The sequence below is a fragment of the Commensalibacter intestini A911 genome (genome assembly GCF_000231445.1).
GTDB classification, from domain to species: domain Bacteria; phylum Pseudomonadota; class Alphaproteobacteria; order Acetobacterales; family Acetobacteraceae; genus Commensalibacter; species Commensalibacter intestini.
Window position 1 is genome coordinate 865072 of record NZ_AGFR01000003.1, and the last position, 106304, is coordinate 971375.

The window sequence follows — 106304 nt, forward strand, 5'->3', positions numbered from 1 at the left end:
CACGAGCATTGATTTTGTCATCAACATCTGTGATATTACGGACATATGTGACTTTGGGATATAATGTTCTTAATAGCCGAACTAAAATATCGGCCGTAAGCATTGCTCGTAAATTCCCAATATGCAAAAAATCATATACCGTAGGCCCGCAAAAATAGAGACGTACATGTAAAGGATCTAATGCAACAAAAGGAATAACCTTATGTTGGCGACTGTCATATAATGATAAGTTTAATTTACTCATTTTCTTTTCTTTACTGTCTATATTTTGAAGTGCCTAGAATGTCTTTTATTTTCTTAACTAAAAATTACAAGTCTTTTTTCTTTATATTGTAGAACATTACATGCAAATCACTAAACAAAATTTCTTTAAAAACGAATTGATGGCAATTGCCTATATTGCTATTCCAATTGCTTTTTCTCAATTATGCCAGATGGCTATGGGGGTCACAGATACTATTTTATTGGGACATGTGAACAAAGAAACCTTAGCAGTTGGTGGATTAACCACCAATATATTCTTTTCAATTTGTATTATTTTTCAATCCGCACTGAGCGCTGCTGCAATTCTGATTGCTCAAAATATGGGTGCTAAGAAAATTAAAGAGATTTCCAAAGTCTATTGGACTACCTATGTTTTTGGATTACTCTTGTGTATTCCTTGTTTCTTTATTTTGTATCATTCGAGTACAATCTTGCAGTGGAATGGCGAGCATGATCAAGAAATTTTAACACAATCTAGACATTTTATGGTGATCCTTTTGTGGGGAATGCCCCCTGTTATTGCAGGAACTGGGTTAATTAGAGTGATCTTACCTGCATTAAATGCATCAAAAATCTTATTACAAATCACGCCTATTACTGCCATTATTAACGGTTTGTTAAATGCGGCCTTTATTTATGGCTTATGGGGTGCACCTAAAATGGGACTATATGGTTCTGCTTTGGGAACGACGATTGCTTTGTGGTTATCAACCTTTATCTTGATTGGGGTTGCTCATTGTAAAAAAGATCTCAAACAATATTTGTATCCTTTTGCAATTGATTTCTCTTTACTAAAACCGCTAGCAAAACTTGGATTGCCAATCTGTGTTGGCGCTGCTGCTGAAATATTACTTTTCTTATTTGCAAATTTTAATGCAACGAAGCTTGGAACAGATGCGCTTGCTGCACATCAAATCGCGATTAGCTTCGCAACCCTTGTATTTATGATTCCGCTTGCCATTTCACAGGCTGCTAATGTGCGAGTAAGTTATTGGGTTGGTGCTCAAAAACCTTATAGAGCCAAAAAAAAGTGGTTTCCTTACTGTCGGCTTAAGTGCATTGATTATGACATTTATTTGCTCTATTGTTGTTATATTCCCTTATTTTGTTGTGCGTTTATCACTTGATACGACCTCTCCTGATAATGCCAATACAGTGATTATTGCAGCGGCTATTATTCAAATTGTTGGTTTATTTCAAATTGTTGATGGCATACAAACCGTTGCGATGGGGGCTTTGCGTGGCTTAAAAGATACCACTATTCCAATGATTCTTGCTTTGATTAGTTTTTGGGGTGTTGGATATACGTTAAGTGTCTGGTTTGCCTTTAATAAACATTGGGGAGCCCCAGGGCTTTGGGCTGGAATGGGTATAGGACTTGGTGTGATTGCATTTCTTTCTACAACCCGCTTTTATTTCTTAACTAAAAAACCCAAAAAAATGCTGCAACGTGCTTTGAAATAAATCTCTGCACAATCATACAATACAGATAAAGTATAATCTTTCATAATGATCCTAATAGGATGCGCCATTATGGCGCTATTTATCGTCTTAGGATATATTGGCAAAGCAATTATCCCTCACCGTTATTTACCTTATATTTCTTTGGTTGGAGCGGTTTATACTTACTATGTAGCGTATCAAAAGGTTTTCCCTACCATCACGATGGAGGAAGAAGATGCAACGGTTTCTACTCAAAAGCGTTTGACATTTTGGAACGGTTTTTTAATACAATTTTTAAATCCTAAAGGGATATTATTAGCCTTTCCAATCGTTGCAATTATGTATCCTTCTGCACATATTACAGGCATAAATATCGCTTTGATTTCCTGTGCTATTTCTATAGGTGGAGGGTTGGCCCCAGGCTTATATGCATTGGCTGGCGATATTATTGGTAAGAAAATTAAAAATAAAACTTGGATACAGCGATTTACTCAACTGATGGGCGCAATGTTAATTATTGTCGGATCAATGATGTTATATGATTTCATAATTGATAGTCATTTATTCCAATAAAAATTACAATCGATTAACAATAGACCGCCAATGTAAAGGGGTTATTCCAAACGCCTTTTTAAAATGTTTTGTCATATGGCTTTGATCAAAAAATCCAGCCATGATAGCAGCTTCAGCTGGTGGTTTTTTTAACAGTAAAAATGACTTTACCTGATCCAGTCTACGCATAATGATATAACGATGTGGGCTGGTTCCAAATATCCCTTTGAAATGACGAGAAACACTCCATCGATCACATCCGATATTTTGCTCGATATCAGCAAGACTAATAGTTTCTTGTAAAGAACAGTGGATATATTCTCTGGCACGTTCGGCCATACTGTAATCAAGAGGTTGTTTTCCTTTTTGTAATCCTCCAGATATATCACGCAATACCATAACAAATTCATAAAAAGCATCTTCTTCTTCGAGCTCATTACGATAGTTGGGTGATAAACAAGACAGTAAATTTTTTACTTTTTGAAATAAAATTGGATGCTGACTTATGCCATTTTTAATAAAATGCAAAGAAGACCCACGCAAAATTTGTTGGATAAGTTCTGGCTTTATATAAACCATTTTATAATGGAAACCTGCGTGTGTCCCTGCCATTCCATCATGCTTTTCATCAGGATATAACACCATAGTGCTACCTGGAATATTATGTTGGACACAACCACCATAATGAAAAGATTGAATACCTGATAACGTCAATCCTACCGCAAAAGTATCATGACGGTGTGAATTATATGCGTGACCAGAAAAAAAGGCCTCGAACGCTTCTAATGTATTTGTATGATATTGATTATATATTTTGTCATCTTTAGACAAGATGATCGATCCTTAATAGGATGATATTTGATTGGATATTAACGTAAGTCTAGCAACGCTAATATCCAATAAATAGATATTCTTAGAATTTAAAGGATACAGAAACAGATCCGTAGTTAAATAAGCCACCTTTTTGACCGTTAAATTCTTGAGTTTGCCATGTTTGGGTATAAGCAATCTTATACCCTTTAACAATCACAGCTGCACCAGCAAGAATTTCACCTACATCCCATTTTTTAGATACATGTTGTTGATGTGAATGAGTTGGATCACCTTGTAAAGTAGCGTTATAAGCCACAGCTTGGCCATCAACGCCACCAAAGACATACCAGTTTACAAAACGGGTGCCAACATAAGCATCAGTACCATCATCACCAGAACCAATACGAGAAGGTCCGAAATCACTATCTAATCCTTGTCCAAAACGAACAAGACCACCAAGTTGCGCATAGGTTTTATAGTTACCAGCTGCACCGTTTGCAGAAGGAAGCGCATCAAAATCAACACCGCCTAAATGTGCAAATTTATAACGCCATGTACGCCCCATTTGAACTTGGAATACAGGCATATTTTTTAATTGGTTATGCCAACCTTCATTTTTATGATCACCAATAATACTATGGAAACCATTTTGCACTTGACGCCCTAAAGCACCAGGCCCCATTAAACCTGCTTGAATACCAAAAACGCTACGTGTGTTATCTGTATCACTAATAAGGTTCACTGTGGTTAATAGAACACCTGCATACGGACGATCATGAGGTAAGACCGCACGAGATCTAGTATCACGTGGGGTGAACATCATTTGTTGCAAACCCCAATGAATACGTTGCATCCCATCGCCTAATAAGAAGGTATTTACATCAGCAATTGGCTTTGGAAGCTTATCTGTTGGAGAAGTCCAACCAATTCTTAATCCATTGGTATAATATTGGTCGGAAGTACCATTTAACGTTGATGCAGCATCATTTTCCCATTGAAAGGTTAATGTATCATATGGATCCTGCTTAGGTGTAGCATGTGCTGTAGAAGAAATAACAGCTGTTGAAATCATAGCTGTTGTCAATAAAAAGCTAGAAACAGATAAGCGTTTTTTAATGCCCATAATATGCCCTTATAACCTTGCAATAAGAAAATGTGGAGAATGTTATTTCTTATCTACGTCTTTTATTTTTTAAAGAAAAGATGTTTGTGGGGCTATTGAATTGGATTAAATCATTTAATCTGTGATTGGAACATATTTGCAACGCTGTGCTGTCTGCGCATATAACCTAAAATGACCTTGGAACGCTTGAATAGATTAGCTTTCTTGGTGCCATAAAGCATTAGGAACCTTTTTTTGTAAAAACTTTTCATGCTCTTCCAACTCTTGTTGGGTTGGCTTAACAAATATTGGTGTATGCTCTTGTAAGTTTTGGTAAACTTTTCCTATCTTTTCAGAGTCTTGCCTCGCAAATCCCAACCCTCTTTGCCTACCACCTGTCAGCTGAATATACACTTCAGAAAGAAGTTTACAGTCTAATAATGCGTTATGGGTTGTTCTGGCAGATAGATCGATAGAAAAACGTCGACATAATGCATCCAAACTGTTCGGTGATAAAGGATATTTAGCTCTGGCAAGTTTTAACGTATCAATCATACGATCTAAAGAAACGGCTGGTCGTTTGATACGGCTGAGCTCTGCATTAATAAATTTAAAATCAAACGGTGCATTATGAGCCACCAAAGGATCATCTTGGATAAATTCTAAGAAATCATCAGCAATGTCTTTGAATTTGGGCTTTCCTCTCAAGTCCTCGATCGTCATTCCATGAACACGTGTTGCTTCAATAGGAATATCACGTTCAGGATCGACTAAAACGTGATAAAAATTATCTGTTGGCAAATCATTAATGAGCTCAATCGCAGCAATTTCAATAATACGATCCCCTTTATCGGGATCAACACCTGTGGTTTCTGTATCAAATAAAACAGAGCGCTGATTCATAATTGTCCTGCCTGCATTAATCGGATAATTTTCTTAATTTGAACAAATGTATACGCTTTGGACAATCCTGTTTGGATAACAATATCTGCCATTTTACATTTTGTTTTACTAGGAAGTTGAGCATCAATAAACGCTCGTGCCTGTTCCCATGTAATCGTATTGCGCTTTAATATTCGCACTCTTTGTATATTAACAGGTGCCGTAACGACTAATGTTTTTGTGCAAAGTAAGTTGATCTTTTTTTCAAAAAGCAACGGAACATCTAAAATACACCATTTTAACCCCCTAGCTTGTGCCAAGCGAATAAATTTATCTCTTTCTTGGGCCACTAATGGCAGAATAATTTGCTCTATTTTCTTTAAGTTATGACGATCTTCAACAATTAAACGACGCAAATAGTTCCTATCCAGTGCGTTATTTTTAACAGCACCAGGAAAGACCTGCTCTATACGTTTTAACCCTTTACCATGAGGCCCTTGTAATTGATGAACAACACGATCCGCATCAAAAACAGGGAAACCATATTGTTGGAATAAAGCACATACCGTGCTTTTCCCCATTCCTATACTACCTGTAACCCCTAAGATTTTCATAAGCGGACTATTTCTTTAAACTATTTGCAACAAATTCAGTTAATTCATGATCGACGACAGGATCCACACCAAACCATTTAGAAAATCCTAAACGAGCTTGATGCAATAACATTCCAAGACCTTCAACAGTTTTTAAGCCTTTAAGTTCTGCGGCCTCTAATAAAGGTGTTATTCTTGGCACATAAACAATATCTGTGACGACGAGATCTTTGGATGCATGTTGTAGGTCAAATAGATAATCATCCTTTCCTTCCATGCCTAAAGACGTTGTATTCACAAGAACATCAAATTGTCCAAGTTCTTTTATCCACGACTGCCATTCAATAATTTGCCCAGCGCCTAAATCTCGCACCAGCTGTTCTGCACGTTGTAACGTCCGATTGGTAATCGTGATTTGAGCACCATCTTGAATTAAAGAGTAAGCCACAGAGCGAGCGGCCCCACCTGCCCCTAAAATCAAGACTTTTTTGTCCGTCAAGGTTACATCTGCATCTTTTAGATTGGCAACAAAACCATCCCCATCGGTTGAAGTTCCATGAATCTTACCATCTTCTGTAAACCATAATGTGTTCACAGATCCCATTTTTTTTGCAGTTTCATCAACGATATCACAACATTGATAAGCAGCTTCTTTATGAGGGATAGTAACATTACAACCTTTAAATCCAGCGGCCTTCATTCCTTGAATAACATTTTTAAAGTCCTCAGCCTTAACCGCCAAAGGAATATATGCGCCATCAATTTGATGACGTTGTAACCAAAAATTATGTAATAAAGGAGAGCGTGAATGTTCAATAGGCCATCCTAATACAGCAGCAATTTTTGCTTTTCCTGTAATTAACTGCATACTGTTTCATACTCCTTTAACGCCATAGGTAATAAAAGTGACAATCGTTCAGCCCATTCTTGTTGTTGATCTTCCGTTGTAATTAAATCTTGCCGAATTTCCAACTCTAAATAAGGTAGTCCTTTTTTATAAGCATGTGTTGGGACTGTATAGTCATTCTTTTCAGTCAACGCATAAGGTTGGTTATCACCAATTGGAAAAGAATAATTCTCTTCTAATATTTTCTTGAAAATCATAGAAAATTGATCATTTTGACTATGTAAAATACCAGCATGCCAAGGTCTTTGAAATCCGTCATGCATCACAGGGGTAAAACTATGTAAAGAAACAAAAATCGTTTCCATATTGATTTTTATACGCTCACCAACAATCTTTTCAATAATTTGATGATACGGCTCATAAATTTCTTTAATTCTTGCTTGTTTCTCTTCTGTGGTCAGGCTTTGATTTCCAGGAATAAGGATATCATCACTATTCTCAGCAATCAAAGTTGGGTTATTGATCCCTCTATTACAATCAATGACTAATCGAGAGTAAGTTTGTGCAATAAAAGTTGCATCTAATAACGTAGCGATTTCTGTTCCTACTTTTTTAATCCCAATATCCCAAGCAATATGACGATACCGATCTTTTTCTTGTAGTCCAAGGTTGTTAAGTTCTGAAGGGATAACATATCCAGCATGATCGCAAACCATCAAAAAAGGAGAAAAAGATTCCTCATTTATAATAGAAAAAGGTGCTTGATCATCTTTGCTTAATAACATTTAATTTTCCTTCTCAAAACTTAATTTTTTATTTTTAAAGAGACTAAAATATTGTGAATCTAAGTAAATAATATGGTCTCCCACATTTAAATCAAAATGCCTTGTAGAACTTTGTAGAGTTAATGCGAATTTTGCTTCATTTTTACGCATTTCTGCTGAAAATTCATTGCCTGACACATAATGAATAGTGATTAAATTCATTGCGTAAAGTTTTAATGCTTTTTGAATAATTAGAGAAATAGAGTTAACACCATGATGGACAATATATTCATCACATATAAGTCTTTGTTGATTGTTTAAAAATAATAATCTTAAAATTTTTTTATTATTTATTTCACATTTTAATGGATATTCATTTAAATAAACAATAACATCTTTCCAATGTTTCATATACGGGCGATTATAAGAGTCAGGCGCCACTAACCTTTCTGTTGTCTGTTTTAATAAATGAATAAGTTCAATAAACTCTTGTGATATATTTGCCTTTGTTAAGATTTTATCCTCTGCACTGAGTAATCCATCCAAAGAGCCAAAACTATTTATTAAATGCTTTGCGAGTGGTTTGGTATCTTTTCTTGGGATCGTAAGATAAAGAAGCATTTCAAGAAGTTCATATTCTTGAAGGGACTCTCCGCCTTTTTGTAATAAACGAGCACGCATGCGTCCTCGATGTCCAGCACCATTTAACGTGGTAAATTGTTTGCTTCTTTTTGAAACTGACGGTAAAAAAGAATTACTCACCTTATATATTCCTGACCTCTCATTTACAGTCACCTATCAAAGCTATAAAAAATATGACCGAGTATCTAAACCAATTAAACGCAGCACAACGTGAAGCCGTAGAAACTACAGAAGGTCCTGTATTGGTCCTAGCAGGTGCAGGCACAGGAAAAACCAGAGTATTAACCACACGTTTTGCTCATATTTTATTAAGTGGCAGAGCCTATCCTAATCAAATATTAGCTGTTACTTTTACCAACAAAGCATCAAAAGAAATGAGTGAGCGTATTGCCAGTCTCATTCAACAACCTGTTGAAGGGCTATGGTTGGGAAGCTTTCATAAAATATGTGCAAAGATGTTAAGAATAAACGCACATTTGGTTGGCCTGACTTCAAATTTTACAATTTTAGATACAGATGATCAATTGCGCCTCTTAAAACAAATTATCCCTGCTTATCCTATTGATACGAAAACCACTCCTCCACAGCTTATCCTTGGGATTATCCAATCATGGAAAGACAAAGGATATTCTTTTGGTAACTTATCAGCTTCTGAAAAAGCTAACCCAGAAAAAGCAATTATTCAAGAAATTTACCGTGCGTATCAAACTAGATTACAGCAGTTAAATGCTTGCGACTTTGGGGATTTAATGTTGCATGTTTTTAATATATTTAATCAATATCCAGACGTGCTTCAAAAATATCAACGGTATTTCAAATACATATTGGTAGATGAGTATCAAGATACAAATATCATCCAGTATTTATGGTTACGAATGTTGGCTCAAAGATCGGGCGAAACATCAAACATTTGTTGCGTTGGTGATGATGATCAATCGATATATTCTTGGCGTGGTGCAGAGATTGAAAATATTTTACGATTCGAAAAAGACTTCCCAGAAGCCAAAGTAATCCGCCTAGAAGAAAACTATCGCTCGACTCAGAATATTTTAGGGGCAGCTTCAGAATTAATCGATAATAACTCTCAACGTTTAGGTAAAACGCTACAAGCTGCGAATAAAAACCTTCAAAATGACAAAGTGCAAGTATCCTCTCTTTGGGATTCTGATGAAGAATCTCGTTTAATTTGCGATCAAATCATAGGCCTTCAAAAAGAAGGACATCATTTTGGAGATATGGCGATTTTAATGAGAACGGGCTCCCAAACCCGTCCTTTTGAAGAGCGAATGATTACATTGGGGTTGTCTTATAAGATTATTGGTGGCTTGCGCTTTTATGAACGTGCAGAAATTAGAGATGCGATTGCGTATATGCGCATTGTTGCTCAGCCTAATGATAATTTAGCGCTTGAAAGAATTATCAATGTCCCTCGAAGAGGTGTCGGTAAAGTTGCTTTACAAAAGATCCATGAAACGTCAAGAGAATTAGATGTTCCATTATTACAAGCCATTGATTATTTACTGATTAATAATCTTTTAAAAGGTAAGATTTATACTGAACTAACACAGCTTATGAACTTATTGGATCAGACCCGTAAAAAGGTTGAGGCAGAAGGTCATATCAGCGCGATTGATTATCTACTTAATGCATGTGGCTATATTGATATGTGGAAACAAGATAAATCTCCAGAAGCTACAGGACGCTTGGAGAATATCAAAGAGCTCTTTCAAGCTACGGCTGAGTTTCCAACATTAGTTGAGTTCTTAGAACATATTTCACTCATTATGGATAATGATGATTTATCGGGTGATGATAAGATTAATCTAATGACTTTGCATGCAGCCAAAGGTCTAGAATTCAACATCGTTTTCCTACCTGGGTGGGAGGAAGGATTATTTCCTTCTCAACGCACCATGGATGAGAGTGGTAATAATGGACTTGAGGAAGAGCGAAGACTGGCTTATGTTGGAATTACCAGAGCCAAACAACGTTTGTTTATTTCTCATGCAGCTAATCGACAAATTTATGGGCAATGGCAATCTTCTGTTCCTAGTCGTTTTATTGAAGAGCTTTCTGATACCTATACCAAGAAAATCTCTCATATAAAACAAAGTCAAAATCGCTCACCAAGAAAGAATGATTTCTTTGATAGTTATTCTTCTCCTAAATTTTCTAAACAACCCGTGCAAGGAGCTTCATTCTCGCAACCACAACGCACTTATACGCCTTCTAAAAGCAAGAATATTCCCGTTGGCAGCCGCGTCTTTCATCAGAAATTCGGACATGGGACTGTTCTGAGCACTGAAAATAATAAACTTGAAGTTGATTTTGATAAATCAGATATTAAACACGTAATTGACAGCTTTGTAACGTTAGAATCATGACATTAAAAACAAAAAGACACGCCACTGCCCTAGAAACCATTTCTGTTGTTGTTCCAGAGGAACATGTAGAAATCTTTGAAAATGCATTAGGAATTATTTGTCCTACCGTTGGTATTTTCGAAGAAGATTCCGATAACAATATTTGGCGCTTGGAAGGCATCAAAGATGTTGGTTATGGCGAAGAAGAGTTGGCTAATGCATTAACTTTGGCCAATAGTATTTCTGGCATTTCACCAGAATTACAAAGAAAAACAACTGAAACAGATGGTTGGTTGGCCAGAACTTATGAGGCTTTTCCAGAACAAGCTATTGGGAAAAGATTTGTCATTCGTGGAACTCATCTAGATGATACTCCTTCTCCTTCTCATCTTGTGTTGACATTAGATGCTGGAGTTGCTTTTGGTTCAGGCGAACATGGTTCAACCCGAGGATGTTTGATTGCACTTGAAAAAATTGCGCATACAAAGCCTAAACGTATTTTAGATCTTGGCTGTGGTTCTGGGATTTTGGCAATGGGTGCAGCTGCTTTATTGAATAAAAAAGTATTGGCTGTTGATATTGAACCTTGGTCTGTTCGTGCTGCTAAACAAAATGTTATTCGTAATGGATTAAGAAACTTAATTGTTTGCGAACATGGAAATGGTTGGTTGTCCCCATCCATTCGCAAAAAAGCACCTTTTGATCTTGTTTTTGCAAATATTCTTGCTCGTCCTTTGTGTAAAATGGCCAAAGATCTTGCAAAGAACCTTGCTCCAGGTGGTAAAGTGATTTTATCTGGATTATTAGCGACACAAATCCCAATGGTTTTAGTGGCGCATCAACGTCAAGGATTAAAGCTCCAAGAAAAAATTATTCAAGGCAGCTGGGCTGCGTTAATTTTGTATAAGCCGATCAAAAAATGACAAATATTAGACATGCAATTCCCTCTGACCTTAGAGGCATTCTTGAAATTACCAACCATGAGATTGTGAATGGAACGGCTTTTTGGATGACCATTCCTAGAACTTATCAAGAACAAGTTCAATGGTTTGAGGCCAGAGAGAAAGCTGGCTATCCTGTTTTTGTAGCTGTTGATGAGGCTCAGAAAGTTTTAGGTTTTGCTTCTTATGGTTCTTTCAGAGCATATGATGGATATAAATATACCGTTGAGCATTCTGTATATGTATCCCCACATGCTCAGGGAAAAGGACTAGGAAAAGCATTATTAAAAGATCTAATTTCTTATGCTCAAAATCATAAAGTTCATGCAATGATTGCAGCAATTACCGATGGAAATACCGCTTCTATCCGTTTGCACGAATGGTTTGGATTTAAACATAGTGGTGTATTGCCTCAAACAGGAATTAAATTCGATAAATGGCTAGACCTTCTTTTTATGTATAAAATTTTAACCGCTGATGATTAAATAGAATTGAAAAGACCATTAATATGACCTCTGCACAGAAAATTACTCTCATACGTTCCCTCTTAGCACAACAAAATATAGACGGGTTTATTATTCAACGAGGCGATGAATTCTTAAATGAATATGTTGCCCCTTATGCAGAGCGTCTGGCTTGGTTAACGGGCTTTACGGGCAGTGCTGGGATGGCAGTTATATTACAGGAAAATGCTGCTGTTTTTTCTGATGGTCGTTATATTTTACAAATGCAGCAAGAGCTTGATCAAAAATATTGGAAGAGCTTTCATATTTCTAAACATTCTCCTGTTCAATGGATTTTAGAACAAAAAAAAGAAACTATTCGTTTAGGATATGATCCAAAATTAATGAGTGAACGGGATTTAAAAGCATTTCAAGTCCCTACCATTACGTTAGTTCCTATGATTAAAAACCCTATTGATGCAATATGGAATAATCAACCAACACCACCTCATCATCCAATTGTTCCGCATGAAATTCAATTTTCTGGTCAAGATCATCAAGAAAAACTGCAACAGTTACAACAAGAACTTATCTCAAAGCAAGAAGATGCTTATATTTTATGTGATCCAGCGTCTATTTGTTGGTTATTAAATATCAGAGGATCAGACGTTCCTTATACGCCAATTCCTTTAATATTTGCAATTGTTCAGCAAGATAGTGTTGCTTTATATGCAGGTGAAACACAGTATACAAAAGAGCTATCCAATTTTCTGGGAAGTAATATCTACTTAAAGTCTCATCATGATTTAGAAGCTGATCTTCTGACCTTAAACAATAAGAATATTGCTTTTGATCCTGTTCAAACACCAATTTGGTTTATTCAAACTTTAGAAAAGCAAGCTGTTACTTTTTGTAAAAGAAATAACCCTTGTATTGCATTGAAAGCTTGTAAAAATCCAGTTGAGCAAGAAGGTTCTCGTCAAGCACATTTACGAGATGCGGTGGCGATGTGTCGTTTTTTATACTGGTTAGAACATCACGGTATTGGTTTAAGCGAAGTTGAAGTCGCGCATCAGTTAAATTGTTTTCGACAAGAAGCTGGTGGTGAGTTTTATAGAGAAGAAAGTTTCCCTGCTATTTCAGGTGTTGGCGAAAATGGTGCTGTTATTCATTATCACGCAACGCCAGAACATTGTTCTATTTTAACAGAAAATAAAGCATATCTGATTGATAGTGGTGGGCAATATTTAGATGGTACAACAGATATTACTCGCACGATTTGGCTTGGGGAAAATCAAGCACCCAAAGCATTAAAAGAAGCTGCGACTTGTGTTTTACAAGGACATATTGCACTTTCATCAGCTATTTTTCCAAAAGGAACAACAGGAAGCAGGCTGGATGTATTGGCAAGATATGCTTTGTGGCAAAGAGGGTTAGATTACGATCATGGCACAGGTCATGGGGTTGGCAGTTACCTTTCTGTTCACGAAGGGCCATGTCGAATTTCCTCTATTCCCTTCCCTGTTCCTTTACAAGAAGGTATGATTTTATCAAATGAGCCAGGATATTATCTTTCTGGTCAATATGGTATTCGTTTAGAAAATTTATTACTGGTAATGACAGCTCATTTTGAGAATTTCTTACAATTTGAACCGTTAACTTTAGTTCCTTTTGATTTAAATATTATTGTAATTGAAAATCTCTCCGATAAAGAGAAAAAATGGTTGAATAATTATCATCAACATGTGCTTGAGAAAATATCTCCTCACCTAAATTCTCAAGAACAGCAATGGTTACAATCTGTTTGTGCGCCTGTAACATAGATGTTCCTTTCGTATTTGATAAAAGTCCTTATACTATCTAACAAAGGTCGATCTTTTTTAAACTTTAATTTAAAGGAAAATTTTAAATGTCTGATTCTAATCTAATCCCAGTCACTTTAATCCCAGGTGATGGTATTGGTCCTGAAATTGTTGGCTCTACACTAGAAATTTTAGAAACAATTAAAGCCCCATTTAAATGGGACAAGCAACTTGCTGGTATGGCTGCTGTTGATGTATCTGGTGATCCTTTGCCACAACAAACGATTGATAGCATTCATAAAACAGGCTTAGCATTAAAAGGCCCTTTAACAACACCAGTAGGAAAAGGGTTCCGTTCTATTAATGTAACGCTTCGTAAAGAATTCGGTCTTTATGCGAATGTTCGTCCAACTCGTACCCTTATTCCTGGTGGACGTTTTGAAAATATTGATATTGTTCTCGTTCGTGAAAATCTAGAAGGCTTTTATGCAGCAATGGAACATTATATCCCTGTTGATGATGATCCAAAAGCCATTGCGACTTGCACAGGATATACTTCCAGAAAAGAATGCCGTCGCATTGTAAAATATGCTTTTGATTATGCGGTGCAACATAATCGTAAAAAAGTAACTTTGGTTCATAAAGCAAATATTTTAAAAGAACTTTGTGGTTTATTCTTGGAAGAAGGCCGTAAAGTTGCCAAAGAATATGAAGGTAAAATTGCTTGTGAAGAACGTATTGTTGATGCATGTGCAATGGAATTAGTCTTAAAACCAGAAACTTATGATGTGATTGTAACAACCAATTTATTTGGTGATATTTTATCAGATTTAACTTCTGGTCTAATTGGTGGCTTAGGAATGGCTCCTGGTGCGAATATTGGTGAAAAAGCAGCAATGTTCGAAGCTGTTCACGGATCTGCTCCTGATATTGCAGGAAAAAATATTGCTAATCCATTGGCTGTATTACATGCTGCGGCCTCTATGTTAGAATATGTCGATCGTACAGACCTATCAAAACGTATTGAAGCAGCAATTAAAAAAGTTGTAGTTCATGACAATATTCGTACAAAAGATCTTGGTGGTAATGCATCAACCAGTGATTTTACCGCTGCATTAAAACAAGCAATTGCTTAACTAAAACCAAGTATGTTCTTTATAAATATGCCTTATAAAGAACATTTTTATTATTCAATTTTATTTAACTATAAAATTTTATAGTTAACTTTTTTGATAAAAATTACTATAATTAGGTCATCGTAGTTAAAGGAGCTTAAAATGGCAAAGCATTGTAAAAAAATTTGGCGTACTCTTGTTGGTCTTGGATTTGCAGCATGTGGTATCAGCAAAGTTTTAGGAGTAGAAATCCAAGAAAAAAGATTTTCAGAGTTAGATTGGACACAATCTAATATGAAAACACTTGGCAGTGCACAAATTGCAGGTGCTGTATTATTAAGCTGTAAAAAAACTTCTAAATTAGGTGCTTTATTGTTAGCAGCATCCGCTTTATGTTTATTGGTAACAGGTTTTAAACATAATAGAAAAGAAGAATTAGCGATTGATGGTTTTGGCGTTTTAGCTGCACTTTCTATTATTTTCTGTAAAAAATGTAAAAAATAGTTTTTACTTAATTGTAATGTAAAAAATAGCTCTTTTATATTTTATAAAAGAGCTATTTTTATATCTACATTTTTCCTAAGATACTGGATAATGCGTTAATATCTTGCTGTGAAGGATCCGTGGATACTTTTGCACGAGCAGCATTATAAGTAGCAAGTTGTTTTTCTTTTTGCTTTAACTCCTGTGATGTCAGAGAGTGATTAGCTTTTGCTTTTTGCAATTTTTGACGAACAGTCCAAGCTTGATTATCAATTTTACTCAACTCATTTCTACGTTCTGCGATGCTACTTTGTAGTTGATTGGCTTGTTGATAAGATTGTTTTGCTTGCTGTTGTTGTTGAGCAGCATTTTGCTGTTCAGACCCTAGCTGATTTTGTAAATTTTGCGTTCTATTTTGATAGCCACTTCCAACAGAGCATCCTATACCAGAGAAAAAACCAGTTTGATCAGGATTACAGCTTTGTGTGGATGAACAGCCTGTTAACAAACATAAACCTGTTAATGGCAAAAAGTAACGTAATTTAATAATCATTTTATCCTCTTGTTGGAGTATAGCTGGAAGGTTGTGCCCCCATTCCTGTCGCCAATACACTTTCTGCATATTTTAAACGATTAACAGCTTCATCAGTTTGTTGTGCCTCTTGGGAAAAGCGAGGATCTTGTGATATTGTTGCGTATTGTTGCATTTGTTTACTTTGTGCAGAATAATAATTAATTTTATTATTTAAATTTGCAGACGTTTTTTGAATATTAGCCAGTTGTCGTTTATATTGAGCCGTTGTAATTTTTTTAGAGGCAATTTGTTGATTTAATGTTGCTAATTGTTTTTGTGCTGCATCGACTTGTTGAGCTGCTTGTTGTGCATCTGCTTGTGCAGTCATCGCAATTTGATGAGCTGCTGCAATTTGTTGATTGAGCTGATCTTCAGTTCTCTGCTGATTTTGAGTACGATCAGCGACCATATAACCAGTCCCTGCTCCCAAAGCAGCGCCACTTAGAGAACCAATTAATAATCCTTTTTTACCACCAGCAAGACCACCTACGAGAGCTCCTAAAGCTGTACCTGCTAGAGCACCTGTCCCCAATGTGTTATTATATTGAGCATCGCGTTGATTTTGTCTATTTTGTTCTGGCGTTAGATTAGGATTATAAGTGGCTGTACAGGCAGATAACATAATACAAGCTGTGCTAATTGTCATAATCTTACAAAAATTGAATCTAAACATATATTACCTAACCCTTAAAATTTTTGTTACATTCTATATTTTTGACAGTAAAAATAAAGCTAATCTATGACAAAATACTTCCTTTAATTATATATGATTTTCCAGTTGTATTTTTATCACTTTTATTAAAAACACTTTATTTTTATAATGCTTGTCTATAAGGGTTAAAACAACTTTCTTACACACTAAATTATCAAAGACTCATGGCATGCATTTTTCTCCCTTGCTAAGATCTATACTATTTACAGGAATTTTCTATACAACAATGTCTGTATCTTTTGCTAATACTGATGTCGCACAACCTTCTGACGCACCAACGGTTTTGCTTCAAAATCAAGGTTATGCTCAAGGATTTTTCGAAGATAATTTAGCTGTTTTCAAGGGGATTCCTTACGCAACCCCTCCTATTAATTCTTATCGTTGGTTACCACCTCAACCTGTTCAAGAATGGAAAGGGATTAGAAAAACTACGCAATTTTCTGCAATATGTAGCCAAAAAGCAAATATTTGGGATACAGACCCTACTTTTAAAAATACCAGTGAAGATTGTTTATATTTAAATATTTGGGCACCAAAAGGATATTTTAATCATCCTGAAGATCAAAAACTTTACCCAGTTATGGTTTGGATACATGGTGGCGCATTTATTTCTGGTGGAGCATCACTGAATACTTATAATCCGTCAGCAATAGCACAACAAGGTGTCGTTGTTGTCAGTTTTAATTATCGCCTTGGACGCTTTGGATTTTTTGCACATCCAGCACTTGATAAAGAAAGTGAAGAAGATCAATCTGATAATTATGGCTTAATGGATCAAATAGCTGCATTAAAATGGGTGCAAAGTAATATTGCATCTTTTGGTGGGGACGCCAATAATGTAACTATTTTTGGAGAATCAGCTGGTGGTGCTTCAATTATTTCATTAATGACGATTGGAGAGGCAAAAGGATTATTTGATAAAGCAATTATTCAATCAGGAACAGGACACTCTAAATCTTTTCCACCAACACCTAAAGATCAAGCTGAACGAATTGGCAGTAATTTTGCTAAAAAATATGAGATTACAAGCAATCGTTATGATGCTCTAAAACAGCTGAGAGCTCTATCAGCCGATGAAGTCATTGATGATTTAAATATTCAAAATTTACAACCTGATTTATTTGCTGGTTTAATTATTGATCAAACTTTATTAACTCACTCTTTAGAGGAATCTTTTGCCAAAGGGAGTTTTTATCCTGTTCCCTTATTAATTGGCGATACTGATGGCGATGGGTTATTACTGTCCAAAACAACCTTATCTGATCTAGCTAAAGATTTAGGAACGGATGTAACTGCGATTAATCACGTTTACAATCCAGATGGTAAAAAGTCAGAAAATAGTGTTATTCATCAGGTCATTGCCGATACTCAGATTTTACAACCGACACGTTTGCTTGCTCATCAAGTCGCACAAAAAAATACCCCTGTTTATCGATATCGTTTTTCATATATTGCAGATACGGCACGTCCTTACAGCTCTTTTGGAGCTATACATGCTTCAGAAATTCCTTACGTGTTTGATACATTACATACAGTCTACAGCTCTGTCAGTAATCAAGATGAAGCAATGGCTAAAGCAATGATGATGTCTTGGGTTAATTTTGCCAAAAATGGTAATCCATCCGTCGACGGTTTCCCTCAATTTTTACCAATCAATCAAAATCCTCAACAATTGCTTCATTTTGCAATGGATGGCATTCGATTTGAAAATGATCCTTTTGAGAAAAGACTTAACTTTATATCATCTCTTTTCTCAAAAAACCATCAAACACCAAAGCAAGATACTTTGATAAAAAAAGACTTACCAAAATATCCTACACGATAGTATTAAAATATTAAGGGAACAAACCTCTGGCTTGTTTTGCAAGATGTACACGGCGTAATCCTGCACAAGTTGCAGCCATACGGTTTGTTGTTTTTAGTTGTTTGGCACTTGATATCGTTTCATAAAACCCTTTATCCATAATTTTTTTCATACGATTAATTACTTCTTCTTCTTCTTCCCAGAAGAATTGTTGCAAATCTTGAACCCACTCAAAGTAACTAACGGTTACGCCACCAGAGTTACAGAGAATATCAGGAATAATAAAGATATCAGGACGTTTAGCAAAAACAGCATCTGCCTCTACTGTTGTTGGGCCATTTGCTGCTTCGGCCAAGATTTTACATTCAATTTTATTAGCAATTTCTTCTGTGATGACACGCTCAACAGCAGCAGGAACCAAGATATCACATTTAATGGTTAAAATAGTCGCTGGATCAATTAAAGCTTCAGTTGAATATCCTTTTAATACACCATGAGTAGCAATATATTTTAAGATCTCTGGAATATTTAAACCTTTAGGATCATGATACGCTGCAGTGTGATCGCTAATCGCTAGAATTTTCACACCTAAATCATATAGTTCACTAGCAACAACAGAACCAACATTTCCAAAACCTTGGATCACAGCACTTGATTGTGATAAATTTAGTTTAATTTCTTCGGATGCGCGGAAAATTAAATGAGTAACTCCACGACCAGTCGCTTCTCTACGTCCTGCAGTTCCACCACAACTGACTGGTTTTCCTGTAACAATTTCGGTAACCGTGCGACCTGCATCATTGGAGTAAGTATCCATAAACCAAGCCATAACTTGTTCATTTGTCCCAATATCAGGTGCCATTACATCAACATGAGGGCCAACAAATGGGATTAATTCTTGCATAAAGCGTCGTGATAATGCCTCTAGCTCTTTGTGTGAAAGAGAATAAGGATCAACGCGAACACCTCCCTTTGCTCCTCCATAAGGTAAATTCATTAAGGCACATTTCCAGCTCATCCACAAAGAAAGTGCAGCGACTTCACCCAAATCAACATGAGGAGAAAAACGCACCCCTCCTTTACTAGGGCCAAGACTTAAATGATGCTGAACGCGATATCCTTCATAAACAACTGTTGATCCATCATCTCTATGAATAGGACATGTTACTGCAATTGCTCTTTTAGGATATAATAAACGATCTCGTTGATCATTAGGGATTTCTAAAATATCTGCTGCTTGCAAGAATTGTTGACGAGCCATATTAAAAACAGGGCCACCATAAATATCGAACATAGTATATCCTTAATAACTTACCTCACTATGCGCGATCTTATTCTTAATTCTCATGAACGATAAATAAACTTAAAGTATAAAACAAAGCTATTGAAAAATTGTAAAGACTACCATTAAACTGGCTAGACATTTTATGAAATACACAACATAATTTAAATTTATTACCCAAACAATGTAGCCTGAGGTTCATATGCCTATTTTTTCTCGTTTTGACGATATTTTACAAACACAAACCACCTTAAGAGATAAAATTACTGAGGCCACAAGACGCTCTGAAAAAGAATGCGTTCAAACACTTATTCAACAAGCTAAAGTCTCTGATGCTATGAATAAGCAAATTACAGATCATGCAAAAGCGTTAACAAAATATTTAAGAAACCATCGTAATTTAAAAGGCGTTGAAACACTCGTTCAAGAATTCTCTTTGTCTTCATCCGAAGGTGTTGCATTGATGTGTTTAGCAGAAGCATTACTACGTATCCCTGATATGGAAACACGAGACGCTTTGATTAGAGATAAAATCAGTACAGGAGATTGGACATCCCATGCTGGATTTAAGAAACCAATTTTTACCAATGCTGCGGCTTGGGGACTAGCTATAACAGGGAAATTGGTTACACCCGTCAAAGAAAGTAATCTTGCTGCTGCTTTAACAAAATTAGCACAACGTCGCGGTGAAGGTGTTATCCGTCTTAGCCTGGATAAAGCAATGCGTATGATGGGAGAACAATTTGTTCTTGGGCAAACCATTGATGAAGCATTAAGCAATAGTAAAAAATTAGAAAAAATTGGCTTTAGATATTCTTATGATATGCTTGGGGAAGCAGCGATTACTCAAGAAGATGCAGAACGTTATCGGATTGATTACGAAAATGCACTTCATGCCATTGGCCGTTCTGCACAAGGGAATAATGTGTATGAACGTGCTGGCCTATCCATAAAATTATCTGCATTACATCCAAGATATTCTCGTGCTCAACATGACAGGGTTATGGCAGAGTTGCTCCCTACTCTAACCAATCTCGTTTTGTTAGCACGCCAATATAATATTGGAATTAATATTGATGCCGAAGAAAGCGAACGTCTTGAAATCTCTTTAGATTTAATGGAAGCATTATGCCATCATCCAGAATTACAAGACTGGAATGGTATTGGATTTGTTGTACAAGCTTATGGTCGTAGAGCCCCCTATGTTCTTGATTATTTAATTGACCTAGCTCATCGTACCAACCGTCGTTTAATGATCCGTTTGGTTAAAGGTGCTTATTGGGATAGTGAGATTAAAAAGGCTCAAGTTGAATGCCAATCTGATTTTCCTGTTTATACCAGGAAAATTTATACAGATATTAGCTATATTGCTTGTGCTCGCAAATTATTGGCACATCGCAAAGAAGTATTCCCACAATTTGCAACCCATAATGTCAGAACCTTGACAACAATTTACGCGATTGCTGGCAAAAATTATGATCCAGAACAATATGAATTCCAATGTTTGCATGGTATGGGTGAGCAATTATACAGTAAAGTTGTACAAGCTGAGCATTTATCCAGACCTTGTCGAATTTATGCACCTGTAGGAACACATGAAACATTATTAGCTTATCTGGTTCGCCGTTTGTTAGAAAATGGTGCAAACTCTTCCTTTGTAAATCAAATTGGCAATAATTCGATCTCTATTGATCAACTAATTGCCGATCCTGTCGCAGAAGCTGAAGAAATTAATCCTGTTGGTAGTCCACACTCTGCAATCAAAGCGCCTCTATCAATTTACGGTAAAAGTAGAATTAATTCTAAAGGAATTGATTTTAATAATGAATTTACCTTAGATGCTTTATCAAAAGCTTTGAAAAACTCGCCTGAACATTGGGAATCTTTTCCAATTATTGCAGGTAAGAAAATAAAAAATAAAAATAAACCTCTAGATGTTCTGAATCCAGCCAATCATCAAGATAAAGTCGGTACAGTTATCGAAGCTTCTGAAGGCGAAATTAATCAGGCTTTTGAAGCTGCGGTTAAAGCAACTAAAGATTGGTCATCAACTTCTCCTGAAGACCGAGCAGCAGCTTTATTAAAAGCAGCTGATCTTTTAGAAGAACAAATGTATCCTTTATTAGGATTAATTGTAAGAGAAGCAGGAAAATCTTTCTTGAACGCCTTAGCTGAGGTCAGAGAGGCTGTTGATTTCTTACGATATTATGGGGAAACGATTAAAAAAGGATATGATAACAAAACACATGTCGCCTTAGGAGGCCCAGTTGTTTGTATTAGTCCTTGGAATTTTCCGCTAGCGATCTTTATTGGGCAAGTTTCTGCTGCTTTGGCTGCGGGTAATCCTGTGCTTGCCAAACCTGCCGAGGAAACTCCTTTAATTGCAGCGAAAGCAGTACAGATCCTTCATGAAGCAGGTGTCCCAGAGGCTGTGTTACAATTATTACCTGGTAAAGGCGATGTTGGGGCTGCTTTAGTCGCTCATAAAGAAGTGCATGGCGTGATGTTTACTGGCTCTACTGCGGTAGCACGTAGCATTTCGAAAGGTCTTGCAAATAAAAGATCTTCTGCTGGGAATATTATTCCATTTGTTGCTGAAACTGGGGGGCAAAACTCACTTGTTGTTGACTCCTCAGCATTGGCAGAGCAAGTCGTCGTTGATATTATTGCTTCTGCATTTGACAGTGCAGGTCAACGTTGTTCCGCACTACGCGTATTATGCGTTCAAGAAGATTGTGCAGACCGAATTGTGACAATGTTACGCGGTGCAACACACGAGTTAATCGTAGGGAACCCAATCTCTTTAAAAACAGATATTGGCCCTGTGATTAGTCAAGAAGCATTAGATCGCTTAAATAAACATGTTGATTATATGAAAGGAAAAGGATTTAAAGTTTGGTCTCTACCTTTACCTGAACAAACCAAAAACGGCACATTTATGATGCCAACCATTATTGAAATCAATCAAATTTCTGATATTCCTGATGAAGTTTTTGGCCCTGTTTTGCATGTTATTCGTTATAAACGTGCTCAACTCAACCATTTAATTGAAACCATTAATCACACTGGATACGGCCTCACTTTTGGTGTGCATTCCCGTATTGGTGAAATGATTGAAAATGTAACCAGCAAAGTGCATGCCGGAAATATTTACATTAACCGTAATATTATCGGTGCAATTGTTGGCGTTCAACCTTTTGGTGGCAGAGGCCTTTCTGGAACGGGTCCTAAAGCTGGAGCTCCTTTTATTATCAGACGATTATTAAAAGAATGTCCTGTTTATAAAGACTTACCTAAACAAACACCACCAACCGTTGCTCAACAGTGGTTAAGATGGCTAGAACAATATCAACCTGATTTTGCACAAACTGCCACTGAGCTATTATCTTATTGCATTGTTGGTACACATGTTGAATTAAAAGGACCAGTGGGAGAGGAAAATACTTATAAACTTTCTCCTCGTGGAGCAATATTATGTGTCGCAAAAACACAAGATATTTTATTCTATCAAATCACCCTTGCCCTTGGATGTGGAAATCCTGTTTTACTTCTTGCTTCTGATGACATTACACAATGGTATGCAAAACTACCTAACCAACTAGCAATACAGATTACTAAAGTTAACTCTGCAGCCGAAAAATCTTGTGTTGTTATTTTGGGTGAAAAAGACTTCTCTGTGTTTGAAGAAGCTCGTCAAACATTGGCATTTACGGATCATGGCATTGTACAATCATTTGATGTCGATGAAACGCTAAACCCAAGCGATTTCCTGATGGAAGAACAATCCATCAGTCTCAATACCACTGCCGCAGGTGGAAATGCATCATTGATGACCATTGAATAAGAACTATTAAAAAAGGAGGGATTTACCCTCCTTTTTATTTATAACTCACTTATTAAAGACATAGCATAGCTTTGTAATTCGTCATGATGAAGTAAAGATGTTTTTGTAGAAGATGCTATTTGACGTGCCCCAATTGTAAAATCAGCATTGGATACAACTGCCGCATAATGAGCATGATAAAATATTTTTGCTGTATTAATTTCTTGAATAGCTGTATTACCCACTGGTTTTGAATATAATTTACATTGTAAAACTAACTTAATACCATTTTTAGTCGCTACAACATCAGCTCCTTGATCTCCGCTGCGTTGTGTTGCTGTTGCTTCCCATCCTATTTCGCGCAACTGTTTCGCACAAAAAATTTCATAATCAAATGGATCCATATTAGGATGATATACATCTGTTTCTTGAGCTAATTGTCTTTTGATTTCTGGTGATATTGTCTGTTTAGTTGTGGCAGCGATATTAATTAGATTAATAATGTCATCTTTTAAATTTGAATAATACATATTAAGATTGTTGTTTAGTAGAATAGGCATAATTCTACTATTTATAAAATTAAAGATTTCTTTAATCCATTTTTCATTTTTTATCGTTCCATAATCATCATAGTAAATGAGTTGCTCCCTCTTTATATAAAGTTTTTGAGATTGTTCTGCTATTTCATTTTTACATAAAGTTAAAGCTAAGTGCATTTGATTAGAATGATATTCAATGTTTTTTCTTTTTGTTCTATAAGCAATAATTGGTTTGATAATAATTTTATAAATAACGAAAAAAGCAACCGCATAACCAATCATATAAAATATTTGACTATCACTTTTACCATTAGTCTTTTGATCGTTTTGAATAGTATTTTGTATTTGTGGAACAGTATCATTTGATACAGGTGTTGTTGCTACTGATATATCATTAGTATGAAAAGGATCTGGTATGGAAGATATATGATTATCTTCTATATATTTCAAAACTGCGGAAATAGATCGGGACGTTCCATTTAAAGAAATAGACGTCATTCTATCATTTAACTCTATATCTGCTTCTTTTTTAGAAGTTAATTCATGTATAAATTTTGTAAGTTCATTTCCTTTAAAAACATATTCAAAAATACAAATTTGAGAATTTGTATTTGATAAATTTTTGGTTAATTTAATATTATATTTACTAACTGCAAAGGTAACAATCGTATTATCATCAAAATTGTAACCTGCTTGAGGGAAAATAATTTGTAAATAAGCAGGTTGATTAGGTGTTAAGATTAAAGAAACCTTGGCATTATTTTCACTGCCAGTAATAACAAACTGATTATTTTGATTATTAACCGAACTGCTCCATATTTCAGATTGGTTTAATGTTTTTATTTCAGCCAAGCATATAGGGCTGAATATTAAAGAGCATAAAAAAAGAAAGCTAATAATTTTCTCATCATTATAAACCAACCTATCTGAATATAATCGACAACTTTATTCTTTATCCCTAGCTTGAGCTGCTGGAATAGCACTAATTTGTTTTGTTATATATTGAACTGTCCATTCTTTTTTCGGAATGGATAGTAAATTTTGTGCTTGATCGGCGAAAAAAGCTAAATTATCCAATTTTCTAGTTTTATAGGCCGTAATGACCATAGAAAATTGTTTTGACTTATTAACAGAAGAAGCATCTGAGATTTGTCGAATAAGATCCAAATAGCCTTCAATAGAGCTTTGTAAAATCTTTTTATGATTATCAACATTGGCTCGAATATCAGCTTTTTGTTTATCATTTAACATTTTTAGAATAGATAATTCTTTTTCTAATAGGTTAATTGTATGTTGATGTTCCCATATATTCATTCCAAGTGCAGACGCTGCCTCTATTTGCGCACGCATTGTTGCTGCTTGAGCATCAATTCTAACTCTGGCGTCTGAATCAAGTTGAGCAGAAATACGGTCTAAACCCGCTTTGGTTGATGCTTCTGTGGTTTGGTTCTTTAGATTGTTAATAAGCTGATGCGTATCAGAAGAAACATTTTCAGCCTTCTGTAATAAATCTGTAAACTGCGTTTCTGCTTGGGTTGTTTCTTGTAAACTTCCCAACGTTGGTGCAGCAATAACAACTCTGAATCCCATTGTTGCTAATGTTGTGGGTTTATTACTATTGGAATCATATAAAGGAATTTCTTCGCGTAAGGCTGTATTTAAATCAGAAGGATTAAATGTATAATTCCCTCCCTTAACAATGATACCACCTGCTTGTCCATGTAAGCGCCCTACTCGGTTTAAATGATAATAATCTTGCATCATTTGTCCGACTTCACCCAACATATCATATAATCCCAAAGGATTGGGCTTCATAGCTCCAACCGCTTGAACCTGACCATTGGCGAGCTCTGAACCTGCCATGACGTATTGCTCTATCCCTTCGGGCATTGGCCATGTGGGCTCTAAGAATTCTGTATTACTAACTTTATTCCCACCTTGAGCTGCATAATACCATTCGGCCTCTGTTGGTAAACGAACAAACCCATAACTACTATCTCTTTTGGGCAAAGAATTTTTAGCGTTTTGTAATAACCATACTGACCATTTCTTTGAAAAATCTTCTGCATCAAACCATGAGACCTCATTCATGGCTTTTTGCCCAGCCTGATCAGGTTTGGGGCATGTGCCATTATTCATAATCGCATCATATTGATTACGTGTTACATCATATTTACCAATATAATATATTTTTACACCTGCTTTAGAAGAAGAAAATGGAGCGGCCAAAGGCGATTGATGGATATAATTACTATATCCTTGTTCGGTGCTTGTCTGCCCCATTTGCACAGGAATATCATCCAATACACCACCTTCAGAAGGCACTTCAACGGCTCTGAACGTCATTGCTCCACCACAAGGCATAGGTAATGTAAAATCATCAGATAGAGGATGAGGATCAATCAAATTCTTTGGCCATGAAGGATCAGCTGCAAAAGCAGATAAAGAAGTTAATCCTCCTATTATCGCCAGACCATAAATGATTAACCTCATAATGCAGTTACCCCTTCCCAAGGTTGAATTTTTGCAGCTCTGTTTCCTGATAATAGACTAACAATAATGCCTCCTGCGACGGTTAGTCCTAAAGCACCAAAAATAATCCAATTATTAAGTAAGAATAAAGAATGACCTTGAGGTAAAACAGAGCTGAATAAAATATTAATCAATTGCCCTGCACCAAAGGCTGCACCCAATGCAACTACAGCTCCAGAAAGTGAGAGAATGATAGCTTGTAGCATTGGAAATAAAATTAAATCTAAAGCACTAAAACCATTAAATCTTAATAACGCCAGAGACTTCCTTTTACGTTCAGTATTGGCCCATAACCCAGCACCAAGAGAGATACATAATCCGACACCTCCCAATGATGCAACACAGATAAATAACAAAGATAGTCGTTGATCTAAGGAAAGCAATCCCTCAACATCCCCTGCTCTGGAAACAATATCAATGCCTGATTTACGTAAATCAGCATCCAACGCAGGTAATTCGCTAAGGTTATGTGTATATAAACGAAATCCTGAATAAACTGTTTGAGGTGGCACTGATAAGTTTTTTAATTCAGACGGCCAGTCTTTAATCCCGTCTTGATAATTTTCTATACCGACGGCTAAAGGTAAAGTGACATAAGCACTATCTTGATCTGTAATCGATGCTGGGGCAACTCCAATAATTTTTAAAGAAAATTGAACCTGTTGTTTTTCCCCATGTAAGATACGATTTAAATAAGCAGTAACTTCATCTCCTTTTTTGACATGCAGATGATTAGCAGCTGAATCTGATAAAATAATTTGCTGATTACTATCAATAAAAGGATGGATATTTTGTAATAAAGGATCACCCTTTTCCGTGGGAATTAACATAATATGACGACCGCTGCCTAAATCTCCTGGTTTTTCCATAAAGAGACTAGCTGCAAGCGTTCTGGTTCTTGGAGCTAGAAATTCAACATCTTTTCGACTGGCAAGTTGTTTTAAGGATTGATCTGTAAAACTTCGATTAGAGATATTGACGATTTCTCTGGCATGGGGGTCTTCGAGTAATGTTTGGCGAACACTAGTTAAAACGCCACTGCGTAACCCTGCAATAACAATTAAAGGTGCCAGTACAGCGACAATCCCTAGAACCAGACATAAAGATAAAATGGGTTCATTTTTTAAATCTTTCCAAGCGAGTTTTGCTGATAAAGATCCATGAAAACGCTTATATACCATAACTCAGCCTAGTAATTTGATTTTGGACATCCAGTTCACAAGGAACTTCAGTTAATCCATATTGCAACGTTCTTTTAGTATCATGAGAAGTCATGATTAAAGCAGCCCCTGTTTCTTGAACAGTTTGTAATAGCAACTCTAATATCCCATCTGCCAAAGAAGGATGAACGGAGGCAGTTGGTTCGTCAGCCAATACAATCAATGGATGATTAATTAGTGCCCTTGCAACGGCTACTCGTTGTCGTTGCCCTACGGAAACTTCATGGGGTTTATGGGATAAAATAGAGTTAATTTCTAACCTATTCACCAAAGATACAAACCAGTCTTTATCTTTTTTACCAATCAAATGCTGAGGCATCATGATATTTTCTTGAATGTTCAAAAAAGAAATAAGCCCAGCAGTTTGGGGAATAAAACCAAATAAAGAAGCTCTTAACATGGCCAAATCATCACGTTTATTACGCTTCCATTTTTCTAAAACATCCACTTCATTACAAATAAATGTTTTACCTCTATCTGGTTTCAAAGCCAAAGCAAGCATTCCGAGCATGGTGCTTTTTCCGCAACCAGAAGGGCCAGAAATTAATATCTTATCCCCTAAATGAATTTTAGCTGCGGCTATCTCTATTGTAATCCCGCCAGTAAATTGACGGGATATTTTTTCAAGATGAAAAACTTCCTTTGCCTGCGTTTCTGACATGATTAAGGCAAAGCCTCCAATGGCACAGGAAATACAGCTTCCCCTGGATCTGTGTTACCACTTAAATTAACCCACAAATCTGGATGAGATTGATATTCTTGGTATAAACGCAAACGACTTTCTACATTATTTAGAATGGTTCTTTGTGCAATTGCACCCATTGCTAACCAGTCTTTTTCAGAAATATTCATAATGTCGGATTTATAAGGTAATCCTTGTAAATACTCGCCAAGCATTCCGCCAATTTGTTGAGAGTCTGCAATTTTAGAAGGATCTCTGGCAGCCGCAGCAAAAGCAGAGCGTAATTGCGTAAAGAATGTTTGAGGTTCTGTACGTCCTGCTAATCCAGTTTTTAAAATAATTTGTAATGCTTGTGCTAAATCAGAAAGCTGATTACGTGTTAATAATACCCGAACTTCAATCGATTTCTTCATTGGATTGGAAAGATCTCGATCTGTTGTATAGCTGGATACAACATTAGGAACCGCAGTCTTTTCCTCTTTGCCAACATAAGCCAATTTCATTGCTTCACTAACGACTTGAAGCTGTTTTTCCATGGCTTGTTCTTTGGCATCTTTTGTTTCAGGAGTTAGCCCTGCAACAGGTCGACCAGTTGTATTGGAAACTTGTTGAAGCAAAGAAGTAGATATCGATTGAATTACCCCTGCAAAAGCCTCTGGAGTTCCCCCTTTAACAGGGAAATATAATGAACCCGCCGTGCCATATTTACTTAATTCACGATATTGTTTTTCAGCTTTTTGATGATCATTATTTTTTGCACCTGCTGGCGTTAATAAATGAACAACAAAAACAGCCACGCCTTTTGCTTCTGCCAATTGGCGAATTTCTTCAATTCCTAATTTAGTAATACTATTTGGATGATCCGCACCTCTGGCCCCAGCATCTGTAACCAATATTAAATAACGACCCGCAGATTGATCCCAATCAATATCGTTTAAAGCTGTTTTAATCCCTGCAATCGCATCTTCATCAAAGGATTTAGAAGATACTTTGGCATCATGCACAGAAGCAATAGAGTCATTAATAGCATCTAAAGGCTTTGAAAAATCAGGCTTTGCATAAACCTTCGTTTCATATTCTAATCCAGGATTATCTTTTAAACTGTCACGATAAGCAACCAATCCAAAGCGGAAATTATCTTTTACAGCAGTATTTTGAATACGACTAACAATTGATTTAACCGCCTGTTGTGTTTGCTCAATATAAGGTTCCATACTGACTGTCGTATCCATTACGAAAACCAGACTTGCTTTAAAGTTCCTTAGATTAGCAGGCGATGCGTTAACTTGATTACTTCCTGTTTGCGCTGGTGCAGAAATAACATGCAACAACCGCAAAGGAGGCCCACTAGGACGTTCAATTTGTTGAGCATCTAGAATAGGTAACAAATAAAAATTCTTGGTAATATCAACATAATTTGCAGGCTCCATTGCAATTACTTCTTGTGAATTTCCTGCAAGAGCTTGTTGAGTTAATTCTTTGGCTTTTTGTGCTAAATTTGGATCGGTAATCAGCTGTTTTTCATCTTGTTCTGTTTTAAGGAACAAGGAGCGTTCTCTACCTGCCGGATTAGTAAAAGCACCCACCATTGTATGTGCCCAAGTAATCGCTTTATCCTCAGGGATCCAACCAGAAATATGCCCCTGAGCATCATATCCTACTTGTATCCAGTCTTCTTTTCCTTGTGCATCTTTATGACGTTGATACACATAAAAAACTTTAAACCCTTCTAGTGGCTTTGAATTTTCTGATGAAGGCTCGGGAGAAATAACCCCTCCTGGCCGAGTAATAATTCGTTGATAAAGACTATGTTTTCCCTCCATCAATAAAGGGGCTGTTGGGGTAGGATTAGATGTATCCGCATAGGCATATAAACTGCCAGCACAGATACCAATGACAGCAACGCTTGTTTTTAATAATAACCGAAAATTAATTAATTTCATTTCCAGAAATCCTTTAAGGTTAAGCGTGCCATTTCATCACCTGCATCTGCTTGTTTCGTCAACCAGTCTTTTAAAGCTTCTCTTGGCGCAGTAGCATCTTTTAACCCACCTTGTTCTGCTTTTTGGAAATATCGAGCAGCCTCCCGCATATCTGGGCTAGGAATAGCACCACCTTGTTTGAAATCTACAGGATCATAGAGCATTCCCAATTTCAGCATCGCAACCGTATCACCTTTAGATGCTGCATTCTCAAGCAATAACACCCCATCATCATATTGTTTGACTTCTAGGCGACGTTCTCCTTCTTTGGTAATCATCGCTGTATTCGCAGCTTTATTAATCACATCTGTTACAGACATTTTCTGTAAACTCTCAGCAAAAGAAGGCTCTGGTTTAGGAGGTTGTGCTGGAGTTGCTGGAGGTTGATTTTTAGCTACTTCTGACGCTTTAGGTTGTTCTTTTTTAGGCTCTTCTTTTTTAACAACCTGCTCTTTTTTTACCTCTTGATGAGGTTTTTGATGTTTTATATACCAAAAAGCACCACCAGCGCCTGCAATAACAACGATTGCAATAATAGAAGCGATCAAAGACACTGAAGAAGATCGTTTTGGCTCATCATGAATTAATGGCGCTTCCTCCTCTATTACGGGTTCTATTTGAGGAGAAACTTCCTCTTGAATTACAGGCAGTTCTTCTTTAATTTCTTCAACAATTGGCACTGCTTTAGGAGGCGATTTTGTATTGATTACCCCTCTGCTGTTCCCTCTTCTGGCAATAATCTCTGGCCAGATAACGCTTGCAACACATTCTAGCTCAGGAATTTTTATTTGATATGGACTACCTGGTTCTAGAATATCTCCTAAACTATCTGCATCAATCGTAAGTAAGAGATCATTCCCCTCAACTGCTTGTTGTAGGACTTTTTGTGAAGCAATAGAAGAAAACTGAGGAAAGGAAATCGTCAAAACATCCCCATAATGCTCTGCTTGACCGATAACAGTAATAACGGCTTCCCCAGGTGCTGCGGCAAGAACCTTTAATTGAGAACTCATTTTTCTTTATGCTCCAATATAGAAATAATTCGACCTAATAATTCATTCGCAGCTGGATCTATACCATTTAACTCTGAAGCCCCAGCATTTTCCTCAAAACGTTGCACTAATGCAGAAATCCAATCCCGAACAAAGCGCTCATTATAAGGAATAGGTTGCTCTGGTAATACCAAAATCCCTTGCAGCTCTTCTTTAGGGGTAAAGACATGCTCACCTTTTAACCCTCTGGTCATGGGACGTTGCTCTAATGGAACCTCATAATATCCTAACCAGTTTACAAAATTACCAATTTCAATTTCTGCTAATAATGCTTGTGTTTCGCCTCTCAGAGACGCACTGCCTGTTAATGAAGCGTTTTTACGTAACTTATCCGCCAATTGATCGCGAAGATTTAATCTTCTAGACAGTAAAGCAATATCCGCTGTTAAAGCAGTTAGTTGTTCTGATGGCACCAAATATGCTTCTGCGACATGTTCTTGTCCTGCGAAATGATCCATAACACTGTTCCATTTTGCCAAGGCAAGATCCGCATATTGCTCATGTCGATCTTTTGCTGTTTCTTGTTCTTCTACCCCAGATTGTTGAGGCGAATTCTCTTCTGCAGCATCAGGAAACATATCTTGAAATAAGCTATCAACGTCGCTGGCTCTACCCATCAAAAACTTCTGATTACTTGATTGAGTCTCCAAACTGCGCCAAGCTTCAATCATTTGATCTCTTGTGACTTGCAAGCAAGACAACAAAGGCCCAAACATTTGTGCTGCAACACACTTCATTAAGGATCGGGCAATGGTCTGCGCTTCTAAGGATGCTTTTTGTATGGCTTCTTCTTTGTTGCCACTGTGATAATATGGTGCAATAAATCGAGATAAATTTGCACAAAATTGTTCTAATTGTGCAGAAATTTGCTCAAATTTTAATCGACCATCACAAACTTGACTTAAAGCCTTTGCTAAATAGGAAATGCCCCCATCATTGAGCATTAATACGGCTTCCCAAGCATCCTCAGGATTAGCAATATATCGTTGAATAGACGTATTAGATAAATACGCCTGCTTCATTGTGTCCACTAAAGATTGTGATTTAGAAGCAATCCCTATTTCTTTTTGAACATTTTCTCTTTGCTCGTAATCCATCACAGCAGGAAATTTAATTGCAGGGCTGCGTAACCAATAAAGATTATTAAACGGTTGTTGATTTTTCCAATCCTCAACCCAGCTACTGGTTTTAAAGAAATCTAACAGGCTTGCATTAATTCTGGCTGTCCAGCGAGATCCTGAAGAAGGTGCATCCCCTTCTTTTTGTTCAAATTCGCGATCAAATTTTGTTAAAACGATAAATAAATTATCACGTTGTTTTTCTCTGTCTACAGCAGTTGCTCCAATACTGCTTTTAATCCATCCATCAATCATCCCTGGCAGTGTGGAAACACTTTGGATGGAATCTCCAATACATAAAAGCATTGCAGAGATTTCTCGCTCAGCTTCATAACGTTGGAATAAATAAGCAACTTTTCCTCTTAAAAATAACCTACCCAAAGCTTCTGGTGCTTGTAAGAATTCTTGAGGATCGTAAATCATTTCCCGAGAGCGTGCACCAGGGAAATCCAACAGATCTGTTTCCTCTAAGAATGGCCAGGGCACATCCCCTATAGGAACCGTGATCTCTGCCGTTAATGCTGTTACAATAGAACGATTAATCGTTACTGTTTTTTTATCTGGAGTTAGTAATGTAACACTATCACCCAGATCTGCTTGTCCCAACGTAAATAACGTTTCAACGTTTAGAATACTTCTTTCCCTTGGACGTAAAGCATCGGTTGCACAATAGACAAAATCGGGTTGCCCTAATTGTTCCAATGTTACAAACAAAGAGCGTGCTAAGTTAGTAAACTGAGGCAAGCCATTCCATAAAGGGGAAAATAATGTTGCAGATTCACTGGCTGGCAAATAAGGAATAATCGCTTTTAACTTATCCCAATAACCATCGCCTAAATTCTCTAACCGATGATAGTCAGGATATAAAGCTTGTAAATACTCCATTAATCCTTCGATATCATCTAAATCTAAAATTGAATTAGTGGTATTTGCACTTGCCCCAGCAGCTTCAAACAACGCATCAATTTGTTTATCTTCCATAGACAATTCTTTGACCTTAAAATCTTCTAAGGAAGTGTTGGTCAGAATTTTTATGATATCTGCTGCGGATAATAAACGTAAAGGCACAGGCATATCATCTTGGATCACCTGTGGAGTTCTGGTGGTAAAACGAGAAACCAACCCTGTTGATTCATTTCCCCCTTGAGGGTTCATATCTTGTAGGAAGTTTAGTTTTTCCCCTTGATAATAAGCTTCTAATGTTTCTCCAGGTTTTGTGGCTAGACTAGAGACTAAATAAGATTTTCCAGACTGTGAAGCCCCAAAGACTGCAATCGCTGGTGGTTGATGAGAGGCTCGATTTAATTGCCGAGCTTGCCTGCGAAAACGTCGTAACGTTGCTTTCAGACGCTCACCATCCCCTTTGACTGCTTTAGGATTATCATTAAACCATGATAAAGCTTGGTCGGATGCTTTTAAGACATCGCTATTACGCGCTTGTAATGTTTTGATCATTATTTGATTATCTTCAACCATTTTAATCATTTCTTTCCTTAAGCTAACGTAAAGCGACCAGTGTCTCGCCAATATCCTTCGACATTTTGCATCGTTTGCAATCGTAAGGATAAAATGCGAGGCGGATATTGCTCACCTTTTTGATCGGTTACTTCTGCAATTTTAAATTGCTCTCTGCCTGAATAATCTTTTTGTGCTTGCTCTTTATCCAAATCGATATCTTGTCGAACAATTTTTACCGTCAACGGCAAAGACACTTTATTAAAGCCAGGGAAGTTTCCAAATTCTAATGTATATAATGGTGAGGCTGGCCAACGTTCGATGCCAAGTTGTCTAAACCCAATACGCGTTGTATTTTCAAAGTCGTTAATGGTAAATCCAACATCTTCAGAGGCTTGACCTTCTAAATCTATATTAGAAAGCCATACATTTTTATTTCGCAACTGACCGTTCTTTTCTAAACGTCCAATAAAGCGAGCTGTGGAATACATTTTTAAATCTCGTGTTCTTAGAACGAAATTTTGTAGCTTTCCTTCTGCTTGTAGGCATAATGATGCCCCCACAACAACGGTTGTTTTAGGATCACTAATTCTATTTCTAGCATCACGGAAAGCATAATAAGCACCCACGCGATAATGATACATTCCGACAATACGATGTGGAGGCACTGGCATTGCGGCTTTGATCATATCAACAATACGTCTAAATCTAGATGGTCGTCCTGAGACTAATAAAACATCGCAATTATATGCCCAGACAGCTTCACAGAGATTGGAAATGACTTCACCCATAACATGAGAGATAGAGGCTTCAACATGTTGGACTTTAATTGCAAATTTTACATCAGCAATATTAAAATTTTGAGCTCCAGCCAACTCTGCTTGACGATGAATATAACAGGCTGAACGATTGATATTTTCTTTATCTTGCCCAAGAATATCTTTGACGTAAAAAGGTGTTAATCCTTCTATACTACGATCTGTTATCGCTTCATATTCTGTTAAGACTGCAATCGCAATCGGCTCTAAAATCGTGCTGACAAATAATTTCCTTAAGTGACGCTCTTGTTCAGATTGTCCTCCCCAATCTTGTCCAATCATGCGACTGAGTAAAGCTTGTGTATCTTGAACACCTGCTTGTTGTAAGGATTCAGCCAAAGGGGGTAAAACAACATTTGTAATTAAATGCTCTAAAATATCATCACCAGCAACCTTGAAACTCTCACGGAATTCCTGCTTTGGAAAAATTGTCTCTCCAGTAGGAACCGTATAAGAGCTAATCATTAAATCGGTTGTGCCGCCACCAATATCCAAGCTAGCAACTCTGATTGATGGAGCCATTTTTTCATTTTGTTCTGGATCAGGACGCAAGCGACCATGTAGACGCATAAACTCATCTACATTACCACCAAGACGCTCTGTAATCTCGTTATAAAGCCAAACAATTTGTGTAGCTGTTGCTTCATCCAAACGACATTGTAATTGGGGACGTGTATTCCATGATAAGCCGAGCATTTTCCAGCATAAATCAATGGCTGCTTTGGTTCTATTTTGTAAAATCTTTTGTTCTGCAACTGGCATGCCTGGTGGCATGGTTAATACAATAGAGCGTAATCGACGCATTAATGTTTTATCTTGGCGTTGCTCTCTGTTTTGAGGAGAATTCATTTGCAAGCGTGCTTGCATCAAGATCTCTACAAACATAAACGTAAATAATGAACTACGAGAAAAATTAGGTTGCGTTGTAATATTTTCACCTGACGCACGTTCTTCATCAGATAAAACGCGTCCTTCAGGGGAGATCATCGCCATAAAAGCCCCATTGACAGGGGGATCAATAATACGTCCACCATCACTGATAGAACGACTATTATATCGCCAGCTTTGTAAAGACAAGCGACTGTCCCATATATAGCGTTTAGGAGAAGAAAGACCTGTTAATCCTTCATTCCCGATACGCATTCCTGCCAAATGAGCAGCTTCAAATCCAACTCTGACGGGGCTAGGCCAAAAGAATGCTTTGCTTCTGCCAGAACGACGAGAAAGTAAATCATTACCGAAATTTGCCTTGGCAAATTCAATGCAACTAGGAAATGGTTGATCATATTCTAAATAAGGGCGAGATAAGTCTCTAAGCACCAAAGGATAACTACTGGAGAAATTAAGGTCCTGCCCTAAATGATCTTCGATTAAAATGCCGCAGCTTCGTGAGTTGCCTAAATCTAAAACCAAATCAACTTCGACAACATTTTGAATATTTTTTTCTGTATTTCCATCTAACAAATGAATGGTTGGCATTTGCTGCACAGCTTGTAAAATTTGTAAAAAAGTTTGATAAACCGCGTAATGCCAGCAATAATATTGACGATCAGAGAATGTTTTTTGCTCTGCTTTTTCTTGAGCTTCTTGTTGTGTTTTTAATAACCAATCCCCAACCCATGCTTCATTTAAAAACCAAGCAATATCTTGCAAGGAAGAAACAAATTTAAAATGGTCTTGTCGTTGGCTATCCTCAAAAGTCGGTGCATTATATACACCATCTTCTTGCAGTTCTTCTAAACTGGTATCAAAGACCAAATCAAGATGGATTTTTCCTTCTTCAAGCTCTGCAAAGCGACCACGCACCCAGTTTCCAGGACCTTTACGAAAGAGTTTATCTCCACCTTGTTCTGCTGAGAGTAATGCAAAAAAAGGTAAAGGCAGCCATTGTTTTTGTAAAGATTGAACAACTGCTTTCCAAGTAACATCATAAATTTGATCTTCAGGTGGCACTCGTCCTGTTAAAGGGTCTTTGATAACGCCTGTTTCTGCGTCCTCTTGCAAGGCATGCAGGATATAACGAGGACTGCCATCATCATATTCACCGTTACGTTCTTCCCAAAACCAGCATCGTATATTTTTGATCTGTTCTGTTGTAAATAATACGGGCCAAAATTGTAATCCACTGTCGGGTATTAACGTGATGGTACGGTTCATACGCTTTTGCTCTCTTAAATAATTAACAAATCATTTTAAATTACTATGCTTAAAGCTGCAAAAAATATCAATTTATAAAATAAATGATGACTTAATTTTATCAACACAAACATTTATTTTAGGCTATAATAAGACGTTTTTAAAAGATAAATGCATATAAAAGCCATAAATTATAGTTAGCATAAGTCTGAGTTAATCGCCTATACAAATCATTCAAAGTGAATATATTCGCATCCTCATGAACGCTATTAATCAAAATAAACAAAATACTTTATTGCCTATTGTCGCAGCCATTGCTTTTTTTATGGCGTCGCTGGATACAACGGCGGTTAATACGATTATTCCTTATTTAGCAACCGTTTTTCACTCCCCTTTAGCAACAACAAAAAATATCATTATTTTTTATATGATTGCGAACTCCTTGTTTATTCCACTCACAGGAGTTTTATGCCAAAAATATGGCTGTCGGATTATATTTTGTGCTGCATTATGTATTTTTTCAGTCGGTTCGTTATTATGCGGAATTTCTGGCACACTGAATGAATTGCTCATTGCCCGAGTTATCCAAGGAATTGGTGGCGCATTAATGTTGCCCGTTGGACGATTAGCAGTCATACAAACTTTTCCAAAAGATCAACTGATTAAAGCCCTTAGTTTAGTCACTATCCCTGGATTAACTGGCCCTTTAATCGGCCCTATTGTCGGGGGGGGCATTGCTTCTTATCTAGATTGGCCTGTTATTTTCTTTATTAACCTTCCATTTGGAATAGCTGGAATTTATTTTGCATTAAAATATTTCCCTACTCAAAAAGATGAAAACCTTCGCATTGATACGTGGGGATATATTATTTTTGCAGCTTCCATTGCACTGATTACTTATGCATTAAGTCTGTATAGTGAAACTAAGTATTATATGACCCCAACCATTATTATCTGTGTTGGAACTGTATTTTTAGCTGCCTATTGGATTAGGTCTTTATATCATGATTATCCATTGTTTGCGCCAAAACTCTTTAAAATTAGAAGCTTTTCCGTCGGTCTTTTGGGAAATTTAGTTGCACGTTTAGGATGTGGTGCAGTCCCCTTTATGATCCCTTTGATGCTACAAAGATTATTAGGATTATCCCCTGTTGCTTGTGGGATGGCAATGTTACCGTTGGCAATTTCTGCAATGATGGCGAAACCCTTTGTTTCAAAAGCAATTCATATTGCAGGTTATCGTAATTTTCTATTTATCAATACACTAATTTTAAGTGCTTCTTATATGTCATATTGCCTTGTAAACGAGCATTCTGGATGGGTTTTAATTTCTACTTTAATGTTTATTACGGGTTTTATTAACTCTATGCAGTTTACTGCGATGAATACAGTAACGGTTCTAGACCTTTCTGCCAAAAGACAAGCATCAGGAAGCTGTTTATTATCTACTGTTATGCAAGTTTCTATGGCTTCTGGGGTTGCTGTTTCTGCAATTTTACTCACGTTAGATGAGACCATTCACCTTCATGCATTACCTGCTACGCATTTCCATTTTACTTGGTTATATTTAGGACTAATTACCGCAGTAAGTGCGTTTATATTTGTCTTACTACCCAATAAAAGAATATAGGTTTAAAATGCCTTGGACGTTCTCTCATCCAGCTGTTGTTTTTCCATTAAAACACTCGAAAATAGGTAAGTTTCTTAATTTACCAGCCCTTGTTATCGGCAGCGTATCCCCTGACCTCTTTTACTCTGTGGGTTTATTTAAACTTGCAACCAAGGCTCATCATTTTATTGGCTGGTTTTATACTGCATTTCCATTATGTATCATGCTTTTTATTGTCTTTTCTATGTTATCCAAGCCTTTAGAACAAATACTTCCTATTCCTATTAAGCTCTGCAAAGAATGGAAATTCTCTAATTGCATTATCATTGCTTTTTCTTTGTTTATTGGAGCAGCCACGCATATTCTGTGGGATGGCTTTACCCATGAAACGGGAAATTTCGTTAGAGATATTCATTTTTTGCAATATAATCTGTTTGAGATGATAACAAACAGGCAAGAATTACGAATATATAAACTCTTACAATATTTAAGCTCTTTATTGGGGTTAATCTATCTTTGTATAATATATCGACAATATCACCGTAAATTAGATTTTCCTGAGCAAAAAAGAAACATCAAGAAACTCTATCAACTCTGTGGAATAGGTATAATTTCTATAATAGCCAGCTTTCCGTTTGCATTTTATCTCACACAGAAAAATACAGCCTTTAATATAAATAAATTTGTTTTTCATGAGTTAAGAATAGCTGAATTACTTTTCTTTGCGTTTATTATTGTGATAGCGTTATGGATAAATAATCGTCAAATTAAGAACTAAATATTACTCATTTTTACTTCCCTTTACCCATATTATTTATAAAAAATAACTTCTGACGAGAGTAAGATACCCACACGTGACGAGGTGCAAACCAATCTGATCCGATAAGCATATTGGTTGTATCTGATAATGGAGATACAGTTAAGGTAGGATTACGTTCAATATCTTCGCCGAGTTGAAAGGTTTTAAATTTATGCCAGTAATATCGAGAGCTACGCATATCTACACCGCTGGCAAAACCTCCTGGATCTTGGGTAAGAACATGATATGGCACCCCAATTTTAATCGCTGTTTCAAACGTAATAATTCGAGATCGAGCACCGCTATCTAGCAATGCAACTAATGGTTTATTATCAACTTTAACATCAACAAAAGGACGTTTCCCTTGCATTTGTAATGGCACTGACTGCATCTTACTCCCCCAAAATGGAGGCACATGACATAATATTGAATTACTATGAACTTGCCATAACGATAATTGCCCAGCCTTTATATCGAAATCAACATCAAAATGCGATAAAATATCCCCACCAATTAAACCAATTACAGGGATATCTAACCGCGGATAAGACGGTAAATTTCCCAAAGGAACAGACAAAGGGCCTATTGTTAATTGCCCGAGCTTCATATGTTGAATTAAGACATTTTGCACAAGCTCTTGTCCACCTCTTGGGCCTTGGACAACGGTTTGACGATTGGGATCAATGGGAAGATTTAAAATAGCAGAGCCTTCGGGAGAGATCAGACTTCCTTCTGATCCTGTATCAACGACCATATTAAAAGGACGACCATTCAACATCACCGTTGCAATTAAAAAGCCTCCCCAATCTTTTAAGGGAACTTGTCCTACTTTCGCATAATCACATGTATCTTCTGCATGTGATTTTTCAGGAAACATACCAATACAAAACACAAAACTAACAAAAATAGAAAGAAAGAGCTTTTTCATAGTTTCTTTTCCTGATGTGCCCTAGGATGTGCCTTTTCCCATATTTTAAGCAAATGAGCTTCGTCCATTAGCGTATAACGTTGTGTCGTAGAAAGACTAGCATGTCCCAATAACGTTTGAATGGTTCTGAGATCTCCTCCATTTTGCATAATATGCGTGGCAAAAGAATGGCGTAATGCGTGTGGGGTTGCTAAATCAGATAGTCCCATCATTCTCCGATATTCTCGCATTGTCTTTTGTGCAATCGAAGGGTTTAGACGTTTTCCTCTCAAACCAATAAAAACTGGCTCTTTTCCTTCGGTTACGCCAGGATATTGCCCTTTCCATTGCAGCAATGCTTCTGCAACCATAGGTAGAATTGGAATGAGACGCTCTTTATTCCCTTTACCAACAACGCGTAACATTCCTCCTTCAGCATTTAAATCAGCATGATGCAAGTCAATCCAATCTAGCCCCAAAGCCTCTGACAACCGCAATCCGCACCCATAAAGCAACGTAAATAAAGCAATATCACGATATTGAGCCACAGGAGATTCATCAATAATTGCAATATCTTTTGAAAGTGCTGTTGCTTCCTCTTGCGACAAAGGGTGAGGTAAAGGTTGTTTGACTTTGGGGGTACTAAGTAATGTAGGCGCTATATTTTCTATATCATGATGAAGCGCTAAATAACGATAAAATGACTTCAATGCAGATAGACGACGCCGACGTGTGCGAATAGCAGCATCTTGAGTATGTCTACCCTGCCCTAACTGAGGATTACTCAGTGCTTTGTCATTTTCATCAGCCAACCAAGAACGTAAATCTTTATGAGACACATCTGATAAGGTTTGCTTAGTGGGTTCTCCTCCGAAATGAATCGTTAAAAAAGATAAAAAACGCGTTAGATCTTGTTGGTATGCAATTATACTATGTTCAGAAGCCCGACGACTATCTTTCATCCATCCTAGAAATTGTTGCAACAACTCAAATGCTAACATTCATTTTATCCTAATTTTTAATTATTTATCTCATCATTTGCCACAATGATACAGTGAATTATACATATGTCCTACGATGTAGTTTAGCATTAAATGCTAATAATTATTTTAAAGAATACTTTGCTTTTCAATTATATGATAACTAATTGTTAAAAATATAATTATCTCTATAGTAGCCATCGATTACTATATGAGTCCTGTAATAAAGAGGTCAATAATGAGTTATTTCGCATTAGTTTTTCTTAAATTTATTGTCGGATTTATTATAGTAATTTGTTATTTCAACTACTCGGGAAAAACACAGATCTCTCAGATGTCCCCTATTGATTTAATTGGGAATTTTATTTTAGGTGGTATTATTGGGGGAGTAATCTATAGCGATACCATTCCATTATATACCTACGTTATAGTGCTGATTATTGGCACGTTTTTAATGCATTTATTAAATAAAGTAGCCAAAAAATTCGAGCTATTTAGGTCTTTTACATTAGGTGATCCGATTATTATTGTTAAAAATGGTCAGCTCATGGTTGACACCATTAATAATAAACAAAATAAAATCGATATTATTAATCTACTTTCTATTTTACATGCCAGAGGTATTGGCTCTATCCAAGAAGTCCATTACGCACAAGTAGAGCCCAATGGACAATTGACTATTATTGAAAAAGATCAAAATGAACCTTCTATTGTTTTGATCTTAAGAGGTGAAATCCAACGATTACCTTTCGAGCTACTTGAAACAGACGACCAATATATCTCTCACCTTTTAGAAAATAATCAGCTAAAGTTAGAAGAAATTTTTATTGCCGAATATTATAGTCATCGAATTATTATTACTTTAGATGATGGTAAAAAGATAACGGTTCCTGTAACTTTAAAATCTAAAGAACAATCATAATGCTCACTCTTATTGCTTTCTAAATTATTAAGATCATTTTGGTATAGACCCTATAATGTCCTCTTCACGTATTCTACCTGTTTTATTGCCATATCCTTTTAAGGAGCCTTTTTATTATCAAGTTCCACCAGAACTTGAATATGAAACATTTATTCCGGGAACATTAGTCATGGTTCCCCTTGGCAATAGAGAAGAAATCGGAGTTATATGGGAAAAACATCAACTCCCCAAAGGGATTTCTTTATCTGAAGAAGAACCTAAAAAAATTAAAAAGATAAAGCCTATTTTATCGACTTTATCCGTTCCACCACTTCCTGCCATTTTATTACAATTTATCGATTGGGTCGCTGCGTATACATTATCTTCTCCAGGCATGGTGCTGGCAATTGCTTTACGAGGCATTCAAACCTATGCCTCTACTAATACAGCAAAAACAGGATGGGTATTATCTGATTTATCAACGAATACTATTCGTATGACCCCTGCCCGTGAGAAAATTATCCAATTTCTAAAAGGTAAAGAAATCCCTTTCACGACTAAGTTTCTAAGCGAAGCATTGACTGTAACTTCCAGTGTTATTCAGGGTCTCGCAAAGGCAGGTATTCTTGAAGAAAGATTATTACCGTATCATTCTACTTTTTTAGAACCTAATCCTTCTTTCCATATTCCACAACTATCTGAAGATCAACAAGAAGCTGCTGACTTTTTAAGCGAGAAAGTCGAGGATAAACAGTTCTCTGTCACTCTATTACAAGGGGTTACGGGCTCTGGAAAAACAGAAGTATATATGCAGGCGATTGCGACTTGTATAGAACAAGAGCAACAAGTTTTAATCTTGCTCCCTGAAATTGCACTATCTTCACAATGGGTAGAACGCTTTGAAAAACGTTTTGGGGTTAAACCTGCCCTCTGGCATTCAGATTTGTCCAATAAGCAACGCAAATTGACATGGCAAGCTGTTATTAAAAATGAAGTTTCTGTGCTGGTCGGTGCCAGATCTGCTTTATTTCTTCCTTTTACCCATTTGGGGTTGATTATCATTGATGAAGAGCATGAGACCTCTTTTAAACAAGAGGAAGGAATTATTTATCACGCCAGAGACATGGCGATTGTGCGAGCTAGATTATCAAATTGTCCAGCAGTGCTTGTTTCAGCAACACCATCCCTTGAAACTTTAACCAATGCATATCATCATAAATACCATCATTTAACACTCAGTGCTCGTCATGGTGGGGCTTCTATGCCGGATGTGCAAGTCGTGGATTTAAGGGCAACCCCACCTCATCGAGGATTATTTTTATCGCCTCCGTTAATTACTGCCACTCAACAACGCTTAGAAAAAGGCGAGCAAGTTCTATTCTTTCTTAATCGTCGAGGTTATGCCCCCTTAACCCTTTGTCGTGCTTGTGGTCATCGATTAGAATGTCCTCATTGCTCGGCTTGGCTAGTCGAACACCGCAGCACTCAACGTTTAGTATGTCATCATTGTGATTATTTTATTCCTATTCCAAAAGAATGCCCGCATTGTAGTGCACCAGACAGTATGGTACCCATTGGCCCAGGAATAGAACGTATTACCGAGGAAGCACGAGCCACTTTTCCTGATGCCAAAATTCTTGTAATGTCAAGTGATAGCTTAACTAGCTCCAAAGCAACGGCTGAAGCTATTCGTCAGATTGACCAGAAAGAAGTTAACCTTATTATTGGTACTCAAATTGTCGCCAAAGGGTGGCATTTTCCATTTTTGACTTTAGTTGGGGTAATTGATGCTGACCTTGGATTAAGTGGCGCAGACTTAAGAGCCTCAGAGAAAACATTGCAGCTACTTCACCAAGTTGGTGGACGCGCAGGGCGAGCTCAATCCCCAGGGATTGTGATGTTACAAAGTTACTTATCAGATCACCCTGTGATGGAAACATTAGTCAAAGGAGACTTTAACGAATTTATGCTGCAAGAAGCTGCTGAACGTCAAATGGGGTTCTGGCCTCCTTATGGTCGTTTGGCTGCGATTATTGTCAGTGCGGACACGAATGAGGAAGCCATGCAAATTGCTTATGAGCTTGGACAGAATGCTCCTCAGATGGAAGGCGTCATAGTCCTCGGCCCTGCCCCTGCTCCTTTAGCTTTGCTACGAAATCGTTATCGACAACGATTATTACTCAGAACACAAAAGCATATTGCCATTCAGCCTATTTTACACCAATGGCTATCCAGTGTAAAAGCTAAGAAAAGCGTTAAGATTGATGTGGATATCGATCCAATTTCTTTTTTGTAAAATATTTATTCTTCAAAATTTCTAATTAAATTAATACATCTAATATCATTAAATAATCGTATTCTTTTTATTAAAAAAATGATAGTCTAACCTATTGTAATTAATAGAAAAACAATTATTAGGTATCATTTAATGAAAAATCAAAGCAACCCTGCAATACTTCGTCCTGGAACGACTATTGGTAGTATAGATGCAGAAAATGATGATAATTTTTTATTTGAATGTTTTGTAAAAAAATATGATTTAGATGAACTTTTAGACCAGAATTCTCCATATAGTATTATTTTAGGACGAACGGGATCAGGGAAAACAGCTATTGTTAAATATATACTAAGTTGTAAAGAAAAATCACAGGAAATAGACCTTGCTGATACATTTATGAACTATATTGCTAATTCTAATATAATTAAATTTTTAAATGATATTGGTTTAGATTTATCATTGCTATTTCAAACTCTTTGGAAGCACATACTATGTGTTGAATATATAAAAATAAAATGGAATATTACGCAACAACAAGAAAATAATAATTTTTTAACACGTATATTAAACAAATTTTCCAAAGAAAAAGGAAAGTTAGAAAGAATACAAAATTACCTTGATATGTGGGGAGGTGATTTTTGGTTGGAAACTGATGAAATTGTTAAAAATATAACACAAGAATACGAAAATAAATTTGAAGCAGAGCTTGGTGTAGATATTGCAAAAAAAGTAAAAATAAGCGGTAAATATGATAATAAATTAAAAGAAGAAAAAAAGGTAGATATCAAAAATAGAGTACAAAAAATTATCAGTTCTGACCAACTAAAATGCTTACAAAATTTAATTGATCTTCTAGCAAAAGAATCAAATGACCAGCGTTGTATTTACTTATTAATAGATAAACTTGATTCTAATTGGGTAGATATTCAGATTCGATTTAAATTAATTAAAGCTTTAATTGATGTTTTAAATAAATTTAGATCTATCGAAGATTTCAAAATTTTAGTTGCTATTAGAGAAGATGTTTTTGAGAAAACTATTCTTGAAACAAAAGATATAGATACACAAAGAGAAAAATTAGAAAGTATCTGTTTTCAATTAAGATGGGAAGAACATGAATTAAAAGAAATCGTTAATAAACGTATTGCATTGCTTTACAAACGCAAATATTCAAAAGATTTCATTAGTTATGATAATATTTTTATAGATAAAGTTGGGCAAAAAAAATCTTTTGATTATCTTATCAGTAAAACTTTCATGCGACCAAGAGATATTATAAGCTTTGTTAATGAATGCCTTTCCATATCCAATGGTAAAACACTGATTAGCGAAAAGAGTATTAGAATTGCAGAAACATTATATATAAAAAAAAGAATACAGGCTATAAAAGAGGAATGGTTCAGTATTTACCCTGAACTAGAAGAAATTATACAATTAGTACAATCTTTTGAAAGAAATAGACTTGAAATCAAAGATTTTATAGACAAATTCGATGATGCAATTATTACACTAGCATCACTATCGTATGAAAGTTATTTAATCAATGAGACAAAAAACTATTTAAACAATATCTCTCCACTAGCACCTCTCTTATTTACCAAACATATTATTGTATGTTTATTTAGGGTGGGCTTAATCAATGTAAAAAATAATAATAATTATCTACATTCTAATTCTAATCAAGGCATCATAAGTATTAGTGAAATCAATGAAAACACCTCTATAACTTTACACCCCATATTACAACAAAGACAGAAGTAATATATTAGTTATAATTTTCTTACGTTTTACCCATCACTTTATTCACATAGTCCCTAGGCGTAAATCCTAACCTTTGCTTAAAAACCGTCGTAAAGGCGCTGGGACTATCATATCCTACTTGTAAAGCAACCTGAGTAATCGGTTCGCCAGAAGTTAACAGTTCCAAAGCTACTTGCATGCGTTTTCTGCGTAGCCACTCGACAAAACTTAGCCCTGTTTGTCTATAAAATTGACGGGTTACCGTGCGATCACTCACTTTTAATCTCTTTGAAAAGTCAGCAACAGACCAAGGATAATCTAAATTTTCAGTAATATAATGACAGATTTCTTGATATTCTAACTCTTTGGGATAAGGCAATTCAAACGCGTATAAATCCGATAAAGAACGTAATTCATTTAAAAAGAGCTCAATCGTCCATTCTTCAATCGAATGTGGAAAATAATGACTATCCATTCCCACTAATTTTGGCATTAATGCGTGCATCAACGGCGAAACATTAACCACTTGTGTTTTATAAGGAAAATCAGCGCGAGCCAAAGGATCTACATAAATACTATAAAGTGCTGTGTCTCTTAACATAGTGAGCTTATGCATTGCCCCTGCAATGATCCATATCCCATCTTTTTCCGTGATGACAGAGCAGCTCTCTGGCGTTTCAACACGGATCAGCCCTTTTTTAATGACTAACAATTGCACACAATCATGACGATGGAACTCATCTTCGAAATGCTGGCTAGAAAACTGATATTCTTTAACGGATAAAAGAGACAAAATATGCCTACCATATTCATAAAATAGAAATAAAAATCATAAGATTATCTTATTTTACTGTAATTTCATCTCTAAAAATAGATCAAATTGTCCATTTTGAGCAAAAACCTGTCTGGGCTTCAAAAGCGAATCAAATTTACCTTGGTTATACTGATCTCAATCGTCACTATTAAAGACATTTTAAAAGGTAAATTCCAATGTTGACTAATCCAGAAACAAAATATCGTCCATTTAATGCTTTCCCATTCCCAGAGCGCACATGGCCAAACAAAACAATTACTCAAGCCCCTATTTGGTGTGCTGTGGATATGCGTGATGGCAACCAATCCTTAATCAACCCGATGGATCACGATCGTAAAATTAAATTCTTTAATTTGTTAATTGAATGTGGTTTCAAACAAATCGAAGTGGGCTTCCCATCTGCTTCAGACACTGAATTTAACTTTGTGCGTCATTTAATTGAAAATAACTTAATTCCTGATGATGTGACCATTCAAGTCTTAACCGCTGCTCGACCAGAATTGATTGAACGCACTTTTGAAGCATTAAAAGGTGCTAAAAAAGTTGTTATCCATGTTTATAATGCGATTGCAGAAATCTTTAGACGGATTGTCTTTAATAAATCTCAAGATGAGATTATTGAAATGTCTTGCAATGCTGCTCAATTAGTCAGTGATTTTTGTGAAAAAAATCCAGATACACATTGGACATTTGAATATTCACCAGAGAATTTTTCCTTAGCAGAAATGGATTTTGCTATCCGCATTTGTGAAGCTGTTACCAACGTATGGAAACCATCAGAACAAAGACCAATGATTATTAATTTGCCCAGTTCTGTTGAATCAAGCACACCAAATATCTTTGCAGATCAAATTGAATATTTTTGCACTCACTTTACACAACGTGACAAAGTTTGTATTAGCGTGCATCCTCACAATGATCGAGGCACAGCCATCGCCGCAGCAGAGCTTTCTTTATTAGCTGGCGCTGATCGCATCGAAGGATGCTTACTTGGAAATGGTGAGCGTACAGGCAATGTTGACTTGATTATCTTGGCATTGAATTTATATTCTCAAGGGATTAATCCCAATGTTGATTTTCATGATATAAAACATGTCGCAGCAGTTGTTAAAGAATGTAATGAACTTCCTGTACATCCAAGACATCCTTATGTCGGTGATTTAGTCTTTAGTGCTTTTTCTGGAAGCCATCAAGATGCGATCAAAAAAGGCTTCCAAACCCGTCAAAAACAAGAGCACTCATACTGGGAAATGCCTTATTTGCCAATTGACCCTGCAGATTTGGGGTGTAGTTATGAAGCCGTTATTCGCGTCAATAGTCAATCTGGGAAAAGTGGCTCTGCATGGGTTTTACAACAAAATCATGGGATTGAGTTACCTCCTCATTTACAACGTGAATTTAGTAATGTTATTCAAGAGAAAACGGATCAATCTGGACATGAATTAACTCCTGCTGAAATTTGGTCTACTTTCCGTGAAGAATATGGATTAACAGGACAAAATAAACTTACATTACAAGAGTTTAATGTTGAGCAAAACTCACCTAACAATACAAAGTTAAAACTAGCATTGAATATTGATGGTAAGAAAACAACCATGATTGGTGAAGGAAACGGGGTATTATCTGCTGGAACTGCAATCTTAAAAGAAAAAACACAAGTTGATTTCCGTATTGAAGAATATACAGAGCATACTTTAGGTAAAAGTAGCGATAGCCGTTCAATCAGCTATATTAAATGCTCTAATAAAAAAGGAGAAAGCTGTTGGGGTGTTGCTATTGATAACGATATTCTAGGCTCTTCTTTAAAGGCTTTATTAAATGCCGTTAGTAAATTTATAAAATAATATATTTCTCTTCTGAGCTCTTGATTAAAAATTATATTCATAAGCTCAGAGGATTTTTCATTATAAAACATATAATGCTTATCTATCTATCTATCTATCTATCTATCTATCTATCTATCTATCTATTTACTTACTTCTATAATTTTACAAATCTGAACTCTTGTAAAAAAAGAATATTGATATAATATTGCCACAATACATTGATAATGTTTCCGATAAATATATTTTATTCATTATATATGATCATATATTTTTCTATTTTTATTAAGTGATCCAGAGATAATATTTAAACAAAATAATTTTTTCTCGTATCTCTTCTTATTTTTATTATGGTAACTAGCTTATATTATGAAAGCTATATCCTTTTTTTTATTACTGGAGAAATCATGCCCGATGATATCACACCCCCTCTTTCTGATTCGTTAACAGAAGGACTGATGGATCGTAACAAAGAACTTTTAATTGTTACGCATAATGGGCGTTTTCATATTGACGATGTGTTTGCGTTTACAACTTTAGCTATTGCTTTGGATTTAGATAATCGCCCTTTTAAAGTTGAAAGAACACGCGATACTGAAATTATAGAAAAAGCAGATATCGTGTTTGATGTTGGTGGGATTTTTGATGGTAAACGCCGTTTTGACCATCACCAAATCGGCGCACCTGAACGTGATATTAAACAGACCCCTAAAGGGATCGAAGGAACTATTCCTTACAGCTCTGCCGGATTAATTTGGCGTGCTTTTGGATTGGATGTTATTCAAAAACTGGCACCTGATCTTGATGATAAGTCTCGTAAAATTGCACATAATGTCATCGAAAAATCATTAGTTATCCCTATCGATGCGATTGATAATGGTAAAATGCATCCAGAAAATGGATTAAATTTTTCATCTATTATTAACGTTTTTAATCCACCATGGGATACTGATGATTCTTCTACACAATTAGAACGTTTTTTTGAAGCATCCCAAATTGTTCGCACTGTTTTGATGTATCAATTAAACATCGAATTTGCTCGTTTAAGAGCGATTGGATGCACTCAAGAAGCTTATAAAAGTAGCCCTGATCAACGTATTTTAATGTTACCGCGCTGGATGCCTCATATTTATCCAATTTTTGCAAATGGCTGGGCTACACAGCTCGTGATTTATCCTGCTGAAAATGAATGGCGCATCGGAACTGTGCCTATTCGTATGCACGGAAATGATCGTCGTAAACTCTTCCCTGCCAGTTGGGGTGGATTAGAAGGCGAGGCTTTAGCCGCAGAAACAGGAATTCCTGGTTCTAAATTTGTTCATAAAGGCTTATTTATTGCCGTTACAGAAACAAAAGAAGCGGCGATTGCTTTGGCTGAAAAAACTTTAGGGGGCTAACCCTCAATAAAAAAAAGAGTTATTCAGTTTTATATTTTCTGAATAACTCTTAATAAAAATTATTTGTTTAAGCTAAGGCAAAGATATTTAATTTCTAAATAATCTTCAATTCCGTATTTAGAACCTTCACGACCTAATCCAGAAGCTTTAATCCCTCCGAATGGTGCCATTTCATTTGAAATAAGTCCTGTATTAATCCCAACCATTCCATATTCTAATTCTTCCGATACTTTAATAATTCTGGACATATCATTGGCAAAAATATAAGAAGCCAAACCAAATTCTGTATCATTCGCAAGATGAATAGCTTCATCCACAGTGTCAAATACAAAGATCGGTGCTAATGGACCAAAAGTTTCTTCTTTAGAAACAATTGCATTTTTAGGAACATTTGAAAGGATCGTTGGTTCAAAGAAGTTTCCACCCAATGCTTTACCACCAGAAATAATCTTTGCACCTTTTGAAACAGCATCTTCAATATGCTCTTTGATTTTATCAACAGCTTTTGAATCAATCATTGGCCCGATAGTAACACCTGCCTCGGTGCCATTTCCAATTTTCAATTTCTCAACAGCAACTTTTAATTTTTCAACAAAAGCTTCGTAAACGCCTCTTTGAACATAAAGACGATTAGCACAAACACAAGTTTGCCCTGCATTTCTATATTTAGAAACCATTGCACCTTCAACAGCTGCATCAAGATCGGCATCATCAAATACAATGAATGGTGCGTTTCCACCCAGTTCCATAGACATTTTCTTAACCGTAGCAGAACAAGCCTGCATTAAGTCCGCGCCAATCTCTGTAGACCCAGTAAAGGAGATCTTACGGACAATAGGATTACGACATAATTCATCACCAATCGCTTTTGCAGCACCTGTAACAATATTTAAAACACCTGCTGGAACACCTGCTTCTTCTGCTAATACTGCCAAAGCCAAAGCTGAATATGGGGTTGCGCTGGCTGGTTTTAAGACCATAGAACATCCAGCTGCCAAGGCTGCACCTGCTTTACGAGTAATCATTGCATTAGGAAAATTCCAAGGGGTAATAGCAGCCGTAACGCCAATGGGTTGCTTTAAGACCATCACCCTTTTATCATCCATATGACCAGGAATAACATCTCCATAGATACGTTTTGCTTCTTCCGCAAACCATTCTAAGTAAGAAGCACCATAAGCAATTTCACCTTTTGCTTCAGCCAAAGGTTTTCCTTGCTCTAAAGTTAATAACAACGCAAGGTCTTCTTGATTTTTTAAAAGAAGGTCATACCAACGACGTAAAATAGCAGAGCGTTCTTTTGCTGTTTTACGACGCCATGCAACTTGTGCTTTTTCTGCGACTTCGATTGCTTTACGTGTTTCATCTGTTCCCATTTTAGGTACAGTACCAATCACATCATTCGTCGCTGGGTTAGTCACATTGATCGTTTGACCATTATCGGCATCCAACCATTGACCATTAATATAGCATTGTTGACGAAATAAAGATGGATTTTTTAGATTCATAGTAACTTCTTTCTTGTTTAATCTTTGGTGTATGTAATTGGTTTTGGTTATCAAACTTATATCCAAAATAATTTATGTTGTTTTCTTAAAATTTAAAGTGATAACCTTTGTTAATTCCTAAAGAATAATATCCTATTCTAGCCATTAAACTTATAGATGATAAAATCACATTCAAGTGCGTTCTTTATTTCTATACAAAAAACTATTGTTTTTTACAAAAAGTGCCTATGATATAAAGTAAATTTATTTTATAAATAGACATGATAAATATATAATTTAAAACTACTTGCAAATAAAATGATTTTATTGTTATATATTTTGTAATAAAATTACATAAAATAACCATTTTAAGAAAGAAAATAAAATGTCTGCCGAAAAAATGCTTTCAATTGCATTTGAAAAAAATCCATCTCCTGCTTCTGCAGAACAAAGAAATACTATTTTACAAAACCCAGGTTTTGGTAAGAAATTTACAGACCATATGCTTTTAATTCGTTATAGTGAAGAAAAAGGATGGCACGATGCGCATATTAAACCTTATGGAAATATTACTTTAGATCCAGCACTTTGCGTGTTCCATTATGCTCAAGAAATTTTTGAAGGATTAAAAGCCTATAAAGCAAAAGATGGCCGTATTTTACTTTTCCGTCCAGAAGCAAATGCAAAACGTTTTATCAACTCTGCAAAACGTATGGCGATGGCACCTTTACCAGAAGAAATGTTCTTACAAGCAATTCATGAGTTTGTAAAAGTAGAAAAAGACTGGATTCCAGATCAATCTGTTGGCAGCCTATATCTTCGTCCATTTATGATCGCAAGTACTCCTTATCTTGGTGTGAAAGCATCTCCTGATTATTTGTTCATGTTGATTGCCTCCCCTGCTGGTTCTTATTTCTCTAAAGGTGCAAAACCAGTAACCGTATGGATTTCAGAATTCTATACACGTGCAGCTTCTGGTGGAACTGGCGAAGCAAAATGTGGTGGCAATTATGCTGCCAGCTTAATTGCTCAACAAGAAGCCACTCAAAATAATTGTGATCAGTTAGTATTCTTAGATGCTGCTGAACATAAATGGATCGAAGAAATGGGCGGAATGAACATTTTCTTTGTATTAGATGATGGCTCTTTATTAACCCCACCATTAGGTGGAACCATTCTTCCTGGCGTAACACGTAATTCTATTATTACAATGGCTAAAGAAAAAGGGATTACTGTTCGTGAAGAACGTTATGCTGCTGAACAATGGATTAAAGATATTCAAAGCGGTAAAGTTCGTGAGGTTTTTGCTTGTGGTACAGCAGCTGTTGTATCTCCAATTGGTTTTGTAAAAACCAAACAGGGTGAATACCAAATTAACGATGGTAACCCTGGAAAATTAACTCAAGAAATCCATAAAGCTCTTGTAGATATTCAATATGGTAATGCACCTGATATCCATAATTGGGTTCAAGAAGTTAAATAACACACTAATAAAAAGAGGCTTCTAACAGCCTCTTTTTTTATAGCAAGTTAATTTCAATTTATTTATAATCTTTAAAATTTGCATTCTTAATACATTGATGGAATTTAGCCAATATATTTGGTAACCCTGATAAATCAACAACCTTCACAGGGTTTTTCCCATATTCTAGCAAAGCAATTTGTCCATAAGATAATGCTTCTAATAAGCGTTTAAAATCTTGATCACTTAAACGATTCATAGACATATTTTGATCCATGGCCTGCATCGTAAATATGAAATGTTGCTTACCCACAGTAATGGCAAATCTTGTATCCGTTTTAGGTTGCAATTTTCCTTGCTTGCTCCATGTCAGTAACCCGACTTCATCATTGCTACTTTTAAACCCCAATGCCAAATCATTAGATAATGCAAAACAAGCCGTAACTTTCTGAGATTGAGCATCTTGATAATGAAAAGCAGACCAATTTCCATCTTTTGCATCAAGTTGATAAATCGGCTGTGCAGCACTAGCAATCAATGGAAAGATCAACCCAGCAGCAACTAAAATTATTTTTTTGATCATTATCAATACTCTATTTCATTTACCGTTTAAAAATACCAGGAACTCTATTCCCTGAAGGTCTATCATCATCATTATATAAACATCTGGCCTCTGTATCACTTACCCTCGTACAAACCTGTGTGCCTTGGACCAAGAAAAAGCTGCCATTACAATTTCCTGGCTGCTTAATAATCAATTGTTCTCCTTGGAAATACGCTGAAACTGGTCCATGACACGATGTATTATCTGATTTTACAATCGTTTGATTTCCATTCCCAGATTGATTAAAACAAACTTTCCAACTCTCCACAGGTGTCCATATTCCAGCACCTCTGGTAACAAGTTTTAAAGGGGTTGTTAAATGCCAACATCCATTTAACATCGATTTATCTTTTTTATCCCAAGCATCTTTTGGAAAATCAACTTTTTTTTGCGGTTGAGGCGTTGGCTTGGGTTGAGGAATCTCTTGTTGTTTAGGTGCTTCAATATTAGGAAGCTTCTCAATTGGAGGCACTGTAGGAACATCTGGCATTTTGGTGGCATCAGGTAAAACACCTAACTCTGGAGCATCTTGAGGTTTTAAAGGTTGTATAGATGGGATTTTACATTGTTGCTTAAGAACTTCCAAAGCATTCAATAAAGCGCCCTGTTTATTTGTGAGATCTTTATTCTGATCTTGCGTTTTTAATGCTTCCTCTACATCTTTCAGTAAAGGATAAGTTGCATAACAAGATTTGTTAGAATGATGATATATATTCCATAATAAAGAAGTTACAACACCTAAAAACAATGCAACTAAAGCTGTAATCCAAGGAAAATGAGACCATAATAAACGACGTGCCTGTTGAGTTATTTTAGTAGTATGATTAGCTAATGGATTATAAAACCCATTCACCTCACGATACCCCCATTTTGTTAGAACAGGACGACCATCAACAATATACACATCTTCTAATGATGGGAAACACCCACAAGCAGGCAAAGAACGTGATAAGAGTGAACGAGGATGAAGGCGCGCAGCAGAAGTGATATCAACTAATGTTGATTGTATAACCTGTAAAGCTTCTTTTTGTTTGACTTCAGATAAATCTTTCCAAGGCGTAAATTCTTTCCCTTCTGCATACCAATCGATTGTATTTTTCACCGTTTTAGGTTCAGCAAAAAGAAGCACATGCTGTGGGCTTACAAATTGAGATATTTCAGTGGTTAACTGAGTATATAAATTCGTTATTTCAAGCGTTATAGGAGTTATCTGATCAACTGAATGATGTGCTAAAATCAAACTCATATCCTAACTCCTTCGCGCTATCATTCTGTTGATCTTTTCTTTCATTTAACGCTTAAATGTGCCTGTAGATTGATGACCTTCAGCATCAATATAAGTACATTGAGCCTCTTTATCATTGACTCGATTACAGACATTCTTACCTGGAATTAAATGAAATGCTCCTTGACAATCAGTTGGTTGATTTAAAATCAATTGACTTCCTTGGAATTGAACATTCAAAGGCCCACTACAAGTACCACCATCTCTGCGGGTTAGCACCTGCTTTCCAACGCCATTTGAGTTAAAACATAAACTCCAATTGGTTACAGGCTGATGAGAAGACCCAAAAAAACGTTGTTCATAAAGCTCTAAATGTGTCGTTAACTTCCAACAGCCATCCAACATTGATTTATCTTTTTTATTCCATGAATCTTTGGATAAATCCCCTTGTTTATCTGGCTGAGGCGTTGGTTTAGGCTGAGGAATATCTTGTTTTTTAGGTGTTTCCTCATTCGGCAACCTCTCTGGCTCAGATACTGGAGGGACTTCTGGTGATTTTGGTTCTTCAGGTAAAGGAGCTAAATCTGGAACCTCAACAGGATTAAGCGGTTGCACAGGTGGAATTTTACATTGTTGCCTAAGAAGCTCCAAAGTCTTTAATAAATCATTACGTTTATTCGTTAGATCTTTATTTTGATCTTGTGCTTTTAACGCATCTTCAACATCTTTAACCAAAGGATAAGTCGCATAACAAACTTTGTCTGAATGATGATACATATTCCATAATAAAGAAGTTAAAACACCTAAAAACAATGCGACTAAAGCCGTTATCCAAGGGAAATTTAGCCATTTATTTGATCTTTTGGGTTGAACAGAGACAAGCATCGAGGCCAAAGGATCATAACTTCCCTTTTCCCCAGCATATCCCCATCCTGTTAACACAGGTTTTCCATCAACAGCATATAAATGATCTAAATCTGGAATTTGACGATACTGATCAAAATGCTGGGCCATCAACGATTTTGGATGATCCTGCATTTGTTGCTGAATATCAGATAAGATCGATTGCGTTGCTTTTAATAAAGATTCTTGTTGTGTCGAGTTTAGTTTATTCCAAGGAGTAAAATCCTGTCCCTCGGCACTCCAACGAACCACATCATTAGTATATTCTGGACGCGCAAAGATTACTGCATGCTCTGGCCCAACAATGCTAGATACCTCATGCGCTAAACGATCATATAGTCCAACTTCTCTATCACATAGTGAGGTGAGCTGTTGGATATTTTGTCTGCTTAAAACAACAACCATTCTATATGTTTCCTCTGGCAGACAAAGAACGCTTTCTGGCTGCTATTCCGATTAAAGGAAGCAAGAGTAACAATAGAATTAATGGACCTATCCAGTAATAACGACAATATTGAACGGGAATTAACCCTTCCCACCAAGGAAGAATAGCCAAGAGTAACAATAATAAAAGCCCCAACAACCAAGGCCAATAAGATACTATTCCTTGATTTTTTGTTGGCAACATTGGCGCAGGCAAGATAGACATCGATCTATTCCCTTGCTGAGCCCCTTTTGCTGAAACAACTCCCCCTTTATTTTCAGCCTCATTAGATTGATGTCCCCACGCAACCAATGCTGGGCCATAAGGTGTTTCAATAATATAATCATCTGTTGGATAGCTTAATGCTTGCTCTAATAACGCCCCTTTTTGTCTTTGCACAACATCAGAAGACTGTGCCATTGTTTGAGCCAATTGCTTGCCTTGAGCAATTAAAGAGTGAGCATTTTGTAAAAGCACATCTCTTGAGACAGATGGTGTTGTAGCTGACTGCAAATCAGAAGGTAAATACCAATCGACCTCACCTCTTTGTCGATCAATTACAGGCTCTAGCAATAATCCTGCACATTGAGGGCTCACACCATGCTTTAAAATTTGAGACAATACTTCCCATTGTTCTAAAACGAGCTGCCCACCAACACCTAGCGGTTGAACCGAATTAAAATTTGTTGTGGTAACAGGTTTCCCAGGAATAAATTGTAAATTCATGGCTTATCTCCCTGAGAAGTAGAGGATTGTTCTGTTTTTTGCTCCGTAGTCGCAGGCTGTTTTGTATCCTCTTTAGGTTTCGTTGCGTCTGCTTTCTGATCTGGTGTTGATTGACTTCCTTGAGTCTTGTCGTCTTTTGTAGGCGTTGTATTCGGAGCTGCTGCTGGTTGTTTATCTCCGTCTACATTTCCTGTTGGTATGCCGTCTTTACAAGCTCCAGATTGGACTTGAATAGGAATATTTGCCCCTTGTAATGCCTTCACAATTGAATCTGATTTTTGAGCATAATTACTGTGAGATGAAGTTTCACTATCCATTGTTACAAAGGTATTTACCCCAACGACGCGTCCACATAAATCGACTAACTCGCCACCAGAATTTCCTGGTGAAACAGCTGCACTATGAGGCATAATTTTCTCACCTTTGGAGTTTTCTTGGATCGCATTAATCTCGCCTTTTGTTAAGATAACACCAGGGATTGCATTCACATCTCCTTGAGCAAGACGTTTTAAAGCACCGTCTTGACGAATAATAATGCCAGGATAACCTGCCGCTACAACGGTTTGTAAAGGTTGAGCCTCCAAAGAAAAACTTAAAGGTTGTTGAGGTGGTGCATCTTCTACCTTTAAAACAGCCAAATCAAATGAATTGACATCACTAGAGGGGCTACTAATAGAAACAACATGTGCTTTTTTAAATTGGCCAAGGGTCTTATTCGTTACAAGGACAGTTCCGTCTGAGCCTTCGACAACATGACGATTAGTAACAATTGTATCTGGCGTTACAAAGAAACCACTGCCCGCAGCAATCGCATCCTCACCATTATCATCTTTTGTTTTAACTAAAATAAAGACTGTGCTTTTTTCCAATAAATCAGGCAGGCTTCCTTGGAAATTTTTACCATCTGATTTCATCGGTGCAGAAGAGTTATCAAGGCTTTTATTTAACTCTGGCGCACCTCTATTTTTGCCTAAATCACAAGGAGGATTTTTTAATAAGTCTTCTAACTTTTTAATTTCATCTTCTAATACTTTATTCTTTTGATCTATTTCTGGCTTTTTACGAACAAGATCTTGAGCTTCCATGACTGGAACTTTTGCAATTTTAGTCGGGCGCTCTGCATATAAAATACGCCATCCCAACAATAACCCAATAATAAAGAACAAAATTGCAGCGACTAATCTCGTTAAAAATACCGGCATTCCTCCCATAGAGCGCTTAGGAGCATTCATTATATTTCCTGTCGTTGGAGGTATTATCGTGTTTGTTGCAGATAGTTGGGCTGAATTGGATACAGGATCAGAATTTTGATCATTACTTGTTTCTGGCGTTACTGGTGATAATGGGAAAAGAGATAGACCTGATGCATCATTACCTGATGAAGCGTTGACTCCCCATCCTTTTAAAACAATTTTATCATCTGCAATCAGAATATCTTGTTTATTTTGAACGTGCAAAGCTGCATTTAATAATGTGCTTTCGGCACTCCCGGCAGGATAAGCTTGAGATAAAGACGTTACTGCATCAGCAAGTTTTTGATCAATCAAACTTTGCTGACTATCAAGTGGTATCGTAGGCTCTGTCTTGGTATCAGCATACCAACTGATAAACGAACTTTCAGGATCTTTATTATCAGTAATCGTCGGTTCAGCTAAATAAATAGACGGGCAATGTTTTTGTAAAATCTGTGTCAGTTGACCATATTGTTCATAAATAGAACAGCCATTAATGACAAAATCTTCTGATGAATGAAAGCCTGTTTTTCCAAGAAGGTAGAGCGCCATTATATTCTCAATGTAAATAGTACAAAATTATTGTTACTTTAGTCTATTCTTTCCCTATTGCCAAGCACTCTTCCTTTCTCTAAAAAACCTTTAAAACTATTGATAAATAACAGACTTGATAATCTAAAGTTTACGATTACAATACGTTTCAGGTGCTATTGATAAAATAAAGATCCTTACCAATGAAATTATATAAATTTGCCTCGATTTTTACGCTTACTTTTTGTTCAATAACGAGCATCAGTTATGCACAAGATACGCCATTACCTTCCCTAGCCATACGTTCTTTACAAACAAGAGAATTTACAGAGCTCAGTAAAGATCAAGCCATTGCGGTTGGTCTGGCCACTTTTCAAGATTTAGGATTTATTATTACCGAGACTTCTGCACCGTTGGGGTTTATCAAAGCAAACCAAACGCGTCCTGATGATAATATGATTATTCAAGCAACCTTGACGTTAATTCCTGATCCAACCAAAAATAATACAATAACGGCGAGACTATCTCTCAGCACTGCCCCTTTTTATACGGGTGAAGAAGGTGCTAATCTTGCAGGACAACTCCCTCGGCAATCCACAATGCTGAAAACACCTAAGCTCTATCAACAATTCTTTCAAGCATTTTCCAATGCGATTCAATTAAAGAAAGCTTTGTAGATTATGAATAAAATATCATCAACTCTAACAGTCATCTCAATGAGTTTATTATTATGTGTTACGGCTTGTACAGATAATAATGCCTCTACGCCGACACCTGCTTCACAAAAAAGAATAAATCAAACACGTTCGTTTAATGCGCCAAATCAAAATGTCTTGTTACAAGCTGTTTTAGCAACCTTACAAGATCAAGGATATAATATCGTCAGAGCCAATAGTAATAATGCAGAAATTACAGCGCAACGTGATGGTGATATTTTAATTAGTGTGATTGTTTATCCTACAGGAAAGCAACAATTTTCTGTTCGTGCCAATGCGCAACATTTTGTTGGCAATAATGGTTTTTTCAGTAATAACCAAACAGGATATGAAGTCATCATGGATCCTGTATTCTATCAAAAAGAATTTTTTGATCCTTTATCTAAATCTTTATTTTTACAAAAAGAAAATCTTTCTAATTAATCTATTTCATCTTAAAATAAATCATAATTATTTACATTCTCAGAGAGCCACCCATGCGTGCTTTAAAATATGCGATTTTTCCAATTTTAACTCTTTTTACTGCGTGCCAATCTGCACCTAAACAAATCAATGATGTACAAGCAGCTCAAAATGCTGATGCTCATTTAACATTAGGTACCATTGAAAGTCAGCTTCATAATGGAATGAGTAGTGCTGCCGTCATTGAAACTTTTGGCCCTCCTAATATTGTCACAACAGATGATCAACGCCGTGAAGTATGGGTTTATGACCGTATTTCTACCATGCGTGCGCATACAAAATCAGGTGGATGGGCAACGATCTTACTCTTGGGGTTAGATAATAGTGCAAACACAACCAGTGTTTCTCAACGCACATTGACCTTGATTGTTAAATTTAACGACCAAAAACAAGTTAGAGATTTCTCTTATCGATATAGTAATTTCTAAGATGTCTCTTTACTATAAACGTCTTAATTACTCATTCATTACAATTCTTTGTGGAGTAGCTTTGGCGTTTCCTATACCCTCGGTATTTGCTCAAACCTCTCAAACATTGTCTCTTAGAGCGATCCAAACACGTTCTTTTGAAACAACGAATATGCCTAAAATGCTTCAAAATATAGCCTCAACTTTACAAGATATGGGTTATATTATTGGACGTATTGATAATCAAATCGGTTTTATTAACGCAACACAATTTGCAGATAACGTAACAGAAATAACCGTTAATATACAACCACAACCTCATTCAATGATTGTTCGAGTTTCTGCACGTCGAAATAATATACCAATGGATAATGATCCTGTTTTCTATCAGGATTTTTTTAATCATTTATCCCAAGCCTCGTTTTTAAATACCAATTCGATTTATTAGTCACACTCGTAATAAAACACTCCCCACCCCTTATTCTTTATGGCAAAATATTATATAAACAAAATATCTTTATTTTTGTTTGGAATATTGTCATGAAAAATCCGCTTTATATTGTTTGTGCTTCCTCTTTATCTTTATTCTGTGCCCCCGATAGTTTTGCTGAAAATACAGACCATAAAAGTGGATTTTATGTGACTGGGAAAGTTGGAGCTTCTGTTTTACAACAAAAAAACCAAAAATATTTGGGACGTTATCAATATTATATGTCTAATACCAATACTGATTCATATGATCTTTATAATTATAGTTATGATGGTAAAGCCAATGGTACACATAGCAATGCAAGATTAGGTGGCGGTATTGCTGTTGGTTATAATTTTGATAATTATTTTCATGTTCCAGTACGTACTGAAATTGATGTAATGGCACGCATGAGAGACAGCTCTAACTACCTCAGTGGTCGCCAAACCTATAATTACTCTTGGATGGCAAAAACAACTGATGAGCAACATGTTAATAATAAAGTTCAATTGAATACATTCATGTTTAACGCTTTTTATGATTTTAAAAACAAATCCGCTTTTACCCCATATATTATGGCAGGCGTTGGTTTAGGATCATTTAAACACACATCAATACTCAACAATTCAGAAACAATATATGATACCTCTGATGAACCAATTAATTATTCAGAGTCAAAATCAAGAAAATCACGTACCGCAAATAATTTTGCTTGGAATGCCGGTGCTGGGGTTCGATATAAAATCAATGAAGATTTTGACTTAGATTTTAGCTACCGATATTTAGATGCAGGAAAATCATCCATGACTACATGGAGTGGCTCTACAGCATATTATTACATAGGCGGTTATGAGAAATCAAAAACAAAAGTAGTAAGCCAAGACATGATGCTTGGGCTAACTTATAATTTCTAAGATAGATTCTTGGACAATGTTTCAAAGAAACGTTGATATATATTTGGATCCTCTACAGGATATTGATTATATCGTGCGTTCATACGAATGATACTGCCATTTGTGGGTAAATGTTCAATAATAACATTTACCTGCATAATATGATCATTTTGTAATTGCATTGCCTCAATTAAACCCAGCTGCGTATCCACACGAATCACTTGAAAATCTAAACCTGCCAATGTTTTCATCACAGATTGCAACAATATTGTTTGATCTGTTTGACTAAATTGCTTGCTTTGCATAACTCTTAATTGTGAAGGTGGTGCTTTCGTTAATTGCAAATCTTCAGGAGAATAAGAGGTGCTACAGCCAAGAAGCATCATGATACTTAAAAAACTGCCACATAAGTTAAATTTATTCATGGATGATCCTCTAAGTATAATGCTTTAGACACCGATTCAAAAAACTTTTGATAAATTGTTGCATCTTTAATCAGCCAGACTTCGTTCAGCATGCCTGTATTTAAGAAACTACGTAACTCCACAGACACATGCATCTCATATCCCTTTTTATCAGCAACAGGATAAATCACAACCGATATCGATCCAATCTGACGTTGTACATAAGGAATGTCAGGACTATCCCCAAAAGATAAAAAAGGCCCAAAGGATACTCCAAAGCCAGTAGAAGAGCTTCCGATCCCTCCTCCCGCAATTGGAAATCCAAACAAACGAACCGGGGCTCCTAACTCGTTGGTTTGATCCGCAAAGATCATTCCAGCTTGTGCATTTGCCTCACGAATCGTATAATGCTGATCTTGAATCACATTCATCGCAGCACGAATTAATGTATCGGGTTGATCGATCTCGAAAAAACGCGTTTGCATTGACTGTCGAGCTAATCGCTCTGGTGTCATGGTGACGGTATCTAATTTCGGAGTAGAGCTTAATCCACAACCGGACAGCAAAAATAAAAAGAAAATACTTACTCCAAAATAAGATTTAGTCTTAAAATATTTTTGCATACTCAGCATGTTTTATACATTCCATCCGCGTTTATCGAATAAATACTAAAATAAACGATATCAGCATAATTAAAAATAAAATAATTTTATAAAGAAAAAATATTCTTTATATATTTACTTTCTTTCTGCGTTATTTTTTTATAGGTTAAGACCTTTCATTATCACTTCATATTAAGATTAACGATGGCAAATCCTTCTCCTTCATTTTCTTTTGATATTCGTGCTGGCACTATTATTGATGCTACAGCTAACTCCTCTCTTGGAAGTTATTTGTTAAAAGTAAATTTTGGTTCAATTATAGGGATCAGAACATGCGTATTACATACGGCTCCGCATATTCGTGCGGAATCCCTCTTGGAAAAACATGTCTGTGCCATTATTAACTTTCCTGAATATAAAAAAAATATCAAAACACTAAATACAATATTACTTTGTATGCCTGATACTCATGGACATTATGTCCCCATTCAACCTGATCATTGTATCCCTAACGGAGGTTCCCTTTTTTCATGACAACTCAATATTTGACCATTTCATGGGATCAACTTCACCGAGATGCCCGTATTCTTTGTGAACGCCTTAGCAATAAAAAAATCAAAGGAATTGTCGCCGTTACCAGAGGTGGAATGGTGCCCGCAGCAATTATTGCTCGTGAGTTAGAATGTCGCCTCATCGAAACTGTTTCAATCATCAGCTATGATGAGGAAAAACAAGGTGAATTGAAAATCATCAAATCACCAACCGTTGCAGGTGACGGTGAAGGATTCTTAATCGTTGATGATTTAGTTGATTCGGGGATTACGGCAAAAGCAATCCGTAAATTACTTCCAAAAGCATATTTTGTTTGTTTATATGCAAAACCTGCTGGAAAACCTTGCACTGATGACTTTATTATGGAAGTTCAACAAGATACATGGATTTTATTTCCATGGGATTCTGCTCCAGCCTTTGCTCCACCCCTCGTAAAAAATCAAAAATAAAAAAAAATGAAAATTTTTAATAAAAAACACTTGCGTTCTTTTTCGGAACCAGCTAAATAAGTGTTCATTCGGGGTGTGGCGCAGCCTGGCTAGCGCGCTTGTTTTGGGTACAAGAGGCCCCCGGTTCGAATCCGGGCTCCCCGACCATTAATAAACTCTAACTTATCAAAGTTAGAGCTTTTTTTTGAAATAAAGAGGATTACATGGCAAAGGCTCGTATTTATAAACGCGCCAAAAAGGCAACTCAATCAGGGCATGCTCGTCACTTGTGGGTTCTTGATTTTGGACAATCCTCTCCTCGCTCTCATGACCCAGTTACAGGTTGGGTCGGTAGTAGCGATACGCAAACACAGGTTAGCATTTCTTTTCAAACTAAAGAACAAGCAATTGATTATGCTCTACGTAAGTCTATTGCTTATGATATAGAAGAACCTGGAACAACACGCTACGTTGTTAAGGATTATGAAGATAACTTCCATAGTAATCGTAAGATGAACTGGACGCATTAATTTATTAAGCGCCCTTAGCTCAGCAGGATAGAGCAACAGCCTTCTAAGCTGTGGGCCGCTGGTTCGAATCCAGCAGGGCGCACCATAAATTATTTACTGTTCAAATCCTATAATATTTTTATATTTGGCAAATCCCATATTTTTTTCTGTTGTTGATAAGCTTTCATAGGTAATAAAACAAATACAGGATGATATTGTTGTTTTAGCCAACTTAATATCTTTTTCATATTTCTCTCTTCCATAGAAGTGCAGCCTGCCGTTGTTGCATTACTCTGTGTTCTTAGGTGAACAAAAATACAACTTCCTAATTTAGGAGTATTTTTAGGATTGTAACCTAACACAAACCCCAGCTTATATAATTGATCTCCATTTAAATAAATATCACGTCGCATTGGTTCCGTTGAATCTTTAGTAATATCAAAAGATATTTGTTGATGATCAACAACCTGGTTGTAATAAGGGGATTGGCTATTATCAATACAATAATCGTCTTTTGTAAACGCTTTGTAAGGATAGCTAGCATCATTAAATTTTTGTGCATAACCGAAACTATATCCCACTTGGAAAATACCAGCGGGACTACGCATATCCCCTTCTTTTTTTATGATACCATCATGCACTAAAGGAGATATTATCCCCTCGCCCCATGCTGCCCCATTCTTTCCCAAAGAAACAGGAAAAGAAGTTCCTATAGGTATCCATTGGTGATTTTTATATTGAAATCTTAACAATACACCCTGATTAGCATTCCAATCAGAAGATAGAACTAAAATCATTTGCTGATTTTGTTTCCATGAAATTTCAGACTCTCTCTTATCTTGAACTGCGCATGCCGATAATACAGTCACTCCTAAAATTGCAGTAGATAGACAAAGGAAACATTTCTTACTCATGCAAAAATCCTGAAAATATTAACCATACCGATCATATACTATAGCTTATCAAAAAGAAGCTATTTGAATAATTTTGATTTAAATATATAATTCCTAACAAAATCTAGTCATTATCTCTTATATAAAAGGTCTCTAGAGAATGAAAATCTTAGTTACTGGTGGATGTGGGTATATTGGTAGCCATACATGTGTCCAATTAATTCATCAAGGATATGAACCTGTTATTATTGACAACCTCTGCAACAGTAAAGAAATGGTTCTTGACCGTATTCAAGAAATTACAGGACAAAAACCACAGTTTTATCAAGGCGATATCCGAGATAAAACATTACTAAAGCAAATATTCTCAGAGAATAAAATTGATAGCGTTATTCATTTTGCTGGATTAAAAGCTGTTGGAGAATCAGTTCATAAACCTTTAGAATATTATGATTGTAATGTTTATGGCTCTTTAATTCTCTTTGAAGCCATGAGAGATGCCAATGTAAAGAAAATAATTTTCAGCTCTTCAGCAACAGTTTATGGCACTCAACCGATTGTTCCATATGTTGAAACAATGGAAACTGGCGAACCAACACAACCTTATGGGCGCAGTAAACTTTTTATTGAAAAAATCTTACAAGATTTAATTGTTACTGAACCTGATTGGTCGATTACATTATTAAGATACTTTAATCCTGTTGGTGCTCATCCTTCTGGGTTAATGGGAGAAGATCCTCAAGGTATTCCCAATAACCTTATGCCTTATATGACACAGGTTGCTATTGGCAAGCGTAAATCTCTTGCTGTTTTTGGTAAAGATTATGAAACCACAGATGGTACTTGTGTACGTGATTATATCCACGTGATGGATCTTGCAGACGGACATTTAGCAGCATTAAAGTATAATCAAGAGCAAACCGGCTCACATATCTTTAATCTTGGTTCTGGTCATGGAAACAGCGTCCTTGAAGTAATTGCCGCTTTTGAAGACGTATTTGGTAAAAAACTGGCTTGGCACTTTGCACCACGTCGTGCTGGTGACTTACCTGCTTATTGGGCAGATGCAAATAAAGCAAAAGAATTACTTCATTGGGAAACTAAGCTAAGCCTACATGATATGGTCAAAGATTCTTGGAATTGGCAACGTCAAAATCCAAAAGGTTTTGTCTAATACTCTAACAAAGGAGAGATCCAATGATTTCATTTAATCCTGTTGATCATCCACATCAACGTTATAATCCCTTAACGGATGAATGGGTGTTGGTCTCTCCTCATAGAGCTAAGCGACCTTGGCAAGGACAAACAGAGCCTCCTGTGCATAAAGAAGTCATTACTCATGATCCTGACTGTTATTTGTGTGCTGGAAATAAAAGAATAACTGGCGATATTAACCCTAATTATACCTCGACTTATGTTTTTACGAATGATTTTTCAGCCTTACTTCCCGATACACCTGCCTATCAAACATTAGATAATCCTCTATTTAAGATAGAAAGCGTGCAAGGATGTTGTAAGGTTATTTGCTTTTCTCCAGATCATAGCAAAACCATACCCGAACTGCTTGTTTCATCTATTCAAGACATCGTTAAAACATGGATAGAACAATTAAATGAACTCGGGAAAACTTACAAATGGGTTCAACTATTTGAAAATAAGGGTGCGATGATGGGATGTTCCAATCCTCACCCTCATGGACAAATATGGAGCAGCAATTTTATTCCTCAGGAAATCAAAACTGAAGATTTACATCAAAAAAACTATTATCAAAAGCATCGCTCTTTATTACTGATAGACTATGTTCAAAAAGAACTAGAGATGAAAGAGCGTATTGTCGTAGAAACAGAATATTGGGTTGCGCTTGTTCCTTATTGGGCTGTATGGCCTTTTGAAATCCTCTTACTTCCCAAACAAGTTGTTCATCGTTTAAATGAGCTTTCTCCCAAACAGCAAGAAGATTTAGCCGTTATTCTAAAAGCACTCACCACAAAGTATGATAATTTATTTCAATGCTCTTTCCCTTATTCGATGGGATGGCATGGTGCTCCTTTTATAGAACAACCAAACGATCATTGGCAACTTCACGCTCATTTCTATCCGCCCCTATTACGCTCAGCAACAACTAAGAAATTCTTAGTTGGCTATGAAATGCTTGCCCAAGCACAACGAGACATTACCCCAGAACAAGCAGCAGAACGCCTTCGCGTATTAAGCAATATCCATTATAAAGAAGCATAGATCATGAGAGAACTTACCAAAGAAGCCTTAAATCAATTTGAAAAACATTATGGATACTCTGCTGAACTCTTAATCCAAGCCCCTGGTCGTGTTAATTTAATTGGTGAGCATACGGATTATAATGATGGTTTTGTTTTACCTTGTGCTATTGATTACAGCACGATTGTTGCCAGCAAAAAAAGATCTGACTATCTCGTCAATATTATTGCGATTGATTTTAACAGCAAAGATCATTTTCAACTGGATCAACCTATTGTTAAATCAGAGCATGGTTGGGCAAATTATGTACGTGGTGTGTTTAAATATGTTCAAGAAACACATCCTAACTTTACAGGTGTTGATTTAATTATTCATGGGAATGTCCCTCTAGGGGCTGGCTTAAGTTCCTCTGCTGCTTTGGAAGTTTCCATCGCGACAACGATCAAAACCCTTTATAATTTATCTATTGATCCCAAAGAGCTCGCTAAGATTTGCCAAAAAGCAGAAAATAAATTCGTTGGAATGAATTGTGGCATTATGGATCAATTCATCTCAACACTTGGAGAGCAAAATCATGCATTACTCGTTGATTGTCGTAGCTTAGAAACAAAATCTATTTCAATGCCAAAAAATCTATCTGTTGTTATCATTAATAGTAATGTTAAACATGGCTTGGTAGATAGTGAATATAATTTACGTCGTCAACAATGTGAAGAAGCAGCGAGCATCTTAAATGTTTCTAAATTACGAGATGCTACGATTGAGTTATTAGAGAAACATAAAGACGAGATGAGCGACGTTGTCTATCGTCGAGCAAGGCATATTATCACTGAAAATGCTCGCACAATTAATGCAGCAAAAGCCTTAACCAATAATGATATTGTGACAATGAGTGAGCTTATGCAAGCTGGTCATCTATCCATGAAAGATGATTTTGAAATCACAGTTCCTGCCGTTGATTGCTTGGTTGACATTGTAAAAGCTGAAATCGGCAACAAAGGTGGTGTCCGTATGACAGGTGGCGGTTTTGGTGGTTGTGTTGTTGCTCTTGTTCCTAACGAAATGGTTGAGCAAGTACGTAAAGCTGTTGAAAACCAATATCACACTCAAACAGGATTAAAAGAAAGCTTTTATCTTTGCCATGCTATGAATGGTGCTGGCAAAATCTCTTAATAATCTTACAAAAAATAGTTTCTTAGCTATTTTTTAACCACTCTTCATAATGACCTGGCCATGCAGCTGCTGGCGTATTTGGCTTACCCAATGCAAAACCATGCCCACCTATTGGATAACGATACAACGTAACAGGCACATGATTTTCCTGACAAGTTTGCTCCATAATCAATATATTTTGAAGTTTTGCAATAGGATCATTATCTGCTTGAACTAGGAAAAAAGGTGGAGAGTCAGGGGTCACATAAGTTTGCACTGACCATGCGATATCTTCTTCATTGCTTGCATTTTTTCCAACTAAAACATTATGAGTTGATGTATGCGTGTAAGGCTTTTCCAAAGTAATAATTGGATAAATTAGTGCTGCTTTATCAACTATAATTGGTGTTTGATCCAATGTATCTTGTGGAGGATACGATTCAAAATGAGGACGAAGTACCGCCATTCCCATCAAATGCCCACCAGCTGAAAAACCTAACACACTGACTTTTTTCTCATATTGCTGCACAATCCGTAATGCACGTTGAGCATCTTGCAAAGATACTAAGTTTCCGTCTTTCCAACCTTCGCCTGGCAAACGATAAGTCAAAATGTAAACAGTATAACCACGAGCTACTAACCACTCTGCTGCTGGACGAGATTCTAACCCAATTGCAATATTTCTATAACCACCACCACCAGCAACTAATACCCCATGACCATTTGGCTGCGATGGCGTTAAGATCGTTAGCGTCGGTATTACAATATTACTGACATTTCCCTTAGGGGATATAAATAACTTGCCCCGTGGCCCACCACCTCCAGGAGGTATATCTGACCATAATGCCATCGTTTTTTCTTGATATGCAGGTTTAGATGCTGCTGATTTAACAGTACCCGCTAGTAAACCTGCAGTTACAGAAGCCATTAAAAATTGGCGGCGGTTCATAAGATCAAGCCCTTACAGTAAATATTTATCATATCAATGGTATATATTATCTTCAAAGTTGATTTGAAAATTTTGAACTACCGCCTCATTAAGGCTAATAAATCATTAAGCTATATTTTCAATAATTTCTTCATTCTCTTCTTCTATAAAATAAGTATTTGAAGAGACGATATGAAGCGACAATACTCGATCCGAAGCATTTTTATTACTTAAAGGTAAAACAGCATAACCTTTTGTCCAACGAGATGATACTTTTTTCTCTAGTGCATGCCATCCTGATAAATTAGATTTAAACAAATGATCTGTTATTTTATAAACCCTATTCGTTGTCATAATAAGAATATCAGCAATTTCAACCCCTAAATAGTGGCGATTATCAACAAAAGGTCCTATCGTATCACAAAGACGACTAACTCTCGAAGCTATGTTGACTGTATCTATACCTGCTGGAATATTAAATAAATATTTTCCATTAGTCTCTGAGAAGGCATAAATCTCCTGACCTAATGGCGTTATTAAATGTAATTTTGAATCATTAGTTAATGTTTTATGAGAAACAACGATATCTTTTCCCATCGCCACCATGGCACGATCATTAATTTGATGATAAATTGGTTCAACAACTGAGCGTTCCACCGTCAAAGGATGACATGAATCTTGTACCCATGACTTTATTACTGATGGTTTACTAAATAATACAAAATCACCATCTTGTTTAAAACTATGGCGATTTCCTGTATCTAAATAACTTTCTGTTAACATACCATTAGCGGTAATAACCGAATGTTTTTTTGTTTCAATATGATAATACGTATATTCAGTTATAGAATGATCATAGAAAATTGTAGAGCCATTAACTAACATACGTACAGGAATAAACCGTCCGTCAAAGAATAAACAATGCTCTGCAGTAATCAACAAATCTTCATGTGGAACACCATCTGAAACAGCATCTTTGACAATACGAACTGGATAACCTGCCTCATCATCAGGCAACCATGGTTTTACCGTAGCTTTTTTATTTCCTACCCATTTAACACGACTAGCAACCTCTTGATTAGATGCATAATCAAATGTCATAATTTCGTCGCCAATGCGGATATCTTCAATCAATTGCTCCCCATCAAGCATCTTTATTAAAGAACCAGATAAAAAACAGACCTCATAAGTAAGACTACCATCTGCAGCAGTTCCTAATGAATAACCAATTTTTTCAGCACCAGCAATATTTAAGATGATTGCTTTATTATTAGTTAACGTAAGATTAACAGAATTACCTTTAACTTCTACGCTTGTAACATCTTTTTGTTGAACACCAGCAATCTTAATCACATCAGAGTTGCCTTGGCCTGTCCCGTCAAAACCAGTAATACTGGTAACAAGCGTTCCGCCATTCTCTAAACCAGTGATCGTTAAGCCACCATTCGTATTTCCAGAAAGATTAATAGTCCCGCCTGTATAAAGAACATTACCTGCAGAATAATAGCTAGCTTGACTGATCCCAGCATCAAGCGTTGCATAACCACCATCTCCCAGTTGTATATCCCCTAATATCGTAGCTCCACTAGAAACAAATAAATGCCCACCACTACCAATCGACGTTACCGCCCCACTCATGCCATATAAATTACTAGTAATTAAATTCGCACCACTAGAAACTGTTAAATTACCTCCATTATTAACAATTGTATTCCAAATATTACCTCCAGAATATCCTATAAGTTTACCCCCGTTAGAAACATTCGTATTACTTACAAAACCTTGAGAAACAGCTATTAAAATGCCTCCACTAAGAATAGTGGTATGATCAGTACCACCCTGCACTTTTACTGTTTGTTTTCCGCCATTATATATAACAGCATTACTTGCTTCTGCACGATTTGTAACAACTTGAGAGCCATAAATCTGAGCATTGTAGGATTCTGAATATTCTCCATTTTGTTGTGTAAGATTAGTACCTACATATTCTATCCCACCCTTTTTAATCGTAACGTCATAAGATGATGCTTCCCAAGGCCCAACTGGACTATCACGACCATACGTAGCCATCATACCACCGCTATTAATAATTACATTAGATGTAAAACCTGAATAATTATCAACTTTACCACCACTATTAATCATAATGTTAACAGCAGAAGCAGATGCATCAAGTGTTAAGGTTTCTCCTTTAGCAATTGTCTTATAAACTGTACCTGCTCTATTCATAGGCTCATTACTATATGATTGTTGTGATGTTCCTGAACTTACCGTCATATCAACCACGTTTATTTCTCCTTGATTATTATTTGTTTAATTAACTTACGCACTAAAGACACATGTTAGTTGTGCAGAACATAAAGAATGAAAATGCACATTAAAACCAACATAAGCTGGAGAAACATCTTTCGTAATATCAAGCTTTTCGACATCTAGTGCATGTATAGTCATAATATAACGATGTTTCACACTCGGAGGTGGAGCTGCTCCGCCATATTCATAAAAACTAAAATCATTACGAACTTGAATAGAGCCTTCTGGCATACCTTTGCTAGAGGCTCCTTCTTCTAAATGAGTTACTGTTGCGGGAATATTCGCAACAACCCAATGCCACCATCCACATCCCGTAGGCGCGTCAGGATCAAAACACGTAATGACAAAGCTTTTAGTTCCTTGTGGAGCATTCTCCCAAAATAATGAAGGCGATAAATTGTCTCCATCTTGACCCATCCCATTAAAACGCTGCGCCTTCGGCATCATATCTCCATCTTTATAGGAGTTACTCCATAATCTAAACATTCTTTGATCCTTTGCTACTTTAATGAAAATCTTTTGTGATAATATACCTTTATATTCAAAATAATTAATCAATTATTTGTTTTTCATCACTTTATTTTTTAAGTCATTGATTTTAATTCATATCATTATACTAAAAAATATTAGTATAAAAATGTAAGAAATATCAGTATCTATGTGTATATAAAACTGCAGAATCAATGATGAATATCAAAGGTTCAGAAAGCATTCTTATAATTGGTAAGGTCTTTTCTATTCATTTAGATCCAAGCTATCTATCTCTTGGAGTAAGACCTCAGCCTTATTTCTGAATATAGATCATGCATTATTTAACTTTTTAAGGCAAAAAATATATTGTTATCGTTACTGCATTAGTAAAAGCAACTTCAGAGGCATCAAAGAAATAGAAAAGAAGAATGAATTGCTGATATTCTCTACTGTGAATAGCTTATTGAGAAAAAATAAAGCTTCTAAGCTTTATTTTAAAACAAAGCTTAGAGCGGAAAAACTTAACTTTAAGTCACTTATGCAACAACAGAAAAGCGATAAATTGTTTTTTCATCAAAAAGTTCATTAGGCTTTAAAACTGTTGAAGGAAAATTTGCATGATTAGGACTGTCTGGATAATATTGAGGTTCAAAAGCAATCCCTTCACACTGACGATAAGCCTTCCCAGAATATCCTTTTAAATTCCCTTTTAATGCATTCCCCGTATAAACTTGCATGCCAGGAAGAGTAGTAAATAAATCTAATTTACGACCACTTTTTTCATCATACAATTCCGCGGCTGGGCGAGCAGATTCATTAGGATAACCATCTACTACCCAATTATGATCATATCCAATAGCTTTGAAAAGCTGATCAAAATCATCACGAATATGACGTCCAATATGTGTGCTTTGTCTAAAATCCATTGGAGTATTCGCAACAGGAGCAATTTCACCAGTAGGAATCATATTCTTATCAACAGGCGTATAATGACTGCTAAATAATTGTAGTCGGTGATGTTCAATAGAACCATTACCCTCACCTGCTAAATTAATATAGCTATGGTTAGTCAAATTAACGACTGTTGTTTTATCTGTTTGAGCCTGATAATGCATTGTAAATTCATTGTTATTATTTAAACTATAAATAACACGAACTGATAAATTTCCAGGAAACCCTTGATCCCCATCTTTACTTTCTAGTGACAAACGCACAGAAACTTGTTCATCAGATTGTTGTAAAATTTCTGCTTGCCATATACGTTTATCAAAACCAACCAGACCACCATGTAAACAATTAGGCGTTTCATTCAAAGCAAGAGCATATTCTTTTCCATCCAAACAGAATTTACCTGCGATACGATTAGCATAACGCCCAATTAGAGCACCGAAGTAAGGTCTAGCCCCTGGATCATTTTCATATTGCTCTAATGTTGAAAATCCTAAAACAACATTCTCAAAATGACCATGTTTATCAGGAACCATAATAGAGGTAATGGCACCACCATATGTAATAAATTTAACCTCAATATTATTTGCATTCTTTAAAGTAAATTCCTTAACAACCTCACCAGTTGCTGTTTTTCCATAAACACGTTCATTTACAATAAATTGGCTATTACCCATGATCGCTTTTCCTTTTTTACAATCATTATAAAATAAGAATAGTATGACTCATCTTTTCAAATTATCGTTATATAATTTCAATCACATTAAAGTGATATTTAATCTATTTCATAAACTTAAAAACATGAAGAATATTTTACTGTCTTAACAAAAATATGTTAACTTAGGTGACAACTACTTTTTAATGATATTTTAATATATGTTTTCATTTTTAAAACGATCCTCATTAAATTCACATTTATCAAATCTAAAATGGCTGTATGCGCCTACTCCATCAGCTATTGTTTTTGCATTACAAACCTCTGCTGCTGCTTTTGTCGGGCTATATATTGCTTTTTGGATGCAACTTGATTCCCCTTACTGGGCTGCAATTACAGTTTGGGTAGTTTCTCTTGCCACTCCAGAAGAAAATGATTCAAAAGCACATTGGTTGATTGTCGGAACGCTTATTGGGGCAATCACAGGAATACTGATTGTTGCCGCCTTTCCCCAACAACCAGCTTTGTTTATTATATTAGTCGGTATGTGGGTATCGGGATGTTGCTTTATGTCTCGTTTTATGAGTAATTTTCGTGTGCATGCGTTTAGAATGGCTGCTATTACAGGCGCCTTAGTCGCTCTTGACTCAGTTTCCAACCCCAATAGTTGTTTTGATGTTGCCTTCTCAAGAGGATCTTATGTCATTCTCGGTGTCTTTCTTCAAAAACTTTTCTCTTCTATCTGTGTAGGAGATAGACTTCATATTCGTGTGGAGTGGTTGCAAAAAAAACTTACTGAAAATGTAAATACAACATGTCTAATGTTTTCAAATTTCTTTGCTGGCAATAACGATAATCTCAATAAAAATAAATCTATATTTCTTAATATTTATGATCTTAACCAACAATCTGAATTTGTTGATTTAGCAGCTGAATCTCGTAGCCATTTAGGTGCTCACGGACGTATGACATTATCGATTGCAAATGGTATTTTAATTAAAATTTTTTGCTTAGAAAACTTACTAAAAACTTCTCCAACTCATAAACAACTAGGCGATTTACCTAATCGGCTATCTGCTTTTTTTATTGAACTCCCTAAACTTATTATTTCCCATCATAATACGTCTTTCTTAACCAATACATTTGAAAAAATTCAACAACATTTTTATGAAAAACTTGAAGAGTTAGGATCTACGTTTATTCATCCAGATAAAAATAATTCTGCTAAAGAGGCTGAATTCTACTTTACACATTGTGCAATCATCTATGATATTTTAACTGAAATAGAATTACTCTTTCAACATTTTAATGCACATATTCGTCCTAACCAATCTATTTATTCTAAAATCTATAGTTATACAAATTTCTACAAAGCATTCTATACATGGTTAAGAATATTTAGTGCTATTCTTATCGGAGGCATTATTTGGGAAATTACAGCATGGGAGAACGGGTCTCTATTTATCCTCTTTATCTGTATTTTATCTTGTATCATTCATCTCACAGATCTTCCCAGACCAGTCTCTATTGGCTTTTTTAAAGGCACTTGTTTTGCAATTTTTGTAACCTCATTAATCAATTTTGTTTTTATTCCTAAATTTTATACAATAGATGGCCTTGCCTATCTTCTAATAATTTGTATGGTAGTCGCTGGGCTTGCTGTATCCAAAGGAGTCATGCGTATCAATACAATTGCCTATAGCATTTTCTTTTTTGTGCTGGTTCAATATAATAATCAACATATTATCAACGAGACCACTTACTTTAATATGGCATTATGCGTTTTTATGTCAGCCGCTTTTATCACCTTAACAACCTTTCTGATCTTTCCTTTTTCAGATAAAAATGAATCTTATTTTGCTTGCAAAAAACTCATTAAAAATGTTCAGCAATTAACATGGAATGTCCGTCAAATCCCTTCCACACAAGAATGGATTGCAGCAGAAAGTTGTAACCTAGTTTATATGTTAAGACATATCACAAAGCGCCCTCAAGAAGAGCAAAATCAGTATTTTTTTGGTGCATTAGCGTCCATCTCTATTGGTATTCAACTGATCAAAATACGCTTATGTATTACAGATAATAAAATGCTTTCTAAAGAATTCAAAAGACTTTTCAAAGATTTATGCAAGGCAATTAGAACAAGACACCCTAATCAAAAGAAAACTCATCTATTATACTATCAACTCATTGATTATATTCAACAACAAGAGAGTAAAAAGGAATATGTTCATATACTGGCTTCGCTCTGCATTCTTAAAAGCCAGTTAAAAAATTATGAGGATTTTATTATCATCACAAATCGATCTAGACTATTTATAGAATGATATATAAATCGACCATTATACATTTGGCAAAAGTTTCTTTACTCTTTCCAATAAAGATATTCTTGCATTAGGAATAGGCCTATTCTTTAGAAAAAAAACATGCTTTTCTAGAAAATACCCAGTAAGCAATAATCCATCATACCAATCTTGATGCGTTCCTTGATCTGTATCATCAATAAACAAAGCTGGTAATCGAAATAAGCGAGGTTTCCACTCTCCAGCCATTGCTTCTATAACGACCTTACCTGTTTTAGGCGAAACCCAATAGGTTTCTTGCGCTCCATATTCCTGACAGACCGAAAAATCCAATCCATAACCTAACTCAGCCAGCAATAGAACCTCCCAACGCAATAATTGAGAAAATGCTTTTTCTTCTGCTTCTTGAGGATCTAAACTTAAGTAGGTTAAAATTTTAAATAATAACCGTGCAATTTCTGGAACTGGTTGCCTTTCTATCAAACTACCTTCTGCCACAGCACAAATTGAAGATAAAATAGAAAATGCAAATGGAAAGAAAGCTAGAGAGGCAAAATTTGCTCTAACGAGTTCGCCTTTAAAATGTCCCAGCTGATCTTGTAATTTTGCTGACCACTCAGCTGCAATGAAATTACCCATTTGCCATGTAGAGGATTGTTTACGAGCCCCCATTGCTCGGACTAAGCCACGATATAACCCTTGATCGATAGATAAGACACTAACGATCCCATCGACTTCACCATAATGGCGTGTGCTTAGAATAATAGATGGAGAAGCCCATTCAAGCATGAGCTCCTCCCTTCTTTAAAAGAAGATTAGCCTTTAGCAGCTTGAGCAACTTCAGCAGCAAAATCTGATTCTTCTTTTTCAATGCCTTCACCAAGGTGGAAGCGTTCAAAAACAACTAATTTAGAACCGCTTTTGTCAACAACAGCTTTCACTTTGTTTTCGCCATCATGGATCCATGTTTGTTCAAGCAATACAACTTCTTCGTAGAATTTACGAATACGACCATCAATCATTTTTTCAATGATATTATCTGGTTTTCCAGAAGCACGAGCTTGTTCAATGAAAATAGCTTTTTCACGTTCTAATGCATCAGAAGACACTTCTTCAATGCTTAGTGCAATTGGACGAACAGCAGCGACTTGCATACCGATCTTACGACCTAAATCTTCTAGATCAGCAGATGCAGCAGGAGCTTCTAATGCAACCAATACAGCAATTTTACCAACGGTTGGACGTAATGCAGCATGAACATAGCTAGCAACAACACCAGAACCAACTTCTAAAACGCGAGCACGACGAATAGTCATATTTTCGCCAATGGTTGCAATTAAAGAGGTTAAGTTATCAGCAACAGTTTTACCATTTTCCATAGTTGCATTTTTCAATGCTTCTACGTCATCACCTGTTGTTAATGCAACTTTTGCTACATCTTCAACAAATTGTTGGAACTGTTCGTTACGAGCAACGAAGTCTGTTTCAGCATTAATCTCAACAACAGCAGCTTTGTTACCAGCAGTTGCAACACCAACAAGACCTTCAGCAGCAACACGACCTGATTTTTTCGCAGCTGTTGCAAGCCCTTTTGTACGCAACCAATCGATTGCTTCTTCAACATTACCAGCAGTTTCATTCAGTGCTTTTTTACAATCCATCATACCAGCACCGGTTTTTTCGCGTAGTTCTTTTACTAACGCAGCTGTAATTTCTGCCATTTTTTCCTCTTTTTTCAAACGCAGAAGCGTCCCGATATATTCGAGACGCCCATTTATCATTATTCAGGCAAACTCAAGAATGACTTTGCCTATATCAAGATGACTATGATAATTAAGCTGGAATTTCTGCTGTTTCTTCAACAGTTTCCATCATGACTTCAGGAGGTAATTCTTCTGATGCACCAAAGTCTTGACCTGAAGCACCAAGTTCAGCAGAAATACCATCTAAAACAGCACCAGCAACAAGCTCACAATAAAGATTAATAGAGCGTAATGCATCATCATTTCCAGGAACTGGATAGGTAATTCCTGCTGGATCTGAGTTACTATCCAAAATAGCAATAACAGGAATACCTAATTTATTTGCTTCTTGAACAGCTAATTTTTCTTTGTTTGTATCAATAATGAAAAGAATGTCTGGAAGACCACCCATTTCTTTAATACCACCCAAAGAGCGTTCCAATTTTTCACGTTCACGTGTTAATTGTAATACTTCTTTTTTAGTCAAACCAGCGGTATCCCCATCAAGGGTTTCTTCGATTTGACGTAAACGTTTAATAGAGTTGGTAATTGTTTTCCAGTTGGTAAGCATACCGCCCAACCAACGATGGTTTACATAATATTGACCACAACGTTTTGCTGTATCAGCAACGATTTCAGCTGCTGTACGTTTTGTTCCAACAAAAAGAACACGTCCACCATTAGCAACAGTATCACGAACAGCGTGCAATGCGCGATCCAACAAAGGAACGGTTTGTTGTAAGTCGATGATGTGAACTTGGTTACGAACCCCAAACAAAAATGTAGACATTTTTGGGTTCCAACGACGGGTATGATGTCCAAAATGAACACCAGCTTCTAATAATTGACGTAGGGTAAAATGTGGCATCGCCATTTGACGTGCTTCCTTTCTTTCTGGTTAAACCTCCGTAAAGCGCCGATCCATATTTCAGGCACCAGTGGCAAAAACTTTACGTGTGAATTTATCGAAAATTTTCGATAGCCTCTATATGAAAGAAATTATAAAAAAAATCAAGTCGTTATTTAACGAAAAAGTAATAAAAGATATAGAAGGCAGAAATATAGCACTCTATATCTTTTATGTAGACACGATAACTAAGCTATATCACGATGTTCTACTGCTTCTTCAACAATATAAGGTCCACCAGATAAAATTTGGATAACCAAAATAGAATCTATATCGCTCTTTGTTTCTTTAATCGTTAAATAAGCATCTCCATTTGTCCAGCGACATAATGCCTGCTCTTGCACATACCAACCTTGTAATTGTGCAGCTTTATAGTGCTCGGTAATTGAAAAACTTTTATTCTTTTCAAATAATGTTACTTCCCCAACTAATACACCCAGATAACGACGATCATCAACAAAAGGCCCAATAATCTGATTGGGACAACTAACACGTGAGATTAATCTAACCTGCACAACCTGTTCAGGAATTTTAAAAATATATTTCTCTTTATTTTGACTAATTGGATAAAGAATTTCACCAGTATCTGTTAATAAGTGTAAATCGCTATCTTCAGTAGTTAAAATATCTTCAGGAGTAAGCTGATAACCTAATACTACAGCTCTTTCTTTTAACTGTATAAATATTGGTTCAACAATGTCTCTTGTTGTTACCAATGGTGCTGCAGAATCTTTATTCCACTCCTTCTTTTTATTAGCAATACTAGTCACATTATTATCGAAAGAAAAATAATGACGATTACCAGTATCAAGATAACTTTCTGTTAAAACATTATTTGCTGAAATAACAGAATGCTCTTCTGTTTCAATATGATAAAATGTATAACTAGTAATACTACGATCATAAAAAATCGAAGAACCATTAACTAACATACGCACTGGAATAAATTGTCCTTGAAGCAAAATAGAATGTTCTGGGGTTACTAGCAAATCCTTGCACGGAACTCCCTCAGCAATCGCATCCTTAACAATTTTTACAGGATACCCTGCAGCATCTTCCGATGATAAATCTGTTCTGACGTTAAAATCACGATATCCTACCCAAGTAACAGAGCAAATGTTTTGCTGATCATGATAGGTAAAAATCTGATCGCCGATTTTCAAATCCTCAACTGCAATTGAACCATTAACAGTTTTTATCATTGTTCCAGCTAAAAAACATCCAACTTCAGCACCTTGATTAAGGGTAACTATAGCGGCACCACTGCTTCCTACACCTACATAAGAATTAAACTTTCCACCAGCGCCTATTGAATTCACCGTAGATTCAGAAGATAATGTAATAGAACTAGCCGTTCCTGTTGGTAGAGCAATATCCAATGAGACTGAAGAAGAATTTGAAGGTGCTAAAAAATAATCAAAATTACTAATTGCTGTTGGAGTTGCTGTTCCTCCATCTCTATAGGTTGAAGAAATATAGGTATTTCCTTGAGAAACACCTCCCGCATATACGGTAGTAACAACATTTGCTACAAAAGATCCCTCTAGTGTTCCGGTATTTCTTAGAGTTATTGGCGGATACTGACTAGGGCCGACAATAACGCTATTACTGACTGTTGCACCAGCCTCAATAGTAACATCAGTTGGACTAATAATATTTACAGGACAAGTTACCGTTACTGTTCCAGAATAATTTGCAACCCCCTTACCTGTAAAATAAGTTATACCCGAGACCGGATCAACCGAAGCAGTCCAACTCCCCCCAACATATGTTGGATTTGTATTAGAAACCGTAAAAACAGTCTGATCTGCAGCAATTTGCGATGCCACAGGAAAACCATTTTCTTCTGCTATCTTTTGTTGTACTGCAAATATATCCGCAGCAGTTTGAGTATTATAACAATAATACTTTAAACTTCCGCTACCAGACAATGTATATCCTTGTGAATCACTAATTATAGGCATACCAATAATCCATTTAATAAAATAATTAATACTTTGTCACATTAATGACATATATTTTAGCTTAAGATATTAGGTATGTTATTTCAATATAATAATCAATACAAAAAAAATACGTTAATATATTCCATATACAAAAAAGCTACATTACATAATGAAATGTAGTTCTTATAATCAATCGAACTGAAAAATTTTATTCTACTTTAGATAATAATGCTTTATCACAACCAGATTGACTACATTCTCTTTGAATAGATTTTAATAAAGAAATTCTAGCTTCCATTTTATCATTTACACAATTAACAGCCACGGTTCCATTACTAGAACACTCATTATCACGATCTCTAATCCATTGAATTTGTGTTTGTTTGACTTCTTTTTTTTGATTAGCATTTAATACTTTTAATGTTTTTCCATATTGATCATTAATTTCTTTGTCTAACTGAGTCATTTTCGATGCTGCACAATATGTTTTATCATATGCATTAATCGGATTACTACAACTCATTGAAAATGCTGCTGGAACAAGTGCAAACTGGGCTAGTAATCCTGTAACAATAAAAGTCTTTTTAATCATCATAATTTTCTTTCATTAAAAAAATATTTTAATGAGCATTAAGCAAAGCTTGTTCTGTTTTTACTTGGTCTGCTGTTACGTGTCCATTTCTATTTCCAAAATGAGCAATCACATAATTAGCAATATCTGCAATATCTTGATCACTATAACCATCTTTAAAACCAGGCATAGAAAATACTCCCAATTTAGGATCTTTTAACGCCGCACCTTCTAGAATAACACGAATTAAATTCGTACCACTCGTTAATGTCGCTGTTTTAGATCCCCACAGACTTGCATATTCCCCTTGACGTCCTTCACCATTTTGTAAATGACAAGACGCACATAAAGCTGCGAATAAATGACTACCATGACTGCGACTAGGTTCTGCTTCGTTTAATTCACCAACAGAAATGCTCGCTGCGCCTTCACCTTTTTCTTTTGGTGGCAAAGAACGTAAATAGATAACTATCGCACGGATATCTTTTTGCGTTAAGTGAGACAGGCTTTCATTAACAACTTTGGCCATGGGGCCAACAGCTGCACCATGACCTGCGACATATCCTTTGGATAAATATTGTTGTAAATCACTGTCACTCCAAGAACCAATCCCTGTATCCCCATCAGAAGAAATATTATAGGAAACCCATCCATCATAAGTCGCACCAGAATATTCTTTTGAAGGTGACTTCCCGTTATCCCAATTTAATGGCGAGTGACAATAGGCACAATGACCAGGCCCTTCTACAAGGAACTTCCCTCTATTCCACTGTGCTGATTTATCAGGATCTTCTTGAAAACGTTTATCTTTATTATTCTTCCAATCCCAAACACTAACGGCTCCTCTGACGTTATAAGGGAAAGCCATTTCTTTCTTAGGAACTTTGTGATCAACGGCAGGTTGTTGATCTAAGTATGCTTTAATAGAAAGAATTTCATCTTTGCTCATCATTGTAAAAGCAGGATATGGCATGACAGGATATAAATGGCGCCCTTTACGACCGATACCTGTTTGTAATGCATTCACAAATTCATCATCTGTATATTCTCCAATTCCTGTTTTGATATCTGGGGTAATATTAGATGAATAAACGATGCCTTCATTGGGAATATTAAAAGCTTTTCCTCCAGCAAGAGGTTTTCCTCCCTCTACGGTATGACAGGTCTCACAACCAGACGCTTGGAATAAATATTTACCTTGTTCGATCTGAGCTTGTTTAGGATCAGACTGTTTAGGATCAGACTGTTTAGGATCAGACTGTTTAGGATCAGACTGTTTAGGATCAGACTGTTTAGGATCAGACTGTTTAGGATCAGACTGTTTAGGATCAGACTGTTTAGGATCAGACTGTTTAGGATCAATTTGCCCTTCATTTGCAAAAACTTGCTGTAAAGGAAATAAAATTGTAGCAATCATTATCCCTTTGACAAGCTTCTTTTTAGATAAAAAACGAGAAAAACTAATCATAAACCCACTCTAACAAATACTAAGAATATTAATAATCTTAAAACTTTAATGATAAAAAATTAAAGCCATTCATACTGATAAATACTTTAATTTATGAACGACCATGCCAAATAATGCAGAGATCAACCCAATGAAACAACCCATCAAACCCATATCGATGCCAAGTGACTGATAATTATCGATATCAACTATACCTTTATCTATATAAGTGTGTCTTTGGATAATTTCAAAAGCACCAATAGCAATCCCGAGAAAGCCAAAACAAACAGCCAGTAAACGACATATAAACCAATTACTTTTTATATTTTTAGGCAACATATAGTTCTTCATGAATATAAAACTAAATTAAATATGTATTCAGAGGCAATGTATATAGATGCTTTTCTAAAATAGAACCTAACGCATGAGACAGCGCGGGTGCTGCAACAATTGTTCCTAACTCTCCTACTCCAGAAGGTGGTTCGTTACTTTTAACAATATGCACTTCCACTTGTGGTGTTTCATTCATTCTCAAAACACGATATTGATTAAAATTACGTTGCACAATCTGTCCATTCTGAATTTGAACTTCATTATATAATGCAGATCCCAATCCAAAAACGGTTCCACTCTCTATTTGTGCTGCGATTTGATCAGGATTAACAGCCAAACCACAATCAACAGCAACAATGACACGATGTAAGCGAACAATAGAAGTCGCGGTTACTTCAGCTTCAACGACCATTGCAATATAACTACCAAAAACATGCGCCAACGCAAATCCACGACCAATATCTTTGGGTGGCGCGATATCCCACTGTGCCTGTTGAGCAACCATATTAATTACTCCCAAAGCACGATCATCTGGTTTTAATAATTTACGATATTCAATAGGATCTTTCTTTGCCTTCACCGCATATTTATTAATCATAGATTCTAAAACAAAAATATTTCTAGTTGCACCATTCCCTTGCCACCAACCTGGTATAATGGCTGGAATTTCACAAGGCGTATAATTTAACTGATAATGCGGAATTTGATAAGGAAGACTATTAATTCCCAACAACAAATCAGGATCCATGCCTTCTTTGGTTAATTGGGACTTATCCCAACGCGCCATCACTGAAGGGCCAATAATATTATGCTTTACTGCAACCAATAAAGAGTTCTCATCGACACCGACTTCTACTTTATCCACATAAGGAGGACGGACATGATCTTGAGCAAAATCTTCTTCTCTAGACCATAAACATTGTAAAGGATAAGAAACTTGTTTTGCAAATTTTACAGCTTGAACAATATATTCATCATCTAAACGACGGCCAAAGCTGCCTCCGACATAAAGATTATGAATCTTAATTTGACTTTTATCTTTTTGTAGTAAGGTTGCGACCTTCTCTTGTGTCCATAAAGGCGTTTGAGTGCAAGACCATACCTCACAACCTGTATCTGTAATCGAAATTGTACAGTTAAGCGGTTCTAATGCAGCGTGCGCCAACATTGGTTGATTATAAGTCGCTTCATAAGTATGACTTGTGTTTTTTAATGAAACTTCGATTTTTTCATCGCTGTTTGTATAACCAACAATTGTATTTTCATCATTAACGCTATTAAGTTGCTTATAAATTGATTGCGTATCTACTGTTGCATTTGCACCGAAATCCCATTCTATTTCAAGTAGCGATGCGCCTTTTGATGCTGACCAAAAATGATCAGCCACAACACACACAGCATCCTCCAGACGCAAAACTGCAACAACCCCTTGCACACTTAGTGCTTGCTTATCTTCTAATTGAACGATTTTCCCACCTACAACAGGACAAGCAAGGATTAACCCTATTTTCATTATCGATGCTTGTTGATCAGGAAGACGAACATCTGCACCATAAATAGCAGTGCCATGAATTTTCGCAGGAGTATCCACTCTTGGCTGAGATTTCCCAATCAAACTATACGTATCAGGGGACTTTAATATAATTTCTTTAGGCTCAGTTAAAAGGGCTACTTTTTGTAAAAGTTGACCATATAAAACATCTTGATCGTTAGGCCCATAAACATGCCCTTCTTTGGCGTGACATTGACCGACATCAATATTCCATAATTGTGCAGCTGCCTGAACTAATAAAATACGCAATGTTGCAGCAGCTTGTTGTAAAGGAAGCCAATCTTTTTGAGTAGAACCAGATCCCCACGTAATCTCAGTAAATTCACCTTTTAGAATATAAACCTCATTCGGCAATGCTGCTTCTACACGCACAGCTGATAAAACAACATCTAACTCTTCAGCCAACAACATCGCTGCTGTGGTGTAAATTCCTTGCCCAAACTCGATATCAGGCACTCGAAAAATAATACTATTGTCAGCATGAATTTCAATATATGCGTTATGATACTCATCATTTGGTGGAACGTTATTTGCAACAACTTTATTATTTTCTGGTTTAACTGCTTTAGTATTCTCTTGTGCATTCCCAGAAAATAAAGGAAGAGAAAAACCTAAAGCCAAAGCCCCTGTTCTGGTTATAAAAGCACGTCTTGATAAATTACTCATCATCTATGCTCCCGGCAGCAATCTTAATCGCATTACGAATACGTTGATACATTCCACAACGACAAATATGTCCCGATAACGCTCGATTAATCTCTTCTTTGGTAGGTTTTTCTTGTTCATGTAACAAAGCAATCGCCGTCATAATTTGACCTGGCTGACAAAAACCACATTGTGTTGGTTGCTTTTCACTCCAAGCATCTAATATTTTTTGCGCAACAGGATCGCTTCCTAAACCTTCAATGGTAATCACACTTTTCTCACCGATTGCCCCAACAGGTAAAGAACAAGAGCGAACAGGTTTACCATCAAGATGCACAGTACAAGCGCCGCACTCTCCAATACCACACCCATATTTCGTTCCAGTTAACCCCATGACATCTCGTAAAACCCAAAGCAATGGCATATCTTCAGAAACGTCCAGATTAACCGTTTTATTATTAATATTTAATACAACCATAGTATATCGTATCTTCTTTGAAGTTTTATTGAATATATTTGTTACTAAGGAAAGACTATGCTTTCCTTAGTAACATAAAATCACAGCATAAATAAAAGAGAGCCTATGATTTTGTCTCTTCCGTTACAGAAGATTTATCCTCTTGAGATTTTTCTGCACTTATATTAGACGTTTTATCTACTGATGCTTTCTCTTTCGCCGCTTCATCTTTCTGATCTGATGAAATTGCATTCATCGAATGCCCTTCAATTGCTGGAGGCGTATATCCTAATAAAGGTAAACATTTCTTCTGCTCACCTTCCTCAGGACGATTACGTGCGTAATCAATTTGTATTAAATTATGCCTAACAATTGGATATTCAGATATCAACCGCTTGAAGACATCCACAGGCATTGTCAACAAATAGCCAAAACGTAAAGAGCGATAAATAGAGGCAGTTCTTCTTTTCCCAGCAATCAACTCATTTGCACCAAGAACATCACCCGTGCCATACGTATAAGATTTATCTTCAATATGCGTCTCAAACAACCCATTACTAATAAAGAAAACATTTCTTATTCTTTCTCCACGAGAGTAAATTTTCTCCCCCGGAAACACGAAGAAAATCGACATAGATAAACTAATATCATACAAGACCGCTTGAGGAATACCACGTAAACAAGGAAGTTCTTGTACGCGCTGTTCAATCCCACTTTTTAAATTAAATTTTAAACGGCGATTATAACGTGAAAAACGTCTTTCGATTGTTTTTTCTAGTTCTTGATGCAACTCGTCACTAATCAAAGATTCTGTTAACAAGCCATCATATTCTTCACTTTCCAATCGCAAAGAAACCATTTTCAAAAAACGTGCTTCTAAAGCTTCTATGTAACCTTGGTAATGCATACGCATTGTTTCCAAAGCGTCATCTAACATACGATTTTGACGATCGAGAACCTCAGAAACAATCTCTGCAACACGAGGACCAAGCGTTGGTTCAATTCTACGCTTTAAAAAGCGAGTTAATGAAATCGAAACAAATCGTGAGACTAACAAGATTTCAAAACGTTCCATCATTGCATACATTAATGGTCGATCGATATGGAATGTACGATGAATACGTTGAGAAATACGGAAAATCAAAGGTGGATGCAACCGTCTGTGCATTGCTTTAACATAACCATAACGACCATCTTGCCATGCCCCATCAACCGCAGCTTCGGCAGAACGTAACAATGTTTCCATTACTCGCCTTGGAAGCCCTTGCATTCTAAATAAATCAAGTAAAATAGAACGTTCTTGTGCTGCAATCGTAATCAAGGCCAATGTAATTTGTTGACGATTACCAAGAGCAGTATCAAACGTATTCGCTTCTTGTTCCTCCTCAATTCTACGATCTAAATCCTCAATAACGTACCCAGTTGTTTGATTATTGAAACCAAACTCATTCGCAGTACGTCTCGTTTTGTCTCGAACATTGCTAAGACCAATACCAATAATTTGGTGTCGAACTGCTTGATCAATAGGCGTTAATTCATTTAGCCGAAAATAAACAACTACAGCACGTAATGTTGTGCCATTAACTAATAGAGTAATTAAAACAAACCCTGTTGCAATAATCCCAACAAAATGAGAGATTGGCGTTGAAACAAGCTCATTTTCAGTCACCGCCAAAGCCAAAGCCAAGGTAATCGCCCCACGCAATCCCCCCCACACCATTGTGGCCTTAAAAGGTGTTGGAATAGGCGGAGAAATTTTAGTCGCAGCTAGGATAGGAAGCATTCCGAAAACAACAATTGCACGCGCAATTAAACCTGCAATCGTTGCAATTAAAATGAGAACACAGTCCCATCGGGTCATACCAATTAATAAACGAGGCACTAACATAGAAGCCAATACGAACAACAAAGAGCCAGCCCAAAATACAATTTGTTGCCATATTTCGTTTAAAAAACGCCAAGTTTGTGGGCGGAACGTTGATGGACCATAAGCAGAAAGTGTCAAACCTGCTGCTGCTGCTGCCACAACACCAGAGAAACCAATAATTTCATCGCAAACAATATAAGAAATATAAGGCAATGCAACGGTCAGTGTAATTTCTGCAGCGCGTCCAGAGCTCGACCCTAATGCAACAATCATCCATAAAGAAAGTCGTGCAAAAATATAACCAACAACAACAGCACCTGCAAATGATATTAAAATACTCGCTGCAGAGCCTAAGAAATGCACTTCCTTATGCGCGATAATCGCTGCAATTAATGTGGAGAAAATAGAAATAGCCGCAGCATCATTTAATAGTGATTCCCCTTCGACCAACCGTGTTAATCGTGTTGCAGCACCAATTTCTCGGAAAATACCCGCAACCGCTGACGGATCAGTCGTGGCAACAATAGAGCCAACTAATAAGCAAACAATCAAAGGCATTCCAGAGAACGGATATAAAGCCAATCCAATCGTTGCTGTCGACAAGACAACTGCAACAATAGCCAGCAACAGAACCGTCCCCATTTCATGAGCCAGTCGCCTGACATCAATCGCCAGTCCGGCCTGAAAAACCAAGATCGGTAAGAATATTAAAAGGAAACCTTCACTATTTAACGGAAAATCCAAGAGGACTTCAGCTGCTGTATCAAAGATAAATATATGAGAACTATGCAGCACGAGGTCTGCAAGCCCCCCTAAAATAATTCCAACAATCGCTAATAAAACTGTTTCTGACAACTCTATGCGTTTAGCCAAAGGCTGAACGGCACTAACGATAACTAAAAGAATGGCTGTTGCTAATAAAACAGTGGCCAGACCGGTAACTGGCATATTGGTCTCTCTCTCCGTTTAAAATTATTTCAATATATTATTTGTGTTCTATAAAACGCATTATAAACAGAGAAATCAATAAATGATCCATGCATTCACATTATTATGATCTTAAATATATTCCATAATAAGATTATTTGCCTCGTTTAAAATACTTTATTTCCTTATTAATAGCATATTTTGGCAACAATAAGAACGATAAATTTCATTATAATAGATTATTAGAAATATAAACACACAAAAATAAAAGGAGGTATTATCAATACCCCCTACAAGTCGTCTTTTAAATTGTCAAATATAATTAAGCTATTTTTTTCATTGCAGCTGTATCAATCTGAAATCCAATTGCTTTAGCATACTCTTTTGGAACCACTTGCCAGAAATGTTGCAATGTATTTTGCCACTCATGTAACAAAGATGTTGCATAACGACTGTCTGTTTCTTTAACATGCTGCTCAACAAGATGGCGCAATGTTTCCTCCCATTGAGGATCAACAACACGTTGCCATATTAATGTATCAGAGTTTACTCGTTTCTCAAACTCTTGATGTGGATCATACACAAACACCATACCACCCGTGAAACCAGCACCAAAGTTAGCTCCCATTTCACCCAAGATCACCACCGTTCCACCTGTCATATATTCACATCCGTTGGCACCACACCCCTCAACAACAGCAGTTGCACCAGAATTACGAACAGCAAAGCGTTCACCAGCAATCCCTGCTGCATATAAACGTCCAGAGGTTGCACCATATAGAACAGTATTCCCAATAATCATATTATGATTAGAAACCAATCGTGTTTCAGGAACTGGACGAACAACAATCGTTGCCCCTGATAGACCTTTACCAACATAGTCATTCGCATCACCAAAGACTTCTAGCTTTAACCCCTGAACTGCAAAAGCTCCCAGAGACTGACCAGCTGAACCACTTAAACGAACCGTTAAATGATCTGGTGCCAACCCTTTCATTCCAAAACGGCGCGTAATTTTAGAAGAAATCTTTGTTCCAATCGCACGATATGTATTTTCAACATTATAGCGTAACTGCATTTTCTCGCCATGCTCAAACAGAGGTTGAGCATCAACAATCATTTGTGCATCTAATGTTTCAGGAACCTCGTTACGTCCTTCACGAGTACAGTATCTTGCATAAGGGCCAGCATCAACACGAGCCAACAAAGAGTTTAAATCAAGATCATCAAGATAAGAAGCACCACGTAAAACTTGTCTTAACAAATCAGTGCGCCCAATAATTTCTTTTAATGAAGCGAAACCAAGAGAGGCAAGAATATTACGAACATCTTCTGCAATAAAGGAGAACAAGTTAATAACACGATCTGCACCATCTTGAACAAATTTCTTACGTAATTCCTCATCTTGAGTACAAACACCCACAGGGCAAGTATTTGAATGGCATTGACGCACCATAATACAACCCATCGCAATTAAGCTTAACGTTCCAATACCGAATTCTTCAGCACCCAACATCGCTGCAATCACAACGTCACGACCTGTTTTAATCCCACCATCAACACGCAACGTAATCCGATGACGTAAACGGTTTAACATTAACACTTGATGTGCCTCTGCCAAGCCCATTTCCCAAGGAATACCACCATATTTAATGGATGTTTGTGCTGATGCACCTGTTCCACCATTATGACCAGAAATCAAAATTGTATCTGCTTTTGCTTTTGCAACACCCGCAGCAATCGTTCCAATTCCTGAAGAAGCCACCAACTTAACAGCAACCGTCGCATCAGGATTAATTTGTTTCAAATCATAAATAAGCTGAGCTAAATCCTCAATAGAATAAATATCATGATGTGGTGGTGGAGAAATTAAGGTAACTCCAGGCACAGCATGACGTAATTTACCAATTAGCTCAGTAACTTTAAACCCTGGAAGCTGTCCACCCTCACCTGGTTTTGCCCCTTGAGCAACTTTAATCTCAATTTCACGACAGTTATTCAAATATTCAGCAGTAACCCCAAAACGTCCAGAGGCAACTTGTTTAATCGCAGATGATGCATTATCCCCATTAGGACGAGGTTTATAACGACTTGCATCTTCTCCACCCTCACCAGAGTCAGAGCGTGCACCAATACGGTTCATTGCGATTGCTAAGGTTTCATGAGCCTCTGGGCTTAACGCCCCTAATGAAATACCAGGAGAAATTAAACGACGTCTTAATTGAGTAATATTTTCAACAGATTCAACAGGAATAGGTTTATTAGAAGATTGGAAGTCTAATAAATCACGCAACGCCATTGGAGGCTGTTTTTTTATTTCTTCTAAATATTGTTGATATAAAGGCCAACTATCTTTTTCAACAGCTTGTTGAATAAGCTTAATTACATCGCCATTTAACGCGTGTTTTTCACCTTGTTTACGCCATTTATATAATCCACCAATTGGAAGCATCGTCACACTTGGATCCCATGCTTTTTCATGGAATGTACTGACATTATGCGCAATCCCTGACAAACCAATCCCTGAGATACGAGAAGACATTCCCGGGAAAAATTCTGCAACCAATGCACGAGATAAGCCGATTGCTTCAAAATTATACCCACCACGATAGGAAGCAACCACAGAGATCCCCATCTTTGCCATAATTTTAAGCAAGCCCTTATTTACGGCTTTACAATAATGTTGCATTGCTTCACGCAAAGAAATATCGCCAAATAATCCACGTTTATGACGATCTGCAATGCACTCTTGAGCTAAATAAGCATTGACTGTCGTTGCACCCACACCAATCAAAACAGCAATGGAGTGCACGTCTAATGTATCAGCAGAACGAACATTAAGTGAGGTAAAGGTTCTAAGCGATTGGCTAACCAAATGCGTATGCACCGCAGCCGTTGCCAAAATCATTGGAATATGTGCAAGTTCTTTAGTTTGTTTTTCATCCGTTAAAAAGACATGGGTACACCCTGCTCTAACAGCTTCTTCTGCTTCCAAGCAAATACGACCAATCGCCTGGCGTAGGCCCTTCTCCCCTTCTGCAACATAAAAGTTACAGTCAATGATTACACCTGTTTTACCACAATATTCTTGTAACGCACTAAACTCACTATTGGTTAAAACAGGGCTAGAAAGTTGTAACATTTGGCACTGTTCAGAGGTCTCATCCAGAACATTTCCTAAATTCCCTAAGCGAGTACTTAATGTCATCACTTGTGTTTCACGCAAGCTATCAATAGGAGGATTAGTCACTTGGCTAAAACGTTGGCGGAAATAATGAGATAATCCACGATAGCGTTCACTTAATACTGCTAAAGGCGTATCATCACCCATAGAACCAATAGCTTCTGCAGAAGTTTCAACCATAGGTTGTAATATCGTTTCAAGATCTTCTAAACTAATCCCAACCGCTAACTGTCTTCTTCTCAACTCTTCTTCTGGGAAAACACTAATTTCATTTTCATAATCACGAACAATCGACGTAATTTGTTTAGTGTTCTTAATCCAATCACTATAGTCATGGCGTTTAACCAATAGATCTGTAATTTCATGAGGTTTATATAATTTGCAAGTCTGCATATCAAACCCAATGGTTTGACCAGGCCCTAAACGTCCTTTTTCTAAAATCTCAGGTTCTGGAACACGTACCATTCCTGTTTCAGATCCTAAAATCATCAAATTATTTGTTGTGATTGTATAACGCAAAGGACGCAATCCATTACGATCCAACCCTGCAATGACCCAATTTCCATCTGTTCCGCATAATGCTGCAGGCCCATCCCAAGGCTCCATCACAGCATTCGCATAACCATACATATCTTTTACTTCTTGAGTAAGATCATTTTGCATCCCCATCGCTGGTGGGATCATCAATGATTTTACTGTCGGCGCATCACGCCCTGCAAAAGTCAACAATTCAAAAACATTATCCAAAGCCGCAGTATCAGAACCATTAAACTGAATAACTGGTTTTAAATCAGTCATATAAGCATCAAGATCAGGATGAGACAAACGTGTCTCATGGCTTTTCATCCAATTAATATTTCCTGAAAGGGTATTAATTTCACCATTATGTGCAATTTTTCTGAATGGTTGCGCCAATTTCCATGTTGGAAATGTATTGGTAGAATAACGTTGGTGATAAATCGCAAAACGGCTAACAAAACGCTCATCTAGTAAATCAGGATAGAAATCAGCAACATTTTCTGCCAAGAACATCCCTTTATAAATCACAGAGCGACAAGATAAAGAACAGATATATAAATCTACTTGACTTTCTGTTGCACGTTTTTCGATTTTTCGACGGATAACATAAAGATTTCGTTCAAATTCTTCTTCAGAATGATTATGTGTATTGCTGATTAAAATCTGTTCGATTTCTGGACGCGTTGCGTTCGCTTTTTCACCAATACAATCGGTATTAATTGGCACTTGACGCCAACCATAAATCGAATAACCAAAAGCAATAATTTCTGTTTCTACAATTTGACGACAACGTTCTTGACTTGCCAAATCATTCTTTGGCAAGAACACCATCCCAACAGCCAACCCACCTTCTTTGGCATGATGATGACCACTACGAATAGACTTTAAAAAGAAATCTTGAGAAATTTCAACATGGATCCCTGCGCCATCTCCAGTCTTACCATCGGCATCAACAGCACCTCTATGCCACAAAGCTTTTAAGGCCGTTAATCCAGCCTCGACAACATCACGACGTTTTTTACCATCCAGCGCAACGACAAATCCCACACCACAAGCATCATGCTCTTGATCCTGAGAATATACACCTACACTCTCAAGGATTGCTTCGTTTCTTTTTCTATCTTCAATAAAATTAGTATCACTCATCTTTTTATCCGCCTACAGATGATAAAAACCTTGCCATTTCATGGACTGGCTTTTGTTAACTGAATATTTCTTTAATCTTAATTTGTGTGGAACAAAATTATTGTTCTTTTAACCATTTCGCAATTTGTAAGGCTGCATCTTGACCATCACGCACCGCCCAAACAACCAAGCTCGCACCGCGCACAATATCACCACCAGCAAAAACGCCTTCTATGGATGTCATAAATTTCTGCTTATCAACATTGACGGTTCCATATTTAGATGCTTCTAAATTCGCGTCATTCCATAATTCTGGCAAAGGTTCTGGGTCAAACCCTAATGCTTTAATCACCATGTCTGCTGGTAACGTAAAGTGACTATCTTCAATAATTCGAACTGTTTGACGGCCACCTGCATCGGGTAGCCCCAACTCTGTTCTTAAAGCACGAATAGATTCAACACGTTCGCTGCCAATAAATGCTTCTGGAGCTGCTTGCCAAATAAACTCTACACCTTCTTCCTCTGCGTTTTTCACTTCACGCATAGATCCAGGCATATTTGCTTTGTCACGACGATATAGACATTTAACAGACTTCGCACCCTGACGTATGGCTGTGCGCAAACAATCCATCGCTGTATCACCACCGCCCACAACAATCACATCTTTTCCCTTGGCATCCATATCAGATGAAAGCGTTTTGTCTGTTTGTTGAGATACCATCAAATAATCCAATGCCTGCACAACACCGTTTAACTGACTACCTAATAACTTAACTTCTTTTTTCTGATACACACCCGTTGCAATAAAAACAGCATCATGTTTTGCACGTAAATCAGCAAAAGAAAGCGTTCCTTCACCTGTTTTATCTGCAATATTCACATTGAAGTGAAACGTTACACCAGACTCTTCTAGCCATTTTTGACGTCTTGCAACAACTTCTTTTTCAAGTTTAAAGGTTGGAATACCATAGGTCAGCAAACCACCTGCGCGGTCATAACGATCATAAATATGAACTTTATAGCCTTTTTGACGCAACACAACAGCAGCAGCCATTCCACATGGCCCTGCACCAACAATCCCAACAGATTGGGCCTGCTCTTGAGAAGGAACAACAGGTTTAATTAACCCATTTTGAAAAGCATGATCGGTAATATATGCTTCAACAGCGCCAATTGTTACACTTTTAAATCCAGGCTCAATTACACAGCTACCTTCACATAAGCGATCTTGTGGGCAAATACGTCCACAAATTTCTGGAAAACTGTTGGTTTCAGAGGAAAGCGCATATGCTTCATCAAGACGATTTTCTGTGGTCAGTTTCAACCAATCAGGAATATAGTTTGATAAAGGACATTTTGTAGAACAAAAAGGCACACCACATTGTGAACAACGGCTGGCTTGTGTTTTTGCTTGTTCGTCTGAAAAGCGACGATATGTTTCCAAGAAATCGGCTTTACGTATTTCCGCTGGACGTTTTTCAGGTTGTTGTTGATCAAGAGAAACAAATTTTAACATGACATTAGGCATAATATTACCATCGCTTTTACGATTACAGAATCAATTACACCTAATGTTTATGCTATTCCTTATTTCAATAAAAGACAGTAATACTGACCTATTGTTAAAATAATTTAAATTTGATCGATTTTATAGTATTTTATTGCTCAATTCGGTGTTGGAGTTTCTTTAACTCTGTAAAATCGTTAACCGAACGATAACAATATAAGTAAATTGGTGCGATCATCTCTAATGTTTTAGGAACAATCCCTAATGCCATTAAACCGTTCTCTTTTTGGCTTAATACAGAATCATATTCCATCATATTTAATAATGCTGGCGTCATTAATGCACCAGGCATAAACTGCAAAGAAAAAGCTGCCAAACGAATAAGAGCTGGACTTAATCCACTAATATCATTATTCGTTCTCAACCACTCTACCAACCAAGTCATTAACTCTCTATTGGTATACGCTTCTTGACCAGCCAATTCATATATTTTCCCTGCTGTTTCTGGTTGTTGCACAACTTTCATGACAGCATCAGCAACATCCCCCACATAAACAGGTTGTAATTTTGTATTCACGTTATAAACAGGCATAATTGGGAAATAACTCGCAATCATCCCTAATTTATTTAAGAACTGATCTTCAGGCCCAAAAACAATACTTGTACGCAAAATCACAGCAGATGAAAAAGCTTCTAAAACTGCATCCTCACCTTTTTTCTTACTTACCAAGTAAGCAGAACGACTGTTTAATTCAGCACCTAATGCAGAAAAGTGAATAAGTTTTTTCACCCCTGCTGCTGCACTAATCCGTGCAATATTTTGAGCAGCTTTTACATTATATATATCTAACTTTGTTTTGTTTTTACCAAAAGAAAGCTCTGATAAATTAACAACAACTTCCGCACCTTCAATGGCACGGATAACCGTATGTTCCTGAGTAACAGAACAATAAAGTGGAGAAATATGTCCAACATTTCCAAAAGGCCTAAGCGTATTCACCAATGCTGGTTGAGGAACAGCCACACGAACAACGTATCCTGCTTTGACTAGTCGTTCAACAACATAGCCCTCTACAAATTTATTATTACCAATAACCGTTGCTACTTTACGTGTATCACTCACTTAGACACTCCTTAAAACAAATATCAAAATACTTTGACTCTTATTTTATCTTTTATACTTCACATATATATTGATCAAGGTAGAATTCTACAAGAAACAGATCATTATTCATTCTATGAATACTAAATTCATATAAAAAAAGCTTTATCTAATAGAAAAGTATAAACAATACCAATAATCAAAAATAATTGACCGATCCCTACAACTTATATAAAACACAGCTTGCAAGCCCCAATGGCGGAATGGTAGACGCGCAGGTTTCAGGTACCTGTGACCGCAAGGTCGTGGAAGTTCAACTCTTCTTTGGGGCACCAAATATCACATAAAATCAATTGATTACTCTATATTTTGGTGTAATTTGGAGTAAAACTTATTATAAACTAAAAATACTAACTTCTTTCCTTGCCCGAACATTTATTTCAGAATACGATTAACGTTAAGTTATTTAATTAATCCAGTATTCAACTAGGAATAATATGATGTGGCAATGGATTGTATATGAACTGAAGCAATCTCCTGAAATTCTTCTCTTCCTTTCTCTTAGTCTTGGTTACCTAATTGGTGGCTTTCGTTTTGGAAAGTTTCAGCTGGGTGGCGTTGCGGGATCGCTCCTTGTAGCTGTTGCGCTAAGTGTCTTTGGTGTGACTATTAATGACGGAGTTAAAGCCGTTATCTTTGCACTATTTATCTACGCTGTTGGTTTTGATAGTGGCCCACAATTCTTTCGATCTTTGGGGGGTAAAACTTTACGAGAAATACTGCTAGCAACCTTTGTTGCTCTCATTAGTTTAGCTACAGTAATAGTCTTCGCAAAAATCTTTCATTTAGATAAAGGGATCGCCGCTGGATTAGCGGCTGGAGGATTAACTCAATCTGCCATTATGGGAACCGCATCAGATTCCTTAAATCAGCTAGGCTTATCAACGGATGAACTACATAAAATGCAAGCGAACATTGCGATTGGCTATGCGGTTACTTATGTGATTGGTTCAATCGGGGCAATTATTGCTTGTGTGAATATTTTACCTAAAATTATGGGGCGAGATATTCATGATGATGCCATTAAAGCCCAAGCTGAAAAATTTAATGGTGCCATGCTCCTCATGAACGATCAGCATATGGCTTTATCAGACATTATTGGTAGACTATATGTTTTACAAAAGCTGTTAACAAAACCATCTGTGAAATTGAACAAGAAATTAATGGCATTACCATTGAACGCATCAAAAGAAATGGTAAGATCATAGAAGTTACGCAAGAAACAACTCTTAAAAAAGACGACGTTGTTTTAATTGTTGGGCATCGTAATGCGATTGTTGCGATTGATAACGATTATATCAAAGAAATAGATTCAGCATCTGGCATGGATATCGTTATGAATACCAAAGATGTTGTCATGCGTAATACAGAATATGCTGGGAAAACTTTAGATCAAACGATCTCTTGTGAAAACGTTTTAAGATTAAGACATGGTGTATATCTAGTTTCCATTAACCGCGAAGGCGATCCCCTTCCCATTAATAAAGATACTACATTACAATTAGGCGATATTATTACGGTTTATGGAGCTGAAAGCGATCTAAATCGTGTAATTAGCAAAATTGGTGCACCTATCAATAAAAGTGAAAAAACCGATTGGATTTTCCATGGTTTTGGCCTGGTAGTCGGTCTTGTCATTGGATTAATCGTTGTTCGTATTGGCAGCGTTCCTATTACCTTAGGCGCTGGCGGTGGTGCTCTTCTTTCTGGGTTAATCTTTGGCTGGATACGCTCTCGTCATCAAACCATTGGGAATATCCCTGTTGGTGCTTCTCAATTATTACAAGATTTTGGATTAGCAGGTTTTGTCGCAATTATTGGGCTAGAGTCTGGAATGCAAGCAATCTCTACCATTTGTGAACAAGGATTATCCTTATTACTTATTGGTCTGGTCATTACCTTCCTCCCAATGATTTTAGCGATCTTCTTTGGTAAATATGTACTTGGTTATAAAAATGCTGCTGTATTTGCTGGTGCGTTATCTGGCGCACGCAGTGCAAACCCTGCATTTGGTGAAGTCTTAAATAAAGCTGGAAACGCCATCCCAACAAACTCTTTTGCCGTAACCTATGCGCTTGCTAATGTTTTCCTGACACTCTTAGGCCCATTAATTATTGCCTTTGTATAAGTAAAGATTCAATAAATTTAGAAAGATATTCATAATGACAACGAAGAATAATAATTATTCAGAATACACGAATTTAAGTCCTTTCGAATTAAAAGACACCCTTATTCAACTGGCTCAAAGTCACTCTGAACGCATGATGTTAAATGCCTGGCGTGGTAACCCTAATTTTCTTGCAACGCTCCCTCGACATGCCTTTTTCCAACTTGGGTTATTTGCCACTCAAGAGGCAGAAATGTCTTTCTCTTTCCTTAGCGAAGGGATTGGTGGTTTTCCAATCCACCATAACTTAACACAACGTTTTGAAGATTTTATCCGTCGTAATTATACGACCCCGGGAGTATCCTTCTTGGGTAAAATGTTCTCCTATGTCAGAGATCAACTCGGATTAGATGGGAATATTTTCTTACAAGAAATTATCGAGGGAATTCTTGGCTGTAATTACCCTGTGCCAGATAGAATGCTGAACGTCAGCGAAGAAATTGTAAAAGAATATATTTTACAACAAATGGGCACTCAAGCCATGGATCGCGATGATATTGATTTATTCGCCGTTGAAGGTGGCACTGCGGCAATGGCTTATATTTTCAACTCCTTAAAAGAAAATGGCTTGATTAAAAAAGGCGATAAAATCGCAATTGGCGCACCAACCTTTACCCCTTATCTTGAGATCCCTGAGCTGGACGATTATCAACTTGTTGAAGTCTTGATTAATGCAGATAAATCATTAAGGTGGCAATATCCAGAAAGCGAACTGCGTAAGTTAGAAGATCCTAGTATTAAAGCTTTTTTTGTTGTTAATCCTTCCAACCCACCTTCTGTAAAAATTGATGATAAAAGCTTAGAAATTATCACAAGTATCGTTAAAAAACGTCCTGATTTAATTGTTTTAACAGATGATGTTTACGGAACTTTTGCTGATAACTTCCGTTCACTCTTTACCATTTGCCCTCAAAATACGATTTTAGTTTATTCATTTTCAAAATATTTTGGTGCAACAGGTTGGCGTCTTGGCGTCATTGCAACTTCACGCAATACAATCGTAGATAAACTAATTGCAGAACTCCCAGAACAAACAAAAAAATCGCTCAATAAACGCTATGAGTCCATTACAACAGATCCTCAACATCTTAAATTCATCGATCGTTTAGTCGCGGATAGTCGTGCTGTTGCTCTGAACCATACCGCAGGATTATCAACACCTCAACAAATTCAAATGGTTATTTTTGCTTTATCAGAAATGATGGATACAGATCAAAAATATAAAACTGCATTAAAAACCTTAATTCGTCGTCGTAATGCATCGCTTTATCGTCATTTAGGAATTAAATATCCATCTGATGAAAATAGCGTTGAATATTATACGCTTATTGACCTAGAGCATATTTGTCGAGAGTTATATAATGATGAATTTGCACAATGGATTTTAAAAACAAAGCAACCAACAGAAATGTTATTTAGAATAGCTGATGAAGCTGGTGTGGTATTACTTCCTGGAAAAGGATTTGCCGTACAGCATCCATCTGCCAGAGTGTCTTTAGCAAATTTAAATGAATATCAATATGCTGCCATTGGCTCTTCAATTCATAAACTCGTTGAAGAATATTACGCTGAATTTAAAAAACAAAAATAAGCATTAAGCGATATAACTCCCCTTTTCTTTGATATTAGAAATATAGGAGTTATATCAACCAATGTATTTTATATAATCATTTAAATAAAAGTTATAAATTAATGAATATATAAAATATATACTTAAAAAAATCCTTGCCAACCCTTGATGTTCCCTATAAATATCAATGTATAAACCTAGTATTTTTCTATAAAAATCAAAGATACATATCTAAATCAATATGATATAAAACAATACGCACTGACTGATGGTAACTCATGAAATTTAGTTCTTTATATGCGTTTCTTGTTTTATGCTGCATATGCAGCCCTTTATTTCCCAGCATTGCTCAATCTCAAGTCGTTGCTGATACGCCAATATGGCGGTCTTCCATCAATACTCAATCACGCCAGATTATTATTAGCGGTCAAGAAGACAATTTCACTCTGTCACTTTGTATTTTATCTGAAAAACCTTCTTTATTGCGAATTTCATTTGTTCCAAATAATAAAATAAAGAATATAACATTTGTTAACTTCACAATAGGCAAGCAGATTTTTACGCTAACTAAACAGCTAAATCAAAATAATGTTATAGAATTTGAAGTCACTTTATCAACCTCACAATTAAAAACTTTTATTCACGATTTTACCTCAACAGAAAAAGCAACCATTACAATTGATCACAAAGAAATCCCTATTTCTTTAATTGGCACCTCTTCTCTTGTTGCAACCTTATTAGAACGTTTAAATACACATCCTATCCCTAAACTCGCACCTCCTTTTGGAAAAACAAGCTCAGAAAATTTACCTTCCTTATCCAATACAAACAATAAGACAACGTCTTATAGTCAACTTTTATACGGTATGGGAGGAATATTCTTCTTACTATTATTCGGTCGCCCACTATTTAAGTTATTAAGCCGTATTCATAGATATAGAAAAAAAAGTTATGGTGTAAAAAAAGCTTATAAAATCGCAAGTAATGAAATCGAACAACATGCAAAGACACTATATATTAAGCGAGATCAATTGCTATACAAAGATGACTATGGAAGCTTAGTCCAAGAAAAATGGATACAAGAAGCCAATCGTTTTCTTCGAACAAAAATCAAACCTCTTTTATCTGAAAATCAGGTCTTAGATTACTATCCGCTTATTCAAAACAAGATTTTAAAAAAAGTTTTGTATATAGCAAAGTATCCTCCGAATAAACAAAGAGCATTTTTTACAAACAGAAAAAAAACTAAACTAAAATACTCTCCCACAATGCCTCCTCTTGAATATGAAGAATATTGTGCAGAGTTACTGAGACAAGCTGGCTGGAATGCTGATGTCACCACAGCCAGTGGTGATCAAGGCGCAGATATTATTGCTTCTAAAAAAAAAATAATGTTAATTATACAATGTAAATTATACAGCAAACCAGTCAGCAATAAAGCCGTACAAGAAGTCAATGCTGCCAAATTTTTTTATCATGCACATTATGCAGCTGTTGTTTCAAATGCTAATTATACAACGTCAGCACGACAACTAGCGAGCTCTACAAAAGTAACGTTATTACATCACGAAAATTTACAAAAATTTGCTAATACTTTAGTTTAAATACATAATAAATTAATAAAAAATAGAAAAAACTATTTTTCCTCTTGCCTCTTACGAAAAAATTGCTATTGTGCTTTTTATTAAGGCAATCTTATGGAGAGATGGCCGAGCGGCTTAAGGCGCACGCTTGGAAAGCGTGTGTGCGTTAATAGCGTACCATGGGTTCGAATCCCATTCTCTCCGCCATTTATACATATCATATGTTGCCAGATAATGACATACCCCTTATTTAAAGCCAAAAACTAAATTGTACACCCCCTTAATCTTGCCATATCCTGACAAACTACGACAAAAAAAACGGGCATAAAACAGGGCATGATATTTTTAAATACGGGCATCACTATAATATCCTCAGAATCCATAATTACTTATAATCAATTCCTGACTTTGCTTTGTTGTCTTTGCATTGCAAGAATATTTTATTTGAACGGTTTCAAAATGAAACCCCTTGAATAATGCTCTTATTTCTGGTACGTCGTTTATAGACAAGATAAAATACCCCTTAAGATTTTTCAGTAAGCTTGCCAGTTTTTGAAAATCATCTTTAGTAAAGAAATCTTTATAATATGTTTCTGTTCCGTAATACGGTGGGTCAAGATAAAACAATGTATCTGGTTTATCTTGTCGATCAAGAAACTCCTCATAAGGTAAACACTCAATAAACACACCAGACAACCGTTGATGCAAAAGCTTTATTTTCTTGTGTAATATATTTTTATTAAAACTACTCCTACTTATATCTAAACCTTTCGGCATATCGTTTATGCGGGATTTGATTGATTTTTTCGATTATTTTCTTCGATAGTTTCCGTTTACCACCTATGTAAGCAGCAATTAGATCAATTGGTTGGATCATTTCCAACGTAAGTCTCCTTAATTTAATTAAATAGATTATTATGAATATAAAAAAAGCAGCTCATGGCTGCATTTAAAACTGAACAGATTGAAATCTACAGAGATCCAAAACTGTTACATCAAGCCGCAATCGCTTGCTGGAAACGGTCTTTATTCGCCGTTGGATCAGCTTTTCCAAGTGATGTATTGTAATACTTCTTGTGATAATTTGATAATGCCTGAGCATCTGTAGCCTCTGGTATTGCAGCAGGAACACGTAAATAATGCACTCGACACATCGCAGCAGCAAAGAATACATTCCCCGTCATAACGCTCGGCAAAGGAATACCATTTGCGTCCGTTTTCCAATCGCCAGCCAAATGCTTCAAATAGGTTGCTAAGGTCGCACGTTTGGAAGCACTAAGAAAGTTCTTCCAAATATCATTATAAGTTGCAGGCTCCATCTGCATCGCACCCACAGCAGGGCCTTTGCCAAGTTGTTTTAGGTAAGTTTCTCCACCAGCATACCCCTCTGCTAAGAATGTGCCTGTGATAAGATTAATCGCCCTTGCACCACCTAACCCGATATAATTCAAAGCTGGTGTAACAATATGTTCCTTCAAGTGAGGGATATAAATCCCACCCGTTACTTTAGCCATATTCAATTTCCTATGTTGATTTTTAATAATAATTTTGAGAATGTATTTTATTAAGTAGTTAGTTTTTACCGCCTCCGGTAAAAACCTATTTCCTGACGTTAGGAAAAACTAATTTTCCCAGTATCGGGAAAGATAATGGTTTTTTCGGGCTCCCGAAAAAACCTCAAAAAACATCGTTGAACTGCTATTTATTTTGGGTATTATAGTTTGACCAATTTATGTATATGGCGAAAATGGTTGGAATATAAATTTGCCTAACAATCACAAACCGATATATTATTATATACGCAACAAATATCTTTAATTTTTTGAGGTTTATAATGTCAGCAACAGATTATATTTCGCTACCGATAAATTGTATTATCCTTGACTATGCGAACCCTCGTTTCAAAACAAGATATCAATTCGACCAAAATACACCTCAAAAAACCTTAGCACAAGCAACCATCAAACAAGACCCAAATGCTTTTCTGGAACTTTTAAAAGATATCAAAGACCGTAAGAGTCTGTTACAAGCACAACCTTTATGCGTTTTACCAATGCCATCTAATTCACAACAATATCTAGCATTGGATGGAAATAGACGTATTACCAGCCTTAAACTTATATCCTCACTCTTAAACAAAGATATTATCTGTAAAAATAACGCGTTAATTACATTTGACACTAACTTTTTAAATAAACTCGAAACTTTTTTAAATAATATTACCACGCAGGAAATAACAAACATAAAATCTTTGCAAATTGATTGTTATCTTTTTAAGACCAGAGAAGAAGCCGAACCTACTTTATTAGCAAGACATGGAGGTCAATCAGGTGGGGCAGGACAACAAACATGGAAACCAATTGATAATCAATTGTATCAAGGGGATGCAACGTTGATTGATGTTATCTCATTTGTTGAACGAAATTCAACCTTTCCAGATAATGAATGGTTAAAGATTAAAGACTATCTATGGGAACAAGGTGCATCTACGCTGGAGTATATTATAGGCAATAAATTTTTCAGAGATACATTCCAAATTTCTTCTAAGCAAATTGATTCAACTACTCACCCTACATTTCAAAAAAATCCAGAAATATTAATCAATATGCTTAGTGCAATAGTCAAAGATATTAAAAACGCTAAAATCAACACCCGTTTGATTAATACAGCAGCTAAGCAAGAGGTTTATATAAAATCACTATTATCTAATAATCAAATATCTAATAATCAAAATAGCAGTAGTTTAAAGAGCCCCGAACTTTTTTATAATTACACACTACAAAATACAACTGAACATCCAAGAATAAATCAAAAACCTATCTTACATAGCAGACCACAAGATAGTAAAATTAATACACTCACTCCATCACCTACAGTAAGCAATATTTCTATTCAAAAAACAGTACCAACCCCTTTAACCTCAACACCGACCCAAAAAGTTGCCATTTCAACACCCAAATCACCCAACCAAATCAAAAAATTACATTTTAATAGCGATATTGAAAAACAACTTAAACGATTAAAAAATGAGAAACTTATACACTTATACTTTTCCTTAACAAAAACAAAAATCAATACTAATAATCATGATTATACACCCTTATTAACAGTAGGTTTATGGGCTTTTCTTGAAACATTAACTGCATGTCAAAAGCGAAAAGAAACAACAAGCTTCCCTGATTTTCTTAGTAAAGACAAGTTAACCAAGTTTGGGTTTGAAAAAGAAAAAAGTAAAGAGTATGTAGAAAAATTCCAAACAATATCAAAACATGGTAATGCAACTAAACATAGTGCTAACAACGCGTATTATAACACTGCCCAACTTAATAATGACCTAACTTGTATCGAACCTGTGATTATAAAATGTATCGAAGAAGCTATTCAAAAAAAATCTACTGGCCAATAAAAATAAAACAGTGTATAAAGCAAGACATCATTATTATATATAATTACAAGTTTACCTAATGAGAGATTTTTTTTCCCCACTAAGATATCCTGGAGGCAAAGCATGTTTATATAATATGTTAGTACCTATCTTACATCATAATAAGTTAAATGCACACTATGCAGAACCTTATGCAGGAGGATGTGGACTAGCTCTATCTTTACTTATAAAGAAAAACATTTCTCATGCTCATATCAATGATTTAGATATTACCATATGGGCTTTTTGGCACTGCATCCTTAATGAAACAGAAGAATTTATACAAAAAATTATCGACACACCCATAACCCTTGAGCAATGGTATATTCAACGAGCAATCCATAAACAACAAGATGTTAATAATTTAATAAATCTAGGATTTTCAACTTTCTTCTTAAACAGAACCAATCGTTCTGGAATTATCAAATGGGCTGGACCAATAGGAGGGTTAAAACAAGAAGGTAAATATAAGTTAGATTGTAGATTTAATAAAGAACCTTTGATTAAACGTATAAAAACCATTCATTCTTTTAAAAATCAAATCACCTTAACTAATATGGATGCTATAGACTTTATACATCATTGCAACAAATCCTTACCATCTCATAGCCTTCTATTTATTGATCCACCTTATTATAATAAGGGTGCAGAACTATATACTAATTTTTACAAAAAAATAGATCATCAAAACCTTTCTAAAGTCATCCAAAATACTAGCTGCCCATGGATAATTACTTATGATAACACTAATGAAATAGAAATTTTATATAATAAAAATAAACAATTCCATTTTAATATTAACTACTCATTACAAACAAAAAAGAAAGCTAATGAACTGTTAATTATTTCAAATAAAATAAAACTTCCTTCTATTCTAAATAAATATTTCATCTCCCTCTCCACACCCTAATCAATGCACAAATGGCACGAATGACAAAAGATGTAGGGATACAAACGGCAATAACTGGGATTACCCAAGGATCGTATAGCCTGATCCACTCGATATTGCTTTCCCACCACCAACGCAGGATTTCAAAGAGGTTCATTACATTTTTCCAATCCTGTTAGGATTCTGGATAAGGCATATAGATTAATACTGGAAAACACCCCCCATGCGACAAGGCTGAAATGCCATTGGCCAAACAGAAAGATATTTAAAAATCCCCAGATTAATAGACTAGAGGCAAAAAAAGCTGCGATGCCCCTACCCCACATACTTTCGGTAAACAACATGCAAAACTGAAATAACCCAATGCCAATAAACAATAACTCCCAAATATCCACGGGAAAAAATGTTAGAAATCCATCGACTAAAGATCGATGTAGGATCTCACTATTCGGCATTAAAAGCGCATAAACTCCAACCGCTATCAAAAAGACTGATCCCCACCATTCCGCATACCAATGATCTCGTTGACGTAAGATATTAAGACGTTTTATCGGCATTACTTCCCTCCTTGGCATTGTCTGCCTTTTTGAACGAGGCAAGCAAATGAAGAACCTGCCATAATCTATGCCATTTACTACTTTGCTCTGGCTCTTTCCAAAAACGAATAATAAATGTGCAAACCGTCACCACAACCGTCACAATTGAAATAATATTCGCTGCAATATCCCCTGGTATCATGCCAAGGCAATACTGAAACATCTGCATTAATAAATCAGTGTTATCCATTACTTTTCCCATAAAAAAGGCATAAAAAAAGACGCTTAATGCGCCCCGTTTC

General features: G+C 36.4%; 89 protein-coding genes and 4 tRNA genes (1 of these 93 running past the window's edge). 41 read left to right on the forward strand and 52 right to left on the reverse strand.

The features are described 5' to 3' along the window. Positions 1 to 244: the beginning of a cysteine--tRNA ligase gene (cysS, locus tag CIN_RS11665; protein ID WP_008853840.1), read on the reverse strand. Its footprint begins 1391 nt before the window's first position; 244 of the gene's 1635 nt are visible here — the first part of the coding sequence; it begins with the start codon at positions 242 to 244; its stop codon lies off the left edge, out of view. Positions 245 to 344: 100 nt separating this feature from the next. On the opposite strand from cysS, the gene CIN_RS04325 reads away from it, so the two are divergent. Genes CIN_RS04325 through CIN_RS04330 form a run of 3 tightly spaced genes read left to right on the forward strand, consistent with a single transcriptional unit; the run spans position 345 to position 2280 of the window. Beyond that, positions 345 to 1391 (forward strand): MATE family efflux transporter, encoded by a 1047-nt coding sequence (locus tag CIN_RS04325; RefSeq protein WP_050798331.1) that lies wholly within the window; start codon positions 345 to 347, stop codon positions 1389 to 1391. Then, the gene (locus CIN_RS12145) at positions 1330 to 1728 is read left to right on the forward strand and encodes an MATE family efflux transporter (protein ID WP_050798332.1); all 399 of its coding nucleotides are present in this window, start codon (positions 1330 to 1332) and stop codon (positions 1726 to 1728) included. Before CIN_RS04325 ends, CIN_RS12145 begins: the two co-directional genes overlap by 62 nt. A 45-nt stretch (positions 1729 to 1773) precedes the next feature. Further along, positions 1774 to 2280 (forward strand): LysE family translocator, encoded by a 507-nt coding sequence (locus tag CIN_RS04330; protein WP_139016928.1) that lies wholly within the window; start codon positions 1774 to 1776, stop codon positions 2278 to 2280. Positions 2281 to 2283: 3 nt separating this feature from the next. On the opposite strand, the gene CIN_RS04335 is transcribed toward CIN_RS04330, so the two are convergent. From CIN_RS04335 to CIN_RS04365, 7 genes are all read right to left on the reverse strand, one after another. Then, entirely contained in the window at positions 2284 to 3090 is an 807-nt protein-coding gene (locus CIN_RS04335; RefSeq protein ID WP_211475705.1) for a helix-turn-helix domain-containing protein, read from the reverse strand. Positions 3091 to 3172: 82 nt separating this feature from the next. After that, complete coding sequence (locus tag CIN_RS04340) at positions 3173 to 4195, reverse strand: lipid A deacylase LpxR family protein (RefSeq protein ID WP_008853845.1); 1023 nt, start codon at positions 4193 to 4195, stop codon at positions 3173 to 3175. A 195-nt stretch (positions 4196 to 4390) separates the two neighbouring features. Continuing rightward, the gene (gene dnaQ / locus CIN_RS04345) at positions 4391 to 5077 is read right to left on the reverse strand and encodes a DNA polymerase III subunit epsilon (protein ID WP_008853846.1); all 687 of its coding nucleotides are present in this window, start codon (positions 5075 to 5077) and stop codon (positions 4391 to 4393) included. Continuing rightward, positions 5074 to 5670 (reverse strand): dephospho-CoA kinase, encoded by a 597-nt coding sequence (coaE, locus tag CIN_RS04350; protein WP_008853847.1) that lies wholly within the window; start codon positions 5668 to 5670, stop codon positions 5074 to 5076. The genes dnaQ and coaE overlap by 4 nt, the downstream gene beginning before the upstream one ends. Positions 5671 to 5677: 7 nt before the next feature. Continuing rightward, a complete protein-coding gene (locus tag CIN_RS04355) occupies positions 5678 to 6517 on the reverse strand; it encodes a shikimate dehydrogenase (RefSeq protein ID WP_008853848.1) in 840 nt (279 codons plus the stop codon). Beyond that, positions 6508 to 7281, reverse strand: coding sequence for an N-formylglutamate amidohydrolase (locus CIN_RS04360; RefSeq protein WP_008853849.1), 774 nt, complete (start codon positions 7279 to 7281; stop codon positions 6508 to 6510). The genes CIN_RS04355 and CIN_RS04360 overlap by 10 nt, the downstream gene beginning before the upstream one ends. Further along, positions 7282 to 8022, reverse strand: a complete 741-nt coding sequence (locus CIN_RS04365) for a JAB domain-containing protein (RefSeq protein ID WP_040363777.1) — start codon at positions 8020 to 8022, stop codon at positions 7282 to 7284. A 53-nt stretch (positions 8023 to 8075) separates the two neighbouring features. On the opposite strand from CIN_RS04365, the gene CIN_RS04370 reads away from it, so the two are divergent. The 6 genes from CIN_RS04370 to CIN_RS04395 all read left to right on the forward strand — a co-directional run bounded on the left by CIN_RS04370 (position 8076) and on the right by CIN_RS04395 (position 15070). Beyond that, positions 8076 to 10286: an ATP-dependent helicase gene (locus CIN_RS04370; RefSeq protein ID WP_008853851.1), complete on the forward strand. Its 2211-nt coding sequence runs from the start codon at positions 8076 to 8078 to the stop codon at positions 10284 to 10286. Next, on the forward strand, positions 10283 to 11188 hold the full coding sequence (locus CIN_RS04375) for a 50S ribosomal protein L11 methyltransferase (protein ID WP_008853852.1): 906 nt from the start codon (positions 10283 to 10285) through the stop codon (positions 11186 to 11188). Before CIN_RS04370 ends, CIN_RS04375 begins: the two co-directional genes overlap by 4 nt. Next, positions 11185 to 11691, forward strand: coding sequence for a GNAT family N-acetyltransferase (locus CIN_RS04380; RefSeq protein ID WP_040363778.1), 507 nt, complete (start codon positions 11185 to 11187; stop codon positions 11689 to 11691). The genes CIN_RS04375 and CIN_RS04380 overlap by 4 nt, the downstream gene beginning before the upstream one ends. 23 nt (positions 11692 to 11714) lie before the next feature. Continuing rightward, entirely contained in the window at positions 11715 to 13472 is a 1758-nt protein-coding gene (locus CIN_RS04385) for an aminopeptidase P family protein (RefSeq protein ID WP_008853854.1), read from the forward strand. An 86-nt stretch (positions 13473 to 13558) separates the two neighbouring features. After that, entirely contained in the window at positions 13559 to 14587 is a 1029-nt protein-coding gene (locus tag CIN_RS04390; protein WP_008853855.1) for an isocitrate/isopropylmalate dehydrogenase family protein, read from the forward strand. 141 nt (positions 14588 to 14728) lie between these two features. Continuing rightward, the gene (locus CIN_RS04395; protein WP_008853856.1) at positions 14729 to 15070 is read left to right on the forward strand and encodes a DoxX family protein; all 342 of its coding nucleotides are present in this window, start codon (positions 14729 to 14731) and stop codon (positions 15068 to 15070) included. A gap of 64 nt (positions 15071 to 15134) precedes the next feature. Here CIN_RS04395 and CIN_RS11345 read toward each other — a convergent pair whose 3' ends face one another. Both CIN_RS11345 and CIN_RS04405 read right to left on the reverse strand, forming a co-directional pair. Next, entirely contained in the window at positions 15135 to 15602 is a 468-nt protein-coding gene (locus CIN_RS11345; protein ID WP_008853857.1) for a hypothetical protein, read from the reverse strand. A gap of 1 nt (position 15603) precedes the next feature. After that, positions 15604 to 16296 (reverse strand): glycine zipper domain-containing protein, encoded by a 693-nt coding sequence (locus tag CIN_RS04405; protein ID WP_040363779.1) that lies wholly within the window; start codon positions 16294 to 16296, stop codon positions 15604 to 15606. A gap of 208 nt (positions 16297 to 16504) precedes the next feature. Here CIN_RS04405 and CIN_RS04410 point away from each other — a divergent pair, with 208 nt between their 5' ends. Continuing rightward, entirely contained in the window at positions 16505 to 18160 is a 1656-nt protein-coding gene (locus CIN_RS04410) for a carboxylesterase/lipase family protein (RefSeq protein ID WP_083813322.1), read from the forward strand. Between the two features lie 10 nt (positions 18161 to 18170). Here CIN_RS04410 and CIN_RS04415 read toward each other — a convergent pair whose 3' ends face one another. Beyond that, complete coding sequence (locus tag CIN_RS04415; RefSeq protein WP_008853860.1) at positions 18171 to 19433, reverse strand: Glu/Leu/Phe/Val family dehydrogenase; 1263 nt, start codon at positions 19431 to 19433, stop codon at positions 18171 to 18173. A gap of 190 nt (positions 19434 to 19623) precedes the next feature. On the opposite strand from CIN_RS04415, the gene putA reads away from it, so the two are divergent. Continuing rightward, positions 19624 to 23265 (forward strand): bifunctional proline dehydrogenase/L-glutamate gamma-semialdehyde dehydrogenase PutA, encoded by a 3642-nt coding sequence (putA, locus tag CIN_RS04420; RefSeq protein WP_008853861.1) that lies wholly within the window; start codon positions 19624 to 19626, stop codon positions 23263 to 23265. A 38-nt stretch (positions 23266 to 23303) separates the two neighbouring features. On the opposite strand, the gene CIN_RS11350 is transcribed toward putA, so the two are convergent. The 8 genes from CIN_RS11350 to CIN_RS04460 form a co-directional block, all read right to left on the reverse strand. Next, positions 23304 to 24635, reverse strand: a complete 1332-nt coding sequence (locus CIN_RS11350) for a restriction endonuclease (RefSeq protein WP_139016930.1) — start codon at positions 24633 to 24635, stop codon at positions 23304 to 23306. Positions 24636 to 24728: 93 nt separating this feature from the next. Further along, on the reverse strand, positions 24729 to 26276 hold the full coding sequence (locus CIN_RS11355) for a formylglycine-generating enzyme family protein (RefSeq protein WP_008853863.1): 1548 nt from the start codon (positions 26274 to 26276) through the stop codon (positions 24729 to 24731). Next, entirely contained in the window at positions 26273 to 27496 is a 1224-nt protein-coding gene (locus CIN_RS04435) for an ABC transporter permease (protein WP_008853864.1), read from the reverse strand. Before CIN_RS04435 ends, CIN_RS11355 begins: the two co-directional genes overlap by 4 nt. Then, entirely contained in the window at positions 27486 to 28196 is a 711-nt protein-coding gene (locus CIN_RS04440) for an ABC transporter ATP-binding protein (protein WP_008853865.1), read from the reverse strand. Before CIN_RS04440 ends, CIN_RS04435 begins: the two co-directional genes overlap by 11 nt. Positions 28197 to 28198: 2 nt before the next feature. Beyond that, entirely contained in the window at positions 28199 to 30160 is a 1962-nt protein-coding gene (locus CIN_RS04445) for a vWA domain-containing protein (protein WP_008853866.1), read from the reverse strand. Continuing rightward, positions 30157 to 31212 carry an SEL1-like repeat protein gene (locus tag CIN_RS04450; protein ID WP_008853867.1) on the reverse strand — a complete coding sequence of 352 codons (1056 nt, stop codon included), beginning with the start codon at positions 31210 to 31212 and terminating at the stop codon, positions 30157 to 30159. The genes CIN_RS04445 and CIN_RS04450 overlap by 4 nt, the downstream gene beginning before the upstream one ends. Then, entirely contained in the window at positions 31209 to 33854 is a 2646-nt protein-coding gene (locus tag CIN_RS04455; protein WP_008853868.1) for a virulence factor SrfC family protein, read from the reverse strand. Before CIN_RS04455 ends, CIN_RS04450 begins: the two co-directional genes overlap by 4 nt. Positions 33855 to 33862: 8 nt before the next feature. Beyond that, a complete protein-coding gene (locus CIN_RS04460) occupies positions 33863 to 36799 on the reverse strand; it encodes a virulence factor SrfB (protein ID WP_008853869.1) in 2937 nt (978 codons plus the stop codon). A gap of 238 nt (positions 36800 to 37037) precedes the next feature. Between CIN_RS04460 and CIN_RS04465 the strand changes: the two genes are divergently transcribed. Both CIN_RS04465 and CIN_RS04470 read left to right on the forward strand, forming a co-directional pair. After that, positions 37038 to 38408: a DHA2 family efflux MFS transporter permease subunit gene (locus CIN_RS04465; RefSeq protein ID WP_008853870.1), complete on the forward strand. Its 1371-nt coding sequence runs from the start codon at positions 37038 to 37040 to the stop codon at positions 38406 to 38408. A gap of 7 nt (positions 38409 to 38415) precedes the next feature. Beyond that, positions 38416 to 39165 (forward strand): DUF4184 family protein, encoded by a 750-nt coding sequence (locus CIN_RS04470; RefSeq protein WP_040363780.1) that lies wholly within the window; start codon positions 38416 to 38418, stop codon positions 39163 to 39165. A gap of 13 nt (positions 39166 to 39178) precedes the next feature. Here the strand turns inward: CIN_RS04470 and CIN_RS04475 are convergent, their stop codons facing one another. Both CIN_RS04475 and CIN_RS04480 read right to left on the reverse strand, forming a co-directional pair. After that, positions 39179 to 40114, reverse strand: coding sequence for a retroviral-like aspartic protease family protein (locus CIN_RS04475; protein WP_008853872.1), 936 nt, complete (start codon positions 40112 to 40114; stop codon positions 39179 to 39181). Beyond that, complete coding sequence (locus tag CIN_RS04480; RefSeq protein WP_008853873.1) at positions 40111 to 41094, reverse strand: tyrosine recombinase XerC; 984 nt, start codon at positions 41092 to 41094, stop codon at positions 40111 to 40113. Before CIN_RS04480 ends, CIN_RS04475 begins: the two co-directional genes overlap by 4 nt. Positions 41095 to 41311: 217 nt before the next feature. Between CIN_RS04480 and CIN_RS04485 the strand changes: the two genes are divergently transcribed. The 3 genes from CIN_RS04485 to CIN_RS04495 all read left to right on the forward strand — a co-directional run bounded on the left by CIN_RS04485 (position 41312) and on the right by CIN_RS04495 (position 46013). Continuing rightward, entirely contained in the window at positions 41312 to 41995 is a 684-nt protein-coding gene (locus CIN_RS04485; RefSeq protein ID WP_050798335.1) for a YetF domain-containing protein, read from the forward strand. 55 nt (positions 41996 to 42050) lie between these two features. Next, entirely contained in the window at positions 42051 to 44270 is a 2220-nt protein-coding gene (locus tag CIN_RS04490; RefSeq protein WP_008853875.1) for a primosomal protein N', read from the forward strand. Between the two features lie 132 nt (positions 44271 to 44402). After that, the gene (locus CIN_RS04495; RefSeq protein ID WP_008853876.1) at positions 44403 to 46013 is read left to right on the forward strand and encodes a P-loop ATPase, Sll1717 family; all 1611 of its coding nucleotides are present in this window, start codon (positions 44403 to 44405) and stop codon (positions 46011 to 46013) included. 19 nt (positions 46014 to 46032) lie between these two features. Here CIN_RS04495 and CIN_RS04500 read toward each other — a convergent pair whose 3' ends face one another. Continuing rightward, positions 46033 to 46785 carry an AraC family transcriptional regulator gene (locus CIN_RS04500; protein WP_050798336.1) on the reverse strand — a complete coding sequence of 251 codons (753 nt, stop codon included), beginning with the start codon at positions 46783 to 46785 and terminating at the stop codon, positions 46033 to 46035. A gap of 197 nt (positions 46786 to 46982) precedes the next feature. Between CIN_RS04500 and leuA the strand changes: the two genes are divergently transcribed. Beyond that, positions 46983 to 48650: a 2-isopropylmalate synthase gene (leuA, locus tag CIN_RS04505; protein ID WP_008853878.1), complete on the forward strand. Its 1668-nt coding sequence runs from the start codon at positions 46983 to 46985 to the stop codon at positions 48648 to 48650. Between the two features lie 386 nt (positions 48651 to 49036). Then, positions 49037 to 50026, forward strand: a complete 990-nt coding sequence (locus CIN_RS04510) for an MYG1 family protein (RefSeq protein ID WP_040363782.1) — start codon at positions 49037 to 49039, stop codon at positions 50024 to 50026. A gap of 59 nt (positions 50027 to 50085) precedes the next feature. Here CIN_RS04510 and gabD read toward each other — a convergent pair whose 3' ends face one another. Next, a complete protein-coding gene (gene gabD, locus CIN_RS04515) occupies positions 50086 to 51534 on the reverse strand; it encodes an NADP-dependent succinate-semialdehyde dehydrogenase (protein WP_008853880.1) in 1449 nt (482 codons plus the stop codon). Positions 51535 to 51898: 364 nt separating this feature from the next. On the opposite strand from gabD, the gene CIN_RS04520 reads away from it, so the two are divergent. After that, positions 51899 to 52996: a branched-chain amino acid aminotransferase gene (locus CIN_RS04520; protein ID WP_008853881.1), complete on the forward strand. Its 1098-nt coding sequence runs from the start codon at positions 51899 to 51901 to the stop codon at positions 52994 to 52996. Positions 52997 to 53054: 58 nt separating this feature from the next. Here the strand turns inward: CIN_RS04520 and CIN_RS04525 are convergent, their stop codons facing one another. The 5 genes from CIN_RS04525 to CIN_RS04545 are packed head-to-tail and all read right to left on the reverse strand — an operon-like array spanning position 53055 to position 58641. Further along, entirely contained in the window at positions 53055 to 53558 is a 504-nt protein-coding gene (locus CIN_RS04525) for a hypothetical protein (RefSeq protein WP_008853882.1), read from the reverse strand. A gap of 19 nt (positions 53559 to 53577) precedes the next feature. Continuing rightward, entirely contained in the window at positions 53578 to 54825 is a 1248-nt protein-coding gene (locus CIN_RS04530) for a hypothetical protein (protein WP_040363783.1), read from the reverse strand. A 45-nt stretch (positions 54826 to 54870) separates the two neighbouring features. Then, entirely contained in the window at positions 54871 to 56112 is a 1242-nt protein-coding gene (locus tag CIN_RS04535) for a hypothetical protein (RefSeq protein WP_008853884.1), read from the reverse strand. 1 nt (position 56113) lies between these two features. Then, positions 56114 to 56857 (reverse strand): hypothetical protein, encoded by a 744-nt coding sequence (locus CIN_RS04540; RefSeq protein ID WP_008853885.1) that lies wholly within the window; start codon positions 56855 to 56857, stop codon positions 56114 to 56116. Beyond that, a complete protein-coding gene (locus tag CIN_RS04545; RefSeq protein ID WP_008853886.1) occupies positions 56854 to 58641 on the reverse strand; it encodes a S1 family peptidase in 1788 nt (595 codons plus the stop codon). The genes CIN_RS04540 and CIN_RS04545 overlap by 4 nt, the downstream gene beginning before the upstream one ends. 182 nt (positions 58642 to 58823) lie before the next feature. Between CIN_RS04545 and CIN_RS04550 the strand changes: the two genes are divergently transcribed. From CIN_RS04550 to CIN_RS04570, 5 genes are all read left to right on the forward strand, one after another. Further along, entirely contained in the window at positions 58824 to 59297 is a 474-nt protein-coding gene (locus CIN_RS04550; RefSeq protein ID WP_008853887.1) for a hypothetical protein, read from the forward strand. 3 nt (positions 59298 to 59300) lie between these two features. Beyond that, complete coding sequence (locus CIN_RS04555) at positions 59301 to 59759, forward strand: hypothetical protein (RefSeq protein ID WP_139016931.1); 459 nt, start codon at positions 59301 to 59303, stop codon at positions 59757 to 59759. Positions 59760 to 59812: 53 nt separating this feature from the next. Then, a complete protein-coding gene (locus CIN_RS04560; protein ID WP_008853889.1) occupies positions 59813 to 60226 on the forward strand; it encodes a hypothetical protein in 414 nt (137 codons plus the stop codon). Position 60227: 1 nt separating this feature from the next. Then, positions 60228 to 60653 carry a hypothetical protein gene (locus CIN_RS04565; RefSeq protein WP_040363784.1) on the forward strand — a complete coding sequence of 142 codons (426 nt, stop codon included), beginning with the start codon at positions 60228 to 60230 and terminating at the stop codon, positions 60651 to 60653. A gap of 92 nt (positions 60654 to 60745) precedes the next feature. Next, on the forward strand, positions 60746 to 61588 hold the full coding sequence (locus tag CIN_RS04570) for an outer membrane protein (RefSeq protein ID WP_008853891.1): 843 nt from the start codon (positions 60746 to 60748) through the stop codon (positions 61586 to 61588). Here the strand turns inward: CIN_RS04570 and CIN_RS04575 are convergent. After that, on the reverse strand, positions 61585 to 61992 hold the full coding sequence (locus tag CIN_RS04575; protein ID WP_040363785.1) for a hypothetical protein: 408 nt from the start codon (positions 61990 to 61992) through the stop codon (positions 61585 to 61587). The two genes, CIN_RS04570 and CIN_RS04575, sit on opposite strands and share 4 nt — an antisense overlap. Beyond that, on the reverse strand, positions 61989 to 62603 hold the full coding sequence (locus CIN_RS04580; protein WP_040363786.1) for a hypothetical protein: 615 nt from the start codon (positions 62601 to 62603) through the stop codon (positions 61989 to 61991). The genes CIN_RS04575 and CIN_RS04580 overlap by 4 nt, the downstream gene beginning before the upstream one ends. Positions 62604 to 62777: 174 nt before the next feature. Here CIN_RS04580 and CIN_RS04585 point away from each other — a divergent pair, with 174 nt between their 5' ends. The 5 genes from CIN_RS04585 to CIN_RS04605 all read left to right on the forward strand — a co-directional run bounded on the left by CIN_RS04585 (position 62778) and on the right by CIN_RS04605 (position 64168). Next, positions 62778 to 63107 carry a hypothetical protein gene (locus tag CIN_RS04585; RefSeq protein ID WP_008853894.1) on the forward strand — a complete coding sequence of 110 codons (330 nt, stop codon included), beginning with the start codon at positions 62778 to 62780 and terminating at the stop codon, positions 63105 to 63107. Continuing rightward, positions 63104 to 63574, forward strand: coding sequence for a xanthine phosphoribosyltransferase (gene gpt / locus CIN_RS04590; RefSeq protein ID WP_008853895.1), 471 nt, complete (start codon positions 63104 to 63106; stop codon positions 63572 to 63574). The genes CIN_RS04585 and gpt overlap by 4 nt, the downstream gene beginning before the upstream one ends. Positions 63575 to 63643: 69 nt before the next feature. Further along, positions 63644 to 63721, forward strand: a tRNA-Pro gene (locus CIN_RS04595). Positions 63722 to 63777: 56 nt separating this feature from the next. After that, entirely contained in the window at positions 63778 to 64083 is a 306-nt protein-coding gene (locus CIN_RS04600; RefSeq protein ID WP_008853896.1) for an NADH dehydrogenase ubiquinone Fe-S protein 4, read from the forward strand. 8 nt (positions 64084 to 64091) lie between these two features. Then, positions 64092 to 64168, forward strand: a tRNA-Arg gene (locus CIN_RS04605). A 22-nt stretch (positions 64169 to 64190) separates the two neighbouring features. On the opposite strand, the gene CIN_RS04610 is transcribed toward CIN_RS04605, so the two are convergent. After that, positions 64191 to 64976 carry a L,D-transpeptidase family protein gene (locus CIN_RS04610; RefSeq protein WP_050798337.1) on the reverse strand — a complete coding sequence of 262 codons (786 nt, stop codon included), beginning with the start codon at positions 64974 to 64976 and terminating at the stop codon, positions 64191 to 64193. Between the two features lie 139 nt (positions 64977 to 65115). Here CIN_RS04610 and galE point away from each other — a divergent pair, with 139 nt between their 5' ends. Genes galE through galK form a run of 3 tightly spaced genes read left to right on the forward strand, consistent with a single transcriptional unit; the run spans position 65116 to position 68345 of the window. Further along, a complete protein-coding gene (gene galE, locus CIN_RS04615) occupies positions 65116 to 66129 on the forward strand; it encodes a UDP-glucose 4-epimerase GalE (protein WP_008853898.1) in 1014 nt (337 codons plus the stop codon). A 23-nt stretch (positions 66130 to 66152) separates the two neighbouring features. Beyond that, the gene (gene galT, locus CIN_RS04620) at positions 66153 to 67193 is read left to right on the forward strand and encodes a galactose-1-phosphate uridylyltransferase (protein ID WP_008853899.1); all 1041 of its coding nucleotides are present in this window, start codon (positions 66153 to 66155) and stop codon (positions 67191 to 67193) included. A gap of 3 nt (positions 67194 to 67196) precedes the next feature. Next, positions 67197 to 68345 carry a galactokinase gene (gene galK, locus CIN_RS04625; RefSeq protein ID WP_008853900.1) on the forward strand — a complete coding sequence of 383 codons (1149 nt, stop codon included), beginning with the start codon at positions 67197 to 67199 and terminating at the stop codon, positions 68343 to 68345. Positions 68346 to 68367: 22 nt separating this feature from the next. Here galK and CIN_RS04630 read toward each other — a convergent pair whose 3' ends face one another. From CIN_RS04630 to CIN_RS04645, 4 genes are all read right to left on the reverse strand, one after another. Beyond that, positions 68368 to 69273: an alpha/beta hydrolase gene (locus CIN_RS04630; RefSeq protein ID WP_040363787.1), complete on the reverse strand. Its 906-nt coding sequence runs from the start codon at positions 69271 to 69273 to the stop codon at positions 68368 to 68370. Between the two features lie 105 nt (positions 69274 to 69378). Continuing rightward, positions 69379 to 71529, reverse strand: coding sequence for a Hint domain-containing protein (locus tag CIN_RS04635; protein WP_245527821.1), 2151 nt, complete (start codon positions 71527 to 71529; stop codon positions 69379 to 69381). A gap of 45 nt (positions 71530 to 71574) precedes the next feature. Then, positions 71575 to 72051, reverse strand: a complete 477-nt coding sequence (locus tag CIN_RS04640; RefSeq protein ID WP_040363788.1) for a kinase inhibitor — start codon at positions 72049 to 72051, stop codon at positions 71575 to 71577. Between the two features lie 521 nt (positions 72052 to 72572). Beyond that, a complete protein-coding gene (locus tag CIN_RS04645; RefSeq protein ID WP_008853904.1) occupies positions 72573 to 73661 on the reverse strand; it encodes an aldose epimerase family protein in 1089 nt (362 codons plus the stop codon). A 199-nt stretch (positions 73662 to 73860) separates the two neighbouring features. Here CIN_RS04645 and CIN_RS04650 point away from each other — a divergent pair, with 199 nt between their 5' ends. Continuing rightward, a complete protein-coding gene (locus tag CIN_RS04650) occupies positions 73861 to 75966 on the forward strand; it encodes an FUSC family protein (RefSeq protein ID WP_008853905.1) in 2106 nt (701 codons plus the stop codon). 15 nt (positions 75967 to 75981) lie between these two features. Here the strand turns inward: CIN_RS04650 and recO are convergent, their stop codons facing one another. The 13 genes from recO to CIN_RS04715 all read right to left on the reverse strand — a co-directional run bounded on the left by recO (position 75982) and on the right by CIN_RS04715 (position 95794). Further along, entirely contained in the window at positions 75982 to 76731 is a 750-nt protein-coding gene (gene recO, locus CIN_RS04655) for a DNA repair protein RecO (protein ID WP_008853906.1), read from the reverse strand. A gap of 26 nt (positions 76732 to 76757) precedes the next feature. After that, a complete protein-coding gene (tsf, locus tag CIN_RS04660) occupies positions 76758 to 77663 on the reverse strand; it encodes a translation elongation factor Ts (protein WP_040363789.1) in 906 nt (301 codons plus the stop codon). 112 nt (positions 77664 to 77775) lie between these two features. Then, on the reverse strand, positions 77776 to 78558 hold the full coding sequence (gene rpsB / locus CIN_RS04665; protein ID WP_008853908.1) for a 30S ribosomal protein S2: 783 nt from the start codon (positions 78556 to 78558) through the stop codon (positions 77776 to 77778). 221 nt (positions 78559 to 78779) lie between these two features. Beyond that, positions 78780 to 80555, reverse strand: coding sequence for a Hint domain-containing protein (locus CIN_RS04670; RefSeq protein ID WP_008853909.1), 1776 nt, complete (start codon positions 80553 to 80555; stop codon positions 78780 to 78782). Between the two features lie 190 nt (positions 80556 to 80745). Continuing rightward, on the reverse strand, positions 80746 to 81132 hold the full coding sequence (locus CIN_RS04675; RefSeq protein ID WP_008853910.1) for a lysozyme inhibitor LprI family protein: 387 nt from the start codon (positions 81130 to 81132) through the stop codon (positions 80746 to 80748). 25 nt (positions 81133 to 81157) lie between these two features. Beyond that, positions 81158 to 82576, reverse strand: coding sequence for a cytochrome c (locus CIN_RS04680; protein ID WP_008853911.1), 1419 nt, complete (start codon positions 82574 to 82576; stop codon positions 81158 to 81160). Positions 82577 to 82645: 69 nt separating this feature from the next. Then, positions 82646 to 82894, reverse strand: coding sequence for a hypothetical protein (locus tag CIN_RS04685; RefSeq protein WP_008853912.1), 249 nt, complete (start codon positions 82892 to 82894; stop codon positions 82646 to 82648). A 22-nt stretch (positions 82895 to 82916) separates the two neighbouring features. Beyond that, the gene (locus tag CIN_RS04690) at positions 82917 to 85109 is read right to left on the reverse strand and encodes a xanthine dehydrogenase family protein molybdopterin-binding subunit (RefSeq protein WP_083813324.1); all 2193 of its coding nucleotides are present in this window, start codon (positions 85107 to 85109) and stop codon (positions 82917 to 82919) included. After that, positions 85099 to 85563 (reverse strand): (2Fe-2S)-binding protein, encoded by a 465-nt coding sequence (locus CIN_RS04695; RefSeq protein WP_008853914.1) that lies wholly within the window; start codon positions 85561 to 85563, stop codon positions 85099 to 85101. The genes CIN_RS04690 and CIN_RS04695 overlap by 11 nt, the downstream gene beginning before the upstream one ends. A 103-nt stretch (positions 85564 to 85666) precedes the next feature. Further along, the gene (locus tag CIN_RS04700; protein WP_008853915.1) at positions 85667 to 88357 is read right to left on the reverse strand and encodes a cation:proton antiporter; all 2691 of its coding nucleotides are present in this window, start codon (positions 88355 to 88357) and stop codon (positions 85667 to 85669) included. Between the two features lie 301 nt (positions 88358 to 88658). Continuing rightward, complete coding sequence (gltB, locus tag CIN_RS04705; RefSeq protein ID WP_008853916.1) at positions 88659 to 93185, reverse strand: glutamate synthase large subunit; 4527 nt, start codon at positions 93183 to 93185, stop codon at positions 88659 to 88661. A gap of 97 nt (positions 93186 to 93282) precedes the next feature. Next, entirely contained in the window at positions 93283 to 94692 is a 1410-nt protein-coding gene (locus CIN_RS04710; protein WP_008853917.1) for an NAD(P)-dependent oxidoreductase, read from the reverse strand. Between the two features lie 130 nt (positions 94693 to 94822). Next, positions 94823 to 95794: a complex I NDUFA9 subunit family protein gene (locus tag CIN_RS04715; protein ID WP_008853918.1), complete on the reverse strand. Its 972-nt coding sequence runs from the start codon at positions 95792 to 95794 to the stop codon at positions 94823 to 94825. Between the two features lie 228 nt (positions 95795 to 96022). Here CIN_RS04715 and CIN_RS04720 point away from each other — a divergent pair. The 6 genes from CIN_RS04720 (at position 96023) to CIN_RS04740 (ending at position 101360) form a co-directional block, all read left to right on the forward strand. Then, positions 96023 to 96108, forward strand: a tRNA-Leu gene (locus tag CIN_RS04720). A gap of 162 nt (positions 96109 to 96270) precedes the next feature. Further along, positions 96271 to 97041, forward strand: a complete 771-nt coding sequence (locus CIN_RS12065) for an aspartate-alanine antiporter-like transporter (protein ID WP_245527811.1) — start codon at positions 96271 to 96273, stop codon at positions 97039 to 97041. After that, entirely contained in the window at positions 97008 to 97961 is a 954-nt protein-coding gene (locus CIN_RS12070) for an aspartate-alanine antiporter-like transporter (RefSeq protein WP_245527822.1), read from the forward strand. The genes CIN_RS12065 and CIN_RS12070 overlap by 34 nt, the downstream gene beginning before the upstream one ends. A gap of 34 nt (positions 97962 to 97995) precedes the next feature. Further along, on the forward strand, positions 97996 to 99591 hold the full coding sequence (locus CIN_RS04730; protein ID WP_040363791.1) for a bifunctional aspartate transaminase/aspartate 4-decarboxylase: 1596 nt from the start codon (positions 97996 to 97998) through the stop codon (positions 99589 to 99591). A 257-nt stretch (positions 99592 to 99848) separates the two neighbouring features. Continuing rightward, entirely contained in the window at positions 99849 to 101174 is a 1326-nt protein-coding gene (locus tag CIN_RS11360; RefSeq protein WP_008853922.1) for a restriction endonuclease, read from the forward strand. Positions 101175 to 101269: 95 nt separating this feature from the next. Then, positions 101270 to 101360, forward strand: a tRNA-Ser gene (locus CIN_RS04740). A gap of 165 nt (positions 101361 to 101525) precedes the next feature. Here the strand turns inward: CIN_RS04740 and CIN_RS04745 are convergent. Next, positions 101526 to 101930, reverse strand: coding sequence for a DNA adenine methylase (locus tag CIN_RS04745; protein WP_050798338.1), 405 nt, complete (start codon positions 101928 to 101930; stop codon positions 101526 to 101528). Between the two features lie 218 nt (positions 101931 to 102148). Next, positions 102149 to 102667, reverse strand: a complete 519-nt coding sequence (locus CIN_RS04750) for a hypothetical protein (protein WP_008853923.1) — start codon at positions 102665 to 102667, stop codon at positions 102149 to 102151. Positions 102668 to 102987: 320 nt separating this feature from the next. On the opposite strand from CIN_RS04750, the gene CIN_RS04755 reads away from it, so the two are divergent. Both CIN_RS04755 and CIN_RS04760 read left to right on the forward strand, forming a co-directional pair. Beyond that, positions 102988 to 104559, forward strand: a complete 1572-nt coding sequence (locus tag CIN_RS04755; protein WP_008853924.1) for a hypothetical protein — start codon at positions 102988 to 102990, stop codon at positions 104557 to 104559. 58 nt (positions 104560 to 104617) lie between these two features. Further along, the gene (locus CIN_RS04760) at positions 104618 to 105487 is read left to right on the forward strand and encodes a DNA adenine methylase (protein ID WP_008853925.1); all 870 of its coding nucleotides are present in this window, start codon (positions 104618 to 104620) and stop codon (positions 105485 to 105487) included. 122 nt (positions 105488 to 105609) lie between these two features. Here the strand turns inward: CIN_RS04760 and CIN_RS04765 are convergent, their stop codons facing one another. Beyond that, on the reverse strand, positions 105610 to 106023 hold the full coding sequence (locus tag CIN_RS04765; RefSeq protein ID WP_040363792.1) for a hypothetical protein: 414 nt from the start codon (positions 106021 to 106023) through the stop codon (positions 105610 to 105612). Beyond that, on the reverse strand, positions 106004 to 106304 hold a 301-nt coding region (locus tag CIN_RS04770; protein WP_245527812.1), incomplete at its 5' end, for a hypothetical protein. The genes CIN_RS04770 and CIN_RS04765, both read right to left, overlap by 20 nt.

What these genes read in the sequence shown, in the direction of transcription:
- CIN_RS04680 (WP_008853911.1), bottom strand. Translation starts at nt 82,576, where the DNA reads ATGATTAGTTTTTCTCGTTTTTTATCTAAAAAGAAGCTTGTCAAAGGG.
- CIN_RS04765 (WP_040363792.1), bottom strand. Translation starts at nt 106,023, where the DNA reads ATGCCGATAAAACGTCTTAATATCTTACGTCAACGAGATCATTGGTAT.
- CIN_RS04690 (WP_083813324.1), bottom strand. Translation starts at nt 85,109, where the DNA reads ATGATGAGTAATTTATCAAGACGTGCTTTTATAACCAGAACAGGGGCT.
- CIN_RS04445 (WP_008853866.1), bottom strand. Translation starts at nt 30,160, where the DNA reads ATGAAATTAATTAATTTTCGGTTATTATTAAAAACAAGCGTTGCTGTC.
- CIN_RS04565 (WP_040363784.1), top strand. Translation starts at nt 60,228, where the DNA reads ATGTCTCTTTACTATAAACGTCTTAATTACTCATTCATTACAATTCTT.
- CIN_RS04405 (WP_040363779.1), bottom strand. Translation starts at nt 16,296, where the DNA reads ATGTTTAGATTCAATTTTTGTAAGATTATGACAATTAGCACAGCTTGT.
- CIN_RS04540 (WP_008853885.1), bottom strand. Translation starts at nt 56,857, where the DNA reads ATGAATTTACAATTTATTCCTGGGAAACCTGTTACCACAACAAATTTT.
- tsf (WP_040363789.1), bottom strand. Translation starts at nt 77,663, where the DNA reads ATGGCAGAAATTACAGCTGCGTTAGTAAAAGAACTACGCGAAAAAACC.
- CIN_RS04460 (WP_008853869.1), bottom strand. Translation starts at nt 36,799, where the DNA reads ATGAACCGTACCATCACGTTAATACCCGACAGTGGATTACAATTTTGG.
- CIN_RS04640 (WP_040363788.1), bottom strand. Translation starts at nt 72,051, where the DNA reads ATGTTTAGATTATGGAGTAACTCCTATAAAGATGGAGATATGATGCCG.
- putA (WP_008853861.1), top strand. Translation starts at nt 19,624, where the DNA reads ATGCCTATTTTTTCTCGTTTTGACGATATTTTACAAACACAAACCACC.
- CIN_RS04450 (WP_008853867.1), bottom strand. Translation starts at nt 31,212, where the DNA reads ATGAGTTCTCAATTAAAGGTTCTTGCCGCAGCACCTGGGGAAGCCGTT.
- CIN_RS04520 (WP_008853881.1), top strand. Translation starts at nt 51,899, where the DNA reads ATGTCTGCCGAAAAAATGCTTTCAATTGCATTTGAAAAAAATCCATCT.
- CIN_RS04530 (WP_040363783.1), bottom strand. Translation starts at nt 54,825, where the DNA reads ATGAGTTTGATTTTAGCACATCATTCAGTTGATCAGATAACTCCTATA.
- CIN_RS04510 (WP_040363782.1), top strand. Translation starts at nt 49,037, where the DNA reads ATGCCCGATGATATCACACCCCCTCTTTCTGATTCGTTAACAGAAGGA.
- CIN_RS04675 (WP_008853910.1), bottom strand. Translation starts at nt 81,132, where the DNA reads ATGATGATTAAAAAGACTTTTATTGTTACAGGATTACTAGCCCAGTTT.
- CIN_RS04760 (WP_008853925.1), top strand. Translation starts at nt 104,618, where the DNA reads ATGAGAGATTTTTTTTCCCCACTAAGATATCCTGGAGGCAAAGCATGT.
- gabD (WP_008853880.1), bottom strand. Translation starts at nt 51,534, where the DNA reads ATGAATCTAAAAAATCCATCTTTATTTCGTCAACAATGCTATATTAAT.
- CIN_RS04485 (WP_050798335.1), top strand. Translation starts at nt 41,312, where the DNA reads ATGAGTTATTTCGCATTAGTTTTTCTTAAATTTATTGTCGGATTTATT.
- recO (WP_008853906.1), bottom strand. Translation starts at nt 76,731, where the DNA reads ATGCTTGAATGGGCTTCTCCATCTATTATTCTAAGCACACGCCATTAT.
- CIN_RS04600 (WP_008853896.1), top strand. Translation starts at nt 63,778, where the DNA reads ATGGCAAAGGCTCGTATTTATAAACGCGCCAAAAAGGCAACTCAATCA.
- galE (WP_008853898.1), top strand. Translation starts at nt 65,116, where the DNA reads ATGAAAATCTTAGTTACTGGTGGATGTGGGTATATTGGTAGCCATACA.
- CIN_RS04360 (WP_008853849.1), bottom strand. Translation starts at nt 7,281, where the DNA reads ATGTTATTAAGCAAAGATGATCAAGCACCTTTTTCTATTATAAATGAG.
- CIN_RS04645 (WP_008853904.1), bottom strand. Translation starts at nt 73,661, where the DNA reads ATGGGTAATAGCCAATTTATTGTAAATGAACGTGTTTATGGAAAAACA.
- CIN_RS04435 (WP_008853864.1), bottom strand. Translation starts at nt 27,496, where the DNA reads ATGGTATATAAGCGTTTTCATGGATCTTTATCAGCAAAACTCGCTTGG.
- CIN_RS04560 (WP_008853889.1), top strand. Translation starts at nt 59,813, where the DNA reads ATGCGTGCTTTAAAATATGCGATTTTTCCAATTTTAACTCTTTTTACT.
- CIN_RS11345 (WP_008853857.1), bottom strand. Translation starts at nt 15,602, where the DNA reads ATGATTATTAAATTACGTTACTTTTTGCCATTAACAGGTTTATGTTTG.
- CIN_RS04440 (WP_008853865.1), bottom strand. Translation starts at nt 28,196, where the DNA reads ATGTCAGAAACGCAGGCAAAGGAAGTTTTTCATCTTGAAAAAATATCC.
- CIN_RS04650 (WP_008853905.1), top strand. Translation starts at nt 73,861, where the DNA reads ATGTTTTCATTTTTAAAACGATCCTCATTAAATTCACATTTATCAAAT.
- coaE (WP_008853847.1), bottom strand. Translation starts at nt 5,670, where the DNA reads ATGAAAATCTTAGGGGTTACAGGTAGTATAGGAATGGGGAAAAGCACG.
- CIN_RS04700 (WP_008853915.1), bottom strand. Translation starts at nt 88,357, where the DNA reads ATGCCAGTTACCGGTCTGGCCACTGTTTTATTAGCAACAGCCATTCTT.
- CIN_RS04610 (WP_050798337.1), bottom strand. Translation starts at nt 64,976, where the DNA reads ATGAGTAAGAAATGTTTCCTTTGTCTATCTACTGCAATTTTAGGAGTG.
- CIN_RS04375 (WP_008853852.1), top strand. Translation starts at nt 10,283, where the DNA reads ATGACATTAAAAACAAAAAGACACGCCACTGCCCTAGAAACCATTTCT.
- CIN_RS04525 (WP_008853882.1), bottom strand. Translation starts at nt 53,558, where the DNA reads ATGATCAAAAAAATAATTTTAGTTGCTGCTGGGTTGATCTTTCCATTG.
- galT (WP_008853899.1), top strand. Translation starts at nt 66,153, where the DNA reads ATGATTTCATTTAATCCTGTTGATCATCCACATCAACGTTATAATCCC.
- gltB (WP_008853916.1), bottom strand. Translation starts at nt 93,185, where the DNA reads ATGAGTGATACTAATTTTATTGAAGATAGAAAAAGAAACGAAGCAATC.
- galK (WP_008853900.1), top strand. Translation starts at nt 67,197, where the DNA reads ATGAGAGAACTTACCAAAGAAGCCTTAAATCAATTTGAAAAACATTAT.
- CIN_RS12065 (WP_245527811.1), top strand. Translation starts at nt 96,271, where the DNA reads ATGATGTGGCAATGGATTGTATATGAACTGAAGCAATCTCCTGAAATT.
- CIN_RS04730 (WP_040363791.1), top strand. Translation starts at nt 97,996, where the DNA reads ATGACAACGAAGAATAATAATTATTCAGAATACACGAATTTAAGTCCT.
- CIN_RS04410 (WP_083813322.1), top strand. Translation starts at nt 16,505, where the DNA reads ATGCATTTTTCTCCCTTGCTAAGATCTATACTATTTACAGGAATTTTC.
- CIN_RS04750 (WP_008853923.1), bottom strand. Translation starts at nt 102,667, where the DNA reads ATGGCTAAAGTAACGGGTGGGATTTATATCCCTCACTTGAAGGAACAT.
- CIN_RS04555 (WP_139016931.1), top strand. Translation starts at nt 59,301, where the DNA reads ATGAATAAAATATCATCAACTCTAACAGTCATCTCAATGAGTTTATTA.
- CIN_RS04340 (WP_008853845.1), bottom strand. Translation starts at nt 4,195, where the DNA reads ATGGGCATTAAAAAACGCTTATCTGTTTCTAGCTTTTTATTGACAACA.
- CIN_RS04325 (WP_050798331.1), top strand. Translation starts at nt 345, where the DNA reads ATGCAAATCACTAAACAAAATTTCTTTAAAAACGAATTGATGGCAATT.
- CIN_RS04370 (WP_008853851.1), top strand. Translation starts at nt 8,076, where the DNA reads ATGACCGAGTATCTAAACCAATTAAACGCAGCACAACGTGAAGCCGTA.
- CIN_RS04455 (WP_008853868.1), bottom strand. Translation starts at nt 33,854, where the DNA reads ATGATTAAAATGGTTGAAGATAATCAAATAATGATCAAAACATTACAA.
- leuA (WP_008853878.1), top strand. Translation starts at nt 46,983, where the DNA reads ATGTTGACTAATCCAGAAACAAAATATCGTCCATTTAATGCTTTCCCA.
- CIN_RS04710 (WP_008853917.1), bottom strand. Translation starts at nt 94,692, where the DNA reads ATGCCTAATGTCATGTTAAAATTTGTTTCTCTTGATCAACAACAACCT.
- CIN_RS04570 (WP_008853891.1), top strand. Translation starts at nt 60,746, where the DNA reads ATGAAAAATCCGCTTTATATTGTTTGTGCTTCCTCTTTATCTTTATTC.
- CIN_RS12145 (WP_050798332.1), top strand. Translation starts at nt 1,330, where the DNA reads ATGACATTTATTTGCTCTATTGTTGTTATATTCCCTTATTTTGTTGTG.
- CIN_RS11360 (WP_008853922.1), top strand. Translation starts at nt 99,849, where the DNA reads ATGAAATTTAGTTCTTTATATGCGTTTCTTGTTTTATGCTGCATATGC.
- CIN_RS04415 (WP_008853860.1), bottom strand. Translation starts at nt 19,433, where the DNA reads ATGTTCGATATTTATGGTGGCCCTGTTTTTAATATGGCTCGTCAACAA.
- CIN_RS11355 (WP_008853863.1), bottom strand. Translation starts at nt 26,276, where the DNA reads ATGAGGTTAATCATTTATGGTCTGGCGATAATAGGAGGATTAACTTCT.
- CIN_RS04465 (WP_008853870.1), top strand. Translation starts at nt 37,038, where the DNA reads ATGAACGCTATTAATCAAAATAAACAAAATACTTTATTGCCTATTGTC.
- CIN_RS04685 (WP_008853912.1), bottom strand. Translation starts at nt 82,894, where the DNA reads ATGTTGCCTAAAAATATAAAAAGTAATTGGTTTATATGTCGTTTACTG.
- CIN_RS04480 (WP_008853873.1), bottom strand. Translation starts at nt 41,094, where the DNA reads ATGTTAGCATTTGAGTTGTTGCAACAATTTCTAGGATGGATGAAAGAT.
- CIN_RS04545 (WP_008853886.1), bottom strand. Translation starts at nt 58,641, where the DNA reads ATGGCGCTCTACCTTCTTGGAAAAACAGGCTTTCATTCATCAGAAGAT.
- CIN_RS04670 (WP_008853909.1), bottom strand. Translation starts at nt 80,555, where the DNA reads ATGCCTATAATTAGTGATTCACAAGGATATACATTGTCTGGTAGCGGA.
- CIN_RS04580 (WP_040363786.1), bottom strand. Translation starts at nt 62,603, where the DNA reads ATGCTGAGTATGCAAAAATATTTTAAGACTAAATCTTATTTTGGAGTA.
- CIN_RS04470 (WP_040363780.1), top strand. Translation starts at nt 38,416, where the DNA reads ATGCCTTGGACGTTCTCTCATCCAGCTGTTGTTTTTCCATTAAAACAC.
- CIN_RS04395 (WP_008853856.1), top strand. Translation starts at nt 14,729, where the DNA reads ATGGCAAAGCATTGTAAAAAAATTTGGCGTACTCTTGTTGGTCTTGGA.
- CIN_RS04630 (WP_040363787.1), bottom strand. Translation starts at nt 69,273, where the DNA reads ATGAACCGCCGCCAATTTTTAATGGCTTCTGTAACTGCAGGTTTACTA.
- CIN_RS04330 (WP_139016928.1), top strand. Translation starts at nt 1,774, where the DNA reads ATGATCCTAATAGGATGCGCCATTATGGCGCTATTTATCGTCTTAGGA.
- CIN_RS04475 (WP_008853872.1), bottom strand. Translation starts at nt 40,114, where the DNA reads ATGAAAAAGCTCTTTCTTTCTATTTTTGTTAGTTTTGTGTTTTGTATT.
- CIN_RS04380 (WP_040363778.1), top strand. Translation starts at nt 11,185, where the DNA reads ATGACAAATATTAGACATGCAATTCCCTCTGACCTTAGAGGCATTCTT.
- CIN_RS04585 (WP_008853894.1), top strand. Translation starts at nt 62,778, where the DNA reads ATGGCAAATCCTTCTCCTTCATTTTCTTTTGATATTCGTGCTGGCACT.
- CIN_RS04550 (WP_008853887.1), top strand. Translation starts at nt 58,824, where the DNA reads ATGAAATTATATAAATTTGCCTCGATTTTTACGCTTACTTTTTGTTCA.
- CIN_RS04390 (WP_008853855.1), top strand. Translation starts at nt 13,559, where the DNA reads ATGTCTGATTCTAATCTAATCCCAGTCACTTTAATCCCAGGTGATGGT.
- CIN_RS04385 (WP_008853854.1), top strand. Translation starts at nt 11,715, where the DNA reads ATGACCTCTGCACAGAAAATTACTCTCATACGTTCCCTCTTAGCACAA.
- CIN_RS04355 (WP_008853848.1), bottom strand. Translation starts at nt 6,517, where the DNA reads ATGCAGTTAATTACAGGAAAAGCAAAAATTGCTGCTGTATTAGGATGG.
- CIN_RS04635 (WP_245527821.1), bottom strand. Translation starts at nt 71,529, where the DNA reads ATGACGGTAAGTTCAGGAACATCACAACAATCATATAGTAATGAGCCT.
- dnaQ (WP_008853846.1), bottom strand. Translation starts at nt 5,077, where the DNA reads ATGAATCAGCGCTCTGTTTTATTTGATACAGAAACCACAGGTGTTGAT.
- CIN_RS04575 (WP_040363785.1), bottom strand. Translation starts at nt 61,992, where the DNA reads ATGAATAAATTTAACTTATGTGGCAGTTTTTTAAGTATCATGATGCTT.
- CIN_RS04495 (WP_008853876.1), top strand. Translation starts at nt 44,403, where the DNA reads ATGAAAAATCAAAGCAACCCTGCAATACTTCGTCCTGGAACGACTATT.
- gpt (WP_008853895.1), top strand. Translation starts at nt 63,104, where the DNA reads ATGACAACTCAATATTTGACCATTTCATGGGATCAACTTCACCGAGAT.
- rpsB (WP_008853908.1), bottom strand. Translation starts at nt 78,558, where the DNA reads ATGGCGATGCCACATTTTACCCTACGTCAATTATTAGAAGCTGGTGTT.
- CIN_RS04695 (WP_008853914.1), bottom strand. Translation starts at nt 85,563, where the DNA reads ATGGTTGTATTAAATATTAATAATAAAACGGTTAATCTGGACGTTTCT.
- CIN_RS04535 (WP_008853884.1), bottom strand. Translation starts at nt 56,112, where the DNA reads ATGGTTGTTGTTTTAAGCAGACAAAATATCCAACAGCTCACCTCACTA.
- CIN_RS04755 (WP_008853924.1), top strand. Translation starts at nt 102,988, where the DNA reads ATGTCAGCAACAGATTATATTTCGCTACCGATAAATTGTATTATCCTT.
- CIN_RS04490 (WP_008853875.1), top strand. Translation starts at nt 42,051, where the DNA reads ATGTCCTCTTCACGTATTCTACCTGTTTTATTGCCATATCCTTTTAAG.
- CIN_RS04745 (WP_050798338.1), bottom strand. Translation starts at nt 101,930, where the DNA reads ATGCCGAAAGGTTTAGATATAAGTAGGAGTAGTTTTAATAAAAATATA.